The 109,911-nt window shown below is 74.1% G+C and carries 121 protein-coding genes and 1 tRNA gene (2 of these 122 cut by a window edge); 88 read left to right on the top strand and 34 right to left on the bottom strand.

The genetic code is table 11. The annotated features are described in order from the left end of the window. The 6 genes from NFS20_RS08960 to NFS20_RS08935 all read left to right on the top strand — a co-directional run. On the top strand, nucleotides 1-417 hold the 3' portion of the coding sequence (locus NFS20_RS08960) for an ABC transporter ATP-binding protein (RefSeq protein ID WP_251151431.1). The gene continues 372 nt to the left of window position 1, outside the view; only the last 417 of its 789 coding nucleotides appear in the window; its start codon lies off the left edge, out of view; its stop codon occupies nucleotides 415-417. A gap of 112 nt (nucleotides 418-529) precedes the next feature. Next, nucleotides 530-982 carry an NfeD family protein gene (locus tag NFS20_RS08955; protein WP_251151430.1) on the top strand — a complete coding sequence of 151 codons (453 nt, stop codon included), beginning with the start codon at nucleotides 530-532 and terminating at the stop codon, nucleotides 980-982. 72 nt (nucleotides 983-1,054) lie between these two features. Then, nucleotides 1,055-2,362, top strand: a complete 1,308-nt coding sequence (locus NFS20_RS08950; RefSeq protein WP_251151429.1) for an SPFH domain-containing protein — start codon at nucleotides 1,055-1,057, stop codon at nucleotides 2,360-2,362. A 115-nt stretch (nucleotides 2,363-2,477) separates the two neighbouring features. Beyond that, nucleotides 2,478-3,209, top strand: a complete 732-nt coding sequence (locus NFS20_RS08945; protein WP_251151428.1) for a TetR/AcrR family transcriptional regulator — start codon at nucleotides 2,478-2,480, stop codon at nucleotides 3,207-3,209. A 130-nt stretch (nucleotides 3,210-3,339) separates the two neighbouring features. Beyond that, on the top strand, nucleotides 3,340-5,073 hold the full coding sequence (locus NFS20_RS08940; RefSeq protein WP_251151427.1) for an ABC transporter ATP-binding protein: 1,734 nt from the start codon (nucleotides 3,340-3,342) through the stop codon (nucleotides 5,071-5,073). Beyond that, entirely contained in the window at nucleotides 5,070-7,196 is a 2,127-nt protein-coding gene (locus NFS20_RS08935) for an ABC transporter ATP-binding protein (RefSeq protein WP_502800799.1), read from the top strand. Before NFS20_RS08940 ends, NFS20_RS08935 begins: the two co-directional genes overlap by 4 nt. A gap of 147 nt (nucleotides 7,197-7,343) precedes the next feature. On the opposite strand, the gene NFS20_RS08930 is transcribed toward NFS20_RS08935, so the two are convergent. From NFS20_RS08930 to NFS20_RS08920, 3 genes are read right to left on the bottom strand one after another with little or no spacing between them, the layout of a single operon-like run. Further along, nucleotides 7,344-10,199, bottom strand: coding sequence for a cation-translocating P-type ATPase (locus tag NFS20_RS08930; RefSeq protein ID WP_251151426.1), 2,856 nt, complete (start codon nucleotides 10,197-10,199; stop codon nucleotides 7,344-7,346). Between the two features lie 50 nt (nucleotides 10,200-10,249). Beyond that, a complete protein-coding gene (locus NFS20_RS08925; protein WP_251151425.1) occupies nucleotides 10,250-10,672 on the bottom strand; it encodes a type II toxin-antitoxin system VapC family toxin in 423 nt (140 codons plus the stop codon). Further along, nucleotides 10,669-10,926, bottom strand: coding sequence for a type II toxin-antitoxin system Phd/YefM family antitoxin (locus tag NFS20_RS08920; RefSeq protein ID WP_251151424.1), 258 nt, complete (start codon nucleotides 10,924-10,926; stop codon nucleotides 10,669-10,671). Before NFS20_RS08920 ends, NFS20_RS08925 begins: the two co-directional genes overlap by 4 nt. A 146-nt stretch (nucleotides 10,927-11,072) precedes the next feature. Between NFS20_RS08920 and NFS20_RS08915 the strand changes: the two genes are divergently transcribed. Both NFS20_RS08915 and NFS20_RS08910 read left to right on the top strand, forming a co-directional pair. Then, nucleotides 11,073-14,414: a hypothetical protein gene (locus NFS20_RS08915; protein ID WP_251151423.1), complete on the top strand. Its 3,342-nt coding sequence runs from the start codon at nucleotides 11,073-11,075 to the stop codon at nucleotides 14,412-14,414. A gap of 18 nt (nucleotides 14,415-14,432) precedes the next feature. Further along, on the top strand, nucleotides 14,433-15,314 hold the full coding sequence (locus NFS20_RS08910; protein WP_251151422.1) for a TrmH family RNA methyltransferase: 882 nt from the start codon (nucleotides 14,433-14,435) through the stop codon (nucleotides 15,312-15,314). 15 nt (nucleotides 15,315-15,329) lie between these two features. Here NFS20_RS08910 and NFS20_RS08905 read toward each other — a convergent pair whose 3' ends face one another. The 4 genes from NFS20_RS08905 to NFS20_RS08890 all read right to left on the bottom strand — a co-directional run bounded on the left by NFS20_RS08905 (nucleotide 15,330) and on the right by NFS20_RS08890 (nucleotide 18,133). Further along, nucleotides 15,330-16,043: an esterase/lipase family protein gene (locus NFS20_RS08905; protein ID WP_251151421.1), complete on the bottom strand. Its 714-nt coding sequence runs from the start codon at nucleotides 16,041-16,043 to the stop codon at nucleotides 15,330-15,332. Then, a complete protein-coding gene (locus NFS20_RS08900) occupies nucleotides 16,040-16,861 on the bottom strand; it encodes an alpha/beta fold hydrolase (RefSeq protein WP_251151420.1) in 822 nt (273 codons plus the stop codon). Before NFS20_RS08900 ends, NFS20_RS08905 begins: the two co-directional genes overlap by 4 nt. A gap of 113 nt (nucleotides 16,862-16,974) precedes the next feature. After that, complete coding sequence (locus NFS20_RS08895) at nucleotides 16,975-17,424, bottom strand: SRPBCC family protein (protein ID WP_251151419.1); 450 nt, start codon at nucleotides 17,422-17,424, stop codon at nucleotides 16,975-16,977. A 79-nt stretch (nucleotides 17,425-17,503) separates the two neighbouring features. Next, the gene (locus NFS20_RS08890; protein ID WP_251151418.1) at nucleotides 17,504-18,133 is read right to left on the bottom strand and encodes a nucleotidyltransferase family protein; all 630 of its coding nucleotides are present in this window, start codon (nucleotides 18,131-18,133) and stop codon (nucleotides 17,504-17,506) included. 133 nt (nucleotides 18,134-18,266) lie between these two features. Here NFS20_RS08890 and NFS20_RS08885 point away from each other — a divergent pair, with 133 nt between their 5' ends. From NFS20_RS08885 to NFS20_RS08865, 5 genes are all read left to right on the top strand, one after another. Next, nucleotides 18,267-19,127 carry an endonuclease/exonuclease/phosphatase family protein gene (locus NFS20_RS08885; RefSeq protein ID WP_251151417.1) on the top strand — a complete coding sequence of 287 codons (861 nt, stop codon included), beginning with the start codon at nucleotides 18,267-18,269 and terminating at the stop codon, nucleotides 19,125-19,127. Between the two features lie 59 nt (nucleotides 19,128-19,186). After that, complete coding sequence (locus tag NFS20_RS08880; protein ID WP_285821117.1) at nucleotides 19,187-20,047, top strand: ABC transporter ATP-binding protein; 861 nt, start codon at nucleotides 19,187-19,189, stop codon at nucleotides 20,045-20,047. Nucleotides 20,048-20,109: 62 nt separating this feature from the next. Further along, nucleotides 20,110-21,111: an ABC transporter substrate-binding protein gene (locus NFS20_RS08875; protein ID WP_251151416.1), complete on the top strand. Its 1,002-nt coding sequence runs from the start codon at nucleotides 20,110-20,112 to the stop codon at nucleotides 21,109-21,111. A gap of 37 nt (nucleotides 21,112-21,148) precedes the next feature. Then, the gene (locus NFS20_RS08870) at nucleotides 21,149-23,314 is read left to right on the top strand and encodes an iron ABC transporter permease (protein ID WP_251151415.1); all 2,166 of its coding nucleotides are present in this window, start codon (nucleotides 21,149-21,151) and stop codon (nucleotides 23,312-23,314) included. Nucleotides 23,315-23,394: 80 nt separating this feature from the next. Further along, nucleotides 23,395-24,399, top strand: coding sequence for a siderophore-interacting protein (locus NFS20_RS08865; protein ID WP_353050438.1), 1,005 nt, complete (start codon nucleotides 23,395-23,397; stop codon nucleotides 24,397-24,399). Between the two features lie 67 nt (nucleotides 24,400-24,466). On the opposite strand, the gene NFS20_RS08860 is transcribed toward NFS20_RS08865, so the two are convergent. Next, on the bottom strand, nucleotides 24,467-25,045 hold the full coding sequence (locus NFS20_RS08860; RefSeq protein ID WP_251151414.1) for a YbaK/EbsC family protein: 579 nt from the start codon (nucleotides 25,043-25,045) through the stop codon (nucleotides 24,467-24,469). A 71-nt stretch (nucleotides 25,046-25,116) separates the two neighbouring features. Next, entirely contained in the window at nucleotides 25,117-25,677 is a 561-nt protein-coding gene (locus NFS20_RS08855) for a YbhB/YbcL family Raf kinase inhibitor-like protein (RefSeq protein ID WP_502800798.1), read from the bottom strand. Between the two features lie 277 nt (nucleotides 25,678-25,954). Here NFS20_RS08855 and imuA' (NFS20_RS08850) point away from each other — a divergent pair, with 277 nt between their 5' ends. The 5 genes from imuA' (NFS20_RS08850) to NFS20_RS08830 all read left to right on the top strand — a co-directional run bounded on the left by imuA' (NFS20_RS08850) (nucleotide 25,955) and on the right by NFS20_RS08830 (nucleotide 34,373). Next, the gene (gene imuA', locus NFS20_RS08850) at nucleotides 25,955-26,932 is read left to right on the top strand and encodes a DnaE2-dependent mutagenesis accessory factor ImuA' (RefSeq protein ID WP_251151413.1); all 978 of its coding nucleotides are present in this window, start codon (nucleotides 25,955-25,957) and stop codon (nucleotides 26,930-26,932) included. Further along, nucleotides 26,929-28,671 carry a DNA polymerase Y family protein gene (locus NFS20_RS08845; RefSeq protein WP_353050437.1) on the top strand — a complete coding sequence of 581 codons (1,743 nt, stop codon included), beginning with the start codon at nucleotides 26,929-26,931 and terminating at the stop codon, nucleotides 28,669-28,671. Before imuA' (NFS20_RS08850) ends, NFS20_RS08845 begins: the two co-directional genes overlap by 4 nt. Further along, entirely contained in the window at nucleotides 28,671-32,732 is a 4,062-nt protein-coding gene (locus tag NFS20_RS08840) for a PHP domain-containing protein (RefSeq protein ID WP_251151412.1), read from the top strand. The genes NFS20_RS08845 and NFS20_RS08840 overlap by 1 nt, the downstream gene beginning before the upstream one ends. Nucleotides 32,733-32,808: 76 nt before the next feature. Continuing rightward, nucleotides 32,809-33,384 carry a hypothetical protein gene (locus NFS20_RS08835; protein WP_251151411.1) on the top strand — a complete coding sequence of 192 codons (576 nt, stop codon included), beginning with the start codon at nucleotides 32,809-32,811 and terminating at the stop codon, nucleotides 33,382-33,384. Beyond that, a complete protein-coding gene (locus NFS20_RS08830; protein WP_251151410.1) occupies nucleotides 33,381-34,373 on the top strand; it encodes a hypothetical protein in 993 nt (330 codons plus the stop codon). The genes NFS20_RS08835 and NFS20_RS08830 overlap by 4 nt, the downstream gene beginning before the upstream one ends. A gap of 10 nt (nucleotides 34,374-34,383) precedes the next feature. On the opposite strand, the gene NFS20_RS08825 is transcribed toward NFS20_RS08830, so the two are convergent. From NFS20_RS08825 to NFS20_RS08815, 3 genes are all read right to left on the bottom strand, one after another. Continuing rightward, a complete protein-coding gene (locus NFS20_RS08825; RefSeq protein WP_251151409.1) occupies nucleotides 34,384-34,782 on the bottom strand; it encodes a DUF6841 family protein in 399 nt (132 codons plus the stop codon). A gap of 51 nt (nucleotides 34,783-34,833) precedes the next feature. Further along, nucleotides 34,834-35,766: a serine protein kinase RIO gene (locus NFS20_RS08820; protein ID WP_251151408.1), complete on the bottom strand. Its 933-nt coding sequence runs from the start codon at nucleotides 35,764-35,766 to the stop codon at nucleotides 34,834-34,836. Between the two features lie 266 nt (nucleotides 35,767-36,032). Then, nucleotides 36,033-36,860 carry a metal-dependent hydrolase gene (locus NFS20_RS08815; protein WP_251151407.1) on the bottom strand — a complete coding sequence of 276 codons (828 nt, stop codon included), beginning with the start codon at nucleotides 36,858-36,860 and terminating at the stop codon, nucleotides 36,033-36,035. Nucleotides 36,861-37,071: 211 nt separating this feature from the next. On the opposite strand from NFS20_RS08815, the gene NFS20_RS08810 reads away from it, so the two are divergent. Beyond that, nucleotides 37,072-37,464: a DoxX family protein gene (locus NFS20_RS08810; RefSeq protein ID WP_251151406.1), complete on the top strand. Its 393-nt coding sequence runs from the start codon at nucleotides 37,072-37,074 to the stop codon at nucleotides 37,462-37,464. A gap of 60 nt (nucleotides 37,465-37,524) precedes the next feature. Here the strand turns inward: NFS20_RS08810 and NFS20_RS08805 are convergent, their stop codons facing one another. Beyond that, nucleotides 37,525-38,667 carry a glutathione-independent formaldehyde dehydrogenase gene (locus NFS20_RS08805; RefSeq protein ID WP_251151405.1) on the bottom strand — a complete coding sequence of 381 codons (1,143 nt, stop codon included), beginning with the start codon at nucleotides 38,665-38,667 and terminating at the stop codon, nucleotides 37,525-37,527. Between the two features lie 262 nt (nucleotides 38,668-38,929). On the opposite strand from NFS20_RS08805, the gene NFS20_RS22155 reads away from it, so the two are divergent. The 3 genes from NFS20_RS22155 (at nucleotide 38,930) to NFS20_RS08795 (ending at nucleotide 40,644) form a co-directional block, all read left to right on the top strand. Then, entirely contained in the window at nucleotides 38,930-39,061 is a 132-nt protein-coding gene (locus NFS20_RS22155; protein ID WP_285821116.1) for a hypothetical protein, read from the top strand. A 220-nt stretch (nucleotides 39,062-39,281) separates the two neighbouring features. Further along, nucleotides 39,282-39,355, top strand: a tRNA-Ala gene (locus NFS20_RS08800). Nucleotides 39,356-39,381: 26 nt separating this feature from the next. After that, the gene (locus NFS20_RS08795) at nucleotides 39,382-40,644 is read left to right on the top strand and encodes an RtcB family protein (protein ID WP_502800797.1); all 1,263 of its coding nucleotides are present in this window, start codon (nucleotides 39,382-39,384) and stop codon (nucleotides 40,642-40,644) included. Nucleotides 40,645-40,764: 120 nt separating this feature from the next. Here NFS20_RS08795 and NFS20_RS08790 read toward each other — a convergent pair whose 3' ends face one another. The 3 genes from NFS20_RS08790 to NFS20_RS08780 are packed head-to-tail and all read right to left on the bottom strand — an operon-like array spanning nucleotide 40,765 to nucleotide 43,869. After that, complete coding sequence (locus NFS20_RS08790) at nucleotides 40,765-41,643, bottom strand: DUF2705 family protein (RefSeq protein ID WP_251151404.1); 879 nt, start codon at nucleotides 41,641-41,643, stop codon at nucleotides 40,765-40,767. Further along, nucleotides 41,630-42,607, bottom strand: a complete 978-nt coding sequence (locus tag NFS20_RS08785; protein WP_251151403.1) for an ABC transporter ATP-binding protein — start codon at nucleotides 42,605-42,607, stop codon at nucleotides 41,630-41,632. The genes NFS20_RS08790 and NFS20_RS08785 overlap by 14 nt, the downstream gene beginning before the upstream one ends. Further along, nucleotides 42,604-43,869, bottom strand: coding sequence for a LolA family protein (locus NFS20_RS08780; RefSeq protein WP_251151402.1), 1,266 nt, complete (start codon nucleotides 43,867-43,869; stop codon nucleotides 42,604-42,606). The genes NFS20_RS08785 and NFS20_RS08780 overlap by 4 nt, the downstream gene beginning before the upstream one ends. Nucleotides 43,870-43,991: 122 nt before the next feature. Here NFS20_RS08780 and NFS20_RS08775 point away from each other — a divergent pair, with 122 nt between their 5' ends. Together NFS20_RS08775 and NFS20_RS08770 are read left to right on the top strand one after the other, a co-directional pair. Further along, nucleotides 43,992-44,681, top strand: coding sequence for a response regulator transcription factor (locus tag NFS20_RS08775; RefSeq protein ID WP_251151401.1), 690 nt, complete (start codon nucleotides 43,992-43,994; stop codon nucleotides 44,679-44,681). A 25-nt stretch (nucleotides 44,682-44,706) separates the two neighbouring features. Beyond that, nucleotides 44,707-46,077, top strand: a complete 1,371-nt coding sequence (locus NFS20_RS08770) for a sensor histidine kinase (protein WP_251151400.1) — start codon at nucleotides 44,707-44,709, stop codon at nucleotides 46,075-46,077. 50 nt (nucleotides 46,078-46,127) lie between these two features. On the opposite strand, the gene NFS20_RS08765 is transcribed toward NFS20_RS08770, so the two are convergent. From NFS20_RS08765 to NFS20_RS08755, 3 genes are all read right to left on the bottom strand, one after another. Next, a complete protein-coding gene (locus tag NFS20_RS08765) occupies nucleotides 46,128-47,684 on the bottom strand; it encodes a sensor histidine kinase (RefSeq protein WP_251151399.1) in 1,557 nt (518 codons plus the stop codon). Beyond that, the gene (locus tag NFS20_RS08760; RefSeq protein ID WP_285821115.1) at nucleotides 47,677-48,447 is read right to left on the bottom strand and encodes a response regulator transcription factor; all 771 of its coding nucleotides are present in this window, start codon (nucleotides 48,445-48,447) and stop codon (nucleotides 47,677-47,679) included. Before NFS20_RS08760 ends, NFS20_RS08765 begins: the two co-directional genes overlap by 8 nt. 81 nt (nucleotides 48,448-48,528) lie before the next feature. After that, a complete protein-coding gene (locus tag NFS20_RS08755) occupies nucleotides 48,529-50,010 on the bottom strand; it encodes an MFS transporter (RefSeq protein WP_285821114.1) in 1,482 nt (493 codons plus the stop codon). Between the two features lie 212 nt (nucleotides 50,011-50,222). On the opposite strand from NFS20_RS08755, the gene NFS20_RS08750 reads away from it, so the two are divergent. After that, complete coding sequence (locus tag NFS20_RS08750; RefSeq protein WP_251151397.1) at nucleotides 50,223-50,966, top strand: MBL fold metallo-hydrolase; 744 nt, start codon at nucleotides 50,223-50,225, stop codon at nucleotides 50,964-50,966. Nucleotides 50,967-51,524: 558 nt separating this feature from the next. Here the strand turns inward: NFS20_RS08750 and NFS20_RS08745 are convergent. After that, a complete protein-coding gene (locus NFS20_RS08745) occupies nucleotides 51,525-52,127 on the bottom strand; it encodes a hypothetical protein (RefSeq protein WP_251151396.1) in 603 nt (200 codons plus the stop codon). Between the two features lie 56 nt (nucleotides 52,128-52,183). Between NFS20_RS08745 and NFS20_RS08740 the strand changes: the two genes are divergently transcribed. From NFS20_RS08740 to NFS20_RS08730, 3 genes are all read left to right on the top strand, one after another. Further along, the gene (locus NFS20_RS08740; RefSeq protein WP_251151395.1) at nucleotides 52,184-54,430 is read left to right on the top strand and encodes a DEAD/DEAH box helicase; all 2,247 of its coding nucleotides are present in this window, start codon (nucleotides 52,184-52,186) and stop codon (nucleotides 54,428-54,430) included. Between the two features lie 93 nt (nucleotides 54,431-54,523). Beyond that, nucleotides 54,524-54,826: a GNAT family N-acetyltransferase gene (locus tag NFS20_RS08735; protein WP_251151394.1), complete on the top strand. Its 303-nt coding sequence runs from the start codon at nucleotides 54,524-54,526 to the stop codon at nucleotides 54,824-54,826. Between the two features lie 55 nt (nucleotides 54,827-54,881). Then, nucleotides 54,882-55,583 carry a restriction endonuclease gene (locus NFS20_RS08730; protein ID WP_251151393.1) on the top strand — a complete coding sequence of 234 codons (702 nt, stop codon included), beginning with the start codon at nucleotides 54,882-54,884 and terminating at the stop codon, nucleotides 55,581-55,583. Nucleotides 55,584-55,586: 3 nt separating this feature from the next. Here the strand turns inward: NFS20_RS08730 and NFS20_RS08725 are convergent, their stop codons facing one another. Then, nucleotides 55,587-56,000 (bottom strand): hypothetical protein, encoded by a 414-nt coding sequence (locus tag NFS20_RS08725; protein ID WP_251151392.1) that lies wholly within the window; start codon nucleotides 55,998-56,000, stop codon nucleotides 55,587-55,589. A gap of 121 nt (nucleotides 56,001-56,121) precedes the next feature. Here NFS20_RS08725 and NFS20_RS08720 point away from each other — a divergent pair, with 121 nt between their 5' ends. The 17 genes from NFS20_RS08720 (at nucleotide 56,122) to NFS20_RS08640 (ending at nucleotide 65,922) form a co-directional block, all read left to right on the top strand. Further along, on the top strand, nucleotides 56,122-56,478 hold the full coding sequence (locus tag NFS20_RS08720; protein WP_251151391.1) for a hypothetical protein: 357 nt from the start codon (nucleotides 56,122-56,124) through the stop codon (nucleotides 56,476-56,478). A gap of 2 nt (nucleotides 56,479-56,480) precedes the next feature. Continuing rightward, nucleotides 56,481-56,975 (top strand): hypothetical protein, encoded by a 495-nt coding sequence (locus NFS20_RS08715; RefSeq protein ID WP_251151390.1) that lies wholly within the window; start codon nucleotides 56,481-56,483, stop codon nucleotides 56,973-56,975. A 64-nt stretch (nucleotides 56,976-57,039) separates the two neighbouring features. Then, nucleotides 57,040-57,363 (top strand): histone-like nucleoid-structuring protein Lsr2, encoded by a 324-nt coding sequence (locus NFS20_RS08710; RefSeq protein ID WP_251151389.1) that lies wholly within the window; start codon nucleotides 57,040-57,042, stop codon nucleotides 57,361-57,363. A 50-nt stretch (nucleotides 57,364-57,413) separates the two neighbouring features. Then, the gene (locus tag NFS20_RS08705) at nucleotides 57,414-58,358 is read left to right on the top strand and encodes a hypothetical protein (RefSeq protein ID WP_251151388.1); all 945 of its coding nucleotides are present in this window, start codon (nucleotides 57,414-57,416) and stop codon (nucleotides 58,356-58,358) included. A 56-nt stretch (nucleotides 58,359-58,414) separates the two neighbouring features. Further along, entirely contained in the window at nucleotides 58,415-58,750 is a 336-nt protein-coding gene (locus tag NFS20_RS08700; protein WP_251151387.1) for a hypothetical protein, read from the top strand. After that, complete coding sequence (locus NFS20_RS08695) at nucleotides 58,747-58,983, top strand: hypothetical protein (RefSeq protein WP_251151386.1); 237 nt, start codon at nucleotides 58,747-58,749, stop codon at nucleotides 58,981-58,983. The genes NFS20_RS08700 and NFS20_RS08695 overlap by 4 nt, the downstream gene beginning before the upstream one ends. 8 nt (nucleotides 58,984-58,991) lie before the next feature. After that, nucleotides 58,992-59,411: a DUF7241 domain-containing protein gene (locus NFS20_RS08690; protein WP_251151385.1), complete on the top strand. Its 420-nt coding sequence runs from the start codon at nucleotides 58,992-58,994 to the stop codon at nucleotides 59,409-59,411. After that, the gene (locus NFS20_RS08685; RefSeq protein ID WP_251151384.1) at nucleotides 59,408-60,250 is read left to right on the top strand and encodes a hypothetical protein; all 843 of its coding nucleotides are present in this window, start codon (nucleotides 59,408-59,410) and stop codon (nucleotides 60,248-60,250) included. Before NFS20_RS08690 ends, NFS20_RS08685 begins: the two co-directional genes overlap by 4 nt. 54 nt (nucleotides 60,251-60,304) lie before the next feature. Continuing rightward, nucleotides 60,305-61,081 (top strand): hypothetical protein, encoded by a 777-nt coding sequence (locus tag NFS20_RS08680; RefSeq protein ID WP_251151383.1) that lies wholly within the window; start codon nucleotides 60,305-60,307, stop codon nucleotides 61,079-61,081. Then, complete coding sequence (locus tag NFS20_RS08675) at nucleotides 61,062-61,619, top strand: hypothetical protein (RefSeq protein WP_251151382.1); 558 nt, start codon at nucleotides 61,062-61,064, stop codon at nucleotides 61,617-61,619. Before NFS20_RS08680 ends, NFS20_RS08675 begins: the two co-directional genes overlap by 20 nt. Continuing rightward, nucleotides 61,616-62,608, top strand: coding sequence for a hypothetical protein (locus NFS20_RS08670; protein WP_251151381.1), 993 nt, complete (start codon nucleotides 61,616-61,618; stop codon nucleotides 62,606-62,608). Before NFS20_RS08675 ends, NFS20_RS08670 begins: the two co-directional genes overlap by 4 nt. Before the next feature lie 7 nt (nucleotides 62,609-62,615). Further along, nucleotides 62,616-62,951 (top strand): hypothetical protein, encoded by a 336-nt coding sequence (locus tag NFS20_RS08665; RefSeq protein WP_251151380.1) that lies wholly within the window; start codon nucleotides 62,616-62,618, stop codon nucleotides 62,949-62,951. Between the two features lie 54 nt (nucleotides 62,952-63,005). Continuing rightward, complete coding sequence (locus NFS20_RS08660; RefSeq protein ID WP_251151379.1) at nucleotides 63,006-63,416, top strand: hypothetical protein; 411 nt, start codon at nucleotides 63,006-63,008, stop codon at nucleotides 63,414-63,416. 40 nt (nucleotides 63,417-63,456) lie between these two features. After that, nucleotides 63,457-63,981: a hypothetical protein gene (locus NFS20_RS08655; RefSeq protein WP_251151378.1), complete on the top strand. Its 525-nt coding sequence runs from the start codon at nucleotides 63,457-63,459 to the stop codon at nucleotides 63,979-63,981. A 53-nt stretch (nucleotides 63,982-64,034) separates the two neighbouring features. Next, entirely contained in the window at nucleotides 64,035-64,910 is an 876-nt protein-coding gene (locus NFS20_RS08650) for a hypothetical protein (protein ID WP_251151377.1), read from the top strand. Continuing rightward, complete coding sequence (locus tag NFS20_RS08645) at nucleotides 64,907-65,407, top strand: hypothetical protein (RefSeq protein ID WP_251151376.1); 501 nt, start codon at nucleotides 64,907-64,909, stop codon at nucleotides 65,405-65,407. The genes NFS20_RS08650 and NFS20_RS08645 overlap by 4 nt, the downstream gene beginning before the upstream one ends. A 56-nt stretch (nucleotides 65,408-65,463) precedes the next feature. Further along, a complete protein-coding gene (locus NFS20_RS08640; protein WP_251151375.1) occupies nucleotides 65,464-65,922 on the top strand; it encodes a hypothetical protein in 459 nt (152 codons plus the stop codon). An 8-nt stretch (nucleotides 65,923-65,930) separates the two neighbouring features. Here the strand turns inward: NFS20_RS08640 and NFS20_RS08635 are convergent, their stop codons facing one another. Beyond that, on the bottom strand, nucleotides 65,931-66,101 hold the full coding sequence (locus NFS20_RS08635; protein ID WP_251151374.1) for a hypothetical protein: 171 nt from the start codon (nucleotides 66,099-66,101) through the stop codon (nucleotides 65,931-65,933). Nucleotides 66,102-66,240: 139 nt separating this feature from the next. On the opposite strand from NFS20_RS08635, the gene NFS20_RS08630 reads away from it, so the two are divergent. From NFS20_RS08630 to NFS20_RS08560, 15 genes are all read left to right on the top strand, one after another. Next, entirely contained in the window at nucleotides 66,241-66,903 is a 663-nt protein-coding gene (locus NFS20_RS08630) for a hypothetical protein (RefSeq protein ID WP_251151373.1), read from the top strand. Next, complete coding sequence (locus NFS20_RS08625; protein ID WP_251151372.1) at nucleotides 66,900-67,289, top strand: hypothetical protein; 390 nt, start codon at nucleotides 66,900-66,902, stop codon at nucleotides 67,287-67,289. The genes NFS20_RS08630 and NFS20_RS08625 overlap by 4 nt, the downstream gene beginning before the upstream one ends. Before the next feature lie 85 nt (nucleotides 67,290-67,374). Then, entirely contained in the window at nucleotides 67,375-67,890 is a 516-nt protein-coding gene (locus NFS20_RS08620; protein ID WP_251151371.1) for an RNase H family protein, read from the top strand. An 89-nt stretch (nucleotides 67,891-67,979) separates the two neighbouring features. Next, entirely contained in the window at nucleotides 67,980-68,750 is a 771-nt protein-coding gene (locus NFS20_RS08615) for a hypothetical protein (RefSeq protein WP_251151370.1), read from the top strand. A gap of 125 nt (nucleotides 68,751-68,875) precedes the next feature. Next, complete coding sequence (locus NFS20_RS08610) at nucleotides 68,876-69,877, top strand: hypothetical protein (protein ID WP_251151369.1); 1,002 nt, start codon at nucleotides 68,876-68,878, stop codon at nucleotides 69,875-69,877. A gap of 99 nt (nucleotides 69,878-69,976) precedes the next feature. After that, nucleotides 69,977-70,729 (top strand): hypothetical protein, encoded by a 753-nt coding sequence (locus NFS20_RS08605; protein ID WP_251151368.1) that lies wholly within the window; start codon nucleotides 69,977-69,979, stop codon nucleotides 70,727-70,729. A 115-nt stretch (nucleotides 70,730-70,844) separates the two neighbouring features. Next, nucleotides 70,845-71,372, top strand: a complete 528-nt coding sequence (locus tag NFS20_RS08600; protein WP_251151367.1) for an HD domain-containing protein — start codon at nucleotides 70,845-70,847, stop codon at nucleotides 71,370-71,372. A 91-nt stretch (nucleotides 71,373-71,463) separates the two neighbouring features. Beyond that, nucleotides 71,464-72,255, top strand: a complete 792-nt coding sequence (locus NFS20_RS08595; RefSeq protein ID WP_251151366.1) for a metal-dependent hydrolase — start codon at nucleotides 71,464-71,466, stop codon at nucleotides 72,253-72,255. A 17-nt stretch (nucleotides 72,256-72,272) separates the two neighbouring features. Beyond that, nucleotides 72,273-72,890 (top strand): hypothetical protein, encoded by a 618-nt coding sequence (locus tag NFS20_RS08590; protein WP_251151365.1) that lies wholly within the window; start codon nucleotides 72,273-72,275, stop codon nucleotides 72,888-72,890. Between the two features lie 26 nt (nucleotides 72,891-72,916). Further along, nucleotides 72,917-73,270: a hypothetical protein gene (locus NFS20_RS08585; protein WP_251151364.1), complete on the top strand. Its 354-nt coding sequence runs from the start codon at nucleotides 72,917-72,919 to the stop codon at nucleotides 73,268-73,270. After that, on the top strand, nucleotides 73,267-73,569 hold the full coding sequence (locus NFS20_RS08580) for a hypothetical protein (protein ID WP_251151363.1): 303 nt from the start codon (nucleotides 73,267-73,269) through the stop codon (nucleotides 73,567-73,569). The genes NFS20_RS08585 and NFS20_RS08580 overlap by 4 nt, the downstream gene beginning before the upstream one ends. Further along, the gene (locus tag NFS20_RS08575) at nucleotides 73,566-74,594 is read left to right on the top strand and encodes an NADAR family protein (RefSeq protein ID WP_251151362.1); all 1,029 of its coding nucleotides are present in this window, start codon (nucleotides 73,566-73,568) and stop codon (nucleotides 74,592-74,594) included. The genes NFS20_RS08580 and NFS20_RS08575 overlap by 4 nt, the downstream gene beginning before the upstream one ends. Next, a complete protein-coding gene (locus NFS20_RS08570; protein WP_251151361.1) occupies nucleotides 74,591-75,001 on the top strand; it encodes a hypothetical protein in 411 nt (136 codons plus the stop codon). Before NFS20_RS08575 ends, NFS20_RS08570 begins: the two co-directional genes overlap by 4 nt. Continuing rightward, nucleotides 74,998-75,798: a thymidylate synthase gene (locus NFS20_RS08565; RefSeq protein ID WP_251151360.1), complete on the top strand. Its 801-nt coding sequence runs from the start codon at nucleotides 74,998-75,000 to the stop codon at nucleotides 75,796-75,798. The genes NFS20_RS08570 and NFS20_RS08565 overlap by 4 nt, the downstream gene beginning before the upstream one ends. Nucleotides 75,799-75,841: 43 nt before the next feature. Continuing rightward, on the top strand, nucleotides 75,842-76,108 hold the full coding sequence (locus tag NFS20_RS08560; protein ID WP_251151359.1) for a helicase associated domain-containing protein: 267 nt from the start codon (nucleotides 75,842-75,844) through the stop codon (nucleotides 76,106-76,108). Between the two features lie 151 nt (nucleotides 76,109-76,259). Here the strand turns inward: NFS20_RS08560 and NFS20_RS08555 are convergent, their stop codons facing one another. Both NFS20_RS08555 and NFS20_RS08550 read right to left on the bottom strand, forming a co-directional pair. Next, nucleotides 76,260-77,513 carry a Fic family protein gene (locus NFS20_RS08555; RefSeq protein ID WP_251151358.1) on the bottom strand — a complete coding sequence of 418 codons (1,254 nt, stop codon included), beginning with the start codon at nucleotides 77,511-77,513 and terminating at the stop codon, nucleotides 76,260-76,262. A 43-nt stretch (nucleotides 77,514-77,556) separates the two neighbouring features. Continuing rightward, nucleotides 77,557-77,862, bottom strand: coding sequence for a hypothetical protein (locus NFS20_RS08550; RefSeq protein ID WP_251151357.1), 306 nt, complete (start codon nucleotides 77,860-77,862; stop codon nucleotides 77,557-77,559). Here NFS20_RS08550 and ligA point away from each other — a divergent pair. The 3 genes from ligA to NFS20_RS08535 are packed head-to-tail and all read left to right on the top strand — an operon-like array spanning nucleotide 77,861 to nucleotide 80,491. Next, complete coding sequence (gene ligA, locus NFS20_RS08545) at nucleotides 77,861-79,954, top strand: NAD-dependent DNA ligase LigA (RefSeq protein ID WP_251151356.1); 2,094 nt, start codon at nucleotides 77,861-77,863, stop codon at nucleotides 79,952-79,954. The genes NFS20_RS08550 and ligA overlap by 2 nt on opposite strands. Before the next feature lie 52 nt (nucleotides 79,955-80,006). Beyond that, nucleotides 80,007-80,228, top strand: coding sequence for a hypothetical protein (locus tag NFS20_RS08540; protein ID WP_251151355.1), 222 nt, complete (start codon nucleotides 80,007-80,009; stop codon nucleotides 80,226-80,228). Then, on the top strand, nucleotides 80,225-80,491 hold the full coding sequence (locus tag NFS20_RS08535; protein WP_251151354.1) for a hypothetical protein: 267 nt from the start codon (nucleotides 80,225-80,227) through the stop codon (nucleotides 80,489-80,491). The genes NFS20_RS08540 and NFS20_RS08535 overlap by 4 nt, the downstream gene beginning before the upstream one ends. 5 nt (nucleotides 80,492-80,496) lie before the next feature. Here the strand turns inward: NFS20_RS08535 and NFS20_RS08530 are convergent, their stop codons facing one another. Continuing rightward, on the bottom strand, nucleotides 80,497-80,796 hold the full coding sequence (locus NFS20_RS08530) for a hypothetical protein (protein WP_251151353.1): 300 nt from the start codon (nucleotides 80,794-80,796) through the stop codon (nucleotides 80,497-80,499). Between the two features lie 93 nt (nucleotides 80,797-80,889). Between NFS20_RS08530 and NFS20_RS08525 the strand changes: the two genes are divergently transcribed. The 8 genes from NFS20_RS08525 to NFS20_RS08490 all read left to right on the top strand — a co-directional run bounded on the left by NFS20_RS08525 (nucleotide 80,890) and on the right by NFS20_RS08490 (nucleotide 88,581). After that, nucleotides 80,890-81,285, top strand: a complete 396-nt coding sequence (locus tag NFS20_RS08525) for a hypothetical protein (RefSeq protein ID WP_251151352.1) — start codon at nucleotides 80,890-80,892, stop codon at nucleotides 81,283-81,285. Further along, entirely contained in the window at nucleotides 81,282-82,031 is a 750-nt protein-coding gene (locus NFS20_RS08520) for a hypothetical protein (RefSeq protein ID WP_251151351.1), read from the top strand. Before NFS20_RS08525 ends, NFS20_RS08520 begins: the two co-directional genes overlap by 4 nt. A 164-nt stretch (nucleotides 82,032-82,195) precedes the next feature. Then, nucleotides 82,196-83,611, top strand: a complete 1,416-nt coding sequence (locus tag NFS20_RS08515; protein ID WP_251151350.1) for an Ig-like domain-containing protein — start codon at nucleotides 82,196-82,198, stop codon at nucleotides 83,609-83,611. A 30-nt stretch (nucleotides 83,612-83,641) separates the two neighbouring features. After that, on the top strand, nucleotides 83,642-84,058 hold the full coding sequence (locus tag NFS20_RS08510; RefSeq protein WP_251151349.1) for a hypothetical protein: 417 nt from the start codon (nucleotides 83,642-83,644) through the stop codon (nucleotides 84,056-84,058). Between the two features lie 17 nt (nucleotides 84,059-84,075). Beyond that, nucleotides 84,076-84,825, top strand: a complete 750-nt coding sequence (locus NFS20_RS08505) for a hypothetical protein (RefSeq protein ID WP_251151348.1) — start codon at nucleotides 84,076-84,078, stop codon at nucleotides 84,823-84,825. 81 nt (nucleotides 84,826-84,906) lie between these two features. After that, on the top strand, nucleotides 84,907-85,203 hold the full coding sequence (locus NFS20_RS08500; RefSeq protein WP_251151347.1) for a hypothetical protein: 297 nt from the start codon (nucleotides 84,907-84,909) through the stop codon (nucleotides 85,201-85,203). A gap of 19 nt (nucleotides 85,204-85,222) precedes the next feature. Next, entirely contained in the window at nucleotides 85,223-88,117 is a 2,895-nt protein-coding gene (locus tag NFS20_RS08495; protein WP_251151346.1) for a hypothetical protein, read from the top strand. Nucleotides 88,118-88,119: 2 nt separating this feature from the next. Beyond that, nucleotides 88,120-88,581: a hypothetical protein gene (locus NFS20_RS08490; protein ID WP_251151345.1), complete on the top strand. Its 462-nt coding sequence runs from the start codon at nucleotides 88,120-88,122 to the stop codon at nucleotides 88,579-88,581. Here NFS20_RS08490 and NFS20_RS08485 read toward each other — a convergent pair. Beyond that, a complete protein-coding gene (locus tag NFS20_RS08485) occupies nucleotides 88,568-88,825 on the bottom strand; it encodes a hypothetical protein (RefSeq protein ID WP_251151344.1) in 258 nt (85 codons plus the stop codon). The genes NFS20_RS08490 and NFS20_RS08485 overlap by 14 nt on opposite strands. 241 nt (nucleotides 88,826-89,066) lie before the next feature. Here NFS20_RS08485 and NFS20_RS08480 point away from each other — a divergent pair, with 241 nt between their 5' ends. The 7 genes from NFS20_RS08480 to NFS20_RS08450 all read left to right on the top strand — a co-directional run bounded on the left by NFS20_RS08480 (nucleotide 89,067) and on the right by NFS20_RS08450 (nucleotide 94,762). Then, nucleotides 89,067-89,993: a hypothetical protein gene (locus tag NFS20_RS08480; protein ID WP_251151343.1), complete on the top strand. Its 927-nt coding sequence runs from the start codon at nucleotides 89,067-89,069 to the stop codon at nucleotides 89,991-89,993. Between the two features lie 23 nt (nucleotides 89,994-90,016). Further along, nucleotides 90,017-90,379, top strand: coding sequence for a hypothetical protein (locus NFS20_RS08475; protein WP_251151342.1), 363 nt, complete (start codon nucleotides 90,017-90,019; stop codon nucleotides 90,377-90,379). Between the two features lie 95 nt (nucleotides 90,380-90,474). Next, the gene (locus NFS20_RS08470) at nucleotides 90,475-91,878 is read left to right on the top strand and encodes a hypothetical protein (protein WP_251151341.1); all 1,404 of its coding nucleotides are present in this window, start codon (nucleotides 90,475-90,477) and stop codon (nucleotides 91,876-91,878) included. A gap of 55 nt (nucleotides 91,879-91,933) precedes the next feature. Next, on the top strand, nucleotides 91,934-92,992 hold the full coding sequence (locus NFS20_RS08465; protein WP_251151340.1) for a nucleoside triphosphate pyrophosphohydrolase family protein: 1,059 nt from the start codon (nucleotides 91,934-91,936) through the stop codon (nucleotides 92,990-92,992). Beyond that, complete coding sequence (locus tag NFS20_RS08460; RefSeq protein WP_251151339.1) at nucleotides 92,989-93,177, top strand: hypothetical protein; 189 nt, start codon at nucleotides 92,989-92,991, stop codon at nucleotides 93,175-93,177. Before NFS20_RS08465 ends, NFS20_RS08460 begins: the two co-directional genes overlap by 4 nt. Then, complete coding sequence (locus NFS20_RS08455) at nucleotides 93,174-93,719, top strand: hypothetical protein (protein WP_251151338.1); 546 nt, start codon at nucleotides 93,174-93,176, stop codon at nucleotides 93,717-93,719. Before NFS20_RS08460 ends, NFS20_RS08455 begins: the two co-directional genes overlap by 4 nt. Beyond that, a complete protein-coding gene (locus NFS20_RS08450) occupies nucleotides 93,716-94,762 on the top strand; it encodes an ATP-grasp domain-containing protein (protein WP_251151337.1) in 1,047 nt (348 codons plus the stop codon). Before NFS20_RS08455 ends, NFS20_RS08450 begins: the two co-directional genes overlap by 4 nt. Here the strand turns inward: NFS20_RS08450 and NFS20_RS08445 are convergent. Next, complete coding sequence (locus tag NFS20_RS08445) at nucleotides 94,759-95,328, bottom strand: hypothetical protein (protein ID WP_251151336.1); 570 nt, start codon at nucleotides 95,326-95,328, stop codon at nucleotides 94,759-94,761. The genes NFS20_RS08450 and NFS20_RS08445 overlap by 4 nt on opposite strands. A 50-nt stretch (nucleotides 95,329-95,378) precedes the next feature. Between NFS20_RS08445 and NFS20_RS08440 the strand changes: the two genes are divergently transcribed. From NFS20_RS08440 to NFS20_RS08430, 3 genes are read left to right on the top strand one after another with little or no spacing between them, the layout of a single operon-like run. Next, the gene (locus tag NFS20_RS08440; RefSeq protein WP_251151335.1) at nucleotides 95,379-95,996 is read left to right on the top strand and encodes a hypothetical protein; all 618 of its coding nucleotides are present in this window, start codon (nucleotides 95,379-95,381) and stop codon (nucleotides 95,994-95,996) included. Then, nucleotides 95,981-96,616, top strand: a complete 636-nt coding sequence (locus NFS20_RS08435) for a hypothetical protein (RefSeq protein ID WP_251151334.1) — start codon at nucleotides 95,981-95,983, stop codon at nucleotides 96,614-96,616. Before NFS20_RS08440 ends, NFS20_RS08435 begins: the two co-directional genes overlap by 16 nt. Before the next feature lie 21 nt (nucleotides 96,617-96,637). Further along, complete coding sequence (locus tag NFS20_RS08430; RefSeq protein WP_251151333.1) at nucleotides 96,638-97,057, top strand: hypothetical protein; 420 nt, start codon at nucleotides 96,638-96,640, stop codon at nucleotides 97,055-97,057. Between the two features lie 63 nt (nucleotides 97,058-97,120). Here the strand turns inward: NFS20_RS08430 and NFS20_RS08425 are convergent, their stop codons facing one another. From NFS20_RS08425 to NFS20_RS08415, 3 genes are read right to left on the bottom strand one after another with little or no spacing between them, the layout of a single operon-like run. After that, entirely contained in the window at nucleotides 97,121-97,720 is a 600-nt protein-coding gene (locus NFS20_RS08425; RefSeq protein ID WP_251151332.1) for a hypothetical protein, read from the bottom strand. Nucleotides 97,721-97,744: 24 nt separating this feature from the next. Beyond that, on the bottom strand, nucleotides 97,745-98,497 hold the full coding sequence (locus tag NFS20_RS08420; RefSeq protein ID WP_251151331.1) for a class E sortase: 753 nt from the start codon (nucleotides 98,495-98,497) through the stop codon (nucleotides 97,745-97,747). Beyond that, nucleotides 98,497-99,030 carry a hypothetical protein gene (locus NFS20_RS08415; RefSeq protein WP_251151330.1) on the bottom strand — a complete coding sequence of 178 codons (534 nt, stop codon included), beginning with the start codon at nucleotides 99,028-99,030 and terminating at the stop codon, nucleotides 98,497-98,499. Before NFS20_RS08415 ends, NFS20_RS08420 begins: the two co-directional genes overlap by 1 nt. 263 nt (nucleotides 99,031-99,293) lie before the next feature. On the opposite strand from NFS20_RS08415, the gene NFS20_RS08410 reads away from it, so the two are divergent. The 4 genes from NFS20_RS08410 (at nucleotide 99,294) to NFS20_RS08395 (ending at nucleotide 105,245) form a co-directional block, all read left to right on the top strand. Further along, nucleotides 99,294-104,057: a helicase-like domain-containing protein gene (locus NFS20_RS08410; protein WP_251151329.1), complete on the top strand. Its 4,764-nt coding sequence runs from the start codon at nucleotides 99,294-99,296 to the stop codon at nucleotides 104,055-104,057. 65 nt (nucleotides 104,058-104,122) lie between these two features. Next, nucleotides 104,123-104,419, top strand: coding sequence for a hypothetical protein (locus NFS20_RS08405; RefSeq protein ID WP_251151328.1), 297 nt, complete (start codon nucleotides 104,123-104,125; stop codon nucleotides 104,417-104,419). After that, nucleotides 104,416-104,610 carry a hypothetical protein gene (locus NFS20_RS08400; RefSeq protein ID WP_251151327.1) on the top strand — a complete coding sequence of 65 codons (195 nt, stop codon included), beginning with the start codon at nucleotides 104,416-104,418 and terminating at the stop codon, nucleotides 104,608-104,610. Before NFS20_RS08405 ends, NFS20_RS08400 begins: the two co-directional genes overlap by 4 nt. A gap of 32 nt (nucleotides 104,611-104,642) precedes the next feature. After that, nucleotides 104,643-105,245, top strand: a complete 603-nt coding sequence (locus NFS20_RS08395) for a hypothetical protein (protein WP_251151326.1) — start codon at nucleotides 104,643-104,645, stop codon at nucleotides 105,243-105,245. Nucleotides 105,246-105,248: 3 nt separating this feature from the next. Here NFS20_RS08395 and NFS20_RS08390 read toward each other — a convergent pair whose 3' ends face one another. Beyond that, complete coding sequence (locus tag NFS20_RS08390; RefSeq protein ID WP_251151325.1) at nucleotides 105,249-105,470, bottom strand: hypothetical protein; 222 nt, start codon at nucleotides 105,468-105,470, stop codon at nucleotides 105,249-105,251. Nucleotides 105,471-105,530: 60 nt separating this feature from the next. On the opposite strand from NFS20_RS08390, the gene NFS20_RS08385 reads away from it, so the two are divergent. Next, the gene (locus tag NFS20_RS08385; RefSeq protein ID WP_251151324.1) at nucleotides 105,531-106,280 is read left to right on the top strand and encodes a hypothetical protein; all 750 of its coding nucleotides are present in this window, start codon (nucleotides 105,531-105,533) and stop codon (nucleotides 106,278-106,280) included. Nucleotides 106,281-106,406: 126 nt separating this feature from the next. Here the strand turns inward: NFS20_RS08385 and NFS20_RS08380 are convergent, their stop codons facing one another. After that, nucleotides 106,407-106,991: a recombinase family protein gene (locus tag NFS20_RS08380; RefSeq protein WP_251151323.1), complete on the bottom strand. Its 585-nt coding sequence runs from the start codon at nucleotides 106,989-106,991 to the stop codon at nucleotides 106,407-106,409. Between the two features lie 225 nt (nucleotides 106,992-107,216). Between NFS20_RS08380 and NFS20_RS08375 the strand changes: the two genes are divergently transcribed. Continuing rightward, nucleotides 107,217-107,837, top strand: coding sequence for a PASTA domain-containing protein (locus NFS20_RS08375; protein ID WP_251151322.1), 621 nt, complete (start codon nucleotides 107,217-107,219; stop codon nucleotides 107,835-107,837). A 16-nt stretch (nucleotides 107,838-107,853) separates the two neighbouring features. Here NFS20_RS08375 and NFS20_RS08370 read toward each other — a convergent pair whose 3' ends face one another. Both NFS20_RS08370 and NFS20_RS08365 read right to left on the bottom strand, forming a co-directional pair. Continuing rightward, complete coding sequence (locus tag NFS20_RS08370) at nucleotides 107,854-108,372, bottom strand: hypothetical protein (RefSeq protein ID WP_251151321.1); 519 nt, start codon at nucleotides 108,370-108,372, stop codon at nucleotides 107,854-107,856. Nucleotides 108,373-108,393: 21 nt separating this feature from the next. Then, nucleotides 108,394-108,942 (bottom strand): hypothetical protein, encoded by a 549-nt coding sequence (locus NFS20_RS08365; protein ID WP_251151320.1) that lies wholly within the window; start codon nucleotides 108,940-108,942, stop codon nucleotides 108,394-108,396. Nucleotides 108,943-109,496: 554 nt separating this feature from the next. On the opposite strand from NFS20_RS08365, the gene imuA' (NFS20_RS08360) reads away from it, so the two are divergent. Next, nucleotides 109,497-109,911, top strand: partial view of a DnaE2-dependent mutagenesis accessory factor ImuA' gene (imuA', locus tag NFS20_RS08360; protein ID WP_251151319.1) — the 5' portion only. Its footprint extends 293 nt past the window's final position; 415 of the gene's 708 nt are visible here — the first part of the coding sequence; it begins with the start codon at nucleotides 109,497-109,499; its stop codon lies off the right edge, out of view.

The raw sequence follows: 109,911 nt of genomic DNA, 5'->3' as shown, positions 1-109,911 counted from the left end.
GACGACCTGCTGCGCGCGTTCGGGGTGGACGGCCTGGCGGACCGCACGTTCGGGACGTTGTCGGAGGGCGAGCGCAAGCGGACGCAGATCGCCCGCGCGCTCATGACCGACCCCGAGATCCTCCTGCTCGACGAGCCCGCCGCCGGTCTGGACCTCGGCGGTCGTGAGGAGCTGGTCGGGGCGCTCTCGGAGCTGGCCGGGGACCCGGCGTCGCCCGTCCTCGTGCTGGTCACGCACCACGTCGAGGAGATCCCGCCGGGCTTCACGCACCTCATGCTGCTGCGCGACGGCGCGGTCCACCGGGCAGGACCGATCGGTGAGGTCCTCACGGCCGAGAACCTCAGCGAGGCCTTCGGGATCCCGCTGGTCGTGGCGCACGGCGGCGGGCGCTGGATGGCGCGCGCGGCTCGGCCCTGACCAGGTCGGACGGGCGCGGGGCAACGACTCGCCTCCGCCCGACGACGCGTGCATCCAGCCCGATAGTTCGGTAAAGTACTCGTAAAGACCGCACGGACGATCGGGGGTCGAGATGGACTGGCTGTGGTGGGTCGGGGGCGCGCTCGTCTTCGCGCTGATCGAGATCATCTCGCTCGACCTGGTGCTCATCATGTTCGCCGGCGGCGCTCTCGCCGCGGCCGGCGTGAACGCGGCGGGCGGACCGCTGTGGCTCCAGATCCTCACGTTCGCCGTCGTGAGCGTGATCCTCCTCCTCACGCTGCGGCCGTGGCTGCTGCGCGGCCTGCGGGACCGCGTTCCCCTCGCCGAGACGAACGTCGCCGCGCACGTCGGGCGGGCCGCGCTCGTCGTCGACCAGGTCACCGAGGTCGGCGGCCGGGTCAAGCTCGTCGGCGAGGTGTGGACGGCGCGCACGGAGCCCGACGCCGCGGCGATCCCCGCGGGAACCGACGTGCGCGTCCTGCGCATCGACGGCGCGACCGCCGTCGTCGCACCGCTGCCGGCGGAGCACCCTCGAGGAGCCTGACCGGACCGAGACGTCCCCACGGCACACCACCCAGGCCCGGCCGGGCCGGGGCAGACGACCAGGAGGCAGCCGATGACCGACCCCAGCCCCGGAACGATCCTCGCGTACATCGTCCTCGCGCTCGTCCTGATCTTCGTGATCGTCGCGCTCGCCAAGGCGGTGCGCATCGTCCCGCAGGCCGTCGCGCTCATCGTCGAGCGGCTCGGGCGCTACTCGCGCACCCTCGAGCCCGGCCTGCACCTGCTCGTCCCGTTCGTCGACAGGGTCCGCGCGTCCGTCGACCTGCGCGAGCAGGTCGTCTCGTTCCCGCCGCAGCCGGTCATCACGTCGGACAACCTCGTGGTGAGCATCGACACCGTCATCTACTTCCAGGTCACGGACCCGAAGTCCGCGGTGTACGAGATCGCGAACTACATCACGGCGATCGAACAGCTCACCGTCACCACGCTGCGCAACGTCATCGGGTCGATGGACCTCGAGCAGACGCTCACGAGCCGTGACCAGATCAACGGCCAGCTGCGCGGCGTGCTCGACGACGCCACCGGGCGGTGGGGCATCCGCGTGAACCGCGTCGAGCTGAAGTCGATCGACCCGCCGGCGAGCGTGCAGGGGTCGATGGAGCAGCAGATGCGGGCCGAGCGCGACCGTCGTGCCGCGATCCTCACGGCGGAGGGCTTCAAGCAGTCCCAGATCCTCACGGCCGAGGGCGAGAAGCAGGCCGCGATCCTGCGCGCCGAGGGTGACGCGCAGGCGAAGATCCTCACGGCGGAGGGCGAGGCGCGCGCGATCCTCCAGGTTTTCGACGCGATCCACGAGGGCGACGCCGACCCCAAGCTCCTCGCGTACCAGTATCTGCAGATGCTGCCGCAGATCGCCAACGGCACGGCGAGCAAGCTGTGGGTCGTGCCGACCGAGTTCACGGCGGCGCTCGGCTCGATCGCCAAGGGCTTCGGCGGCGTGCCCGGCATCGACGGCGGGGGAGTGCCGGGCCCGACGCCCGCGGAGGACGCGGAGGCGGCGGAGGCCAGCGCCGAGGCGCGGCGCGAGCGCGACCGCGACCGCGTGAGGTTCGGGACGCCGTCGCTCACCGATCCCGCGGAGGCGCTCGCCGAGGCACGTCGCCAGGCGGAGGCCGCGACGGCCGACGCCACGAGCTCGGGCACGCGGTCCGGGCTGCCGTTCGACCCGATGACGGAGCGCGGGCAGCATCCCGGGGGAATGCACCGAGGGACGCCGTCCGAGCCGGGTTCCGCGGCCCCTCGGCCCCTCGGTGGTGCCGCACCCTACGCCCCGCCGCCTCCGCCGTCCGTCGAGGACGAGCCGTCGGGCGACGAGCCGCCCACGGCCGGCCCACCGCCGTCGTACCCGCCGACCCGCTGAGCCCGGGCGCGTCCAGGAGGCCCCGCACCCGACCGGGTGCGGGGTCTCGTGCGTCCGGGTTCGCCGAGGGCGGACGAGCCTTGCGAGTGAGTGCTCACTCAGTTATCGTCCTGCCGTGACCCAGACGTCCGACACCCCGGCACGGGCTGGGAGCTCGCCCGAGCGCAAGCGGGCGCGCCCCCTGTCGCGCGAGGAGCGCCGTGCCGCGATCGCCGCGGCGACGATCCCGCTCCTCGTCCAGCACGGTGCCGGGGTCACGACACGCCAGATCGCCGACGCGGCCGGCGTGGCCGAGGGCACGCTGTTCCGGGCGTTCGCCGACAAGGACGAGATCCTGCGCGCCGCCGTGGTCCGCTCGCTCGACCCTGCGCCGGCGGTCGGGATGATCGACGCGCTGCCCGACGACGACCTGCGCCCTCTCGTGACGAGCCTGGTCGAGCTCCTGCTCGAGGCGCAGCGCATCGGCATGCGCGTGTTGGCGGCAGCCCACCAGGTGCTCGACCCGACCCGCCCAGACCCGGCCGCTCCCCGGGGCGAGGCCGGGCGGGGACCGGACCGCGGTTCCCCGAGCGGCCGCGTCCGCGGGCTGCACGGCGCGCACGGGGCGGGTGTGGACGCACGCGAACGCTCGGCGACGGCGATGGTCGAGGCGATCGAGCGCCGTCTCGAGCCGCACCGCGACGAGCTGCGCGTCGAGTCGTCGGTCGCGGCGCGCGCGCTGTTCTCCCTGGTCTTCGGAAACGCCTTGCCGCACGCGGCGGGCGGTGCCAGGCTCGACGCCGCACAGCTCGCCGACCTGGTCCTGGGCGGCGTCGGCGCGGCCGTCGCGACCGACCCCTCACCCTGACCCCGGTCGCCGGCACCCGCCGACGCCCGTGCGGCCGCCGCTCGCCCGGCGACCTCTCGCCGCCGTCCCGCCCGCGCGGGCCGCGGCACCGCCGTCCCCGTCCCGCAGCCCCCACCCGGACAGGAAACCCATGCTCGTCAGCCTCCTGCGGACGCGGTTGCGTCCCTACCGGACGCCGATCGTCGTCCTCCTCGTGCTCCAGCTCCTCGCGACGCTCGCGTCGCTGTACCTGCCGAGCCTCAACGCCGACATCATCGACCAGGGCGTGACGCAGGGCGACACCGCCTACATCGTGCGCACCGGCGGCCTCATGCTCCTCGTGAGCCTCGGCCAGGTCGTGTGCGCGGTCGCCGCGGTGTACTTCGGCGCGCGCGTCGCGATGTCGTTCGGACGTGACGTGCGCGCAGGGCTGTTCACCAACGTGCAGCGCTTCTCCGCGCAGGAGATGGGCCAGTTCGGCGCCCCCTCCCTCATCACCCGGACCACCAACGACGTGCAGCAGGTCCAGATGCTCGTCCTGCTGTCCCTGACGATCATGGTCATGGCACCGATCATGCTCGTGGGCGGCGTCGTCATGGCACTGCAGGAGAACGTCGAGCTCTCCGGCCTCCTGCTCGTGATCGTGCCGGTCCTCGGCGTGAGCGTCGGGCTGATCATCTGGCGGATGGTCCCGTACTTCCGCACGATGCAGCAGCGGATCGACGCGATCAACGCCGTGCTGCGCGAGCAGATCACCGGTATCCGCGTCATCCGCGCGTTCGTCCGCGAGCGGCGCGAGGCGGAGCGGTTCGACGTCGCGAACGACGCCCTGTTCGACGTCTCGCTCAAGGCCGGCAAGCTCATGGCGCTCATGTTCCCGACGGTCATGCTCGTCATGAACGCGTCGAGCGTCGCGGTGCTGTGGTTCGGCGGCAGGCAGATCGACGAGGGCGCCATGGAGGTCGGCGCGCTGACGGCGTTCCTGTCCTACCTCATGTACATCCTCATGGCCGTGATGATGTCGACGATGATGTTCATGATGGTGCCGCGCGCGGCGGTCTCCGCCGAGCGCATCACCGCCGTCCTGAGCACGCGGGCCACCGTCGTCGAGCCGGAGCAGCCGGCCGTCCTCACGCGACGCACGGGCCGCGTGGAGGTCGAGGGCGTGGAGTTCCGCTACCCCGGTGCCGAGGACCCGGTCCTGCACGACGTCTCGTTCGTCGCGGAGCCCGGCATGACGACCGCGATCATCGGCTCGACGGGTGCGGGCAAGACGACGCTCCTCAACCTCGTGCCGCGGCTGTTCGACGTCACGGCAGGCGCCGTGCGCATCGACGGCACCGACGTGCGCGACCTCACCGGCGCCGACCTCGGCTCGCTCCTCGGCCTCGTGCCGCAGAAGGCGTACCTGTTCTCCGGGACGATCGCCGACAACCTGCGCTACGGCAAGCCCGACGCGACGGAGGAGGAGATGTGGGCCGCGCTCGACGTCGCGCAGGCCCGCGACTTCGTCGAGGCGCTCGACGCCGGGCTCGACACCCCGGTCGCGCAGGGCGGCACGAACTTCTCGGGCGGACAGCGCCAACGGCTCGCGATCGCCCGCGCGATCGTGCGCGACCCCGCGGTGTACCTCTTCGACGACTCGTTCTCCGCGCTCGACTACGCGACCGACGCGCGGCTGCGCGCGGCCCTCGCGCCGCGCACCCGGCACGCCACGGTCATCGTGGTCGCGCAGCGTGTCGCGACCATCCGCGGCGCCGACCAGATCCTCGTGCTCGACCACGGCCGCATCGTCGGCCGCGGCACGCACACCGAGCTCCTCGAGTCCGACGAGACCTACCAGGAGATCGTCTACTCCCAGCTCTCCATGGAGGAGGCAGCATGAGCCGCGAGCAGGACTCCTCGCGCACGCCCGCGTCGTCGGGCACGGACCGGTCCGGCGCCGCAGCACCCGCGACCGGCGCCGCGACCACGCCCGCGAAGGGCGCGCGTCTCGAGGGCCGCCCCCGCGGCGGCGGGCACGGACCCATGGGCGGCATGGGCATGCCCGCGGAGAAGGCGCTGGACTTCAAGGCGTCGCTGCGCCGGTTCGCGGCGTCCCTGCGGCCCGAGCGCGTGCCGATCGTCGCGGTCGTGATCCTCGGCGTCGTGTCCGTGGCGCTCGCGGTCGCCGGACCCAAGCTCCTGGGCAACGCCACGAACATCATCTTCGCGGGCGTCGTCGGGTCCCAGCTCCCTGCCGGCACGACGCAGGCGCAAGCCGTCGAGGCGCTGCGGTCGCAGGGGCAGGACCAGGTCGCGGACCTCGTCTCCGGCGTCCCGGGCCTCGTGCCCGGCCAGGGGATCGACTTCACGGCGCTCGCGACCGTGCTCGGCTGGGTGCTCGCGGTGTACGTGGGGTCGTTCCTGTTCGGCTGGCTGCAGGGGCGCATCACGGCGATCGTCGTGCAGCGCACGGTCTACCGGCTGCGCGGCGAGGTGCAGGCCAAGCTCGCGCGCCTGCCGCTGTCGTACTTCGACCGCAACCAGCGCGGCGAGATCCTCTCGCGCGTGACGAACGACATCGACAACATCTCGCAGACGCTCACGCAGACGCTGTCCCAGCTCGTCACGTCGGTGCTCACGGTGGTCGGCGTGCTCGGCGCGATGTTCTGGATCTCGCCGCTGCTCGCGGTCGTCGCGCTCGTGACCGTCCCGCTGTCGGTGGTCGTCACCGCCCAGATCGCCAAGCGCTCGCAGCCGCAGTTCATCCAGCAGTGGGCCGCGACCGGGCGTCTCAACGCCCACATCGAGGAGATGTACACCGGGCACACCCTGGTGAAGGTCTACGGCCACCAGCAGACGGCGGTCGACGACTTCGAGCGCGAGAACGCGGCGATGTACGACGCGAGCTTCAAGGCGCAGTTCATCTCCGGCACCATCCAGCCGGCGATGGGCTTCATCGCGAACCTCAACTACGTCATCGTCGCGGTGGTCGGTGGCCTGCGGGTCGCGTCCGGCACCATGACGCTCGGTGACGTGCAGGCGTTCATCCAGTACTCGCGCCAGTTCACGCAGCCGATCACGCAGATCGCGTCGATGATGAACCTGCTCCAGTCCGGCGTGGCGTCGGCCGAGCGGGTCTACGACCTGCTCGACGCGCAGGAGCAGACGCCGGACCCGTCGCCCGCCGCGAGGGTCGGCACGGTCCGGGGCCGGGTCGCGTTCGAGGACGTGTCGTTCTCCTACGACCCCGAGGTCCCGCTCATCGAGCACCTCGACCTGACGGTGGAGCCCGGCCGGACGATCGCGATCGTCGGGCCGACGGGCGCGGGCAAGACCACGCTCGTCAACCTCCTCATGCGCTTCTACGACGTCGACTCGGGTCGCATCACCCTCGACGGCGTGGACACCCGGGACATGACGCGCGACGACCTGCGCTCCGACATCGGCATGGTCCTGCAGGACACCTGGCTGTTCAAGGGCACGATCGAGGAGAACCTGCGGTACGGCGTGCGCGACGGCCGGGACGTCGACGAGGAGGCCTTCCTCGCCGCGACGCGGGCGACGCACGTCGACCCGTTCGTGCGCACGCTGCCCGACGGGTACGCGACGGTGATCGACGACGAGGGCTCGAGCGTGAGCGCGGGGGAGAAGCAGCTCCTCACGATCGCGCGCGCGTTCCTCGCCGACCCGGCGATCCTGGTGCTCGACGAGGCGACGAGCTCGGTGGACACGCGGACGGAGGTGCTCGTGCAGCAGGCGATGAACGCGCTGCGCGCAGGGCGCACGTCGTTCGTCATCGCGCACCGTCTGTCGACCATCCGGGACGCCGACACGATCCTCGTCATGGAGCACGGCGACATCGTCGAGCAGGGGTCCCACGACGAGCTCCTCGCCGCGGGCGGTGCCTACTCGCGCCTCTACGAGAGCCAGTTCGCCGCCCCGGTCGGGGCAGAGGCCGAGGACGACGCCGAGCCGCCCGCCGTCTCCGCCGACCGGGTGCCGGCCCCGCCGTCGGCCGGCTGAGCCCGGGCGCCGGGCGCCGGGCGCTCGACGGGGCGGTACGGACGGTGCTTCGCGCGTGCGTGCAGGTCCGCCGAGACGTCCAGGGGGGCCAAGGCCGCGGCGTCCGGCGTCAGCCGGCCGCTCCCGGCCCGGTGGCGCACCGCCCGCTCACGCCCGGACCGCCGGCGCGGGGACGTGGTCGCGCGCCAGCCAGCGCCGGTCGACCCACTTGGTGACCTCGACGAGAAGGAACACGACGACCGAGAGCCCGAGCGTCTTGCCCCACTCCGCGGCGTCGATGGGTGCGGACTCGAACCACGTGTGCATGAAGGGCGCGTAGACGAAGACCGCCTGGAGGACGAGCAGCGTGGCGGCCGAGATCCAGACCACCCGGTTGCCGCGCAGGACGTCGAGCGTGAGGCTCGACCGGTCGAGGAACCGGCAGTTGAAGAGGTACGCGAGCTGGCCGAGGGCGAGCATCGTCACGGCCGTCGTCTGCGCCTCCGCGAGCGGTACGCCCTGCGCGCGCTCGACGTAGAACAGCAGGATCGTCGCCCCGCCGATGAGGAGCGACACGAGCAGGACGCGGCGCAGGTACGCGCCGTCCAGGATCGACGCGCCGGGGTCGCGCGGCGCGCGGCGCATGACGTCGGGCTCGGCCCTCTCGTACGCGAGCGCGAGGGAGAGCGTGACCGCGGTGATCATGTTGATCCACAGCACCTGGACGGGCTGGAGCGGGAGCGTGAGCCCGAACAGGACTGCCACCAGGATGACGAGCGACTGCGCGCCGTTGGTCGGCAGGAGGAAGAGCACCGACTTGCGGATGTTGTCGTAGATCCGCCGCCCCTCCTTCACGGCGCGCTCGATCGTCGCGAAGTTGTCGTCCGCGAGGACGACCTCCGCGGCCTCCTTCGTCGCCTCGGTGCCCTTGATGCCCATCGCGACGCCGACGTCCGCCTGCGTGAGGGCCGGTGCGTCGTTCACGCCGTCGCCCGTCATCGCGACGACCTCGCCGTGGGACTGCAGCGCGGAGACGATCCGGATCTTGTGCTCGGGGCTCGTGCGCGCGTAGACGTCGACGTCGCGCACGACGGCGCGCAGCTTCTCCGTCGACATCGCCTCGAGCTCGGGGCCGGTGAGGACCGCGGGGGCGGAGTGCTCGTCGCCGCCGTCGGGGGAGCCGTCCACGATGCCCATCTCCCGACCGATCGCGACGGCCGTCCCGGCGTGGTCGCCGGTGATCATCTTCACGCGGATGCCCGCGTCGCGGCACTCGGCGATCGCTGCGACCGCCTCGGGTCGCGGCGGGTCGACGATCCCGACGAGACCGCAGAGCTCGAGCCCCGTCGCGACGTCGTCCGCGTCGAGCGTCGACGTCCCGTCGGGCGCCGTCGTGCGCGCGGCCGCGAGGACGCGCAGCCCTCGCGCCCCGAGCGCGTCGATCTGCTGCTCCCACAGGTCCCGGTCGAGCGGCTCCGGGTTCCCGTCCGTGCCGGTCTGCGTCGAGCAGCGGTCGAGCACGCGGTCGGGGGCACCCTTGACGTGCACGTGCAGCGCGCCGTCGGGATCGGCGTCGAGCGTCGCCATGAACTTGTTCTCGGACTCGAACGGCACGACGGCGACGCGCCGCCACCCCGTCGGGTCGACGCCGGCCTTCATGCCGAGCGTGCGCAGCGCTCCCTCGGTGGGCTCGCCGACCAGGCGCCACCCGTCGGCGTCGGCGTCGTCGGGCACGATGCGCGCGTCGTTGCACAGCATCATGGCCGTCGCCACGGCGGCGAGGTCGTGGTCCTCGGCGAGGTCGGCGTGCCGGCGTGGTGCGTCGGTCCCCGCACCGCCCGGCCCCGCACCGCCCGGCCCCGCCCCGTCGGACCCGACCGTGACCTCGCCCACCGGCGCGTACCCGGCGCCCGCGACCGCGAACGACCGGGCGGACGCGCGCACCGTGCGCGCGGTCATCTCGTTCTTCGTGAGAGTCCCCGTCTTGTCCGAGCAGATCGTCGTCACCGATCCGAGGGTCTCGACCGCGGGGAGCTTGCGCGTGATCGCGCGCCGCCGCGCCATCTGCTGGACGCCGAGCGCGAGCGTGATGGTCACGAGCGCGGGCAGCCCTTCCGGGACCGCCGCGACGGCGAACCCGATGGACGCCGAGATCAGCTCGGGCACGGAGAAGTCGTGGACGACGCGCCCGATGATCACCATGACGACGGCCATCGCGAGGATGAGGACCGCGAGGATCTTGCCGAAGCGGTCGAGCTGGCGCGTGAGCGGCGTCTCGAGGTTGCGGACCTCGGAGATCATCGTCTGGATGCGGCCGATCTCGGTCGCCTGGCCGGTCGCCGTGACGACGCCCACGCCCTGCCCGGCGGCGACGATCGTGCCGGAGAACAGCATGCTCGTCCGGTCGCCGACGCCCGCGTCCGCCTCGACGGCCGCGACCTTCTTCGACGACGCCACCGACTCGCCCGTGAGCGCCGACTCCTCGACGCGCAGGTTCGTCGCCTGCAGCAGGCGCACGTCGGCGGGCACCTTGTCGCCCGAGCGCACGCGCACGACGTCGCCCGGCACGACGTCGTCGGCGTCGATGCTCGCCCACGCCCCGTCGCGCCGGACCTGCGCGGTGACCGAGAGCATGTTGCGGATGCCGTCGAGCGCGCTCTCGGCCCGCCCCTCCTGGATGAACCCGATCGCCGCGTTGATGACGGCGACCGCGAGGATCACGGTGAAGTCGACCCAGTCGCCGAGGATCGCCTTGAGCACCGCGGACACGAGCAGGATGTAGATGAGGATGTCGTCGAAGTGGACCAGGATGCGCTTCCACAGCGGGTCGCGCTGCGGCGGCGCGAGGCGGTTCGGGCCCACCTCCGCGAGGCGCGCGGCGGCGTCGTCACCGGCGAGGCCGCCGTCCGTGGACCGCAGCGCGACGACGACGTCGGCGGGCGGCCGGGACCACGGCGCGGCGAGCGCGGGGTCGTCGGCGAGGGTCGTGGTGGAGGTCGGCACGGCGTCCGGCGCGGGTCCCATGTGCCCATTCGACCGCTCGCGGGCGCATCGCGCGAGAGGGCGAACGTCCCTCAGCGCCCGCTCGGGTCGGTGAACGGGTCGACGACGGGGACGCCCGCGTCACGGAAGTCCCGGGCGTTGCGGGTCGCGACCGTGAGGCCGTGCACGAGCGCGGTCGCCGCGAGCAGCGAGTCCACGGCCGGGAGCGTCCGCGTCGCGTGCAGCGTCGACCACCGCGCGGCGACGTCGAGGGTCACGGGCAGAAGGCGGTCGGCGTAGCCGTCCTCCAGCCCACGGACCCACGCGTCGAGGGCGTTCGCCCGTCGCGGGTCGCGTGGCGCCAGTCGTTCGATGCCGGCGCGGATCTCCCCGATCGTCAGCACGGAGAGATGGAGCTGGTCCGTGCGCAGCCCGCGGAGCCACGACACGACGTGCGCGTGGGGGCGCGACCTGACCAGCTCGGAGACGACGTCCGTGTCCAGCAGATACCTCACGAACCGGTCTCCAGGTCGACCTCGCGCGGGGTGGACCGGTCGCGCACCACCTCGAGGTCCTCGGCCTCGGGCGCCTGCAGGAGGTAGTCGACGAGCTCGAGACGGACGCCCGTCAGCTCGTGATAGAGGTCGATCCCCACGACCACGGCGACGTCCTTGCCGTGCCGGGTGATCACCTGGGGTGTGCCGTCGGCCGCCTGTCGCAGCACCTCGCTGAGACGCTGCTTCGCGTCCTGGACCTGCCAGCTGGTCATCGTCGCCACCTCCCGCTGGCCAGTCTAGACCGTCTGGACAGAATTCCTGGCGCCGTCCCGTGGCAGGTTCGCGCCGCTCGACCCTCCCTACGTCGTGGGCAGCGTCGCGCGACGGCCGCACGACGTGCACGTCGGAGGTGGGCAGGATGCCTGAGGAGCGCACGACCGAGCGGACCGTCCTCGAGCTGCGGATCCACGGCGTGGCGAACACGCCGCCGCACGGCATGCTCGACCTCCCGCCGGGCGAGGTCGAGCAGTGCGACGGGGACGGCCTGGGCAGCTTCTGGGTCGCGAACGCCGAGGCCGACGCGCGGGATCGCGTGCCGGGGTCCGCGGAGCACCCGGTCGCGCCGGGCGACCTCCACGCGGTCCGCGCGGACGTGCGGCGCGAGGCCTACTCGTGGGGCGCGATGGCGCGGCTCGGGGCCTTTCCCCTGTCCGGGGCCGTCGGCGCCGTCGGCCGCGGGCTGACGCGCGCGCTGTGGGCGCTCAACGTGCCGTTCGGTCTCGCGAACGTCGCGTACTGGGCCCGGCGCGTGCCCGGGGCCGAGGACGACGAGGTCGCCCGCGCCCCGGCCCGCCGCTCCGACGAGACCGTCGAGCGCGCGCGGCCCGAGGCGACGGCGGCGGCCGTCCGCGTCTTCGGTCTCGCCCTCACGCTCCTCCTCACCGCGGCGGTCACGACCGTCACCGTCCTCGTCGTCGGCACGCGGTGCATGGGCGTCGTGGCGCCGGACGCGACGACCGTCGACGTGTGCGCGCGCGTCCCGTCGCTGCTCGACGGGCTCGCGCGCACCGACCACGGCGACCGGGTGGTGCTGCTCTCGCTCGTGCCGATCGCCGTCGTCCTCCTGCTCGTCGCCGTCGCCCGTGCGGGCCAGGTCCGGTTCGACGAGCGCGTCTCCCTCGCGCGGGCGGGGCAGGTGCGTGTCGGCGCGGGCACGGGGCCGCTGCTCTACCGGGCCGGGTTCTGGAGCCGGCGCGTCGCCGGCCCTTCGGCTCTCCTCGCGCACCTCGCGGGCGCGGTGGCGCTCGTCGCGGTCCTGCTCGCGTGGACCGACGACCGGCCGGGGACGGGCACGGCCCTCCTCGTCGCCGGGGCGGTCGTCCTCGCCCTGTGCGGGGTGGTCGTCGCGCTGCGCAACGACGACGACGGGATCCAGGTGACGCCGCCCCGCTGGAAGGGTGCCCTCGCCGTCGCCGCACTCGTCCTCGCCGTGGCCCTCTGGGTCGCCTCCGCGGTGCTCAGCTCCCGCCGGGCCCCGGGGGTCGAGCTGCCGTCGTACGTCGGGATCGACGTCGCTCCCACGATGCTGGGTGCGGCCCTGACCGGGATCGCCGCGGCCGCGCTGCTGTGGCGCAGACGCGTCCCCACGCTCGTCTGGGCGACGGTCCCGCTGGTCGTCACGGCGTGCCTCACGGTCGTCGCCGTGGCGCGGGTGGTGGACGACGCCGGCGCCGTCGCCGCGTACGGGGAGACCACCAACGCGCTCCTCGTCTGGGGCGCCGTCGCGGCGCTCGCGGTGCCGCTCGGCGTCGCGCTCGTCCCGGCGCTCTCGCCGGTCCGTCGGCAGGGCCCCGAGCGCTGGTCGGGCTGGTCGGGCGGCGGTCCCGGGGTGTTCCTGCTGACCGCCACCGCGACGGCGGCCGTGCTCACGAGCCTGCTGGTCCTGGGGACCCAGGTCTACCTGGCGGGCGGCCGGGACACGCGCCCGGACGCCGAGGGGCAGCTCAGCGTCGCGATCGTCCGGACCGTGCCGGGCGTGCAGGACGTGCCCGTGCCGTCGGCGTACACCGAGTTCGGCATCAGCGCCCTCGTGCTCTGCGTGACGGCGCTCCTCGGGCTGCTCGCGCTCGCCGCGCCGGGGCTGCACGACCTCACCCGACCGTGGACGACGTGGATCGGACGTGCGGCCGGGACGGAGTCCGACACGACCGGACCGACGGCGTGGGCGGCGTCGAGCATCGCCGAGGCCGAGCGGCAGCGGACCGAGGGCACGCGGCAACGGGTCGCCGACATCCCCGTCGCGGCACGTCGAGCCGTCCGCGCCCGACAGGTCGCGGGCGTCACCCACCGGGCCGAGAACGCCGTCGGGGTCCTCGCCCTCGCGTCCTGGTGCACGCTCGTCGTGACGATCCTGCTGGGGCGGGCCGGGGAGTCGGTGGCGGGGGTCTGGGACCTCGGCTGGGACCAGCTGGCCGCCGTCGCGGTGCCCGCGGTCGGGGCGCTCGCCGTCGCGCTCGTGGCGAGCTTCGTCGCCGCAGGGGCGGAGGGGGTCTCCCGGCCCTGGGGCCTGCTGTGGGACCTCATGTGCTTCCTGCCGCGCAGCGCGCACCCGTTCGGCCCGCCGTGCTACGCCGAGCGCACCGTCCCCGAGGTCGCGGCGCGCGTGGAGGCGTGGCTCGACGCCGAGGACCTTCCGGCCGCCCGACGGCCGGGCGTGGCACCACGGCGTCGCGTCGTGCTCTCGGCGCACTCGCTCGGGGCCGTCATGGCGGTCGCCGTCGTGCTGGGCCGTGCGGGGAACCCGGCACCGCGCACCGGCGACGTCGCGCCCGCGCTCCGGACGGACGGCGACGGCAGGCTCGGGCTCCTCACGTACGGGGTCCAGCTCCGTCCGTACTTCGGCCGGTTCTTCCCGTCCCTGCTCGGTCCGCAGGTGCTCGGGACCCCGCCGTGCGGCGGGCCGGCGTGGCGCGGGGACCCGTGGCGTCGGCAGACCACGAACCCTCGGGTCGCGCTGCGCGACGCCGCTCTGCTCCAGGCCCCCGGGGCACGGGCCGGCAGCGCGGCGGGGAGCGCGCTCGCCGCGCACGACGCGCTGCGCAGGAAGGCGGTGGAGCGTGACGCCGAGCTGCGGCAGGCCGAGCGCCGCCTGCGGAGCGCGACGGCGCGCCGGATGCCCGAGGACCGCGTCGAGCGGCTGCGGGCCGACGTCGCCGCGGCGAGGAAGGCGCTCGAGGCCGCCCGGGTGCCGCTCGAGGTGGCGGAGGACGCCGTGACGGGAGCCGTCGTGGCGGGGCGTCGCGCGCTCGGGGACGACGCCGACGCGGCGGAGCGCGCCTACCGGGCGGCGCGCCTCCACGGGGAGGGCGCGACGGCCGAGCGCCGCGCCGCCGACGCCGCGTGGTCGCGCGCGTGCGCCGGGCCCGGCACCGCACCGCTCGAACCGGCGACGCCCACGCTCGTCCGGCTCCTGCGGCACCACGAGCGGCAGCCCGCGTGGGTCAACCTGTGGCGTCGTACCGACTTCCTCGGGTTCCCCGTCGTGTCCTACGGCACGAACCCCGTGGACCACGGCGCGGACGAGGTCGACCGCGGCGCCTACCTGCTCACCGTGGCCGCGCACAGCGCCTACCCCCGCGCGTGGGCGTACCACCTGGCCCTCGACACGGTGCTCGGCCGGCTCGGCACGCCCCGGCCCGGTGCGGGCACCCACCGGGCGACCACGCCCCCGGTGCTCGGCGTTCCCGCCGCGGTCGGCTGATCGGGGAGAATCGACGGCGTGATCCCCGAGAGCCTGCACGTCGTCCGCGTCACCGACCCCGCCGACGAGCGGCTCGCCGACTACACGAGCCTGACCGACGTGGCGCTGCGCGCGAAGCACGAGCCGGAGAAGGGGCTCTACATCGCGGAGAGCTCGACCGTCATCCGGCGCGCGCTCGCCGCGGGGCACCGGCCCCGGTCGTTCCTCATGGCGGAGCGCTGGCTCGCGGACCTGGCCGAGGACATCGCCGGGCTCGCCGCGAGGTTCCCCGTCGACGACGCGCCGGGCGGCACGGGCGAGCCCGTGCCGGTGTTCGTCGGCGAGCCCGACGTGCTCGAGGCGATCACCGGGTTCCACCTGCACCGCGGGGCGCTCGCGGCCATGCACCGCCCGCCGCTGCCCAGCGTGCACGCGCTCGTGACGGGCGCCCGTGGCGGGGCGGGCGCCCGACGCGTGGCCGTGATCGAGGACGTCGTGGACCACACGAACGTGGGCGCGATCTTCCGTTCTGCGGCCGCTCTCGGCGTGGACGCCGTGCTCGTCTCGCCGCGGTGCGCCGACCCGCTGTACCGCCGGTCGGTGCGCGTGAGCATGGGCACGGTGTTCCAGGTGCCGTGGACGCGGTTCGAGAGCTGGCCCGGCGGGCTCGCGGCGCTGCAGGAGGACGGCTTCACGGTCGCGGCGCTCGCGCTGTCCGACGACGCGGTGACCCTGGACGACCTCGTCGCCGACGCGCCGGAGCGCCTCGCGCTCGTCCTCGGGACCGAGGGCGACGGGCTGTCGCGCGGCGCGGTCGAGGCGGCCGACCGGGTCGTGACGATCCCGATGGCCGGGGGAGTGGACTCGCTCAACGTCGCCGCGGCGTCGGCGGTGGCGTTCTGGGCGACGCGCGTCGCCTGAGCCGTCTCGCCCCGACTACGGCTCGGGGCGCGGCGCGACGGCTGCCGCGAGGCGCTCGACCTCGCGCACGACGACCTCGACGAGGCGCGGGTCGCCGAGCGGCCTGAAGTGGCCGGACAGCGGCAGCTCGATGTTCGTCGCGCCGGGCAGCGCGCCGGTCTCGGGGATGTGCGGGTCGAACCGCGGGTAGACGGCGGTGATGCGCGCGTCGACGGCCCGCTCCGCCACGAGCGCGAGGAGCTCGGTGTCGGTGGGGGAGAAGGCGCGCAGCGTACGGCCCACGAGGTAGCGGGCCCACCGCGAGCCGCGGAACGGCGTCGCGACCGCGACCATCCCGGCGACACGACCGCCGGCGGGGGAGAGCATGACGCGCTTGCCGATCAGACCGCCCTTGCTGTGCGCGACGAGGACGGCGCCGCGCAGGTCGGCCTCCTCGAGGTACGCCGCGGCGAGCCCGGCGCCCGCCGCGACGGGCGCGCGGTTGTACCGCAGGTCCGGCACGACGTGCACCGGGTGGCCCGCCGCCGCGAGCGGCCGGGCCACGGGCAGCAGGAACTGCCACGTCTCGTACACGCCGGGCAGGAGCAGGACCGGGGCGCGGTCGCCCGCGCCGGAGGGCACCGCTCGTCGGGCGCGCAGGCCGTGCTCGACCTGTCGGGTGCCCGCGTAGACGTAGTCCGCGGCCCAGTCGGCCAGATGCCGGGCGCGGGTGGAGATGCTCGCGCTCACGGCACCTCCTTCGCCGCGTGGACGACCGCGTCGACGATCGCGCCCGGGTCGGAGTCCATCGCGTGGTGACGTCCGACCACTTCGCGCAGCTCGCCGTGCGGCGCGGCGTCCGCGAGCTCGCGGGCCCAGCGGTGCGGCGCGACCGGGTCGGCCCTGCCGCGCAGCACGACGACGCGTCCCGGCACGCGCGGCACGACCTCCTCGAGGTGGTGGGCGAGCATGCGTCGCGTCTGGCGCGCGTAGTACGCCAGGGTGCAGCGCAGCACGTAGTCGACGGCGAGCGTCCCGAGCGCTCGGGGCCGCTCGCCGAACGCGTCGCGCAGGAGGCGCAGGGCGTGGTGCGGCGCGGTGCGGGCGTGGCGGTCCGCGGTCGGTCCGACGAGCACCCCGGCGGGGGCCTCGCGGGGGTGGTCGACCATCGCCTGGCCGACGACCTGGCCACCCATCGAGTGGCCCACGAGCACGACCGGGGGCGGAGAGACGCCGTCGGGCGACGCAGCCAGGACGTGGTCGCGGACGTACGTGGCGACGAGCGCCGCGTGCTCCTCGAGCGGGACGTCGCGTCCTGTGCGCGGCGAGGCGCCGTACCCGGGGAGGTCGATGGCATGGACGGCCGCGCGGAGGTCGTCGCGGCGTGCGAGCTCGTCGACGACCGGACGGAAGGCGCGGGCGGAGGAACCCAGTCCGTGCACGAGGACGACGACGAGCGCTGGGGAGACGGCACCGCTGACGTGCGCGACGGCCGTGAGGTCGCCGACGGTGAACCGCACGTCGGTCTCGTCCTCCACCGGGATACAGGACGACGTGCGAGCGGGCATGGGCCTCAGCATGGGACACGCGGAGCCGGTGCGCACGGCCGCCGGAGGCCGCCGGCGCGACGGAGCGGGCCCGAGGAGGCCCCGGACCCGCTCCGTCGTGGTTCTTTCAACCGTCAGCTGACGTCGCCGCGCCAGGCGCCCGTCTCGACGCCGCGCGACTCGATGAACTCCTTGAACCGCGCGAGGTCGCCCTTGACGCGGCGCTCGTCGAGCTGCAGCAGGTCGCCGGCCTTCTCCACGACGCCCTCGGGCGACCAGTCGAGCTGGACCGTCACGCGCGTCTCGGTGTCGCTCAGGCGGTGGAACGTCACGACGCCCGCGTGGTCCGGGCCGGACGTGCTGTTCCACGCGACGCGCTCGTCGGGGTGCTGCTCCGTGATCTCGGCGTCGAACTCGCGCTCCACGCCGCCGATCTTCGTCCTCCAGTGCGTGTGCGTCGCGTCGAGCTGCCGGATCTCCTCCACGCCCTCCATGAAGCGGGGGAACTCCTCGAACTGCGTCCACTGGTCGTAGGCGGTGCGGACGGGGACGCTGACGTCGACGGACTGGGTGACCGTGCTCATCGAGATACCTCCTGGTGTCGGGGGCGGTACCCCTCCACCCTGAGCACGATCGCGCCCGCTCGCGCGCCGAGCGCCGCCGTCACTCCACGTGGCTCGACGGGTCTCCCGAGGCAGGGCCGGACGCCGCGCCGCGCTCCGCGGCGGGGTCGCGCATCTCCGCCTTGTCGACGACGCCCAGCTCGTCGAGGAGGAACAGGAACGCGCGGGCGTAGGGGTTGTCGTCGACCCGCTCGCGCACCTCGGGCCAGGCGATCTGCTCGCGCATCGCACGGGCGACGGGGAGCAGGCGCGAGAAGTCGCAGAAGTGCTCGCCGATCACGCGCAGCTTCGACGCCATGATCTCCGTCGCCGACAGCACGGGCATGCGGACCGCGAGGACCTCGAGCTCGTCGGTCCGGGCGAGGAGGTCGTCGTCGATCGGCTCGCCGACCATGCGGTAGAGCACGTCGACGAGCTCGCCGTGGTGGTACGCCTTGAACAGCCAGTTCTCCGTCGGCTCCGTGATCTCGAGGCCCGCCTCGGCCAGCACCTCGCGCGCCCGGTCCACGTCGACCTCGCGGATCGCGAAGTCGGCGTCGTGGCTCGGCTCGGGTGCGCCGCGCGCCCACGCGGCGTACCCGCCGACGAGCGCGTGCGGGATCCCGGCCTCGGCGAGCGCCGCCGCGGTCATGCGCAGGCCGTCGTGCAGGGCCTCTCTGTCGTCCACCATGCCCCAGGGTCTACACCACGCGCCGTCCACCGGCACGTCGCGCGCCCGTCGCACGCCGGTCGAGCGCACGCGTGCCGCGCCGGACGGACCGTGCGGGGTGCGGCGTGACGCCGGCGCGCCCAGAATCGAGACGATGCGCCTCGCGACGTTCAACATCCTCCACGGGCGGTCGACGGTCGACGACAGGGTCGACCTCGACCGCTTCGCGGGCGCCGTCCGCGCGCTCGACGCCGACGTCCTCGCGCTCCAGGAGGTCGACCGCGACCAGCCCCGGTCCCACGGCGCCGACCTCACGGCCGTCGCGGCCGAGGCCGCGGGGGCGGTCGACCACCGGTTCGTCGCGACGCTCGTCGGCGAGCCGGGCGTGTGGTCCGCGCCCACGGGCGAGCAGCAGCCCGGCCAGGCGGCGTACGGGATCGCCGTCGTGAGCAGGTTCCCCGTCCGGGCCTGGCGGACCGTCGTCATGCCGCCGCCGCGCACACGGGTGCCCGTGCGCTTCCCCGGCAGCCGCGTGCCCACGCTCGTGCGCGACGAGCCACGTGCCGCGCTCGTGGCGAGCCTCGACGCCCCCGCAGGGCCGCTCACCGTCGTGTGCGCGCACCTGACCTTCGTGCCCGGGCGCAACCTCACCCAGCTCGTCCGGCTCACGCGCTCGCTCGCCGAGGACGCCGTAGAGCCCGTCGTGCTCATGGGCGACCTCAACATCGACGCGCCGCAGGCGGCCCGCACGAGCGGGTGGCAGCCGCTGGCGAGCGCCGCGACGTTCCCCGTCGGGGCACCGGCACGCCAGCTCGACCACGTGCTCGCGCACGGGGCGGTCCGCGCCACAGCGCCGGCGCTCGCGGTCGACACGGGGCTGTCCGACCACCGCGCCCTCGTCGTGCCCGTCGCGCTCGGCGGTGAGCACGTCGCGTCACCCACGCGGGCCCACGCCGCGGACGAGGACCGCGCGCCGTCGGCCCACCAGCACGAGCCCGGTACCCGACGGGCGTGACGTCCGTCGCACCCGCAGCCCCTGGATCAGCACGCCGTGCATAGATTAGCCTCACCTATGTGAGTGGAACCTCAGTCGTGCCCGACACGTCCCGCCGGCTCGGTGCCGCGGCCCTGTCCGGGCACGACCTGCACCTGTCGTACGACGCCCGCACCGTGGTGCACGGCGCCGGCCTCGACCTCGTCCCCGGCGAGGTCACGGCACTCATCGGCCCCAACGGGTCCGGCAAGTCCACGCTCCTGCGCTCGCTCGCGCGCCTGCACCGCCCCGACGCCGGGACGGTCACGCTCGACGACGCCGCCGACGCGCTCGCGCTGCACCCCCGGGACTTCGCGCGCCGCGTCACCCTGCTGTCGCAGAGCCGGCCCACCCCGAGCGGGGTGAACGTGCGCGACGTCGTCGCGTACGGGCGCCACCCGTACCGGGGACGCTTCCGCTCGAACGACGCCGACGGGCCGCGCGCCGTCGCCCACGCGATGGAGGTCACGGGCATCACGCCGATGGCCGAGCGCGGCGTGGACGAGCTCTCGGGCGGGGAGCTGCAGCGCGTGTGGCTCGCCACGTGCCTCGCGCAGGACACGGGCGTGCTCCTGCTCGACGAGCCCACCACCTACCTCGACCTGCGGTACCAGGTGGAGCTGCTCGACCTCGTCCGCGACCTCGCGACCGAGCACGGCGTCGCCGTCGGGGTCGTGCTGCACGACCTCAACCAGGCGGCGTCCGTCGCGGACCACGTCGTGCTCCTGCAGATGGGCGTGGTGCGCGCGTCGGGCAGCGCCGAGGACGTGCTCACGTCGGAGCTGCTCACCGAGGTGTACGGCATCCACGTGGACGTCTACACGCACCCGCTCACAGGACGCACCTGCTGCGAGCCGCTCGGGCGCCACGCGTCGCGCGCCGGCGCCGCCCTGCACGTCTGACCGCTCCACCCTTCCGCACCTCCGCCCGCGCCGCGGGCACCCCACCGAACCGAAGGACACCCATGCGCTCCTCCCGATCCCGCTCGCTCGCCGTGGGCGCCCTCGCGCTCGCCACGACGTTCGCGCTCGCCGCGTGCGGCACGACCGAGGACCCGGCCACGGACGCGACCGAGGACGCCGCGGCCGGCGACTCGGCCGGCCCCGTCACCTACACCGACGAGCGCGGCGAGCACACGCTCGACGCCCCGGCCGCGGACGTCGTCTCGCTCGAGTGGGGCCTCACCGAGAACCTCGTCGCGCTGGGCGTCGACCCGGCGGGCCAGGCCGACGTCGAGGGCTACAACACGTGGAACACCGTCGCACCGATCGACGAGGGCACGCCCGACGTCGGCACGCGCGGCGAGCCGAGCCTCGACGCCATCTCCGCGCTCGAGCCCGACCTCGTGGTCACGACGACCGACGTCCCCGAGAACGTCATCGCCCAGATCGAGGAGATCGCGCCGGTCCTGGCGCTGCGCGGCTCCGACGGCGAGGACCCCCTCGGCTACATGCGCTCCACGGTCGAGACGCTCGCGCAGGTCACGGGCACCGAGGACGAGGCGGCGACGGTGCTCGAGGAGTTCGACGCGACGGTCGAGGCCGGCACGACGGCGATCGAGGAGGCCGGGCTCGCGGGCGGCGAGTTCGCCATGGCGGACGGCTGGATCACCAACGACACGGTGGCGATCCGCATGTACACGCCCGGGTCGTACTTCGGCGCGCTCGGCGAGGAGGTCGGCCTGGTCAACGCGTGGACCGAGGGCGGCGACCCGGACTACGGGCTCGCGCAGACCGACGTCGAGGGCCTCACGCAGCTCGGTGACGTGCAGTTCGTCTACTCCGCGAACGACGCCGACGGCGGCGACCCGTTCGTCGACGGCCTCGCAGGCAACGCGGTGTGGGAGCAGCTCCCGTTCGTCACCGCCGGCGACGTGCACCGCCTCCCGGACGGCATCTGGATGTTCGGCGGCCCGCTCTCCGGCGCGGCCTACGTCGACGCCCTCGTCGCCGCCGTGACGGCCTGACCACCCCTCTGGGCGACGAGAGGCACGACGCACCGCGATGACGACGCGTGACCGCACGACGGCGGAGCCGGACGCCCTCCTGCTGGAGGAGCCGGCTCCGGCCGTCGTGACCGAGGAGCCGGGGCCGGGCACGCCGGTCCCGGCCGTGCGCCCCGTGCGGTCGTCCCGGCTCGGGATCGTCACCGCCTTCGGCCTCGCCCTCCTGCTCGCGGCCGTCCTCGCCGCGGTGCACCTCTCGCAGGGCACCGCGGCGGTCGGCCCGCTCGACCTGCTGCGCCTCCTCACCGGCGACGGCGCGGACCAGACGGTCGCCGTGCTCGTCGCGTCGCGCGTGCCGCGGCTGCTCGCGGGGCTGCTCCTCGGGGTCGCGCTCGGCGTCGCGGGCGCGGTGCTGCAGTCGGTCGCGCGCAACCCGCTCGCGTCCCCGGACACGCTCGCCGTCAACGCCGGCGCCTACCTCACGGTGGTCGCCGTCGCGGCGTTCGGCCTGAGCGTGCCGTTCTACCTCCAGGGCGGTCTCGCGTTCCTCGGCGGGCTCGCCGCGGCGTGCCTCGTCCTCGTCCTGTCCCGCGGCGGGGCCGACGGGCCGACGCGCCTCGTCCTCGCCGGGTCGGCGATCATGCTCGCCCTGCACGCCCTGACGACGGTCCTCCTCGTGCTCTTCGAGCAGGAGACCCTCGGGCTGTTCGCGTGGGGGAGCGGCTCGATCGTCCAGTCCGGCACGCGCACGGTGACCCTCGCGACGCCGGTCGTCGTCGTGGGCGTGCTCGGCGCCCTCCTGCTCGCACGCCGGCTGGACCTGCTCGGGCTCGGCGACGACGCCGCGACGGTGCTGGGCGTCGACGTGCGGCGCACGCGCGTCGTGGCGGTCCTCGTCGCGGTGCTGCTCGCCGCGATCGCGGTGACCGTCGCCGGACCGGTCGGGTTCGTCGGCCTCGCGGCGCCCGTCATCGCGCGGCTCGTCGCACGGCGCGTCCCGGGTCTCGGGCGGCACGCCCTGCTCCTGCCCTTCGCGGCGGTCGTCGGCGTCGTCGTCATCCTGGGCGCCGACGTGCTGCTCCGCGTGCTCCTGCCCGGCACGACGTCCATCGCGGTCCCCACGGGCGTCGTCACGACGGTCCTCGGCGCCGGGCTGCTCATCTGGCTCGCGCGCCGGCTGCGTGACGCCGGACCGGGCGCGCAGTCGACCCACGGCGCGCTCGGTCGCCCGCGCACGCGCACGACCGTCTTCGTCGTCGTCGGTCTGCTCGGCCTGCTCGTCGTCGCGGCGACCGTCGCCGGCCTCCTGCTCGGCGACCGGGTCGTGCTCCTCGGCGACGTCGCGAACTGGTGGGACGGCGTGGCCGGCAGGCAGATCGACTTCGTCCTCGACCAGCGCCTCCCGCGCGTGCTCGCGGCCCTGCTCGCCGGTGCCGCGCTCGCGCTCGCCGGCACGATCGTCCAGGCCGTGTGCCGCAACCCGCTCGCCGAGCCGGGCCTGCTCGGCGTGACGTCGGGCGCGGGCCTCGGCGCCGTGACGATGATCCTGCTCGTCCCCGGCGTCGGGATCTGGCCGATGTCCGCCGCGGCGGCGGTGGGGGCCTTCGCGGTCTTCGGCCTCGTCTACGGGCTGTCGTACCGCGGCGGTCTCAGCTCGGACCGGCTCGTGCTCATCGGCATCGGGGCGCAGGCCGGCGTCATGGCGCTCATCACCCTGATCATCGTGGTCGTCGCGCCCTGGGACGTGAACCTCGCCCTCACGTGGCTGTCCGGCTCGACGTACGGTCGCACGCTGAGCCAGGTGATCCCCGTGGCGCTCGCGCTCCTCGTGGTCACGCCGCTGGCGGCCGTGCACCGTCGTGACCTCGACGTCCTCGCGCTCGACGAGGACACCCCGCGCGTGCTCGGCATCTCCCTCGACCGCACGCGCCTGCTGCTGCTCGGCGCGGCGGCGTTCCTCACCGCGGCCGCGGTGTGCGCGGTGGGTGTGATGGCGTTCGTGGGGCTCGTCGCCCCGCACGCGGCCCGGGCGCTCGTCGGGTCGCGGCACTCCCGCGTGGTGCCCGTCGCGATGCTGCTGGGTGCGCTGCTCGTGTCGGTCGCGGACACCCTCGGCCGGTTCGTCATCGCACCCGACCAGATCCCCGCCGGTCTCGGGACCGCGCTCCTCGGCGCGCCGTACTTCGTCTACCTCCTGTGGCGCAGCCGCGGCCGGAGCGCGTGACGCGGATCACCGCCGGTCCTGGCCGTTCCGGACGTGGACGGGTTGACCACGGTGGTGTCGCGTAGGTTAGCCTCACCTGTGTGAGTCAGACCGTCGAGATGCCCCGGACCGCCACCCGTCGGACCGCCGCCCGCGCCGCAGCGCGGCGCGCGAACCCGTGGCAGTTCTTCGACGTCGAGGTCGCGCGGATCGAGCAGCTCACGCCGAGCTTCCGCCGCTTCACGTTCACCGGACCGGAGCTCGAGCACTTCGCCGACCCGGGCCGCGACGTCCGCATCAAGTTCGTCCTGCCCCTCGCGGACGGCGGCTACGAGCACCTCGTGCGCTCCGACGACTGGTACGCGGCCTGGCGCGCCCAGCCCGAGGAGCGTCGGAACCCGTTCCGCACCTACACGACCGTCGCCGTGCGTCCCGAGGTGCAGGAGGTCGACGTCGACGTCGTGCTCCACGGGGACGCCGGTCCCGCGTCGCGCTGGGCGCTCGGGGCCGAGGTCGGCACGCCGCTCGTCCTGCTCGGGCCGGACGCGCGTTCCGACGGCCCCACGGGCGGCATCGAGTTCCACCCGCCGGCGCGCGCCCACGCGCTCCTGCTCGCGGGCGACGAGACCGCGCTGCCCGCGATCGCCGCGATCTGCGAGGACCTTCCCGGTGACGCGTGGGGCGAGGTCTTCGTCGAGGTGCCGCACGCCGACGACGCGCGCGAGCTCGTCGCCCCGGCCGGCGTGCGGGTGACGTTCCTCGCGCGCGACGAGGTCGACGGCCACGCCGAGGGTGCGGAGCACGGCGCGCTGCTCGTGCCCGCCGTCAAGGAGGCCGCCGAGCGGATCCTCGGCGCGGGGGTGCTGGGCACCGACCCACCGTCGCAGTGCGTCACCGCCGACTCGCTCGAGGACGTCGACGTCGACGCGTCCATCCTGTGGGAGGTCCCGGCCCTGCTCGAGGACGAGACCGTCCTCTACGCGTGGCTCGCGGGCGAGGCGAGCGCCATCAAGACGCTGCGCCGTCACCTCGTCGCCGAGCTCGGCGTCGACCGCCGCGCCGTCGCGTTCATGGGCTACTGGCGCGAGGGCCGCGCCGAGAGCTGACGACGTCCTGACGTGCGAGGGCCCCGCCGGATCGTCCGGCGGGGCCCTCGGCGTCGGTGCGGAGGTGTCAGCCGACCGGGACGGCGAGGTCGTCGACCACCTCGACGCCGGGCAGGCGTCCCAGCAGCGCGCCCGGCAGGAGCAGCTTCGAGCGCCGGACGCCGCTGCCGATCAGCGCGAGCTCGCCGTCGGTCACGACGCGCGCGTCGACGAGGACGCGCCATCCCTCGGGCAGCCCGACAGGCGTGATCCCGCCGTACTCCATGCCGGACCCGGCCGTCGCGCGGTCGGTCGGCAGGAACGACGCCTTGCGCACGTCGAGGAGCTTGCGGATGCGCGTGTTGACGTCGGCGCGCGTGTGCGCGCGCACCACGGCGGCGGCGACCCGCTCGTCGCCCGCGCGCGAGCCGCCCACGACGACGCAGTTCGCCGACGCCTCGACGGGCAGCGCGAACGTCTCGTTGAGGGTCGCGGTGTCCGCGAGGTCGGGGTCGATCTCGGTGACGGCCACCAGGGCGGCGACGTCGGGGTCGACGTCGGCCCAGCGGCGCAGCGCGTCCGCCGTCACGGGGGCGACGAGGTCGAGGTGGTCGAGCGCGGGTTCCCAGAGCAGGGAGCCGAGCGTGGGCAGGGCCGGTGCGTCCATGGGTCCTTCCGGTGGTTCGGCGACGGTACGTCGAGCGTGCCCGCCGACCGGTCCCGACCAGGACCGGGCGGTCAGCCCTGCGCCTGGTACGTCACGGTGAGGGTCGCGCGCCCGAGCGTGTGGAACAGCGCGTTGAACGCTACCGCGGTCGGCGTGGCGTCGGGGCCGAGGCCCGCGGTGTCGGCGAGCGAGTCGACGTCGAGCGCGTGCACGGCGAACACGTAGCGGTGCGGGCGATCGCCCGCGGGCGGCGCGGCGCCCGTGTAGCCGGGCTCTCCGCCGTCGTTGCGGACCTGGAACGCGCCGCCGGGCAGCCCGGCGCCGTCCGGGGCCCCGGCACCGGTCTCGAGGGACGTCACGGTGGTGGGGAGGTCGGCGACGGTCCAGTGCCAGAAGCCGGCGGGGGTCGGGGCGTCCGGGTCGAAGCACGACACGACGAACGAGCGGGTGCCCTCCGGGGCGCCGGACCACGCGAGGGCAGGGGAGCGGTCGCCGTCCGCGGCGACGTGCACGGCCGGCATGGGCTCGCCCTCGGTGAGGTCCGTGCTCGTGAGCGCGAAGGACGGGACCGCGGGCAGGCGGTCGTAGGGGTCGGGTGCGGTGGGGCGCGAGTCGAGGTCCACAGTGGTCATGGCCACATCGTGCCGAACCGGGCGCCCGCAGGCATCTCGCGGCACCCGGTGCGGGGTAAGGCTCAGGGAGAGGTCGAGGGTTCACCGACAGCCGGGGCGACGTTCGACCGATGGTCGAGGGTTTCGCAGGAGCATTCGGACGAAGCCGACGACCTGCCCGTGCGGAGTTGACACGGTCGCCAGGGCGGTCGAACACTGGAGGTGTTCGAACGTCTGTTCGAAAGCGCCCATCCCTCATCGCGGCGGGCGCACGGCACGAGCAGGACCTGGAGGCGAGATGACCGTTCTCGCCGACCCGGGCGAGCAGCCGACGGCGCAGGCCGCAGGCACGACCGACCGGGCCGATCGCGCCGCCCTGGCCCGTGCCGCCCTGCGCCGGGCGGAGGAGCGGGCCGGAGTCCGCCACCACGATCGCCGCCACCCGCTCGTGACGCCGCTCGCTCCGGTCGCGCGCGCCGACCTCGCTCCCGTCGCGAGCCCTGAGCCGGCGCCCGTCGTCCGCCCTGTCGCACGTCCCGGCGGGCAGTCGGCGCCCGTCGCGCCGCGCGGGCCGTCGCGGACGACGACGACGGCGCCCGACGAGCGGTCGTGGCCCGTGCACGACGCGCTCGCCCCCCTGCTCCCCACCGGGGCGCTCCGGCGCGGCACGGTGCTCGCCGTGCGCGGCTCGACGAGCCTGCTGCTCGCCCTCGTCGCGGGCGCGTCGGCGGCGGGGGCGTGGACGACGGCGGTCGGCCTGCCCGACGTCGGGCTGCTCGCCGCCGCGGACGCCGGTGTCGACCTCGGCCGGCTCGCGCTCGTGCCCCGCCCGGGGCCGGACGCCGCGGTCGCCCTCGCGGCGCTCGTCGACGGGATGGACGTCGTGGTCGTCGGCCCGGCGGCCGCCCTCACCGACGCCGACAGGCGCCGCGTCGTGGCGCGCGCGAGGGAGCGTGGCACGGTCCTGCTCGCCGCGACGACGTGGCCGGGGGCGCACGTCGCGCTCACCGTGACGGGCGGGGCCTGGTCGGGTGCCCACCACGGCGCGGGCTGGCTCCGCCGCCGCACGCTGCGCGTCGAGCGGGCGGGACGTGCGGGCGCGGCGCGGCCCGCCCGCCTCGAGGTCGAGCTGCCGCTCGGCCGCCGGGACTGGCCCGCGTACCTCGTCGAGCGCGACGGCACGACGGCAGGGCACCACGCGGACCCGCGGGTGGCCGACGGTACGCTCCCCGCCCCGGCGCAGCGCACGACGCACCGGCTGAGGCTCGTGGGATGACCGACCGCCCGACCCGTGGACCGCGCCCCGCCTCCGGGCAGGCAGGGCAGCCCGTGACCGACGTGGGCAGGCTGTCGACGCGCACCGCCGCCCTGTGGGTCCCGGACTGGCCCGTGCTCGCCGCGATGGCCGTCCGCGAGGTCCCCTCGCACGTGCCCGCCGCGACGCACGACGGCCGCCGCGTCGTCGCCGTCTCGGCCACCGCGCGGGCCGCCGGGGTGCGCCGGGGGATGCGGCGCCGTCGGGCCCGCGAGTGCTGCCCCGAGCTCGAGCTGCTCGACGTCGACGACGCCCGCGACGCCCGCGAGTTCGAGCCCGTGGCGCTCGCGGCGGAGTCCGTCGTGGCCGGGCTCGAGATCACCCGGCCCGGCCTGCTGCTCCTGCCCGCCGCGGGCGCGAGCCGCTACCACGGCTCCGACGCCGCGCTCGCGGAGGCGCTCGTGGCGCGCGTCGTCGAGCGCACGGGCCACGAGGCCCAGGTGGGTGTCGCCGACGGCATCCTCGCGGCGGTGCTCGCCGCGCGCTCCTCCGTGGTGGTGCCGCGGGGCGAGACCGCGGCGTTCCTCGCGGCGCGGCCCGCGTCCGACCTCGTCCACGTCGCCACCCGGCCCGACGTCGCGGTCGCGGTCGCCGAGCTCGTCCAGCTCCTCGACCGGCTCGGCGTCCGCACGCTCGGCGCGCTCGCCGCCCTGCCCGCCGCGACCGTCGAGGGACGCTTCGGCGAGACCGGCGCGTGGGCGCACCGCCTCGCGCGCGGCGAGGACCTGCGCCCGCCCGCCCGGCGGCGCGTCGAGCCGGACGTCGCCGTCGCCGCCGAGCTCGACCCGCCCGCCGAGCGCGTCGACGTCGCGACGTTCGCCGCGCGCCGGCTCGCGGAGGACCTGCACGACCAGCTCGTCACCCGGTCCCTCGTCGCGGGGAGGCTGCGCATCACCGCGCGCACCACCGAGGGCGACGACCTCGAGCGCACGTGGCGCCTCGACGGCCCCACGGGCGTGCTGAGCCCTGCCCGCATCACGGACCGGGTGCGCTGGCAGCTCGAGGGCTGGCTCACCGCGTCCTCGCTGCGGGCCGCCGGGCGCAGGTCCGGCGGTACCGCCGACGTGCCCGATGGCGCACCCCTCGCCCGTCTCGCCCTCACCGCCGAGGAGGTCGTCCCCGCGGGCGCCGAGCAACCGCGCCTGTGGGGCGCGTCGAGCGGCGAGGACCAGCGCGCGCACCGCGCGCTCGGCCGCGTCCAGGGCCTGCTCGGCGGCGACGCCGTGCTGCGCGCGCGCGTCCAGGGCGGCCGCGACGCGACCGACCGCGTCCACCTCGCCCCGTTCGGCGAGGACGTCGCGCTCCCGCGGGACCCCGCCCGCCCCTGGCCCGGCGCGCTGCCCAGCCCGGCGCCCGCCGTCGTGCCCACCGCGCCGCAGGACGTCGTCGTGCTCGACGACGCCGCGCGTCCCGTCGTGATCGACGCGCGCCTCGCGATGAGCGGCGAGCCGGCGACCGTGCGGTGCCCCGCGGACGAGGCGACCGCGACGGGCCGCCGGGCGCCGGAGGGGGTGGGCGAGGAGAACGCGGGCGAGGAGAGCGCCGTCGTGGACTGGGCCGGGCCCTGGCCCGTGGCCGAGCGGTGGTGGACGCCCTCGCCGCGCCGGCGTGTCCACCTCCAGGTGCTGCTCGACGACGGTCGTGGGCTGCTCCTCGCGAGCACGCGCGGTCGCTGGACCGTCGAGGGGGTGTACGACTGATGGCCTCCCGCACCCCCCGGTACGCCGAGCTGCACGCCCACTCCGCGTTCAGCTTCCTCGACGGCGCGTCCCACCCCGAGGAGCTCGCCGCCGAGGGCGCGCGCCTCGGGCTGTCCGCGCTCGCGATCACCGACCACGACGGTCTCTACGGCGTCGTCCGGTTCTCCCAGGCCGCCGCGAAGGTGTCGCTGCCCACCGTCTTCGGTGCGGAGCTGCACCTGCCGGTCCCCGCCGGCCCTGGCGCGGCGGACCCGGCCGGACGCGGGGCCGTGCGGGGACGGCGCGCGCCGTCGGGCGCACCCGTGCTCGACCCGCCCACCGGCGTCCCCGACCCGCGCTCCACCCACCTGCTCGCCCTCGCGCGCGGCCCCCAGGGCTACCGGAACCTCTCGCGCGCGATCGCCACCGCGCACCTCGCGACCGGGACCAAGGGCGCCGCCGACTACCGGCTCGAGGAGCTCGGGCACGAGGCCGACGGGCAGTGGCTCGTCCTCACCGGGTGCCGCAAGGGCGCCGTCCGACGGGCGCTCGTCACCGAGGGGCGCACCGCCGCGCGCCGCGAGCTCGACCGGCTCGTCGCCGTCTTCGGCGCCGGGAACGTCGCCGTCGAGATCACCGCGTCCGACGACCCGCGCACCGCCGACCTGCACGACGCGCTCGCCGACCTCGCCGCCGACGCACGGCTCCCGCTCGTCGCGACGACCGCCGCGCACTACGCCCGGCCCCGTGACGCCGACCTCGCGGGGGCGCTCGCGGCGGTCCGCGCCCGGTCGTCGCTCGACGACATGGACGGGTGGCTGCCCGGTGCCCCGACCGCGCACCTGCGCTCCGCGGCCGAGATGCTGACGCGCCACCGCCGGTACCCGGAGGCGGTCGCGACCGCCGCGGCGCTCGGCGACGAGTGCGCGTTCGACCTGAGCCTCGTCGCGCCGCGGCTCCCGCCCTACCCCGTGCCCGACGGGCACACCGAGGCCACGTGGCTGCGCGAGCTCGTGCGCCGCGGGGCCGAGGAGCGGTACGGACCCCGTCCACGACCGGGCGAGAGCGAGCGCGTGCCCGGCGCGTGGCGGCAGATCGACCACGAGCTGACGGTCATCGAGGACCTCGAGTTCCCCGGGTACTTCCTCGTCGTCTACGACCTCGTCGAGTTCTGCCGGGTCCACGGCATCCTCGCGCAAGGGCGCGGGTCGGCCGCGAACTCCGCCGTCTGCTACGCGCTCGGCATCACCGCCGTCGACGCCGTGCGCCACGGCCTGCTGTTCGAGCGCTTCCTCGCGCCCGAGCGCGACGGCCCGCCCGACATCGACGTCGACATCGAGTCCGAGCGGCGCGAGGAGGTCATCCAGCACGTCTACGGGAAGTTCGGACGCACGCACGCCGCTCAGGTCGCGAACGTCATCTCCTACCGTCCCAAGTCCGCCGTGCGCGACGCCGCACGCGCGCTCGGATACGACGTCGGGCAGGCCGACGCCTGGAGCAAGTCCATCGAGCGCTGGGGTTCCCTGCGCGGACCGGACCCGTCGTCGCCGGCGGCGGACCGCGCCGCCAAGGAGCGGGACATCGCGACGAAGACCGCCGAGAAGGACGCGCGCGTCGCCGCGCTCTGGGGGCCAGGGCCCGAGGCTGCTCGCCCGACGGGGTCACCTGGGAGGGAGGTGGGGGTGGCGCGCGCGGCCTACCATCCGCGGGCCTCGTCCCTCGGCCCGCTCCCGCCAGACCCGACCACGGCCGCGCGCGCCACCCCCACCTCCCCGCGCACCGGCACCTCCCGGGACGGCGCCTCGCGCGACGCCGCGTCCGGTGGGCGCGACGAGCGGCCGCACGCCGGGCACCGGGGTGACTGGTCGCCCGACCTGACGGGCCGGGCGGTGCGTCCGCGCGTCGTCGACCCCCTCGCCGAGGACCAGGGCGACGGGCACGGCAGAGGGCGGGGGGTGGGGACCGCCGAGGGCCGTGGTCGGGCCTGGCGGGAGGACCCGAGGGACGAGGGTCCGGATGGTAGGCCCGAGCGCGGTCCCCACCCCCCGGCCGGAGGCGACCGGGAGCGTGGTGACCACAGGAACAGGATCGAGGGCGCGCTGCGCGCGGACGACACGCACGACGTCGTGCCCGAGCAGCGGCCGCCGTCCGCCGCGGAGGACGGCGAGATCCCCGACGAGGTGCTGGACCTCGCGGACCGGATGCTGCGTCTGCCGCGGCACCTCGGGATCCACTCGGGCGGCATGGTCATGTGCGACCGTCCGGTCATCGAGGTGTGCCCCGTCGAGTGGGCGCGCATGGAGGGGCGCACGGTCCTGCAGTGGGACAAGGAGGACTGCGCCGACGCGGGGCTCGTGAAGTTCGACCTGCTGGGGCTCGGGATGCTCACGGCGCTGCGCATCGGGTTCGGCCTGGTCGAGCAGCACGAGGGGTCGCACCTGGAGCTGCACACGCTGCCGGAGGACGACCCGGCGGTGTACGACCTGCTGTGCGCGGCGGACACCGTGGGGGTGTTCCAGGTGGAGTCGCGCGCGCAGATGGCGACGCTGCCGCGCCTGCGTCCCCGGCGGTTCTACGACATCGTCATCGAGGTCGCGCTCATCCGGCCGGGACCGATCCAGGGCGGCTCCGTGCACCCGTACATCAACCGCGCGCGGGGACGGGAGCCGGTGACGTTTCTCCACCCGCTGCTGGAGAACTCGCTCGGCAAGACGCTCGGGGTCCCGCTGTTCCAGGAGCAGCTCATGCAGATGGCGATCGACGTCGCGGGCTTCTCGCCCGCGGAGTCGGACCAGCTGCGGCGGGCGATGGGGTCGAAGCGCTCGGTCGAGCGCATGGAGGCGCTGCACGGCCGGCTCCTCGAGGGCATGGCGAGGAACGGCGTCCCGCCGGACGTGGGCGAGCAGATCTACGACAAGCTCAAGGCGTTCGCCGACTTCGGGTTCCCGGAGTCGCACGCGTACTCGTTCGCGTTCCTCGTCTACGCGAGCTCGTGGCTCAAGGTGCACCATCCCGCGGCGTTCTACGCGGGGCTGCTCGCGGCGCAGCCCATGGGGTTCTACTCGCCGCAGTCGCTCGTGGCCGACGCGCGGCGGCACGGCGTGACGGTGCTGCGCCCGGACGTCAACGCGTCGGGCGTCGAGGCGACGGTCGAGCGACTCCCGGCGCCCGCGGCGGGGGGTGGCGCGGACCGTGCCCCGGCGAGCAGCGAGGTGACGATCGACCCGGCGTTCGGGCCCGAGCCGGACCTCGGGCTCGCGGTGCGGCTCGGGCTCGCGAGCGTGCGCGGGCTCGGCAAGCAGGCCGCCGAGCGGATCGTCGCTGCCCGGGACGGGGACGGGGAGGGTGCTGAGACACTCCCGGCCGGCCGGGCGTCGTCGTGGGTCGACGACGGGCCTCGCCCGTTCGCCGACCTGCGCGACCTCGTGCGGCGCGTCGACCTCACGACCGCCCAGCTCGAAGGGCTGGCGACCGCGGGCGCGACGGAGTCGCTCGGGACGTCACGGCGCGAGGCGCTGTGGGCCGCGGGCGCCCTGTCGCAGGAAGGGCCGGGCACGCTGCCGGGCGTGAGCGTCGGCGTCGAGGCGCCGCCGCTGCCCGGCATGAGCGACGTCGAGACCGCCGTCGCCGACGTGTGGGCCACCGGCGTGTCGACCGACTCCTACCCGACGCAGTACGTGCGCGACGGTCTCACCGCCGCCGGGGTGCTCACCGTCGCGGGCGCGGTGCGCGCGGCCGAGGAGATCGAGCACGCCGACGAGGCCGAACGCGCGGCGGGGGAGTCGCCCGGTACCCGTCCGCGACCGGGGTCGCGCGTCGCCGTCGGAGGCGTCGTGACCCACCGCCAGCGCCCCGGCACGGCGAGGGGAGTGACGTTCCTGTCCCTCGAGGACGAGACGGGCATCCTCAACGTCGTCTGCTCGGCCGGGCTCTGGCGCCGGTTCCGCAAGGTCGCGCGGGCCTCTGCGGCGATGGTCGTGCGGGGCCGGCTCGAGCGGGCCGACGGCGCGACGAACCTCGTCGCGGAGCACCTCGCCCCGCTCTCGCTCCAGGTGGCGACCACGTCCCGCGACTTCCGCTGAGCCCGGGGACGTCCGGTATCACGCGTTCCGAGCGGCTGCTCCCTCCACGTAGGAGGACCACGGGAAGGACCGGGCCATGTCGACGGAGACAGGACAGGGCGGACGACGCCGGTCCCCGCGTCATGTCACCGCCGTGCTGCTGACGGCCGGGGTCGTGTGCGCGGGCGCGGCGTGCAGCTGGGACGGCGAGCAGCCCGCACCGGACGCCGGGACGGCGACCGACGGCGCAGCGCCCCCGGCGCAGGGCGGAGCCTCCGGCGGCTCGCCCGTCAGGATGGGGACCGCCGCGCAGCAGATCGGCATCGACTTCGCCGAGGTGCGTGCGACGTTCCTCGACGAGATGACGGCGAGCTGTGGTGGGGAGCTGTGCGTGACCGTCGTCTCGGACCCCTCCGACGCCGGGCCCGGCTGCCTCTACGACGGCTCCGACCCGGCGTGGCGCGAGGACCTCACGGTCGAGCGGTGGTCGACCGTCGTCCTCCTGGCCGACTGCAGTGCGACCACCACGGACCCCGGCAGCACGGACCCCGGCAGCACGGAGCCCGGCGCCACGGACCCCGGTACGACGAGCACGACGAGCACGACGACCGGCACCGGCGGCGACCCGAGCGGTACCGACGCCGGGGGCGGCACGACGGGCGACGGGCCGTGACCGAGGGTCCTCCGGCACCCCGCGGTGCTGACCGCCCGGCCGACGCCCGGCCACCGGAGGACGCCGACCCGAGCACCGACGTGCCGCGCCTCGCGCGGATCGCCACGGAGGTCGTGGCCCCTGCGGGACTGCTCACCGCGCTGCTCTACTTCTTCGGCCGACAGCGCGCCATGTTCTTCTACCAGTACTTCGGTGTCGACGTCACGTCCCTCCAGCTCACGTCGACGGACTACCTGGTGCTCGCCCAGGACGGCTTCCTCCTGCCCCTCGCGGTGGTGGCGGTCGTCGTCCTCGTCGCGCTCTGGGTGCGCGGCGGCTCGGTCCGCGCGGGCGAGCGGCGCCCGCACCCGCGCGTGCTCCTCGGCGTCGGCGTGGTCGGAACGGTCCTCGTCGGGTTCGGGCTCTTCCAGGCCGTCTGGCCGGGACGAGGGCTCGCGGACGGCGTCCCGTCCTGGGTCGCGCCGCTCTGCCTCGCGCTCGGCCTCCTGGTCCTGGTCGCCGTCGTCCGGAGGTGGCGCGACGAGCTCCGTCGTTCCCGCCCGGAGTGGCGTCCACCGTCCGTCGCCGCACGCCTCACCGAGTGGGCGGCGGTGTTCACCCTCGTGGCCGTCTCGCTCTTCTGGGCGGTCGCGAACTACTCGGCGGACATCGGGGAGAGCCGCGGCCGTCAGTTCGAGGCGGAGCTCGCCGGGTACCCCGGCGTCGTGGTGCGCAGCACGACGGACCTGCGGCTCGTGGCACCCGGCGTGGAACCGCTGGTCTGCGCTCCGGAGGGTGCCGCCTTCCGGTACCGGTACGACGGGCTCGTCCTCGTGCAGCAGGCGGGCGGGACCTACTTCCTCGTCCCCCGCGACTGGTCGCGCGCGGCCGGCGACTCCGCGGTGCTCGCCGTGCCGGTCACGGCCGGGGTGCGCCTGGACTACCTCCCGCCGGACCCGCAGGGCGGGGCGCCGCGGCAGGGGCCGGTCGCGCCCGACGGCGGCTGCTGAGAGCCGCGGCTCACGCGCCGTCGGGCGCCTCCGGGACGACGACGCACACCTCGAACCCGTCCCGGGCCCGGCGCAGCAGGTAGCGCACGGTGCGCGACTCCTTCTCGTTCGCGTTCTCGTCCCGGTAGCTCCAGCGCACGCGCGCCCACAGGAGTGCGTCGCCGACCTCCTCGACGTCGTCGAGGTACGGGGCGGCGGCCACCAGCCCGCGCTCGCGGTGACCGCGAGCGGCGTCCCGGGCGGCGTCCCGCACCGTGTCGGGGTCGGGGACGATCTCGGACGAGCCCTGCCGCACGGTGAGCGCGGGGAAGGCGTACGCCTCCGCGATCGCGTCGAGGTCGCCCGTGCTCACCGCCACCCCGAACGTGGTGAGGAACGCCTGGACGTCGTCGCTGTCGTAGGACTCCATGTCCTCGTTTCTACCCTGCGCGCGGCCGCACGGCGCGGGCGCGCGCGGAAGTCACCACGCCTGGGCGAGGAGGTCGGCGAACAGCTCGTCCGCGTCGGCGTCGAGACCACGGGAGCGGAACCAGGCGGTCATGGTCCGGCAGTCGCGCAGGAGGAGCTCGGTGCCGAACGGGTTCGCGACGAGGTCCACGACCTGCGGGAGGTCGATGAGGACCAGGCGGTCGTCGTCGGCGAGCACGTTGTAGGGGGACAGGTCGCCGTGCGCGTAGCCGAGGCGCGCCATGACGGCCATCGCGTCGCGCAGCTGGTCCCACCACGAGACGAGCACGTCGGCGTCCGGCCGCGTGCGGGCGAGCCGCGGTGCGGCCTCGTGCGCGTCGCCGTCGCTCGTCCCGACGAACTCCATGAGGATCTCGTTCCCGTCGATCTGCACCGGGTAGGGGACAGGCACGCCGGCAGTCCACAGCTCGGCCAGCGCCGCGAACTCGGCCGCAGCCCACTGGCCCGCCGCGACCTGGCGCCCGTAGGAGGACTTGCGGTCGAGGGCGCGTCGGTCTCGGGTGCGCCGCACGCTCCGGTCCTCGGTGTACAGGGTGTCGCGCCGGAAGGCCCGGTGGTCGAGGTCGCGGTAGCGCTTCGCGGCGAGCAGCGACCGCCGGGCCGGGTCGCCGGGGACGGCGCGCTCGACGAGGTAGACGTCCGCCTCCTTGCCGGTCTTGAGGACGCCGAGGTCCGTGTCGACGGCGGCGTCGGCCGTCACGAGCCACGGCGGGTACGGCTCGGGACCGCGCTGGCCCTTCTCCACGGCGTGCCACGTCGACCACCGCTGATCGGGGTCGAGCGCGGCGTCCAGCACGCCGAGGGACTCGCCGGCATCGTCAGGGCGGTCCGTGCGGCGCAGGCGCCGCGGCGGGGGAGTGCGCGGGTCGCGCGCGAACGTCGGGGGCAGGTACGGGTACGGGTCGGACAGGTCGTGCTCGGGCACGGTGGCTCCTTCGGGCGAGGAGCGCTCGGTGCCGGCCCGGCGCCGGTACGGCGCGGGCGGACGGCGGCCGGCTCAGCGGCGCGCGGCGCTCCCGGGGGTGGTGGACACGCGGGACTGGCTCGTCCAGCTCATGGCGTACCTCCGTCCTCCGGTGCCCGACGACGCGGGCGGCTGGTCAGACCGTGCCATCGCCGGGTGGGGTGCGGCAACGTCTTTTCCCGCCGTCGACGTGTCGTTCACCTGCCGCCGCCTGCCGCCGCCTGCCGTCAGAAGGCGACGGCCACCGCGCTGCCGATCACCGTGACGAGCCGCTCCCACGTCCCGAGCGTGTCGAAGCCCATCTGGTCGAGCGCCGACCACGTGAACCCGACCACGGCGTAGAGCCCGACCGCCGTCGCGAGCAGCCATTCGCGCACCGAGCCCGTGTCGCCGAGGAGCGGGACGGCGAAGCTGCCCCCGGGTCGCCAGACGTCGTCCACGAGGAGCGAGCGCCGCACCCAGCGCGGCGAGCGCAGCTTCACGGGCCACAGCAGCGGGGCGCCGTTCGTCGTGAGCACGTCGCCGAGGATGTGCACGGTCACGCCGAGGCCGACGGCGACGGGGAGCCAGTTCCACTCCTCGGGCGAGAAGAGGGCGACGAGCGCGGCGACGGTGAGCGACGTGAGCCACGGCGCGAGCTTGCCGCGGCGCGTGAGCTTGAGGGCCTTGAGGGCCAGAGCGACGAGCAGGACGGCGAGGACGCCACCACCGACGTACACGGTGCCGAACGACTCGGTCTCGACCGTCAGGAGCCCTGCAGCCCAGGCGAGCGCCGTGAACACCGCGATGCCGAGGAACGAGTGCGTGCCCTGCCGATGCCCTCCGGAGACGGCCTCGACGGCGTCGGAGACCCACTCGCTGACGGGCGGCAGGGAGTGGGCGAAGGTGCCGTTGTGGTGGTCCGCGTCCGGCAGGAGCGCGGCTCCGGCGCACACCACCGCGCCGGTCATGACCCCCACCGACGACACCGGGTGCAGGCCGAGGGCGAACGGGGCCGTCGACGTCACGGCGATCCAGGCTGCGGCTCCCGTGGCGGCATGGTTGGCACCCATCATGGTGAGGCGGTCTCCTCGTGGTCGGTCCCGCCCCGTCCGTCGGCGTCGGGAGGTCTGTCCGGAACGTCCGAACCCTACCGGCGGTCCCTGACACCGGCGCTGCCTGATCCGAGACCGCGAGAAAAGTGTGCCAAGCGCGGATCGGCGACGCTGCCAGCACACGGCGAGACCTCGCCGAGCACCTGGGCCACGCCCGCCGTAGCCTCGACCGGTGCGCCCTCGAACCCTCTCCGCCGTCGGCCTCGCCACCCTCCTCGGGTCGTCGGGCGTGCTGCACCTCGTCCGACCGCAGGTCTTCGAGCCGCTGATCCCGGAGGGTCTCGGCTCCCCGAGGGCGTGGGTCGTGGGGAGTGGTGCGGCCGAGCTCGCGTGCGCCGTCGCGCTCGCGCTGCCGTCGACGCGCCGGCTCGGGGGAGCGGCGAGCGCCGCCCTCCTCGTGGGGGTGTTCCCGGGCAACGTGAAGATGGCGCTCGACTCGCGCCGCGGCGCGCGCGCGTGGGCTCGGCGACCGGCCGTGGCGTGGGGTCGGCTCCCGCTCCAGGTCCCGCTCGTCGCCTGGGCGGTCTCCGTCGCGCGGGACCAGGGTCCCGGCCCTGTCGGGTAGACGGCGGCCCTCGCCGCGAGGCGGGGGCCGCGCGCCGGACGGGACCGGCTGGACGGTCCGTCAGGCGCCGGGCTTGAGCAGCACCTTGGTCCAGCCGTCCTCGCGCGCGTCGAAGCGCGCGTAGCCGTCCGCCGCCTCGTCGAGTCCCAGCTCGTGCGACACGATGAACGACGGCCGTGCCCGGCCCGCCACGACGAGGTCGCGCAGCTGGCGGTTGTACCGCATGACCGGCGCCTGGCCGGTGCCCATGTGCTGGCCCTTGGTGAAGAACGTGCCGTAGTCCCACCCGATGCGGCCCTGCTTCGCGCCCTCGTCCTGCGCGCCCGGGTCCTGGGGCACGTAGACGCCCACGACGCCGATGCCCCCGGTCGAGCGCACGACCTGCACGAGGTTGTCGAGCACGAGCTCGGGGTGCTCCTCGCCGGACGGGTCGTGGGCCTGGTATCCCACGGCCTCGACGCCGCTGTCGACGCCGCGCCCGAGCGTGGCGTCCATGATCTGCTCGACGGGGTCGCCGCGGGAGAAGTCGACGCCCTGGGCGCCGATCGACTCGGCGAGCCGCAGGCGGTCGGGCTCCTTGTCGACCACGAACACGCGTGCGGCCCCGCGGATCAGCGCGCTGTGCGCGGCCATGAGCCCGACCGGGCCTCCGCCGAAGACCGCGACGTCGTCGCCGGGCGACACCCCCGCGAGCTCGGTGCCGTGCCACCCCGTCGGGAAGATGTCGGAGAGCATCGTGAAGTCGTTCTCGTGGTCCGTGCCCTCGGGAAGCTCGAGCAGGTTGAAGTCCGCGTACGGCACGCGCAGCACCTCGGCCTGGCCGCCGTCGTAGGGGCCCATGTTGGCGTAGCCGTAGGCGGCGCCGTCCATGCCCTCCGTGGGGTTGGTGCGGAGGCAGAACGAGGTCCAGCCGGCGATGCAGTTGCGGCACGTGCCGCACGCGATGTTGAACGGGACCGAGACGCGGTCGCCCACCCGGACCCGGTCGACGGCGTCGCCCACCTCCTCGACGATCCCCATGTTCTCGTGGCCCAGGACCTTGCCCTCCTCGACGGCGGTCCGGCCCTCGTACATGTGCAGGTCGGAACCGCAGATGTTGGTGGTCGTGATCCGGACGAGGGCGTCCGTCGGCTTCTCGATCCTGGCGTCGGGGACCTCGGTGACCTCGACCTGCTTCGGCCCGCGGTAGACGACGGCGCGCATGGCGACCTCCTGGCTGTCAGGCGTGCGGACCCGTGTGCTCGAGCCCGGCACCGCCATCGTGTGCAGGCGAGAGGGTGCTCGCACGTGGGGCGGCGACCGGGACGGTGACGCGACCGCGGGCACGCGAATTGCGCTCCCGACATCTTTAACGACCACCTTCCACAAATGGGTTGTGCTCTTCCGGTCAATGCCGTACGGTATTCCTCGGTCCACCCACAGCCGTGCCTTCGGGTGCGGAGATCGACGAGAGAGGAGCAGCGCCGTGCGAGCATTCCACCGGTACGACTCGCGTCGTCCCGTGCTGCGGGACGAGCACGAGCTCGGCCTGTCGAGCGCGCCGCGAAAGTGCTGCTCCACGGATGTTCTCGAGCCCTCCGGCGGCTCCGTCGTCTGACCCTCGCGTCGACACGACGGGCCGCTCCGGAGAATTTCCCGGGGTGGCCTTTTTCATGCGCCGACCATCGGTCGGTGCTGCATTCCCGCGACCATTCATCGTCATTCTTGCCGGCGCCGTGCGTGCATCGTCCGCGCGGCCGTGGTGAATGCATGACGGTGGGCGGTGCGCTTCTTCGTGGTCCTTTCGTCACGACGTCTGCCCGACGTAAAGGGCACCAGCGCACGTAGCTCAGCGGAAGAGCGCCGGCCCCTCGCGGGTCGGGCGTCGAGGGTTCGATCCCCTCCGCGCGCACCCCGTCCCGCCACCCGGCGGGCACCATGGGAAGAAGACCCGAGGAGGTCGTCACCGTGAGCACCGAGGCCCACGCGTTCCCCGTCCCGCTGTCCGGCGCGAAGGCGCCCACCCTGATGTGGGCGCACGAGCACGAGGTCGAGAGCGCCGCGCTCCAGCAGCTGCGCAACATCGCCGCGCTGCCCTGGGTCGAGGGCGTGCGCGTCATGCCCGACGTCCACCTCGGGAAGGGCGCGACCGTCGGCTCCGTCATCGCGATGCGCGATGCGGTCTCGCCCAACGCGGTCGGCGTCGACATCGGCTGCGGCATGATCGGCGTGCGCACCTCGCTCACCGTGGAGGACCTGCCGGACGACCTGCGCGCGGTCCGCTCGCGCATCGAGGCGGCCGTCCCCGTCGGGTTCCACGCGCACGACCAGCCGATCGACCCCCGACGGCTGCGGTCCATCTCCGGGAGCGGTCCCGCCGAGGTCGCGCGCGGCGCCGAGGCGTTCTGGTCGCGGTTCGGCCGCCTCCACGGCAGGGTCTCCGACCTGGAGGTCCGGGCCCGTCGTCAGCTCGGAACGCTTGGCTCAGGCAACCACTTTGCCGAGCTGTGCTCGGACACCGAGGGGCGTGTCTGGCTCCAGCTCCACTCGGGCTCCCGCAACATCGGCAAGACGCTCGCCGAGCAGCACGTGGCGATCGCCAAGCGGCTCGAGCACAACCAGGGACTGGTCGACCGCGAGCTCGCGGTCTTCCTCGGCGGCACGCCCGAGATGGACGCGTACCTCGCCGATCTCTGGTGGGCCCAGGAGTACGCGGCGCGGTCTCGCGCGGTGATGATGACGCTCGTCGTCGACGCGGTCCGTGCCTCGTTCCCCGACCGGGACGTGACGTTCGAGGAGGCGGTCAACGTCCATCACAACTACGTCGCGGTCGAGCACGTCGACGGCCAGGAGCTCGTCGTCACCCGCAAGGGCGCCATCCGTGCCGGCGCGGGTGACCTCGGGCTCATCCCGGGGTCGATGGGCACCGGCTCGTACATCGTGCGCGGCCTCGGGAACCCGGAGTCGTACTGGTCGGCGTCGCACGGCGCCGGTCGCCGGATGTCGCGGACGAAGGCGAAGAAGACCTTCACGCTCGACGACCTCGCGGTGCAGACGGCGGGCGTGGAGTGCCGCAAGGACTCCGGGGTGCTCGACGAGATCCCCGGCGCGTACAAGGACCTCGACGCGGTCGTCGCGGCGCAGTCCGACCTCGTCGAGGTCGTCGCGCGACTCACGACGCTGCTCTGCGTCAAGGGCTGACTCGGGGGTCACCACGCGGACGCCGTCGGCATCGGGACCTCCCGGCGCCGACGGCGTCCGTCGTGCCGTCGCCGCTGTGCTTCTCGCTCCTCGCCACCTCGGCCGTACCGGGTCGTGGCCTCAGGACGACACGTCCGCCGTCGTGAAGCGGCTCCAGGCGAGCGCGCCGAAGACCGCCGCCCACGCCGCCTGGACGGCGAGGCCCCCGCCGAGCACGCCGACGTCGATCTCCGCGCGCAGCAGCTCGCCGACGTCCAGCCAGTGATGGGTGAGGAGCGCGCCGTGCACGGCGGACAGCTGCGGGAGGGCGTCGAGGACGCCGGACACGATCGCGACGACGACTGTCGCCGCCATCGCCGCGACCGGGACCTCGGTCAGCGTCGAGAAGAACAGCCCCACCGCGACCAGTCCGGTGAGCGACAGCCCGACGTACGCGACGATGCCCGCGGTGCGCGCCACGCCCTCGGCGGTGGAGACCGTGTCGCCCGACAGCAGCGTCACGTCGCCGACCCCGAAGTACGCCGCGCCGGTGACGAGCCCGGAGAGGGCGATCGCGACGACCGTGCACGCCGCGAAGACGAGCACGGCGAGCGCCTTCGCGGCGAGGAGCCTGGTGCGGGGCACGGGGACCAGCAGGAGGTAGCGCAGCGTGCCGGCCTGCGCCTCGCCGGCGACGGCGTCACCCGCGACGATGCCCACGACCAGCGGCAGCAGCAGGGGCAGGCACGCGACGAGCGCGGTGAGCACGAGGAACAGGCCGTTGCCGGTCACCCGGTCGAGGAACGGCGGTCCTCCGGCACCCACCGCGGTGTCCTGGGTCACGAACACCACGGTGCCGATCAGCACGGGCACGAGGGCGAGCCCGACGAGCAGGACGACGTTGCGACGCCGGCCCAGGACCAGGCGGATCTCGCTGCCCAGCAGCCTCGTGAAGGCGCCGCGGGTGCGGGTGGGCGGGGTCGCCGGCCCTGCGCCGGTCTCCAGCTCAGCGAGCGACATCGAAGCCCTCCCCGGTCAGCTCGACGAACAGGTTCTCCAGGCTCGGCCGGCGGACCTCGAGCCCGACGAGGTCGAGCCCGGCGCCGACCATCGCGGCCGAGATCTTCTCCGGCGCGACCATGCCCAGGCGTGCGGACAACGCGGTCCCCTCGGCCTGCACGTCGACCAGGCCGAGGTCGCCGAGGAGCCGTGACGCGCCCTCGACGCAGGCACGCGTGGTGGTGACGACGACCGTCGCCTCGCCGTCGGCGGCGAGCTCCTGGGGCGGTCCCTGCACGAGGAGCCGCCCGCGGCTCATGACGCCCACGTGCGTGCACACCTGCTCGACCTCTCCCAGGAGGTGCGACGACACGAGGACCGTCGTGCCGGTGTCGGCCAGATCGCGCAGGAGGTGCCGCACCTCGCGCGTGCCCTGCGGGTCCAGACCGTTCGTCGGCTCGTCGAGGACGAGCAGCTCGCGCGGTCGCAGCAGGGCCGCGGCCAGCCCGAGACGCTGCTTCATCCCGAGGGAGTACTGGCGGAACGGCTTGCGGGCCGCCGCCGTGAGCCCCACCCGGTCGAGTGCGGCTCCGGCCCGGCGGTCCCGGGTCCGGGGGTCGGCGGTCGCGTCCACGGCGTCGAGCCGGTCGAGGTTCGCGCGCCCGGACAGGTAGGGGTGGAACCCGGGCCCCTCGACGAGCGCGCCGACCCGGGGCAGGACGCGCGGCCCCGCGGCGGGCATCGGCTCCCCGAGAAGCGTGGCCGTGCCCGAGGTGGGCGCGACCAGCCCCAGCACCATGCGCAACGTCGTCGTCTTCCCGGAGCCGTTCGGCCCGAGGAAGCCGTAGACGGCGCCGCGCGGCACCTCGAGGTCGACCCCGTCCACCGCGACCTGACCGGAGCGGAAGCGCTTGGTCAGGCCGCGGGTGCGCACGGCGGGGTGCTGCGTGCCGGCAGCGCTCGTCGTGCTCGTCGTGCTCGTCATGCGAGGTCGCGCAGCACCTCGGCGGGCACGGCCCCGACGAGGACGCGGCCGTCGTCGGTCACGAGCACGGAAAGCAGCGCCGAGGAGATCAGCCGGCCCTCGGGGACCTCCTCGGTCAGCTGCTCGTAGAGCGCTGCGGCGTCGATCTCCGGCAGGCCGGGGGCGGTCCCGTCCTCCCCGACGAGCTCGCCGTAGAGGTCCTCGGCACCGGCGGAGCCGAAGCTGCGCTCGACCCCGGGGAGCGCAGCCGCCGAGGCGGGGTCCCCGGCGAGCAGGCCGGCGACGTCGACGCCGTCCACCGACACGACCGTCTCCCAGCCCGTGCCGCTCACCGAGACGCCCTCGGGCGCCGCCGTCAGCGCCTCGGGCCCCGGCGTCGCGTGGTCGGCCGGGTCGGGCAGCGGGACCTCGACCTCGCTCGTGGACGCCCCGGCGGGCGCCGCGAAGTCGAAGACGGCCTCGTCCGGGGTCGTGAAGGACACGTCGGTGAAGCCGATCTCCAGCGCGGGAGTCTGCGTGTCCTGCGTGCTCCAGACCTGGACCCGCAGCGGTGTGGACGTCTCCGCGTCGACCGCGACGAGGACCCGCTCCACGAGGGTGCCGTCGGTGCGCGGCACGAGGCCGAGCTGGTAGGCGTCGCGTCCCGCGACCTGGGTGGCCGTGCCGACCGTCACGTCGGTCGAGAGCGCCGCGTAGGCGACCAGCGCGTCCGCCGCCTGCGCCGGGGTCGGCAGGTCGCCTGCGACGTCGGGTGCGGTGCCCGTGCGGGCGGCCTCGTCGAGCTCTTCGTACGCCGCGAGGTCGTCCGGCGCGACCGTGTAGTGCACGACCTCGTCGTCGCGGCTCGAGTACGTCCAGGCCTCCGGACCGTCCCGCACCACGGAGAACTCGGACAGGTCGCCGAGCAGCGCGGCGCGCGAGCGACCCTCGCCGTCGGACCACAGCCGCACGGTCGAGCTGCCGCCCAGCAGGTCGAGCGGGCTCGCGCCCTGCAGCTCCTCGAGCGGCAGGTCGGGCAGCCCCAGCCGTGCGGTGTGGACCACCGTCCCGGACAGCGGGACCGGCTCGGCCTCCGCGACCTTCGCCAGCAGCTCGGCCGGGGTGAGCTCGGGGAGGTCGGAGTCGGCGGAGGCCACGAGCGCGGGTGCGGCGAACGCGCCGGCGACGACCGCGGCGACCACGACCGGTACCGCCCAGCGTGCGCGGCGCGACGGTCCGCGGACGGGCTCGGACGGGGACGAGGAGACGGGTTCGGCAGCCATGACGACACCGTCGCACACGGCACCTGAGGCCACGCTGAGAAGGGGCCGCCCCCGCTGCCCCCCGGCGCGCGGGAGCCGCGCCACGGGTGCCGTGCTCGCGCCACGGGTGCCATGCTGTCGACGTGCGGGTACTGGTGGTCGAGGACGAGCGGGGTGTCGCCCGGGCGCTGCGCCGCGGCCTGCTGGCCGAGGGGTTCGCCGTGGACGTCGCGCTCGACGGGCGGCGAGGGCTCGAGCTCGCCGCCTCCGGCGAGTTCGACGCCGTCCTCGTCGACATCATGCTGCCCGGCCTGAACGGGTACGACGTGGTCGCCCGTCTCCGCGAGCGGCAGGTCTGGACGCCCGTGCTGATCCTCAGCGCCAAGGACGGCGAGTACGACATCGCCGACGGCCTGGACCTCGGCGCGGACGACTACCTCACGAAGCCGTTCTCCTTCGTCGAGCTCGTCGCGCGGGTGCGGGCCCTCGTGCGGCGTGGACCTGCGCCGCGGCCGGCCGTGCTCACGGTCGGCGAGCTCTCCCTGGACCCGGCGACGCGCGTCGTGACCCAGCGCGGCTACGAGGTCGTGACCACGGCGCGCGAGTTCGCGCTCCTCGAGTACTTCATGCGCCGGCCGGGACAGGTCCTGAGCAAGGGCGAGCTGCGCGACCACGTCTGGGACGCGGCCGGGGACGGGCTCAACGTCGTCGAGGTCTACGTCGGCTACCTGCGGCGCAAGTTCGGTCAGGCGGCCATCGAGACGGTGCGCGGCGCCGGCTACCGCCTGGTGGCGGTCGGCACGACCGCCGGACCCGGTCCCGTCGCGCCGTGACCGGTCCCGGGGACCGGTGACGGCCGTGCGGACCACGTGGTCGTTGCGTGCCCGGCTCACCGTCCTGGCGTCGGTGCTCCTCGCGGCCGCGCTCGTGGTCGGCGCGCTCGCCCTCTCCTCGGTGGTGTCGGGAGGCCGCGTCGCCGCGCTGGACGACATCGCACGCGGGCGTGCGCTCCTGGTCGCCCGGCTCGCGGCGAGCGACCAGGTCCCGGACGTCCTGCCGGTCTCCGAGCCGGGAGAGGTCGTGCAGCTCCTCGGGCCGTCGGGCGACGTCCTGGCGTCCTCGGCGTCGGCGAGCCGGACCCTCCCCGTCCTGCCGGCCGACGAGGTCGCGGGACTGCGCGCCGAGGCCGAGGCCGCCGACGACGTGCGCGTGGTCGGCACGGACCGCAGCGCCTACGACGCCGCGGCGCGGGTCGCGGTGGCACCCGTCGCGGGGCCGGAGGGGACCACCGCCGTGGCGAGCATGCCGCTGCGGGAGGTGGAGGGGGTGGTCCGGGCGCTGCGCGTGTCGCTCGCCGTCGTCGTCCCGCTGCTCACGCTCGTGGCGGCGGGGGTGATCTGGACGGTGCTCGGGCGGGCGCTGTCTCCCGTGGAGGAGCTGCGCCGGGGCGCCGACGCCATCGCCCGGTCCGGGGGACCGGGCGCGCTGCCCGTCCCGCGGGCCGACGACGAGCTCGGTGCGCTCGCCCGCACGCTGAACGCGATGCTCGACAGCCTCCAGGCGGCCGCCGCACGGCAGCGGTCGTTCGTCGCCGACGCGGCGCACGAGCTGCGCTCGCCCGTGGCGGCGCTGCGCGCGAGCATCGAGGTCGCGCGGCTGCACCCCGCGGCGTACCCCGGGAACGAGCTCGCGGTCGAGCTCGAGGACGAGGTGCGTCGGCTGCAGGCGCTCGTCGACGACCTCCTGGTCCTCGCGCGGCTCGGCGCGCTGCCCGTCGTCGACGAGGACGTCGACCTCGGGGCGCTCGCGCGCGAGGTCGTCGCCGTCTCGGGGGAGCGGCCGCCGGGGGAGCACGGGCGCCCTCCCGTCGCGGTGACGGTCGTCGTGCGGGGCGCGGCCGTCGCCCGGGGCGACCGGGCCGCCGTCGCCCGGATCCTGCGCAACCTGGTCGACAACGCCGTCCGGCACGCCACGTCGAGCGTCCGGGTGACGGCGGCGCCGGGCAGCCTCGTCGTCGACGACGACGGACCGGGCATCGACGCGGCGGACCGCGAACGCGTCTTCGAGCGCTTCACCCGGCTCGACGAGGCGCGCGAGCGCGACGCGGGCGGCACCGGCCTCGGGCTGGCGATCGCGCGCGAGACCGCCCGCGAGCACGGTGACGACGTGGTGCTGGGAGAGTCCCCGCTCGGTGGCCTGCGCGCCGAGGTGACGATGTCGCGGGCCTGATCCCGGCGCGACGCGTGCGGGTTCCGGAGCCCGCCGACGCCGACGGCGCGTCAGTACCGCTGCCGGGACCGGGGCAGGCGCACCGCGAGCGTCGTGCCCGCCGAGCCCGGTTCGTCGGCGGTGCTCGACGTGACGGTGATCGTCCCGCCGTGCGCCGCGACGATCGCGTCGACGATCGCGAGCCCGAGGCCCGTCGACCCGCCGGTGCGGTTGCGCGCGTCGTCGCCGCGCGCGAAGCGGCGGAAGAGCACGGGCCGCAGCTCGGGCGCGATGCCCGGGCCGGCGTCGGCGACCTCGACGACGACGGCGTCGCCCTCGTCGCGCACGCGCACGTCGACCCGGGTGCCCGGCGGCGTGTGCGTGCGGGCGTTGGCGAGCAGGTTCGCGAGCACCTGCCGCAGGCTCGCCTCGTCGCCCGTCACGACGAGGTCGACGTCCGCCTCGTCGCCGCCGTCGTCGGTGCCCGGCAGCTCGAGCCCCCAGTCGTGGCCCGGGCCGGCCGCGTGCGCGTCGGTGACGGCGTCGACGGCGAGCGCCGCCAGGTCGACCGGCTCGCGGTCGAGCGGGCGCCCGGCGTCGAGCCGCGCGAGGAGGAGCAGGTCCTCGACGAGACCGGTCATGCGCACGGCCTCGGACTCGATGCGGTCGAGCGCGCGGGACGTGTCCGGGGGCACGACGTCGGGGGAGCGGCGCACGAGCTCGGCGTAGCCGCGGATGGACGCGAGGGGCGTCCGCAGCTCGTGGCTCGCGTCGGCGACGAACCGGCGCACCTGCGTCTCCGACTCGTGCCGCGCGACGAGCGACGTCTCGACGTTCTCCAGCATGCGGTTGAGGGCGGCGCCGACCTGCCCGACCTCGGTGCGCTCGTCGGTGAGGTCGCCGGGAACCCGCGGGATCGCGTCGATCTCGCCGCGCGCGAGCTCGAGCTCGGAGACGCGGCCCGCGGCGGCGGCGACGTCGTCGAGCGGGCGCAACGACCGGCGCACCAGCCAGGTCCCGAGCACCGCCGCGCCGACGAGCCCGACGACACCGAGCGCCACCTCGACGAGGACGTACTGCTGCACGGTGGCGTCGACGTCGGCGGTGCTCTGCGCGACGACGCTGCCGACCCCGTCCTCTCGCGTGGTCGCGACGGCGCGGTACCCGCCGAGGTCGGGGACGTCGACGTCGTGCGGCTCCCCGTCGACGGGGACGGAGGTGAGCGCTGCGACCTGCGCCTCGTCGAGCTGGACGAACGACCCGGTCGTGGTGACGTAGCCGGCCAGCGCGACGGTGCCGCCGTCGGTGCGCACGACGACGGTCCCCGGCCCGACGCCGAACGGGAACCGGGCGGGGTCGTCGCCGGCGCCGGGGTCGTCCGGGAGATCTGCCGGCACGTCCGCGCCGGGTGGACGGTCCGCACGCGGCGGCTCCGCCTCGCGCCGGCTCGCCTCGACGAGCGACTGGTCGAGCTCGTCGACGAGCTGACCGCGCAGCGCGAGCGCCGACGCCGTGGCGAGCGCCGCCGTGACCAGCAGCAGCACGCCCAGGAGCACCACGACGAGCCGTCGCCGCAGCGTCGTCGCCCGGGGCCGGGTCGCCGGGGACGCGGTCCCGGCCTCACCCACGCGCGTCGTCCGTCGTCGCGGCCGGCTTGAGCACGTAGCCGACGCCACGCAGCGTGTGGATCATGGGGTCGCGGCCCTTGTCGATCTTGCGCCGCAGGTAGGAGACGTAGAGCTCGACGATGTTCGCCTGCCCGCCGAAGTCGTAGTTCCAGACACGGTCGAGGATCTGCGCCTTGGACAGCACGCGCCGCGGGTTGCGCATGAGGAACCGCAGGAGCTCGAACTCGGTCGCCGTCAGGCGGACCTCCTCGCCCGCGCGCCGCACCTCGTGGGCGTCCTCGTCGAGCTCGAGGTCGCCCACGACGAGGACCGCGTCCTCGCGCTGCGCGGACGCGCCGCCCCGGCGCAGGAGCCCGCGCAGCCGGGCGACGACCTCCTCGAGGCTGAACGGCTTCGTCACGTAGTCGTCGCCGCCCGCGGTGAGCCCCGCGACCCGGTCCTCGACGGCGTCGCGCGCGGTGAGGAACAGGACGGGCACGTCGGTGTCGCGCTCGCGCAGGCGCCGCAGCACGGTGAGGCCGTCCATGTCCGGGAGCATGACGTCGAGCACGACGACGTCGGGCCCGGTCTCCCGTGCCGTGCGGACCGCGGTGTGGCCGTCGAGCGCCGTCGAGACGTCCCAGCCCTCGTACCGCAGCGCGGAGGTGAGGAGCTCGGCGAGGTTGGGCTCGTCGTCGACCACGAGGACGCGCACGGGCGAGCCGTCCGGCCGGGTCAGGCGGGGACGGTCGGCGGGCTGGCTCGGGAGCGGTGCGGCGGGCATGGTTCCAGCGTCTCGCGGTCGGCCACGGACCGCCTGTGGCGCGACTGTGCGCTCGCTGTGCGTGACGCGACGCGGGACGGATCAGGCCGGGACGAGTGCGGGCTCCGGTGCGCGGTCGACGTGCGGCTCCGGCTCGGGTGCACGCCCGGCGTCCGGCTCAGATGCACGCCCGGCTCCCGGCTCAGGCGCACGTCCGGCTGCGGGACGCTCCGCGGTCGTGCGCCGGGACCGGCGCAGCCGCCGGTGCAGCGCACCTGCGCCGACCACGCCGACGACGACGAGCCCGCCGGCCACCAGCGCACCGCGTGCCCCCAAGATCTCCAGGAGCAGCCCGAGCAGCGGAGGCCCGGCGAGGCCCCACGTGGTGCTGGCGGTGCGCCAGACCCCGAGCACCCGCCCCCGCAGGTGCGACGGCGGGTCGGTCTGCAGGACGGTGGTCCCGGCGGTGTCCGAGATCGACTCGACCACGGCCATCGGCCCGACCACGAGCAGGAGGACCGTCAGGGTCGGGGCGAGGCCGGCGACGACCTGGAGGAGCGCGCCCACGGCGGCGAGCAGGGCGACCAGGTGCACCGTCGGTCGACGGAGCCGTCCGGCGAGCACGGCTCCGAGGATCCCGCCGACGGCGAGCACGGTGGACACCGTGCCGAACTCCTGCGCGCCGCCCGCGAGCGCCCCCGTGACGAGGACGGCGAGCGTGAGGGTGTAGTTGCGGCCGAGGACGGCGCTCACGGCCGTGACGACCAGGAGCGCCACGAGCCGGGGTCGACCGAAGAAGTAGGGCACGGCCCCGCGGTCCTCGTCGCCGGGTGCCGAGCGCACGACCGGAGCCGGTCCGACGACCGGTCCGACGACCGGTCCTGCGGTCGGCACGTCCACCTCGGCAGGCGCCGACGTGCCGGCCCGCCCGGCGTCGGGGTGCAGGACGAGGAACGGCACGACGAGCGCCACGCCGAGAAGGGCCGTGCCGTTCGCGAGGTAGGCGACGGCCGGTCCGGCGAGCGCGACGGCGCCGCCCGCGAGCGCGACGCCGACGAGCCGGCCGGCGCTGTGCACCACCGAGCCGATCCCGATGGCCGACGGGACGTCCTCGACGGGGACGAGGTCGTTGCCGAGGAGGGCGGTCGCCGGTCCGTCGACGGTCGCGACGAGGCCGGTGACGGCGGCGAGGGTGAGGAGGACGGGCAGGGTGAGCAGGTCGAGCGCGACGAGCCCTGCCGTCGTCAGCGCGACGACACCGAGCACCGCCTGGCTGAGGGCGGCTGTCAGCTTGCGCGGCCACCGGTCGACGACGGCGCCGCCCGCGACACCGAGGAGCAGCGCGGGGGCGGCCTGGACGGCGAGCGAGAGGCCGGTGACGGCCGCCGACCCGGTGATCTGCAGGACGAGCAGGTTCTGGACGGTGAGCTGCATCCAGGCGCCCGCGTTCGACACGAGGTTCGCGCCGGACCACCAGCGCATCGACCGGTGACGCAGCGCGCGCCAGGGAGACCGGTCGGGGGTCGTCGGTGAGGGTGGTCGATCGAGAGCGGGACGGGGCAGCTTCAGGGCAGGGTGAGGCACAGCACGCAATCAGGGAGAGGTGGGCGCCCGTCAGGACCGGGGGCGCGAGCGTCCGGAGCGGGCACCCCGCGCGGACGGTCGAACATTCAAGCAAGCGTCTCGGGAAGCGCTCCACCTCCGGACCCCGATCGTGACCAAGGTCGCAGCGCGCGAGCGCGCCGCCTCCCTGCCTACGGTGAGCGGAACCTGTCGACGGACGACGAGGAGGGGCCGTGCTGACCGAGGTCGCGGACCGTGTGCACCGGCTGGAGCACGCCTACGTCAACGTCTATCTCGTCGCCGACGACGACGGCCGGGTCCTCGTCGTGGACACGGGCCTCCCGGCGACGTGGGACCTGCTCGGGCACGCGCTGCGAGAGCTGGGGCACCGCCCGTCCGACGTGGCAGGCGTCGTCCTCACGCACGCCCACTTCGACCACACCGGCTCGGCCGCGAGGGCGCGGTCGAGGCTCGGTGTGCCGATCTGGCTCCACGAGGACGACGCCGAGATCGCCGCCCACCCGTACCGGTACGCGCACGAGAACGTCCGCGCGCTCTACCCGCTGCGCTACCCGGCGGCCGTGCGCATCCTCGCGTCCATGGCGGCGGCAGGTGCCCTCCGGGTGCCCGGCGTGCGGGGACTGCGGCACGCGGAGCCCGGCGCGACGCTTCCCGTGCCGGGCTCGCCCCGCGTCGTCTTCAGCCCTGGCCACACGGCCGGGCACTGCGCGCTGCACCTGCCCGAGCGCGACGTCCTCCTCACGGGCGACGCGCTCGTCACGCTCGACCCCTACACCGGCACGCGGGGGCCGCAGATCATCGCGGGTGCGGCGACGGCCGACAGCGCCCAGGCGCTCGCGTCCCTGGACCGCCTCGTCGAGACCGGCGCGACGACGCTCCTGCCGGGTCACGGGAATCCGTGGACCGAGGGGGTCGGGACCGCCGTCGAGCGGGCACGGGAGGTCGGGCCGCACTGAGCGAGAGCGCCGTCGGCGGGCAGCTCGCTTGCCGACGGCGGAACGACGAAGCGGGCCCAGGTTTCCCTGGACCCGCTCCGTCGTCGCTGTCTCAACGAGTGTCCGGAGGGGGACTTGAACAACTTGACGCCCCCTCTGCTGACCTGCAGAAACGCCGCGATCGGCGGAATACTGCCGATCAGTGTGCGCCGTTGTGGTCCGCAGTGGTCCACTTTGAGAGCGCCGTGAGCCTAGGGGCGCACGTGATGGGCGCACAAGGGGCGCACGGCCCGGGCGGTGCATTTCTCGCGGAATGACGCCAGAAAGTCGCCGAGGCGTCCCGGGCGTGTCCAACTCCTCACGCGGGGCGATTGCCGTCGCAGCTCGACGTTCGCCAGTCGGCGAGCCTAGCGAGGCTGGCGCCCGAGCGTCCTCCGCGCCACGGTGCTTCGCGGGTCGTTCGCGTGCGCCCATGCACTCCGGGGGTCCAAGGGTGCGCGCCGTCGCGCACGCGAACGCCGCCCGGACCAGCACGGTTCCGAGCGGCGTCTGGGGTCGAGCGTCAGCTGGCGCCCGAGGTCACCAGGTGCGGTCGGCGGCGAGCACCTCGCGCGCGAACTCCACCGCGGCCGCGGTATCGGCCTCGTCCAGGCCGTAGCCAAGCGGCGCATCGACGTAGAGCCGCGGGCGGTCCAGCAGGGCGAGCGACCGGGCCGGGTACGTCGCCGTGGTCGGGCTCCACCGGGCGGGTGTGCCCCGCTGGTGCGCAACCTGCACGACCGGGACGCGCTGCCACGCCGATGCGGGGGAGACGTAGAACGCGAACGCCCCGCTCGGGGCGACCTGCACCGGCCGGCGCCCGCCCCCGCCGATCACGACGACGTCGGCCGCCGGGGACCACGGGTAGCGGTTCAGTCGGGCAGCGAGCTCCACCCGCGCGGCGTCCAGGTCGCGCTGCAGCAGCGCGGTCACCCGGTCCTGCGTGTCGCACCAGTGCTGCAGCTGCTGACGCTCGCGCACCGCGGTCACAGGCGGCCGATGCGCCCAGGCGTCGTCGACGCGTGCCTCGCGCTCGGCGATGCGTCGCTGGAGCACCTGGACGGAGCGCTCCGCCGCCTGCACGGAGCGGTCGATCGCCGTCAGCTCCAGGTGCCCGAGCTTGAGGTCCTCGAGATGGGTCATGCCACAAGGATGTGCGGCAGGACTGACATGTCGGCGCTGCCGCACATGTACTCGGGGTGAGCAGCAACCGAACCGCGACCCTGACCGGCACCCGCCGTCGTCCGATCCTGCTGCTGCGCTTCGACCGGTACGCACCGGTCCCGGTGAACGCGAAGTTCCCGAAGTACCCCGAGCGCAAGGTCATGCGCCCCGGGAAGCAGAAGGTCCACCGCGGCCGCCCCAAGATGCTCGTCGACTGGGTGCTCGCGCTGCCCGGCCGGTACTTCGACAAGGACGCCGGGCACTGGGTCGTCTACAACCCCGGCCCCGAGATCGACCGGGTGCTCGCCGAGCTGAACTTCACCGTCGACCTGTCCCACGGCACCAAGGCGGGCATCACCCACCTGGCCGACCTCGCCACACCGTGGATCGAGGTCGCCCCCGACGACCCGTGGACCACGCACGTCTACCCGCGGTTCTCCGACGCCGGCGAGCACGTCCCGCTCGGCTCGGTCTGGCAGGCCAAGGACAAGGACCACCCGAACCTGCTGCGCTGGCTCGTGCACACCCCGGACCTGCGCCACCTCGCCGCCGCCGGCGTGCCCGTGCCCGCCGACCTGATCGAGCGCGGCAAGGCCCTGGTCGCCGACGTCACCGGCGGCGTGCTGGGCACCTCGCGCCCCGACTGGCCCATGCTGCTCGGCACGATGCCGCGCGCACCCAAGAAGATGCCCGACGGGCTGCCGGCGCTGCCCGAGTGGGCCGGGCGCACCCTGTTCGGCTACCAGGTCTCCGGCGCCTACTCCATCGTCGGCGGGCACGGCCTGCTGGCCGACGAGCCCGGCCTGGGCAAGACCCTGCAGTCCATCGCCGCGCACGCCCTCGTGGAGACGAAGCGGCTGCTGGTCATCTCCCCGCCGGTCGCGCTGACGAACTGGGTCAACGAGATCGCGAACTACCGGCTCGCGTTCCCGGCCAAGCACCCCGAGGCGCGTCCGGGGGCCGGGACCACCGTGATGATCTCCGCGGGCCGCAAGATCCCCGACTTCCCCGACGTCGGGGCGATCGTCGTGCCTGACTCCCTGCTGACCTCCCGGCCCGAGATGCGCGAGCAGCTCGTGGCGTGGGCGCCGGACGGCCTCATCGTCGACGAGTCGCACCGGCACAAGAACTGGTCGACCGACCGGGCCCGGGCCGTGCGCTCGGTCGCCCAGCGCGTCTCCGGGCTGCGGGTGCCCATCTCCGGCACGCCGATGACGTCCAGCCCCGAGCAGCTGGCCTCCCAGCTGGCGATCAGCGGGCACCTGGACACCGTGTTCGGCGGGCTGCACGACTTCCTGACCGCGTACTGCACCGTCGACCAGTACGGGCGGTTCAGCCCGCGCAAGCGCGCCCTGGGCGAGCTCAACGCCATCCTCAACAAGGACGTGTGGGTGCGCCGGTTCGCCGAGCAGGTCTACAACCGCGACCCCGACGGGCCGACCATGCCCGAGGTGCTGCCGCCCCGGGCGAAGTACATCGACCTGGACCCGGCCGGGCGCGCGCTCTACAAGGAGGCGATCACCAAGCAGCGCGAGGTGGCCGACGAGTGGCTCGCGACGTTCGGCGAGGCTCGGGACGGCACGCCGCGCCTGCCGTCCGACGAGGAGATCAAGGCGTTCGCCGCCACCAACATCGGGTTCATCTCCCCGCTGCGCAAGGCCGCCGGCCTGGCCAAGATCCCCGCGGCGGTCGAGTACATCACCGAGTGGATCACCGCCCAGGACGCCGGTGGCCACGACCGGCCGCTGCTGGTGTGGTGCCACCACAACGAGGTCGCCACCGCGATGCGCACCGCGATCGAGGACGCCGGCGCCGACGTGGCCGTGATCGACGGGGCGACGTCCGCGGCCAACCGCGGCAAGATCACCGCCGACTTCCAGGGCGGGCGGTACAAGGCGCTCGTGCTGTCGCTGCAGGCCGCCGGCGTGGCCATCACGCTGACCCGCGCGTGCGACAACCTGTTCGTCGAGTCCGACTGGGAGCCGACCACGCTGACCCAGGCGCGCGACCGCACCAAGCGCATCGGCCAGCAGCGCGCGATCACCCTGACGACCCTGCTGGCGACCGGCACGCTCGACGAGCACCTGCAGCGCGTCCAGCGCCGCAAGGCCGAGATCCTCAACCCGGTGCTCGGCGAGGGCTACGACACCTCGGTCGCGACGCAGGAGACCGACGACCTCGCCTCGGTCGGTTCGATCATCACCACGATCGTCACCGAGCAGGCCGAGGCCCGCGCCAAGCGCAAGGCCACGAGCCGGCGGCAGGTCGCACGTGCCGCGTGAGGATGCCGCACATCGGTACGCCATGAACACCGCACCGAGGACCGGCACGCTCACCGTCGAGCCTGCGCACCGCCGCGCCGTGGGGCGGCGGGCATGAGCCGCATCGAGGTGGACACGCCCGAGGGCGCCGCCGTCGTGCTGCGCGCGTGCAACCCGGCCTGTGCCCGGCTGGACCTGCTGTCGGTCGCCCGGGCCCACCGCGGACAGGGCAAGGCGCGCGCCGCGCTGGCCGCCGTAGCCGCCGTGGCGGACGCCCGCGCCATGACCGTGCACCTGAGCGTGGACACGGGGTTCGGCTCTCACCGCGCCGGCCTGATCCGGCTGTACCGCGGTGCGGGCTTCCGGTACGTCGCCGGGTCGTCGGGCGCGATGATCCGATCGCCGCGCACTGCCTAGCTCCACCGTCTCGCCGACGCGCCGGGGTGTCCTGGGCGGCCGGTAGCCTCCAGGCGTGACATGGACGTCCGGCGAGCCGATCGCCACCCCGCGCCAGGCCGAGGAGTTCGCCGCCTGGCACCTGCGCACGCTCGGCTTCGCCGACGCCCAGGTCACCCAGGCGAGCAACGACGGCGGCATCGACGTCCGCTCCACCCGGATCCTCGCCGAGGTCAAGCAGCTCACCGCCGTCGTCGGACGCCCGCTGCTGCAGCGGCTCGTCGGCGCGCGCGGCGCCCAGCACCACCTCGCCCTGGCGTTCTACGCCGCGAACGGCTACTCCCGGGGCGCGCGCGAGTACGCCGAGGAGATGGGCGTCGCCCTGTTCACCTACTCGACGCTCGGCGACGTCGTGGCGGTCAACGCCCCGGCTCGCGAGCTCGAGGCCGCCGCACCGCCACCGGAGCCCGCGACCCCACCGCGCCCGAGCGCCCGGTCGGCCGCCCGGGCCGCGTACGTCGACGCCAAGGCCAAGGCGGAACAGCAGAGCCCGGAGGAGCTGCTGAGCGAGCTCGCCGACTGGCTGGAGAAGGCGCTGCTGGTCATGGGCCCGATCGGCCTGCTGCTCGGCGTCGGGATGCTGTTCACGCTCCCGAGCTCGGACGACCTGGTCGAGTCCCTGCGGTCCACGCTCGGGGCACTGGCCGTCGGCGCCGGGCTGCTCGTGCTGCTCGTGCTGATCCGGCGCGTGCGGCGCAAGCGTCGCCGGGGCTGGTAGCCGCTACAGCGCGTCAGCCACAGCCTGCGCCTGGGAGGCGTCGCTGAACGTGCGCGGGAAGCCCGACGCGTTGCGCAGCGGCTCGCCGTCCGGGCCGATGACCCGGAACTTCGCGCCCGCCGGCTCGACCCGCCCGCCCGGCCGCGGCTGCGGCGCCGACGCCTTCGGCTTCGCGGCCTGGTGCGCCGGGCGCGCCTTGCGCTTCGGCTTGTGGTGCCGCTCGATGCCCAGCGCCCGCTCGATGTCGCGCCGGATCTTCTGGGCGTTGCCGCCCTGCATCGTCAGGCCCGAGCGCAGCACCGTCCCGTCTGGAAGCGTCCAGCGCACGTGAGTGCTCTTGGTGATCTCCACGGTGCCACCGGCGCGTCGAACGTCGCGCACGAGCGGCTCCAGGTCCTTGTTGATGCCCAGACCCACGGTGTCCTCCAGATGTCGATGCGGGGGTGTCGACCAGTGGATGTGCGGCAGGCGCCGCCGTGCCGCACATCAGATCACCAGTCGCTTCCCACACGGGGGAGCAGCAGCACGAGGAGACGCCATGCCCGAGCAGGCCACGCAGCGGTACGAGACGCCGGTCAAGATCACCGACGTGTTCCTCGGGTTCGAGGGCCACGGCATCTTCACCATGACGCTCACCGTCGACTTCGGCGGATCCCAGGCGATGATCGGCGGCTACAACCTGCAGGGCGACACCGGCTTCGCCGCCGCGTTCATCCGCGGCGTGCTGCAGGCCACCGGCTCCAACGACATCACCCAGATCAAGGGCAAGACCGTCCTGCTCATCAGCCGCAACGACCGCCACTCCGCGAGCGTCGGCGCGCTCGGCATCAAGCAGATGCCCTTCGACGGCGGCAGCGAGTTCCTGTTCGACGAGGCCGCGGCCCGGTACCGGTGACCGTGACCGTCGAGCAGCTGCGCGCTCTCGACGGCGCCGCGCAGTTCCTGAACGCTGCGCGCGCCGTCGGGAGCGCCGTCGTGCGCACCTCGCCCGGGCACCCCACCCGGGAGATGGCACTGCTCGCCGGGGCCGAGATCGCCGACGAGCGCCACGTGCCGGTGCACGCCGTCCTCGAGGCCGCGCTTCACCCGTTCCTCGCGAGCTGGATCCGCGAGAGCTTCGACCGCCCGATCCACCTGCACTCGCCGAAGGACTTCACCACCAGGCCGGTGCCGGCCGCCGCGGTCCTGGTCGTCATCAGCGAGGGCGGCGGACCGCAGAGCGCGCCCTACGAGGGCGAGCTGCTCGCGATGGCCGCCACCCACCCGCTCGTCGTGCTGCGCGACCCCGCCAACGTGTACCGCGCCGCAAGCCGCCTGCACACCGTCGCAACCCGCCAGCCCGCCCGGTTCTCCTTCACGGCACTGCGCCCGGCGCGTCAGACCCGACGGTGACCGTGTAGAACCCTCCGTGTGCGGTACGAATGAGACGTTCAACCCCCACAGCACGGAGGAACCGATGGCTCAGCGCATCGAGGTCAGCCTGATCGACGACGTCGACGGAGGGAAGGCGGCCGAGACGGTCACCTTCGCCCTGGACGGCGTCGCCTACGAGATCGACGTCAGCACCGAGAACGCGGGCAAGCTGCGCGACGACCTCAGCCGGTTCGTTCAGCACGGCCGCCGCATCGCCAGCCGCAGACCGGGCCGCCGGACAGCGAGGTCGGCACCTTCACCCGACCGTGCTGCCGTGCGGACATGGGCGCGCGAGAACGGTCACGAGGTCAGCGGGCGCGGGCGCATCCCGCAGGGCGTGCTCGCCGCGTACGAGGCCGCGCACTGACCCGCGGGTGAGGGTCATGGCCGGGCAGGGTGCCCGCACATCTACCGGCCATGACCAGCACCGCGTTCGACGCCGCCGCCCACCCGCGCACGCCCGCTGGCGTCTCGGCCGGCGGGCAGTTCTCCATCAAGACGCGCTCCGAGGCCGACCTGGTACTCGACCGCGCCGACCTGTACGCCGACCACACCCCGCCGATCGGTGGCGACGACCACGTCGCGTTCATCACCCCCGACGGCGCGACCCGCCTCGCCCACGCCGCCGCCGAGCGCACCGGCTGGCCCCTGGTCGCCGTCGCCAGCAGCGGCTCCCCCGAGGGGCCCGTGCACGTGGGCGTGCGCACCCCGTCCGGTCAGATCCTCGACATCTCGGGCCTGTCCAACGAGAGCACCTGGGTCGCGCGCTGGGGCCACCGCGTCTCGGACGACAACGGCAAGGCGGTCATCGTCGACGCGCCCGACGTCGACCGGGAGCAGGCCGGCGCCATCAGCGACGCCCGGGCTGGGGAGGTCGCCGACCTGCTGCTCGCCGAACACGGCGACGCCGCCCGCGCCGACGTGCCGCCGGTCAACGACGCGGACGACACCACCTTCACGGGCGGGTACTGCCACCGCCTCGCCCAGGCCCTGCACGAGCGCACCGGCTGGCCGCAGGTCGTCATCGCCGACGGCCCGAACGGCGTCGTCGGCTGGGTCCACGCCGGCGTGCGGACCCCGTCCGGCCAGATCCTTGACGTGCGCGGCCTGCACTCCGAGGACGACTGGGCCGAGGAGTGGGGCTCGACGGTCGACGCCTACGGCCACGACATGCCCGAGGAGGCCGGGTACGACGGCGACGACGTCTGGGTGTACCCGGCCGACCAGTTCGACTGGACGCCCGAGAAGGGCTGGGGCGAGCCCGACGGCGGGCACGACGAGAGCACCGAGAAGCGCGCCGCGCAGGTCGCGGACCTGCTGATCGCCGAGCACCGAGCCGACGCCGAGCAGAGCGGCGCCTGAACCGCGTGCGGCAGAGCCCCTGGTCAGACCTGGGCTCTGCCGCACATCGGTAGGCCATGACCACCGCACACGCCCCTGCCATGCGCGCCGTCGCGCCGTCGTACCAGCTGCTCAAGCGCGAGCTCGCGCGGGCGGTCCGCGGCGCTGGGCTGCTTCCCGACGCCTCCGCGGCGGCGAGCATCGAGGACACCTACCAGGCGCTGATCGGCTTCTTCCCGACCGGGACGCCCGTCACGGCCGTCTACATGCATGAGGGCACGCCGGTCGAGATCACCGGAACCGTCATCGGGTCGAGCCGGTCGTCCAACGAGGAGCCGTCGTTCGCCGTGGCCGTCATCGACGGGGTCGTGCGCGACCTGCCCGGCTCCCTGCTGGCCCGGACCGACGCGTGAGCACGACCCGCCTGACCTCCGCCCAGGTCGAGGCGCTCGAGCGCGTCGCCGACGGCAGGGTCACGAGCGAGGACACCGGCGAGCGCCGCGTGTGGCGTGTGCGCGGGTTCTGGCAGCCCGCGCCGGCGCGCCCGTACGAGCGCCTGCTGGCCGACGGCCTGATCGAGGCGCAGTTCGAGATCTACCCGACCCCCGTCACCGTGACCGACACCGGACGAGAGGCACTTTCGTGAGCGAGCGCATGACCACCATCACCCTGCCGGGCACGCCCTACGAGGGCCTGTCCGACCACGGGCGCCGCACCGCGCCGCAGATGATCGCCCTGGCCCGCGAGTACGCCGCGTCCGAGCTCGCGTCGGCCCAGGCGGCGCTGGCGGCGTCCGACGAGGAGTTCCGCGTCGTCACGCACCGCGGGATCCACCGCAAGACCGCCCGCGACGTCATCCAGGAGGGCCGCGAGCCTGCCCGTACCCCGCGCACGACGTGGCCGGTCGGCACCGTGCTGCGCGGCACCGAGCACTACCCCGACGGCGGGTCGAGCACCGCGACCATCCTCATCACCTACGTCTCGGACCAGATCATCCTGGCGCGCAACGTCGACACCGGGCGCGAGTCGTCCTGGGACCTGAGCCTGCGCGACTGGCAGGAGGTGGCCCGATGACGCACGTGCCCGCACTCAGCCCGCGCATGGTCGACCTGATCGGCGCCGACACGCCCCTGCCCGTGCGCCGGGTCGGGACCCTGGCGAACACCGTGCGAGTGCCCCGCGAGCTGCGCGCCGGGCACGTGCTGCAGGCCGACCTCGCCGCGCTCACGTCGCACGGCCACCGGGCGCTCATGCGCGCAGCCAGCACCCTGGCGATGCTGCAGCGCAACGGCGCGCACGGGCAGGCGACCGTCCTGTACGACGGGTCGCTGATGAACCCGCGCACCGTCGTCGTGGTCGACGCGCCGGGCGTCGAGACGCGCCTGGTCGTCTCCACGCAGGACACCGTGATGGGCGCGAGCCTGTACGGCCTGGGCGGCAAGTGCGTCGAGGTCGGCATGCTCGGCCACCGCGCGCCGGCCATCGACTGGGCACCCGGCGGGGCGACGCCGAAGGTGGGTCGCGACCGGCTGCTCCACCTGATCGCCCAGGCTGCCGCACCGACCGCGTTCGCGGAGGTCTACGGCCCCGAGCACCGCGAGGTCATCGAGTTGCACCACCTGGAGTGGAGCAAGCGGGGCATCGCCTGGGGGCTGTCGACCCCGTACGGCGGCCTGACGGTCGCCCTCGACGAGTACAGGCAGCGGGTCTCGACGCCGCGGCACCCGAACGGCCGGGGCACATGGGGGCGCAACCGGTGGGTCGAGCCGCAGCTGGTGCAGGCAGCGGAGATCAAGGCCGCGTCGGCGATCGGCACGTACGACCTGAGCGAACTCGTCGGTCCCGCGCACGACCTGGCCTACCAGGCTGCCGCCGCCTTCCTGCGTGCGCCCGCCCGGACGGTGGTCGAGTGAACGCCGCCGACGACGACCGGAACGCCGACGCCCACATCTCCGAGGCAGGTTCCGATGCGACTGCGTGACGCCGCCCTGACCGTCGCCGACGCCGGCGGCCCGCTTCCCATCACCCACACCGACGGCGCACCGGTCGCCGAAGCCGACAAGCGAGGCCTGCGCATGGTGCGCCTCGCGCGCGACCTGATGCTGCAGCTGCGACGCGCCGGCGTCGTCGGCACCGCCCGTGTGTTCGCCATCGACGAGACATCCCGGCGCGGCACCAGGTCGATCGTGCTGGCCGTCGCACCGGCCGGCGCGCCCACGAACTTCCAGATCGTCGCGGCCGACGGCATGACCCGCCGCGGCTCGCTGCACTCAGTCACCGGCGACCCCTACGGGTACCTCGCCGTGCCCGGCGGTCGCTGGGCCGAGATCAGCCTGAACCACGGCCCCGAGCGGCTCAACCTCGAGCTCGCCGAGTCGCTGGCCGGCACGCTCGCCGGCGCCGTGTGGGACGACGTCGTCGGCACGAAGGGCGGACGGGGAGCGATCCGGCTGCGCAAGGCCTGGGCCCAGGAGGGGGTCGTCGTGTTGATGCTCGACGGTTCCGTCGGCCGCACGCGGGTCGCCATCGCACCCGGTGGGCGCGTCACCTCGATCCAGTCGATCGACGACAGCGGCGCGCTGGTCCGCGCGGGCGGCGCGTACCAGGACTTCCTCGCCCACCAGCTCGCCGACGCGCTGGGCGACATCGACGTCCTGGGACGGTTCCGCGACGCCCTCGTGCAGTCCGTGCACGCCCACCTGCCGACCCTGCCGAAGGACGTCCGTGGCTTCGAAGTCCACTGAGCGCGAGCGCGCCCGCCTGCAGGCCGCCGTCGAACGCGAGACGTGGGTGATCGCCCGGCACACGTTCACCAGGCAGTGCGCGCAGGAATCGCTGCAGCGCCTGGACACCTCCGCCAAGGGGCACCCGAGCCACGAGTTCACGCCCTGGGAGCCGCTGCCCACCCGCGAGTCCGTCGCGGCGATGGCCGAGCGGATCGGGCCCTACTGGTGGACGTACGCGGTCGGGCGCGCCGCGGAGCGCAGCGCGTACCCCGAGTGCGTGCACTGCCGGACCGTCCTGGGCAGCATCAACGCCGGCAAGCCCTGCGCAGGCGACACCCACCGCTGTCCCGAGCCGGACCCCGACGGCACCTTCCGCCAGAACCAGCGGCCAGTCGCGTGCGGGCGGCCCGGCACCTTCACGCCCGGGCGCGTCACCTGGTCCTGCCAGGCTGGGCACGTCCTGGCCGAGCGCCACGCCACGGCCAGCCCGAGCCCGCACGCCACCTGCGCCCGACTGCACTGCCCCTGCGTCCACCTCACCACGGGAGCCTCATGACCACGCTCGTCGCCTACGACCCCCGCGCCTGGGCGTCCTGGCGCGCCCTCGCGCTCGGCCACGTCCAGGCGCTGACGGCCGCCGCCGGTCGCCCGGAGCCCGACGTCGAGTCCCGCACCGAGACGATCCTGGGCATGGTCGCCGAGATCCGCGAGCTCGACCTGGACGCCACCTCGGTCCGGCTCGACCTCGCCGAGATGGCCCTGCTCACCCCGGACACCGAGCAGGCGTGGCCGGCCGACAGCGCGCCCGGCACCCCGGGCCCGGGCGGCTGGGTGGACGCCAGCGCGCTCGAGGTCGCCGCCGGGCTCATGAGCGACCTGCGCGAGCTCAACGACCGCGTCACGGACCGTGCCGCCGCCGGGCCGGTCGCCGCCTCGTGGGCCGCGGTCCAGGCCGCGCACGACGCGCTGGCCGGCGCCCCGGTCGTCGCCGTCGAGCCGCACGCCCCGGCCGCGCCCGAGGAGTTCGCGACCTGGTGGGCCCAGCTCGGTACCGCTTCCGCGCTCATGGCCGGGTGGAACGCCACCGCGTTCATCGAGAACCGCCACGGCAAGCCCTGGGAGCCCGCGCTGGACCTGCGCCTGCGCTTCGAGGGCGGCCGGGTGCGCGTGGCCGCCGACCTGCAGTCCTACCAGTTCGCCGACTTCGCCCAGCTCATGACCGGCTCCACCCTGCAGTCGGTGCTGATGGGGCTGAGCCGGTGCGCCGACGCCGGGCAGGCGTGGGCGGCCACCCGCAGCGCCACCGGCCTGGCCGCCAAGGCTCGCGAGCGCGGCGGCGACGTCGACTGGTGGGTGGGTGCCGACCCGGCGTTCGCCGACCTCGCACCGCTGGTCTGGTCGCTGCTGGACGGTCACGGTTCGCTGCACGTGGCCTTCGGCCCGGACGCCACGTGGACGCTCGCCGGCCCGGTCGAGGAGTCCGGTCGCGGGCTGGCGGCGCTGCGCTCCGCGCTCGGGCGGGCGTGGTGGACCTGCCGCACATAGGCAGGTCATGACCGCCGCTCTCGCGCCCGCCCCGGACCTGCTCGACAACCTCACCCGCCTGCAGCGCGAGGACCTGACCCGGCTGCTGGACGCCGGCAACGTGGTCGCGTACGGGTTCGTGGGCGCCACGCTCGAGGTGCTTGTGCAGGTCGAGCAGGACGCCGCGATGGGCCCTTACGACGAGCCGTGGCGCGTCGAGCAGCGGTTCTGGCACGGCTGGCACGACTCGCGTCGCGTCGGCCTCGCCCAGGCCGAGCTCGCCGTGGACGCGATGCTGAGCGCCGGGGGAGTGCAGGTCGGTTCGCTGCCCGCCAAGCCCGAGGGCTGGTACGGCTGGCGGTAACCCCTGGCGCGGCATTCGAGGCGTATGTCGGGATGCTGCTGCATACTGGAACAGGTGTACGAACCGCCCGACCCTGGAGGCCAGGTGCAGCAGCACCCGCTCCCCACCGTGGAGCAGACGTTCGAGCGATCCCTGACCGGGGTCGACGGCACCGTCATGCACTGGGCCATCACCTCCGAGAGCCCGCACCCCGGCGCGGTCCGTCTCGACTACACCGAGCGCCGTGACGGCACCGTGACGATCACCGGCATGGTCGTGCACCCCTCGGCCGCGCGCCGCGGCCTGCAGCGTGCCGTCCTCGCCTCGCTCGCCGCCCACCACCCGAGCCTGCTGTGGTGGCGCCTGGCCCCGTCGCTCGCCCGCGCCGCGACGAACCGTTCCGCGACGTTCTGGGCGCGCGCCGCCGCCGACCACACCGTGTTCCTGGCCGACGAGGACGGGTTCGCCCTCAAGGCTCGCGCCTGACCCCACCCCGGGCGCCCCGGCTGCCGGTATCTTGGCCGACGTGGCCGACGACGTGGACCTGAGCGTCCTGAGCGCTGACGAGCAGGCGACGTACACGCGGCTGGCACGCGAGGCCGCGCGCAAGGGCATCGGCGGCGCGGTCGCAGCCACGATCACCTACCTGGCGCTCACGCTCGGCCTGCTCACGATCTCGTTCGTCGCCCTGGCGCACGACCGGGACGGCGCACTCGACGACATCGCCGGGCTGCTCACGGTCGGCGTCGGCGTCCTCGGTGTGCCCTGGGTGCTGCGCGCGTTCCGGGACGCCGAGCACGCCAAGCTGGAGCGCGAGCGAGCCGCCAGCCGCTACCTGACCCAGATCCGGTACCACGAGCGCGAGAGACGGCGCCGCCTCGGTTCCGGCGGCTCAGGTGGCGCGAGCGACAGCCCGACACGACGGCAGATGCAGCACGAGTGGTACGGGGACCACTCGGAACTGACGTGGCGCGACCGCGAGATGGGCGAGACGCTCGGCATGGACTCCGACACCTACGTGAGCAACTTCCTCGAGAACGACAAGGACTAGGCCGAGCGGACGACGGCGCGCTCGCACTGCGCGGTGCCGCACATCCACTGGGTGTGAGCACCCGCATCGGCCACGGCTACCGCCTTCGCCCCGGCACAGACGTCCTCGCGCTGCTGATCGAGCACCGCGCCCAGCTGGACGCCGTGCGCGACCGCCTCGACGCGACCGAGGTCGTCGCGGGCGCCGTCGCCGCGATCGACACGGCCGTCGCCCACGCGCTGCCCGCCCCGGTGGACGCGCTGCGTGTCAGCCACACCGAGATCATGACCCGGCGCGCCGCCGAGGATCCGCGCGTCGTGTGGTCCGACCCGAACTACCTGTCGGTCTCCTGGGGCAAGGACCCCAAGAGCGGGTACATCGGCCTGCTCGTCCACCGCGGCCACCCCTACCTGCAGGACGCCGTCGCCGCGCTGCCCGGCGTCAGCGAGTACGGGTACTGGGACAGCGAGGACCCGCCGGCCGACATCGCCCCGGACGACTGGGCCACCCGCGAGTCGTTCTGGGACCGCGTCATCCCCACCGGGCGCCCCGCCGACACGATGGCGACCTGGAACCACCGCGACGCCGGTGTCGTGCCCCTGACGCTCGTGCTGGACGGCGGTGCACCGACGCCGCTCGCCCTGGACTGCGTGCCCGACGTCGATCAGCGCGCCGCAGCGATCGCCCGGCGGATGCTCACGCGCGCCGTGACCCGCAACGACCCCGACGCGGACCCGGTGAGCTCGGTCCTGTCCGCGGTCTTTGCGCTCGGCCGCGGCGAGCACCCCGAGGTCATCGCCGCCGCCCGGGCCCTGTGCGGACCGATCGGCCCGCTCGAGCTCACCGGAGTCCGCAAGCCCCGGACCGTGAACCTGGCCGCCCGACGCGCCCGCATGGCCGTGGCTGTGCGCGAGGCCACGGACGCCCTCACCGCCAAGGAGACCCGATGACCGCCCCCGCGCCGCGCTGGCTCGTGTGGACCCACGACCGCGACATCGACGGCCAGCCCGCCTACCTGGTGTTCGCCCCGGCCCACCTCGCCGACGTGCGCTCCAGGCGCCGGCGCACCATCGCGGCAGGAGTCGGGCTCGCGATCTTCGCCGCGGCGGTCACCGCCGTGCTGCTCGGCCTGGCCGTCGGCCTGACCGTCGGCGTCGTGCTCGCCGCGGCCGCCGCCGTGCTGACCACCGACTCCACGTACGGGCGCGCCACGGTGCGCATCACCTGGACCCCGCTGCTGGACGACCTGGACCTGGCGCGCCGCCGCGCCCCGCACCTGCTGCCCGAGCTGCACACGCTGGCCTGGGACACCCTGACCGGCCGGCGGCCGAACGTCGCCGCCACGGTCGAGCACCAGGGTGCGCTGAGCGCGGTGCGATCGCGGCTGCGCAACGAGGTCGCGCGGCAGGGCGAGAGCGTCGTCGACGGGCTCATGCGCGCCGCCTGAGGGCCCGCGCCGCCGGGCGATTTGGCCCGGGCCGCTGCGCCCAGTTGGATGGCGCCATGTTCAGCGCCATCTACTTCCTGCTGCACGCAGGAGCAGTGCTCGCCGTCGCCGTCGCGGCGCTGTCCGTGGTGGTCTACCCGGTGCTCCTGGTGCGCGCCCGCGGCAACCCCGTGCGCGCGGCGAGCATGGAGCTGGAGTTCGCCTTCGCCCACCCGGGCTGGTCCATCCTGATCGCCGTGGCGGTCACGGCCGGCGCCTGGTTCGCGTGGGACCACCTCTACGAGCCCGAGCACACCGACGAGGGTCGCCCGTACGCCGCGCAGTGGTCGGTGCAGGCTCCCTCCGGCGGCGCACGGACGACGTTCGAGACCGACACCGAGGCGCTGTCGTTCGCCTGCAACACCACCCTCGGCGAGGACGGCTTCGTGCTGCGCTCCGACCGCGGCTACGAGCAGGAGTACGAGCCCGGGTCGGACGTGTGCCACCGCCGCTACTACGTCGACCGCGACGAGTAGGCCCTGCGCTACCAGCGCCCGATGCCGATGACCCGCCAGCCGTCCGGCACCTGGGCGTAGGCCAGGTCACGCCCTTCTTCGTACGTCGCGACGTCCCTGATGACGATGTCGCGCGACTCCAGGTCGTGCTTGCCGGAGTTGTCGGGCGGGATCTGCTGGATCGTGGCGCGGACGAGCATGACGGCGATGCTACGCGCGCCTGGCTCGCGCGCCGGCCGGCCGCCGTCGATCGCTCCCCGCCGCGCATCGGTGACTGAGCGCAGCGTGCCGCACATCCACAGGGGGAGAGCACCTCGTCACCCGACCCCTGGAGCGCCCGTGACCGGCACCGTCGACCTGTCCACCCGCGGTGGACGCCTGCGCGCCATGCTCGCCGTCACCCCGGGTGCACTGGAGGAAGCCGCCCACGCGCTCGACTGCACCACGTCGCAGGTCCACGCCCGCCTGGCCGGCGACGACCCGGACGTCGACGCGAGCGACATCGTCGCCCTGTCCGACGTCCTGCGCGTGCCGATTCCGTGGATCCTCGGCGAGGTGCCCAACCCGCTGCAGGTGCTGGTGCGCCTGCGCGCCAAGGCGCTGACCCCGACCCAGGAGCTCGTCATGGAGGTCCTGGCCGCCCGGTACCGCCTCGGCGAGCAGTGGTGGACGTTCGAGCCCGAGCTGCGCCAGACGATCCGCACGCTCGACGACGGCGGCCTGGTCGACATCATCGACGGGCACACCGCCGGCCGGGTCGAGGCGCGCCTGACCGCCGCCGGCCTGGTGCAGTACGTGCGCCCCGGGTTCACGTCCCCCGTGGACCGGCTGCGCGAGCGGGTCGAGCACGAGCGCCTCGTCAACGAGGGCCTGCACCAGGCGCTGCGCGAGGAGAAGCAGACCTCCCGCGCGCTGCGCGTCCTGCTGGAGCAGTACGAGTCCGGCGCCCGCCCGCCACGGACCAGCGACGACGGCGACGACACCCCGGAGGACCGCTCGTGACGACGTACCTGCACTCGCGCCCGCGCGCCCGCAAGGCCCATGTGTGCGACGTCTGCTCGCGCACCATCGAGCCGGGGGAGACCTACACCCGAGGCGTCGGCCTGGACGGCGGCGCCGGGGCGTGGACGTACCGGTACTGCGCGCACTGCGCCGTGCTGATCACCTACCTGTCCGTCTGGTTCAACGAGGACGAGTACGTCGCGCGCGAGCTCGTCGAGAACTGGGAGCCGCGGACCGGCGCCGGCCGCGCCGTGAAGGCTGCCGCCGAGAACCGGTGGCGCACCGGCGACGGCGCGCTCACGCCCGTTCCCGTGATCCTGACCGAGGACACCGAGACCACGTGGCGCCCGACCGGGATCGTCCTGCCCGAGCACGTCGCCGCATGAGCACCGCAGCGCCCCGCCCGACCACCCCGACCACCATCACCGAGGCCCCGGACCTGTTCCGAGCCATCCCCTGAGGAGCACCCCTGTGACCACCGCGCCCTACCAGTCCATGACCGTCGGCACCGACGGTGCCTGCTCCGGCAACCCCGGCTACGCCGGGTGGGCCTGGGCCGCCGCCGACGGCACCTGGGCGTCCGGCGCCGTCGCCCGCTCGACCAACCAGGCCACCGAGCTGCAGGGCCTGCTGGAGGCCATCACCACGTTCGCCGACGTGCCCGAGCTGACCGTCGAGCTCGACTCCGCCTACGCGATGAACACCTACGCCTCGTGGATGGACAACCACAAGCGCCGCGGCTGGCACACCGGCGACGGCAAGCCCACCTCCAACCGCGAGATCATCGAGGCCCTGGTCGACGCCCGCGACGCCCGCCGCGCCGCCGGGCTGCCGCCGGTGCGCCTGGTGAAGGTCAAGGGGCACGCCCGACCCGGCACCCACCCGCTCAACGAGCAGGCCGACAAGCAGGCCGTCGCCGCCCGCGTGCGCGCCGCCGCCGGCACGATCACCACCGAGACCGGCACCTGGGCCCCTCCCGGTCGCTGACCAGACGCTGCGGCGACGTGCTCGGTGCCGGTGCTCGTCCGCACATCTACCGGGGGTACCGCACCGAGCACCAGCCCCGGGAGACGACCGTGAGCTTCAACGAGTCCCAGCACGTCCGCACCCCTGCCGGAGTGAGCACCGGCGGGCAGTTCGCCGCGTCGGCCCGCTCCGAGTCCGCAGTGGACCTCGCCGCCACGAGGTACAGCGGGAAGGGCATGGGGTTCTTCCGCCAGGCCGAGATCGCCACGCAGGCCGTGATCCCGCTGCTGCCCGGCGCGCGCGACGACGGCGAGAACTGCCCCCAGCTGCACTGGCCGCACGCCCAGGGCGACGACGCTGCGCACGACGACGAGGACATCAGCGCCGGCGTGCAGGTGTTCGCCGACATCATGGACTCCGAGGTCCCGAACGGCACCTGGCGCCTGTCCCGCGGCGGCGTCGAGGCGCGCAGCGGCCTGCGCATGGACGCCCACCCCGCCGCCGTGGCGGCCTGGCTGACGCAGGTGCGCCAGACCGACGACGGGGACCTCGCGAACTACCCCGAGGAGGCCCGCGACAGCGGCGTCACCAAGGCCGTAGCCGCCCAGATCGAGGACGTGACGTCCTGGGACGAGGGCGGCGGCGAGACGATCTGGTACGGGTCCCGGGAGAACCCGGAGTGGACCGGGGACCACGCCTACCTCGCCCCGGCCGGCGACGGCGACGGCGACCCCGTGTGGCACTTCCAGCGCGCGGACACCGACGGCCAGAACGACGACGTCGCGGTCTCCGACATCCCGGTCGGAGCCGACCCGGCCGCGGCGGCCGCCTGGATCCGCGAGCAGGCGCAGCGGTTCGGGTCGGTGCCCTTCAAGGGCTGACCCGCCGCCAGGCAAGGCCCGGTCACCCGCGCGGTGACCGGGCCCTTGTCACGCTCGGTGCGCGGGCGCGCCCGCACATCTACCGGGAGTACCGCACCGAGCACCAGCCCCCGTGGGAGACGACCGTGAGCTTCAGCGAGTCCCAGCACGTCCGCACCCCCGCCGGGGTGAGCACCGGTGGACAGTTCGCCGTGTCCGCCCGGGCGGAGTCCCGCGCCGACCTCCACCTCGTCACCCCCACACCCGACGAGGTGCTGCGCGGCGGCATCCTCAAGACCCGCACCATCGCCCAGGCCATGCCGTCCGCCAAGCAGCGCGAGGACGGGTCCCTGTTCTTCCCCGTCGGCGACCACCGCGACCCGGGCGTGCGCGGCGCGAGCGTCGGCTTCGACCCCGACAACAAGGGCCGCTGGACGTACACCAGCGCGTCCGGCGTGCGCGTGGAGTCCCCGTACGAGTACACCGCGAGCGTCGACGAGCTCACCTCCTGGACCCGCGACCGCATCCTGGAGGAGGACCCGGACCAGCCGGTGTCCGCCGCGCTGCACCAGTTCGCCCCGTACACCAACATCGTGCGCGAGCCCGAGGGCGCGACCCTGTACCTGTCCGACGGGAACGCCGCCTGGGTGGACCAGAGCGACGGGCCGAACCGCGGCACGTGGATGCACTCCCAGACCACCGACCGCATCGTGTCCGCCTCCGGCCTGCCGGTGGACGCCCACCCGGCAGCCGTGGCCGCGTGGTGCAACGCGGCCGCCGTCGCCGACCCCGACATCCTGCGCGACGCCCCGGGCAACGTCGTGCTGACCGGCGTCACCAAGGCCGTCGTCGCCCACGTCGAGGGCGCCGAGTCCTGGGACGAGGGCGCAGGCGAGGCCATCTGGTTCGGCTCGCGCGACCACGGCGCGCACGACAAGGGCGACTACGCGTTCATCACCCCCGACGACGACCCCGAGCACCCGGGCGTCTGGCACTTCGAGACCGAGCAGACCGACACCCCGGACGCCGCCGGGAACTACTGCCAGACCGTCGTGTCCAACGTCGACGCCGGCGAGGACCCCGCCGTCGTGGCCGCCTGGATCACCGAGCAGGCGCAGCGGTTCGGGTCGGTCCACCTCGAGCGCTGACCGCCCGGCGGCGGGACACCCCAGCACGACCGTCCCGCCGCCGGGCCCACCCGCCTGAGAGCCGCTGGCGCTGTCAGCGCCGCACGAGAGGATTGCCCCATGTCCTTCAACGAGTCCCAGCACCCGCGAGCCACCGCGGGCGTCAGCACGGGCGGCCAGTTCGTCACCAAGGCCGCCGGCGAGTCGCCCGTCAACCTGGCCGGCCCCGACGACCTCGAGTTCGAGGACAAGGCGCGCGAGGCCACCAACGCGATCATCGAGCTGCTGCCCGGCGCGGGCGACTGCGGCGACGACGCCCCCGCCGTCGTCTGGCCGGCGGACGACGGCGACGACAGCAAGGAGATCGTCACCGGCGTCAACGTCCTGACCGGCGAGAAGGGGCAGTGGAGCCTGGAGCGCGGCCAGGACCGCATCGCCTCGACCCCCGGCCTGAGCATGGACGCCCACCCCGGCGCCGTGGCCGCCTGGCTGCGCGCTGCGCGCAACGCCGACCCCGAGGACCTGACCGACTTCCCGACCGAGGTCCGCAACGACGGTGTCACGCGCGCCGTCGCGGCCGAGCTCGACGGGGTCGACGTGTGGGACGAGGGCGGCGGCACGACGATCTTCTTCGGCTCCCGCGCCAACCGCGACGAGCGCGGCGCGACGGGCGACGTCGTGTACGTCGTCGGCGACGGCCAGGACTCCGGCCGGTGGCAGTTCCAGGTCGAGACGACCGGCGAGATGACCCCCAACGGGTACCACCACGAGGTCGTCACCTCGGACCTGACGGTCGAGGCTGACCCGAAGGTCGTCGCCGCGTGGGTGCGCGAGCAGGCGCAGAAGTTCGGCTCGCCGCCCTACTTCGAGTGACCGCACCGCCACGTGACGGGCCGATCCTGCTGACGCGGGGTCGGCCCGTCGTGCATCTGCCCAGCCCAGTCCGCACATCTGCAAGGTGCAAGCACCCCAGGACGAGAGGGCACAGATGAGCACGGACCAAGCCACCGCCGAGGCAGCCCGCACCAACGCCGAGGACCAGGCGCGTCACCCGCTGGTGCGAGCCGCCGCCGACATCGCCGACCGGGCGCACCGCGGCCAGGTCGACAAGCTCGGCAAGGCCTACATCGACCACCCCGCCACCGTGGCCGCCACCCTGACCTCCCAGGGGCACCCCGCGCCCGTGATCGCCGCCGGGTGGCTGCACGACGTCGTCGAGGACACTGACTGGACCCTGGGCGACCTCGCCGCGGAGCTGTCCGGGGCCGGAACACCCGACCAGGTCGCCGACACCCTGCGCCTGGTCGCCCTGCTCACCCACCAGCGTGGCGAGCCGCGCGTGGACTACTACCTGCGGATCGCCACCAGCGAGCAGGCCGTGACGGTCAAGGCCGCCGACATCGCGCACAACACCTCCCCGGAGCGGATGGACGCGCTCGACGAGCGCACACGGGAACGCCTGACCGCGAAGTACCGCGCCGCGCGCACCGCGCTGGGGCTGGCACTGACGGACTGATCCGGGCCCCGGGGGAGCGCGCCGCACGCCGCGGCGCGCGACCTCGCCATGCCGTGGCGCGCAGCGGCGGTCTGCCGCACATCTACCGGGCATGATGGGCACCCACCACGCCGTGAGCGGCGCTGCCGCATGGCTCGCGGTCACATCCACGGCACCCTGGGCCCTGGGCCTGCACCCGATGTCGACGCGCGACCAGCTCGTCGGAGCGGTCCTGGCCGCCGGGGCAGCGATCCTGCCCGACGCCGACCACCACAACGGCACGATCGCCCACTCCGGCGGCGTCGTCACCAAGGTCGCCGCCCGCACCGTCGAGGCCGCCTCCGGTGGGCACCGCCACGGCCTGCACTCCCTGCTGGCCATCATCGGCTTCTACCTCGGCGCGACCTACCTGGGCACCTGGTGGGCCACCGTCCCGGTCCTGGGGTACATCCCCGCCGGCTCGACGCTGCTGTGGCTCGCGCTGATCGGCTTCACCCTCAAGGTCCTCAAGCTCTCCAAGGGCGGGGTCATCAAGCTCTGGGTCACCGCCGCGCTCGCCACGCTGCCGGTCCTGTACTTCTTCCCCGACCTGTTCGAGATCCTGCCGACCGTCGTCGTCGTGGGCGTCATCACCCACCTGGTCGGGGACTTCCTGACCGTCGGCGGCCTGCCGCTGCTGTGGCCGTGGATCCCCAAGCCGCCCAAGGGCCTGGACTACGTGCCGATCGTGCGGTCCATCTGGCAGCAGAACGGCTACGTCGCCCTGCCGATCCTCGGCAAGACCGGCTCCATGCGCGAGATGGCCCTGTTCGCCGTGCTCTCGCTCTACACGCTCGTCGCCCTGGCCGACACCATCGCCCGCGCCGTCGGCGCACCCCTGCCGATCCCCGGGATCGGCGCATGACCCCTGAGGAGAACCGCGTGAGCGACCCCACCCCGCTGTCCGCCACCGTCATCCGGCCCCCGGAGCTCGCACCCGGCCGTGAGCGGCTGGTGGCGACGCTGCACTACGCGGGCCGGGCCGTGTCGTTCGGCTTCCCGTTCGCGCTGCTGGTGCTGGCGATCGCGTTCGCCGTGCGCCCGACGCAGGCCGGCGCCGACCTGGTGACCAGCGTCGTGGGCGCCGGCACGCCGCTGGAGGTCCTGTCGGTGCTCGCCACCCTGTTCGGCGTCCTGCTCGCCATCGCGGGGTTCATCGCCGTCGTGCTGCGCTCGGGCACCTACGTCGCCGTCGCCATCCCCACGCTGTGGGCCGCGCTGTCCTGGGTGTACCTGTCCAGCATCTCCGCGACGCTCGTGCTGGTCACCGTCGCCGTGCTCGGTCAGGTCTCCAAGTTCGTCAGCCGGCGCCTCAACGGCGGGTTCGTCTACGGCACGACGGAGGTCCGCATGACCCTCGGCAGCCATGAGCGGCTCACCAGGGCCTCCCTGCAGGAGCGCGCGCCGCACGACGAGACGGTCACGGACCGCATCGCCCAGGTCCACGACGGGCACCTGCGCACCATGCCGATCGAGGGCACCTCGCACGTGCGCCGCTGACGCGTGCTGCCGCACATCTGAACGCCATGACCCTCGCCTGGACCATGCACGCCTGGGGCTCCGCGCTGCCGTCGACCGGCAGCGACGAGCTGCACCGGCACACGCTCGTGCTGCCGTGGCCGTTCAAGGTCACCGAGGTCGACGAGGAGGACGGCGCCCGGTATCACCCGGCGCTCGTGCTCGTCGTGCGCCCCTGGTGGGCGTGCCGGCAGGTGCTCCGCGACCGGCAGGTGCGCGCCTACATGGCCTGGGAGCGGCGCCTGGCGCGCGACCTGCGCCGCGCCGGCGACGACCCGAGCGAGGAGCACCTGGACACGATCGAGCGGCGCTGGGCCTACGTGCGCCCGCCGATGCCCCGAGCCTGGCAGGAGGACCGATGAGCACCACGACACACGGCACCCAGGACATGCTTATCGTCGGCGTGCACCCGCGCGGCGACGGGCACAGGGTCTGCCTGTTCCAGATCCCCGGCCAGCCCCTGGCAGCGGTGGTCGTGCCGCCCGGCCTGCGCCTGGGCACCGCCGTCCGCGAGCGCATTCGCTACGGCTACGGCGCGAACCTCGACGACACCTCGCTGCTGATCCGCGGCCCGCACCACACGGTCCCCGACGGCCAGCCTTGCCCCGCGACGGACGAGCACAACCAGTGGGCCTGCCCGGTCTGCGGGGCCCGCGCATGAGCCGCCCCACGCCGCGCGCCGCGTCCGAGGTGTACGTCAACCACGACCTGCTGATCGACCGGTTCCGCGAGCAGCACGAGTTCCTGTCCAGCTTCTACCGCGCCGCGGTGCGCCTCGGCGACGAGGTCTACCCCACGGCCGAGCACGCCTTCCACGCGCTCAAGACCGACGACCCCGAACAGCGGCGCGCCATCCGGCTCGCGCCCACCGCCGCCAAGGCGAAGGCCGCCGGCCGGGCCGCGACGATGCGCGTGACCAAGGCCGAGTGGGACACCCGCGTGCGCTACGAGGTCATGGACCAGGTGGTCGCCGCGAAGTTCACCGACGTCCCGCTGCGCAACGCGCTCATCGCGACCCGCGACGCCCTGCTGATCGAGGGCACCGGCACCGAGAGGCGCGCCTGGCACGACCAGGCGTGGGGGCAGTGCTTCTGCGACCGCCACCGCGCCCACGCCGGCGACAACGCGCTCGGCCGGGCCCTGATGGCGCACCGCGACTACCTGCGCGGGGCGTACCGGCGCTGGACGCGCGTGGCCGTCACCGGGCACCGCCCCCACCTGCTGACCGACGCCCAGAGCGACTTCGCGCGCGCCGAGCTCGACCGGCTCGCCGTCAAGCTCAAGGCCGACCACAAGACCAAGGTCGCCATCAGCGGGTTCGCGATCGGGGCCGACACGTGGTGGAGCCAGGCCGCGCTGGCCGCGGACCTGCGCCTGTGGGCCTACGTGCCGTTCTGGGCCCAGCCCAACCGCTGGTCCCCGCAGCAGGCCGCCACCTGGGAGCACCTGCTGGGCCAGGCCGAGCGGCACCTGGTGCTCGGCGACGACTACGACGTGCGCCTGCTGCACGAGCGCAACGCGTTCATGGTCCGCGACGCGAACCTCATCGTCGCCGTGCACAACCCGCAGATCACCACCGGCGGCACCGTCTCGGCCATCGCCAAGGCTCGCGCTGCGCGCCGACCGATGGTGCTCGTCGACGTCGTCGCGCGGCGCACCACGATCGAGAACCCGGACGGCCGATGACCCCGACCCTGAGCGAGCTCACGGACGTCGTCGCCGGCCACCTCGATCGCCACCCGGGCTCGACGACCGAGCAGGTGCTGGCCGTCGTTGCCGAGCACCTGACCTGGTACGGCCAGCAGGACACGTTCCTCGTGCTCGCGCTGCACCGCGCCGGCACGCGGGCGGGCTACGGCCAGGACGACGACGGGCTCTGGTACACCGGCGCCCAGCGCCCGGGGCTCGCCGCGGCGTTCGTCGCCCGGCGCACGAGCCCCGGCGCCCGCCGGCTCGGCCAGGCGCTGGAGGAGGTCTACCGCGTCGGGCCCGAGCACATCAGCCCCGACACCGAGCGCGTGCTGCGCGAGGCCCTGCACTTCGAGGCGGTCAGCCCGGCCGCCCGCACCACCGACCACGAGGAGTCCCCGTGACGTCCAGCAACCAGTACGAGACCCTGCTGGCCGACGTGCTCGCGAACGGCGCCGAGCGCGGCGACCGCACCGGCACCGGCACCATCGGCGTGTTCGGCCGCCAGATCCGGTTCGACCTCGCCGAGGGCTTCCCGCTGGTGACCACCAAGAAGGTCCACCTGCGCTCGATCATCGGCGAGCTGCTGTGGTTCCTGCGCGGGGACTCCAACGTGCGCTGGCTGCAGGAGCGCGGCATCCGCATCTGGGACGAGTGGGCCGACGAGAACGGCGACCTCGGGCCGGTGTACGGGGTGCAGTGGCGGTCGTGGCCGGCGCCCGACGGCGAGCACATCGACCAGATCGCCCGCGTCATGGACTCGCTGCGGACCAACCCGGACTCGCGCCGGCACATCGTCTCGGCGTGGAACCCCGCCGAGGTCGACGACATGGCCCTGCCGCCGTGCCACGCGCTGTTCCAGTTCTACGTCGCCGACGGGCGCCTGTCGTGCCAGCTCTACCAGCGCTCGGCCGACTTGTTCCTCGGCGTGCCGTTCAACATCGCCTCCTACGCGCTGCTGACCCACATGGTCGCCCAGCAGCTCGACCTCGAGGTCGGGGAGTTCGTCTGGACCGGCGGCGACGTCCACATCTACTCCAACCACGTCGAGCAGGTCCGCACCCAGCTGGCCCGCGACCCGTACCCGTACCCGACGCTCGAGCTGCGGCGCGCGCCGTCGCTGTTCGAGTACGAGATCGACGACGTGCAGGTCGTCGGGTACCAGCACCACCCGGGCATCAAGGCCCCCATCGCGGTCTGAGCCCGCCCGCACCGCCCGCACCACCGAAGGAGACACCAGCACCATGACGCAGCCCACCGCCATCGCCCCCACCGAGCTCGGCCCGCAGGGCGCGGAGTTCGCCGAGACGGCCGCGCGCGCCGCGGCGTTCTACGCCGAGAACGACCGCCACCCCGAGCCCGGGTCGCGCAACCACGACGAGTCCCTGCTGGGGTCGTGGCTGAACCGCCAGCGCAAGGCGTTCATCCAGAAGCGCTCGCCGATGAGCCCGGCCCGGGTCGCCCACCTCGACGAGGTCTACCCGGCCTGGCGCCTGCCCGCGAAGGCGTGAGGGCCGTCGCGGCCATCTCGGACATCCAGTAGTACCGGCCGCGCCGGTCAGGGTGGCACCGCCCCGCACGTCGGGGTGGCGCCACCCTTCGTGCTTCCCGGCAACTGCACGCGCTGTGCGGGCACCGCCAAGAAGGTAGGGGTGGCCCCGCTCAGCGCAGGCGCAGCCGGTCCACCATCAGGTCGGCCTCGTCGAGCACCTCGCCGGCCGCCCAGGTCATGTCCCGCTTGGACGCCGTGATCGGGCGCAGGACGCCGTCGCCGACCAGCCGCTCGATCGCGGTGTAGGCGCGGGCCTGAGACGCGCCGGTCAGGCGGGCGACGTCGTGGGCGTCCACGATCGGGTTGCTCGGCAGCAGCGGCAGCAGGGCGGCGGCCGCGGAGCCGCTGCGAGGGCGCACGCGCTCGCGCCACTGCTCGGGCAGCGCGATCAGCCGCTCGGCGGAGACTGCGGCCTCCTCGGCGGCGCGTGCGGTCGCGTCGGCCAGGTAGAGCGCGAACGGCTCGACGTCGCCGGTGCGGTAGCCGTTGACGAGCTCGAAGTAGTGCTCGCGGTCTGCGACGATCGCCGACGCCACCGGGACGGCCATGCGGGCGGTGACGCCGCGGTAGCGCCACACGCCGTTGATGAGCGAGCGCCCCACGCGCCCGTTGCCGTCGGTGAACGGGTGGATGGACTCGAACTGGGCGTGGGCGACGGCGGCGTGCAGCACCGGGTCGACGTCGGTGCGGCGCATGAAGGCGACCAGGTCGTCCATGAGCTCGGGGACCCGCTCGTGCGTGGGCGGGACGTGCACGGCCCCGAGAGGGGAGCGGTTGGACCCGCCGATCCAGTTCTGGACCTGGCGAAGCTGGCCGGCGTACCACTTCTCCTCGGGGTCGTCGGCCATGAGCGGTCGGTGCGCGGCGAGGATGTCGTCCAGGTCCACCCCGTCGCCGGCGCGGGTGACGAGCAGGTTCAGCCCGTCGATGGCGCCCTTGACGGTGCGCGCGGTCTTGGGCGCGCTGATCCCGTACTGCGCGCGCGCCAGCTGGTCGACGGTGGTCAGCTCCTCCTCGATCCGGGAGGACGCGATGGCTTCGGTGCGCAGCAGGAAAGGTTCGAGGGTGGCGACCTGGCTGGCGTAGGACCGCTCCAGGACGGCGATGTCCACCAGCGCGGCGCGGCTGGCCTCGGTGAGCTCGCGGGAGGCGACCAGGGGCAGGTCGGCGATCGTCGGCGGGATGGAGGCGGTGTACTCGCTGATCTCGGACCGGCGCCCGTTGCGCGACACCCACGGCAGCGTCTCGTGCTCGTGGGGCGGGAACGTCGTCGAGCTCAGCGTCACGTCAGCCTCGCCGCGTGAGGAGGTGGCGTACTGGCCGCCGGTGGCGGTGCCGGCGGGGCGGCGGGGCTGCTGCGTCACGGGGTGTGCTCCTAACCGAGAACATCGTCGTCGTTATTCTCGCTTATTGGCGTAACTGAGAGCAATGGGCTCGCTGTTCTCGGTTACTGGAGCGCGCGGTCGCGCCAGCGCGGCGCTGCCCGACGACGACGACGACGACGACGACGACGACGACGACGACGACGACGACGACGACGACGACGACGACGACGACGAGCGTGAGGATGAGGGCGAGGAGGAGGGCGAGGAGGAGGGCGAGGATCACCGCGAGCGCGTGGGTAGGCCGCGGGAGGATGGGCACGTTCAGGCGGCCCGCACAGGCCCGCCCCAGCGACGAGAACAGGGCACCTGCCGCACATATGAACACCATGACGACCACCGACGCCGCCGCGATCGCAGCCGACTTTGCCCAGCTCGACTCCCTCGCCGAGGAGGAGGCCTACCTGGCCCTCGCCGACCGCCTTCGCGCCGCCGCCCGGGCCTACTACGACGGCACCGAGCAGCTGATGACCGACGCGGAGTACGACGCCGGCATCGCCGCGATCGAGGCACGCGTGGCCTTCTCGCCCACGGAGATCGACAACTACGAGGACCTGCTGAGCAAGGTCGCCGCGGGGCAGTCCAAGGGCGGGGACGTCGCCCACCCCAGCCGCATGGGGTCCCTCGAGAAGGCCGACGGCCGCGACGGCCTGACGGCGTTCGTCGGCTCCGTCACCGGCCCCGTCGCCATCGAGCCGAAGCTGGACGGCCTCGCGATCCGCGCCCAGTACGACGCCGAGGGGCGCCTGGTCCTGGTCGCCACCCGCGGCACCGGCACCCACGGCGAGGACATCACCCGCTCCGGCCTGAACCTGCGCATCCAGGGCCTGCCCCGGCGCATCGACCCCACGTACGGGGTCCGCGAGGTCCGAGGCGAGGTCTACTGCTCCGACGCCGACTTCCTGCGCGCCCAGACCGTGCGCGCCTCGCTCGGCGGCGCGCCGTTCGTGAACTCGCGCAACGCCGCCGCGGGCATGCTCCGCAAGGGCGACAAGGCGTACGCAGGCATCCTGTCGTTCGCCGCCTACGGCGCAGGCCTGACCCGACCGCCCGCCTCCGGGCTCTACACCGACGCGATGCGCGTCGCCGCCGACGCGGGCCTGGGCACCGCCGCCAGCCTGCTCGACTTCCTGCACCCGGTCCCCTCCGGCGCCGACCACCTGGACGACGTGCTCGCCCAGGTGGACGCCCTGGAGGACCAGCGCGCCACGATCGGCTTCCCGATCGACGGCATCGTCATCAAGGCCAACGCCGCCGCCGACCGCAAGCGCCTCGGCGAGGGCGACCGCGCCCCGAAGTGGGCGCTGGCCTACAAGTACGCCGCCGAGACCGGCATCACCAAGGTCGTCGCCGTGCGCACCACCATCGGCCGCACCGGCCGCATGGGCATCCAGATCGAGGTCGAGCCGGTGTTCGTCGGCGGCACCACGATCACCTTCGCCTCGGGCCACAACCCGACGTGGATGGCCGAGCGCGACGTGCGCATCGGCGACACCGTCGTGCTCGCCCGCGCCAACGACGTCATCCCGTACGTCGAGTCCGTCGTGCTCGACGCCCGCCCCGCCGACTCGGCGCCGTGGACCCCGCCGGAGACCGACCCGGCCGGTGAGCCGTGGGACAAGTCCACCCTGCTGTGGCGCTCGGTCAGCCCGGAGTTCTCCGTGCTCGGCACCGTGGTCTACGCGACCCGGTCGGAGATGTTCGACGTCGAGGGCATCGGCATCGAGATCGCCACGGCGCTCGTCGACGGCGGGCACGTCAACGACGTCGCCGACCTGTTCACCCTGGACGCCGCCACCTTGACGACCCTGCAGATGGGGGAGGGGCGCACCCTGGGGGCGAAGAACGCCGCCAAGATCGTCGCCGAGCTCGACCGCGCCAAGGGCGCACCGTGGAACCGGGTCATCACCGCGCTCGGCATCCGCATGACCGGCCGCACCGCCGGTCGTCGCCTGGCCGCCGCGTTCCCCACGATGGACGCCCTGCGCGCCGCCACCGCCGCCGACATCGCCGCCCTCGACGGGTTCGGCGAGGTCAAGGCGCGCACGATCCGCGAGGGCCTGGACTCCCTGGTCGAGCGCGGCGTGCTCGACCGGCTCGCCGCGGCCGGGGTCAACATGGGCGCCGAGCGCGCGCAGGACGCCGCCGCGCCGCTGGCCGGGATGACCCTGGTCGTGTCCGGCTCGGTCCCGGGCTACTCGCGCACCTCCATCGCGGAGGCGATCGAGGCCGCAGGCGGCAAGGCGTCCTCGTCGGTCTCCGCGTCCACGTCCATGCTGGTCTCCCCGGAGTCCTCCACGGGCAAGTACGTCAAGGCCCAGTCCCTCGGGGTGCGGATCGCCGACCCGGCGACGTTCGCCGAGGCCCTGGGCGCCGGTGTCGCGACGCAGGAGCAGTTCCTGGCGATCCTGGACCGGGCGTGATCCGGCTCCGCGGCAGGTTCACCACCACTACGTCGAGAGCAGGTGAGCGCCGGTGGACGACGATGACCTGACAGCTGACGAGCGGCGCGCCATCGCCTCCCTGCAGCGCCTCGCGCGCCGGTGGCCGCGCACGCTCACCCTGGCGTCGATGGGTGGCGACCTCGCCGTCGTGCGAACCGGCGACCCCCGATTCCTCGGCGAGGACTCCGCGGCGCGCCAGGAGGCCATCGTGGCGGACGTGCGCGGCATCCCGAACACCGGCGGCGACTGGTGAGCCCGTCCGTGGGCGGGCGCACGCCGCAGGGCGCCGTCCGGTTCGTGCGGTACTGGCTGCCGGTCATGGCGGGCGTCGCGCTCACCGTGTCCGTCGCACTGCTGGTCGGGTTGCTGACGGGCGCGTGGGCGGGGGAGGCCAAGAACCCGGCTCGGTGGGTTGGCGTGGTCACGTTCGGCGGCTTCGGGGTGTTCGCCGCGGTCACCCGCTCGCTCGCGATGGGCAAGATCCGCAGCGGGCAGTACCCGCCCTCCGGGCGCTGAACCTGTCAGGGCCCACCGACGTTCCGGTAGAGGTAGTCGATGCGGTTCGCGACCCGGTAGGCCGCGACGCCGAGGTTCGTCACGGCGCCGAGCAGCAGGACCGCGCCGAAGTGCGCCCACAGCTCGGCCGTGGGGTCGCCCTCGACGGCCAGGCCGTACGCCGCGACGAGCGAGATGTGGCCGCCGCCGAGCGCGACGATGCCGACGACGATGTTCGTGGCCGACCGCTTGAACGGGCGGCGGCGGGCCGGCGCAGGAGCCGGAACAGCTGGCGGCGGAGGCCCGTAGTAGGGCTGGTGCGTCATGGGCGGAACCGTAGCGCCGTGTCGCCTCTGCGCGTGGCGCCCGACCGCACCGTGAGCGCCGCTACCTGCACTGATGCCGCACATACACCTTGCATGAGCTACCCCAGCAGCGGCCGTGGCCGCACTCCCGGGCGCCGCCACGCGCGCACGCGCACCCCGGTGCTCGTCCTCGTGAGCCTGATCATCGCCGTGAGCCTCACCATCACGGTCGCGAGCTCGTTCGCCGGCGAGCAGACCCGCACCTGCACCGTCACCGGCACCGACCGGGCGCGCAACAGCGACGGCGGGTCGGACATGCGGGTCTACACCGAGCAGTGCGGCACCCTGCAGGTGCGCGACCTGTGGCTGCGCGGCCAGTTCTCCTCCGCCGACATCTTCGGCCAGCTGGAGGAGGGCAAGACGTACGAGGTCACCACCGTCGGCTGGCGCGTCCCGATCTTCTCGTCCTTCACCACGATCCTCGGCGACCCCGTCGAGGCGGCCCGGTGAGCGCGCGCCCGACCGGCGACCGGGTCACCGGCAAGGTCCGGTCCCTGGCCGCGAAGTCCGGGCTGGGGGAGATCCGGCACGTGTCCGCCGCGACCCTCAACGGCCCCGGCTGGACGGCCGTGGTGCTGGCGTTCCTCGCGTTCTCGGCGGGCCCGTGGCTCATCGGCAACGCGAGCCCGGTGCAGGCCGCGGTGCAGGCCGCGTTCTGCGCCGTGCTGTTCGCCGTGATCCTGGCGTTCCTCGCGGCCGAGAAGGTCGTCGTGCTCGAGCGCGGCATCCTCATCGGGTCGTTCGCGCCGTTCCTGTCGCCCTACGTGCTGCCGTTCGCGGCCATCGACTCGACCAGCGTCCGGGCCTCGGTCGCGAACCAGCGCACCCTGGGCCTGCTGCTCGTCGACCGCGGGGCCAACGCGGCCTCCCGCACGGCCCTGTGGTCGCGGCGCCCGGTCACGTTCCTCGCCGCCGCCCCCGGTGCCGTCCGCGCAGCCCGCGTTCGCGGCGAGCACGCCGAGCTCGGCGACTGGCGCAACGTCGACCTGTGGATGTTCTCGGCGCGCAACGCGCGCGCCCAGGAGGCGCTCGTGCGTGCGATCGCCGACGCCGCGCGCGCCGCCGGCCTGCCCGGTGCCGAGCTCGCCGTGCAGTACGGCCTACCGGCCGAACCGGTGCAGGTCTCGCCCGAGGGCGCCGATCAGCTCGCGATCCCGGAGTTCATGCGCGCGGCGACCCTGCGGCGCCAGAGGTAGCGCAACGCGCCCCAGGCGAGGCACCCGAGTGAACCAGCAGGTCCGCTCGGGTGACCTCGCACCGACGCTCCCTCGGCCACCGCCCGGCCAGCGCTAGCGTCGACATGCACGTCCAGCAGCAGGGCGAGCCCGGCGAGGCGCCGGCCACATGACCAGGAGTCCGGATGGGCCCGCGAGACCAGCAGGAGCGCACCACCGAGCACCCCGACGACCGCCGCCGGCGGCGGCGCAAGATCGCCCTGGCGTTCCTGGTCGGCGCGGCCGTCGTCGCCCCGCTGACCAGCTGGGTCCTCGCCTCGCAGGCGGCACCGCAGCCGGTCGCTGCTGAGCCCGTGGCGCCCGCACCCTCTCCGAGCCAGAGCGAGGACCAGCCGGGGCACGCTGCGCCGTCGACGACCCCTGCGCCGGCCGCACCCGAGACGGACCAGGTGCCCGAGACGGACCCGGCCCCGGACCCGGCCCCCGAGACAGACCGGGGTCGTCACCGGCCTGCCGTCGACCGTCCGACAGCACCCGGCAGCGGCGGGGCGCCCGCCACTCGACCGGCCGGCCAGCCCGCGGCGTCCGACCCCGGGCCCGCGACGGGGGAGCAGCCGGTCACGCCCGTCGGCCCGCGTCCGGAACCCGCAGAACCGGCCGAGCCGCCGCAGCCCGTCGAGCCGCCGCAGCCGACCGACCCGCCGGGGACGGTCGACCCGGGTGAGCCCGGCGAGCCCGGCACGCCGAGCGAGCCGGAGCCCGGCGAGCCGGTCGAACCCGTGGACCCCGGCGAGCCCGCCGTCGTCATCGAGTCCGTCGACGACGTCGAGGTCGACACCCTCACCGGCATCGCCCCGGCGCTGCCCGACACCGTGACGGTCCACTACTCCGACGGCACCACCGCGCCCGCCCACGTCACCTGGGACCCGGTCGACCCCGCACTGCTCGACCACCCCCGCCAGTTCGAGCTCGGCGGCACGCTCGAGAACTCGGGCGTGCGCGCCCGCGCCATCGTCACCGTCAACGCCCCGTTCATCCCCGTCGACGACCTCACCCTGACGCCCCCGGCCGCCAGCGTCCTGGTCGGCACGCCGCAGCGGCTCACCGCCGTCGTCACGCCCGCCAACGCCACCAACCGGACGGTCAGCTGGGCGACGAGCGACCCGGCCACCGCCACCGTCTCGCCCGACGGCGTCATCACCGGGCTGCGCCAGGGCGACGTGCAGGTCACCGCCACCACCGTCGACGGCGCGCGCGAGGCCCGCACCTCGGTCGAGGTGCTCCACGTCGTCAGCGCTCCCGAGCTGGCCGAGCAGATCAAGATCGACATGGACGTCCAGCCGCGCTGCCTGAGCGGCAACGCCTACCTCGCGGTCTGGGCGACCAACGCCTGGGACGAGCCGGTCGACGTGACGCTCAGCACGCCGTACGGCCGCAGGACTGCCCTGGCCGTGCGGCCCGGCGCCAACGCCTACCAGTCCTTCGCGGCACGGACCAAGACGATGCCGGCGGGCTACATCACCGTCGAGCGCACCCTGATCCGCGACGGCACACCGGTCACCGAGATCCGCATGCTGCCCTACGACGAGGTCGCGTGCTGACCGGCGAGCGGTGCCGCACATAGGTCGACCATGAGCGACATCGTGAACGTCGAGACCTCCGTCCATCTCGTGCAGTCCGACCCCGCCGCGCACCGCCGCCGGGCCGCCGGACGCATCGTCGGAGTGGGCCTTGCCCTGGTGGCGCTGACCGCCGTCGGTCTCGGGTTCGCGGGGTACGCCGTCAGCTACGCCGCCGAGCAGACCCGCACCTGCGAGGTCACCGGCCTCGACGCACGCTTCGACCAGCCGGAGAACCGCGACCTGCGTGTCTACACCGTCGGGTGCGGGCGCCTGCGCATCCAGGACCTGCCGCTGCGCGAGACGCCGGACGCCGACGCCCTGTACGCCTCGCTGGCCGTCGGGCAGGACTTCGAGGTCACGACCGTCGGCTGGGACCTGCCGCTGCTGAACCGGCAGGCCACCGTCCTGGCCGCCGCCTCCCTCTGAGCCGCAGGTACACCGACATGAGCACCGACCCCGTCGCCGACGTCGTCGAGGCGGCGCGTGCACACATCGCCGCCCACCCGGGCACGAGCACCACCGACCTGCTCTGCGTGTTACCCACCGACGCCGAGCGTCCCCGCCTGCAGACCCTGCGCCTGCTGCACAGCCTCGCCCGCTCGCGCGGCTACGGCCAGGCGGGCAACCTGCTCTGGTACGCCCGCGGCGCCCACCCTGACATCGACGCCGCCGCCGCCCAGGACACCGGCGGCCCGTGGGTGGACAGCTTCACCGAGGCGCACCGCGAGTTCGACCAGACCATCGCCGCCAACCGCCCGCTGAGCAGCATGAGCCCCGTCACGCTCATGCTCATGGAGGACGCCGGCATGCTCGCCCGCACCGGCGACGTCCGCTTCGGCGAGCAGCCCGCGGGCATCCGCACCGAGATCGCGTTCGAGGTCGTCGGCCACCGCGACGCCACCTGCAACCTGCACCACCTGCACCGCGGGGTCCCCATCGTGCGCCGCCTGCACCTGGCGGTCGTCGAGGAGCGGGAGGCACCCGACCTGTTCATGCGCGGCTACGGCAAGCCCGAAGCCACCGTCACGGCCCTGCGCGCCATCGACCAGACCGGCGTCGAGTGGACCCGCGACTGGGAGGGGCGCACCAGCGAGGGGCCCGACCCGTGGCACAGCGCCGCGCGCGTCGCCTGGCGCGACGGCCACATCCCCGGCTACACCCGCGGCCTGATCTACGAGGACGACCACGCCTGACCACCGCACGGCAACGCGCTGTCCAGCAGGTCTTGCCGCACATCTGAATGGTGTGACCTCACCAGCCGGGTACGGTGCGCCGTGACCTTCATCAAGCTCCACGCCCTGCGCTTCTCGTGCCCGCGGTGCCCGGCCGAGACCGTGGTGTTCCGCAGCGTCGACGCGACCACGTTCGCCCGCGCTCACCGCCCGATCTGCCCCGGCCGGGGGGCCGGGTCGCCCGGCGCGCTGCGTGCCGCCGCCGAGTGCACCTGCGGTCACCGCGGCGCTCAGCACGGTCGTGACGGCGCGTGCCGGCGCAAGTCCGGCGCGGGCGCGCCCGTGTGCTCGTGCGAGCAGTTCGAGCAGCGCATGGGACGTCGCCGCGGCCGATGGTGATGCCGCACATAGGACGAGCATGAGCACCCAGGACGAGACCGACGCCGCCCTCGAAGCCGCACGCGCCGCCACGAGCAGCGCGCTCGAGGTGGCGCAGTCCGCAGGCACCGGCAACGCCCTGGTGCCCACCGGCGCGGACGCTGCGGTCGCCGTCAAGGCGAGCATGGCCGCTGCGCACGCCCAGGTCGCCCACGCCCGCAAGGCCGCCCTGGACAAGGTCCACTCGGCGCGGGAGGCCATCGCGGCCCAGCAGGCTGAGCTCGACCGGCAGGCGCGAGCCCTGGAACTGGAGCTCAAGCCGCTGCAGGAGAAGCTCGAGCTCATGCAGGAGGGCATCTGGACGATGAACCTCTACCTCGGCCGTGACGAGGAGATCGTCCAGCTGGCCGACGGCGAGCCCGCACCGGCCGGCACCCCGATCCACGTGCGACAGCTCGTGCTCGCGATGGATGAGGAGTCCGCGATCGACGCGGAGAGCAACGGCATCGACTTCCGTCGGATCGACGCGTTCGACGAGTGGATCACCTCCGACCCCGCGCACCTGAACCAGGTGCTGCCCGAGGCCCGCGGCGTCGTGGCGATCATGGCTCGCCGCACCGAGATCGACTACAAGGACCCGATCCTCAACAGCCAGCTCAACGCCAAGAACAAGCACACCTACTGGCTGATCCGCAACGGCGAGCGCGTCTACCGGATGGACACGAACTTCAACGTCGGCACGCGCCTCGTGCCGGCCCGCAACGAGTTCACCTCGATCTTCGTCGACCGGTGGACCAAGAAGCCGCTGCAGCCCGGCACCGACGCCTGGCTCAAGGCCGAGAAGGACGCCGGCGCCCGCGAGCGCCACTTCATGCGCGTCGCCCTCATCCTGCAGGGCCTGATCGACCGTACGCCGGTGTTCCACCCGCTGCCCAAGGTCGGGGTCTCCCTGCTGTCGCCCGAGGACTACGACACCGGGCACGTCGTGCTCATCGCCGACGACGAGAACCAGATCACCACCGGCCGCACGTCGTTCTACGACTGGCTGCGGTCGCTGAACCAGCAGCTGCGACCCGGCATGCGGGTCATGGTCGCCACCCGCCACCACGACTGGCCCTCGCGCGGCCGGGAGCGCTACAACTACGACCACCACGAGCGCATCCGCCCGCCGCGGGCCGAGTCCCCTCGCTCGGACGTCGCCCACGTCATCAAGAAGCACGGCAAGGCCGCGGGGGAGTTCGTGTTCACCTACCCCCGCACCGTCGAGGAGTGGATCGGCTCGGGGTACGACCAGGAGCTGCGCGTGCCGTCCACGCCCGCTTCCTGCACCATCGAGGTCGACGACAAGTTCGTGCTGCCGCTCGACCTGGTCGACGTCGCCACGATGCGCACCTACCTGGGTGCCCGCCTCGAGCGGCACGCCTACGCCGACATGTTCCCGACGCTGACCAAGGCCATCGAGATCAAGGAGGCCGAGGCGGCCGCCGAAGCCCCGTTCCGCGACCTGCTCGCAGGCCGGGTCGCCCAGGCCGAAGGCATCGACCTCGACGCCGCGCACGCCGCGATCGACCCCGTCATCACCACATGGAAGGTCGGCGCCCGCTGGTTCCGCCCCATGAGTGGCGACCCCGCCGCCGAGGCGCGCGCCGCCAAGGAGATCCTCGCCGAGCGGGCCCGCATCGTGGCCGCCAACGCCGGCGCCGGAGACGACGCCGCGTTCGTCGCCGGCGCGCGCCGCGAGCACCCCGACGCGCTGCTCGTCGCCCGCAAGAAGGACGGCACCTACGTCGTGCTGACGCCCGCCAAGCGGGCCTGGGTGACAGCGGCGAACGGCAGCCCGCAGCGCGGACTGCCTCAGGACGTGTGGGTCCACCAGCACGAGTACACCAAGACCGGCAAGCCGCGCCCCACCCAGGAGTGGGTGATCCCCGCGATGCACGTCGTGTCCCGGTGGGTGACGCTGTCCATGTCCGAGGCGTGGAGCACCTGGAAGCGTGCGGCCCGTCCGGTCGACCACCTGTCCGACCCCGAGCTGATGGACGCGATCGAGCGGATCCGTCAGCGTACGCACCAGGGCGCGACCCTCATCGGCATCGGCTACGACGACGAGGGCGGGTGGTGGAACGGCAACCACGCCCGCAAGTTCACGGTCTACTTCCACACCGGGCCGGCGACGGCGGACGCCGAGCACCTGCTGACGGTCCCGCCGGGCTCGGTCCGGGCGCGCTACCTGGAGGTCCAGGCGACCAAGGACGCCAAGGGCAACGTGGACCTGCACTGGCCGACGCACTACAGCGCGGCCGGCGGGCACGAGACCAGCTGGGACCGGCAGTGGCGCCGGCGCGAGGGGGACACCTTCGGCAGCCGCGACCCCGAGTCGACCCCGGTGCCCTGGTCGGACAACTCCGGCGAGCGGATGGTCTACGTCGACCAGGACGCCTTCGCTGCGGCCCTTGTCGACCTCGAGGCGGCCAAGGACGTCGGCCGGCAGCGCGACACCCTGCTAGCCACGGTGCGCACGCTGACCGACGGCGTCCAGGAGTCGTGGATGAACGCCCAGGTCGCCCTCAAGCGCGAGCGGTTCATGGAGGACTTCGCGGACGAGGGCCTGTGGGCCGCGGAGGAGCCGAAGGTCCGGGACGCGATGCCTCGCCCCTGGAACCGAGGCGCCGCTGAGGCGGCCTGGGATCGGGTGCGGTTCCTGGTCAAGCGTCTCGTGGAGACCGGCCGGGCCCCCTGGGGCCTGACCGTGGCCGAGGCGGTGGACGGGCTCGCCGAGCCGCTCAACCGCTACCAGGGCACCCGCGAGTCCGACTGGAGCGTCGACCGGTGGAACCGCACCGACACGGAGTCGACCCTGCCCGAGGACCTGCTGGCCCTGCGCTTCCCGCACGAGCCGACCGGCACCGACATCGCCATCCGGAAGGACGCCTGATCATGGAGCACCTGACCCGCTGGTCGCTGCCCGCCTCGCCGGTGATCCTGCGCCCCGGCTCGATCGCCCACACCCCGGCCGCCCCGGGCGGGCTCGCGAAGGTCTGGATCAACGCGATCTGGCTCCGCAGGGTCAACAAGAAGCCGGTGGCGACGTTCGGGTCGCTGTGGGGGATCGCCCCGCTGGGCCAGGACGGGACGATGTCGTTCGAGGACGTCGTGGCTCACCTGGACCCGCGCCGGCACGACCCGGACCACGACGGCGTCGTGACGTTCACCGGCACGGGCGTCACGGTGCGCACGGGCCGCCGGGCGGCGAACCCGCGCAGGGCGCGTGACCGGGTGCACCGCCTCGTCGAGCTGCACACCGCGGCTGCGGGCGCGAGCGCCAAGGTGCTGCCGCAGGTGCCTGACGGCTGGGAGGGCTGGTACCGGCTGGCCGGCAAGGGCGTCAGCGACGACTGACGGCACCCGCCCACAGCCACGCGCTGTCGAGGTGCCCGAACTTGTCGACGAACCGCACCCGCACCGCGCGTGACGTCCACGCCGTCGCGTCACCGGCCACCTCGAGGTCGTCGCCGGCCACGGTCACGACCCATGCCTTCACGGGGATCGGCTCGGGAGCCTGGGTCACGGGCTGGCCGTACTGGCGCGGCGCAAGGCTGCGCGCGCGCTGGGGGAAGGGGGTGTTCCCGGTCGGCCTGCTCACCACCCCAGACTATCGAACGCGTGTTCGAAGGGCGTCTTCGTGCATGAGCGCGACCGGCGCGCGCCGTGTGTCGGTCCGACCTCGCCGCGGCGCCCACTTGGACGCTTGACCAGTACGTTTGTTGAATCTCGACGTACCATGTGATCTGGGTCACATGCATCTGGCGCCCCGCGCAGAGCTCTGGAAGCCTCGCTCGTGAGTTCGCCAAGGGGGCAGCTCATGGATGCAAGGGAGCACCGAGTTGAGAACACGCACCTACGCCCGACCAGTCACGGCAGGCGTCATCGCCGCGGCACTGGTCGGCTCCGGATTCACCGGCGCGATGGCCGCCGAGGACCCGACCGAGACCACCGCCCAGCTCATCGCCGACGTCGCCCCGAACCAGGGGCAGGTCATCGCAGGCACGCAGCAGGGAGGCGAGATCACCACCGGCAGCGCCGACAGCCTCGCCGTCGTCCCGCTCGACGCCAGCCAGCCCATCGCCCTCGGCGCGCCGCAGAACGGCGGCGTCCAGGTCCACCTCCCCGAGGAGGTCAGCGTCGCCGACGGCAAGGTCGCCTCGGACGGCACGGTCGTCTACGAGGCCACGGACGGCGGCGCGGACGCCGCGGTCCAGGTCCTGCACGACGGCTCCGTGCGCGTGCAGACCATCACCCCGGACGCCTCCGGGCCGCACGAGTTCACCTACACCTTCGGTGCCGGCGCACAGCTTGTCGAGACAGCCGACGGCGGGGTGGCGCTGGTCACCGAGACCTCTGACGGCAACTTCTCCGCCGCGGTGCTCGAGGACGCGTGGGCGCGTGACGCCTCTGGTGCCGAGGTCGCCTCGCACTACGAGATCGACGGCGACGCGCTCGTCCAGGTCATCGAGCCGACCTCCGAGACGGCCTACCCGGTCGTGGCCGACCCGAAGTGGAAGTGGTACGCGGCGGCCTGGTCGGCGAAGTTCAACCGCTCAGAGACGCGGCAGCTCGCCACCGCCGGTGGCGCCGGTGCCATGTGTGGAGCGCTGGGTAAGATGGCACCGACCCTGGCGGTCATCTGCGGAGTCTACGGCGGGTACATCTTCTCCCAGGCCTCGATCGCGAACGGCAACAAGGCGTGCATCGCGATCACCGCGACTCCGCCCCCGCTGGTGTTCCGGTACAAGGACAACGACTGCGTCTAGCGCAGGCTGAGGAGCAAGACGACATGGCGTACATCGCAGCAGCACTGTTCGGAGCGAGCGTGGGCCTGCTTCTAGCCTTCGGGGCCCCGCCCCGTCGCTGGTCACTTCTGCAGTTCGCGGCCGCGGCCGTCGTGCTCCTGACAGGAGTGGCTACGGCCATCTGGGAGCTTCATGCTCCCGGCGGCGTACTGGCCGTCCTCGCCGTTGCGGTGTTCGCCGGCCTCATCCTGGGTGGCGGCCTTGCGTGGGATGACCACCCGCTGCTCGCCGGCGCCGGTTACTGGTCTCGGGTGTGGACGGTGCTGTTCAACCAGGGCCGACTGCGCCAGTCCTGGCACCAGAGCGACGAGCCGGTCGAGAACGCGCAGACCTCCCTTCCCGGCTGACACCACCAGCACACAGATCGGCCCTCGCCCCGCCACGGGCGAGGGCCGATCTGTGTCCGCAGGGCGCGCAGGGCACTGCCGCACATCGGTGTGGCATGGACGCGAACCTGCACCCCGTCGTGCGCTGCCTGGTGAAGCCGCACCCTCGAGCCGAGCACTGGCGCCAGGTCGTCACCCCTGACGCGCCCGTCACCTCCCCGGGCGGTGGCCGGGTGCTCGCGATGGCCGACCTCGACGGCGAGCACGCCGGAGCTGACGACCGCGGCCGCGTCGAGACGTGGCGGTGGGAGATCTTCCAGCACGACCCGGCCTCGCACCGGTACACGGCCCGCCTCGCCTCGCTCATCAAGGGCCCGACCGCGTCCGGCAAGGCCTACTCGCGCTGGCGCACCCACGAGCGCATCAACCTGCGCGTCCTGGGCGACGGCCGCTGGCTCACCACCGCGCGCTACCACGGCGGGCACGTGAGCCGGTACGTCTATGACGTCGCCGGCGACGGCGAGTTCAGCTGCAGCATCCGCGCGCTCGGCCACATCGCGCCCGCACCCGTCGCGTTCGCCGACGCCTACCCGGTGCTCGCGACTGCCGGCGTCCGCCGACACTCGTACGGGACCGGCCCCATGCCGCAGGGCATGCTCAACGCCTTCGCGTTCACCGACGACCTGCCCACCATCACTCGGCGGCTGTTCGGCGTCCGCACCTACCGCAAGGACCTCGCCCGCGCCGTCGCCGCCCTGCTCGACCCCGCCCACCCCGACCTGGCCCGCCTGCAGACCGCCTGGCACCTGCACCCGTTCGTGCCGGTCGACTGGACCGTCGCGCACCTGACCGGGCGCGGCCCGACCATCGGGCGGGCCGCCGACCTGGGCGCCCGCGGCCTGCGCGCCCACCTGGCCCAGCTCGACCAGCGATCCCTGCGCCGCCTGGCCCTGACCGGCCGCGAGGACGTCCCCTGGACCAGCCTCGCCGACATCGCCGGGTGGGCGCCGCTGCCGGGCTTGGCCCGCGTGGACTCGTGGGCCGACCTGCACGACCGGCTCATGCTGCAGGTCCGCGCCGAGCAGCAGCACCGGCTCGCGATGCGCAACACCGAGTGGGCGGCCGCCGCCAAGACCGACTACGCCATCACCGACGACACGCTGCACCGAGCCTTGGAGGGCACCACCCCCGGCGGGCTGACCATCGAGCTCGCACGCAACGGCTCCACCCTGGTCGCCTGGTCCGCCCAGATGCGGCACTGCATCGAGAACTACCAGATCGCGATGTGGCGCCAGCGGTCCCTGCTCGGCGCCGTGCGCGACACCGGCGGTCGCCTGCTCGGCAACTTCGAGGTCGAGGCCCGCGGTCCGCGCGGCACCAGCCAGGAGCTGCGCCAGCTGCTCGGCAAGCACAACGCGCGCCTGGACGACTCGATCCGGCTCGACGTCGAGGCGCACCTGCGCGCCGCCGGCGTGCACGTCCCCGACGACTACGCCGGGTCCCCGCGCGGGCGTTTCTGAGCGCGCCGCACATCCACCAGGTGTACCCCTTCCCACGTACGGAGACGCACACCCCATGACCAGCACCGCCATCGCCCCGACCGGCGTGAGCCCGCACCCCTCCCGCGAGCTCACCCGCTACGACGGCGAGTCCGACCTGATGCGCTCCGTGCGCTCGTTCCACGTCGCCGTCGGCCACCCCGTCGCCGGCGGGCCCGCGGGCCTGGGCCCGGACGTCATCGCGCCCGAGCGCCTCGAGCTGCGCCTGAACCTCATGGCCGAGGAGTTCTGCGAGGTCATCGGCTCGATCATGGGCCCGGTCGCCGAGGCCGCGATGCGCGCCGCGTGGGCCACCACGATGGCCGCCTGGGACGGCACCTTCACGCCGGACATCGCGAAGGTCGCCAAGGAGCTGTCCGACCTCGCCTACGTGCTGGCCGGCACCGCGCTGGAGACCGCGATCCCGCTCGACGCGGGCGTCGCGGAGGTGCACGCCTCCAACATGACCAAGCTCGACGCCAACGGCAACGCCCTCAAGCGCGCCGACGGCAAGGCCCTCAAGTCCGAGCTCTACGTCGAGGCCGACATGACCGCGGTGCTCGCCTCCCACGTCGCGCCCGGCCCGTACGCGCCCGAGGCGATCCGCGCGTTCTGGGCCACCATGCCCGGGCGCGCCATCGACGAGCGCGACGGCATCCGCGTGCTCGCCGCCGACCTGCGCCTGGCCGCCGACCGCCACGACATCCGCTTCGCCTACGAGGTCGCCGATGCCGACCCGGCCCGCCGGGGCGAGCAGATGTCGATGGCCGCCCGGATGCTGCACCTGCCGAGCTCGCCCGACCGCGACGACGTCGACAACCCCTGGACCCAGGTCGCCCACCTCGAGCCCGGCCCCGACGCCCTCGCGCGGCTGCGTGACCTGACCGCCGACGCCGTCTACGCCAACGACGGGCTCGCCGCCGAGATCCGCCGCGAGAACTCCCCGCACGTCATCGCGCGCGCCTGGCGCGCCGCCACCATCGCCGCCGAGCACCCCGACGAGGACCCCATCGTCCTGGCCGCGCGCGTGCTCGGCGCCCACATCATCGACGCCCCCGCCGCGGCGGACGTCAACCCCGAGGAGACCGCAGCATGAGCAACCTGACCGTCCTGCGCCCCTGCGGCTCCGCCCACCCCGAGGAGCCCGGGCTGGCCTGCACCCTGCCCGCCGGCCACCGGGCCGTGGCCGACCCGTCCGGCGAGCCGATCACGTTCGACCACGCCAACCCGGCCCGCCAGACCGTCTGGGTCGAGTACGAGGTGACGGCGGCCGCCGCGTGAGCGCCGGGGCCGACCTCGTCGCCAAGACGCTGACCGAGCGCTGGCGCACCCTGTGCACCGAGCGCGGGCACCACGCCCTGGCGTACTTCGCGCGCGAGCACGGCATCACCCTCGACGGCCGCCAGCTGCACGTCGTGTGGTCCACCGCCGCGCGCGAGGCGCGCCGCACCGGCGTCGACACGTTCGCCGCGCTGCTGGTCGCGACCGGCATCGAGCGCGACACCCCGACGTACCTGTACGCCGGGGTCACGTGCGGCGCGGTCAGCGACGACGACCCCGCGGTGCACTGCGCGCTGGCGGCCGGGCACGGTCCCGTCCCCGACCCCGAGGGCGAGGACCGCACCTTCGAGCACGTCGCGCCCGGCTCCGGCGCCTGGTGGAACGAGCCCACCGCCATCATCGAGACCGTCGCGATCACCATCGCCCTGCCCAAGACGTCCTCTCCCACCGACCTGCAGGTCGCGATCGACCACGTCCTGGCCCAGGCCGCACGCGCCGGCTCCGACGTCGGCGCCACCGTCACCCGCGCGAGGTCGTGGTGAGCGCCCGGCGCCCGCACGTGCAGATGAAGGCGCTGCGGCCCGACCGGCCGCTCGACCTGACGAACCCGGTGCTCGCGCGCCTGGCCGCGACATGGACGCAGCACGTCGGCCCGGCCGACCCCGGCCCCGGCGGCGACTTCGAGGACTGGGTCGAGTCCGCGTTCCGGGTGCAGGCCGCGCTCGACGTGCTCGGCCCCGCCGTCACGATCGACGACGACAACCCCAGTGCCCGCGCGGCGATGGCGCGCATGCGCGGCCAGGACCCCGAGCCGAGCGACGACGTCCTCGAGCTCGGCGTCGTGTTCGGCCGCCACGCCCTGCCGGCCGACGAGTCCGACGCGATCGCCTCGGGCTACCTGACGCTGGAGACGTTCGCGCGCCGCGCTGGCCGGCGCATCGTTCCGGCCGACGCGCTGTCGCACGACGAGCACGACGCCGACGCCGTCATGGCGCGCCTGGCCGCCGAGCGGCCCGGCACCGAGGAGTTCTTCGTCAAGGCCCGCGCCACCAAGGTCCTCGTGGTGCGCGCCCGCGCCGGCCAGACGCTCATGGACGCCGTCCGCGAGCAGCTCGGCGAGGGCGCCGAGTGGGCCATCATCGGCATGGAGGGCGCCCACCGCCCGCTCATGGTGCAGGACTACGTGCCGATGCGGTTCGAGTACCGCGTGTTCGTCGCCGGGCACGAGCCCGTCACCGGCGCCGCGTGCATCGAGGCGCACACCCCGCTCGACCGGCTCGCCGACCCGGGGGACCCGCTGGCCGCGTTCGACCCGGTGCTGCGCGAGCACCGCACCGAGGGTGCCCCGGTCGGCCAGAACCGCGCCGTGCGCGAAACTCTGGTCGCGTACGCCCGCGACGTGGCCGCCGAGCTCGCCGACGAGGCGCCGGCCATGCGCGACTACGTGCTTGACGTCGCCCTCGGGCCCGACGACCGGCCGCTGGTCGTCGAGCTGAACGGGCGCACCAACGCCGGGTTCTACTCCAGCGACCCGCACACCCTCGTCGCAGCGCTCGCCCGCGCCGAAGGCCCGGCTGACGACTAGGCCGCCAGGATCGCCTGCACCTCGGAGAACATGAGCATCATCGCGCCCGGGTCGGTCGGGTCGTCCGGGTTGCCAGCACCCGCGCTGGCACGCAGTGCCTCCGCGACCGCGAGCACCGCGTCCCACCGCTCGGGCAGCCGGGCGTCGACCCGCGCGACGGACGCGCTGAGCATCGGCATGAGGACCGCCGGGTCCGGGGTGTCGAAGCGGCCGGTGCCGCGCCTCCACACCTCCATGTCGCCGGTGAAGCCCCAGGAGATGTAGTGCCCGTGGGCCTTGTCCTCGGCACGGGAGCCCGCCACGCAGAAGTCCAGGGCGTCCTCGTCGCGCCCGGGGAAGTGGTCGCGTGCGTCGCCGTCCAGGTGGACGCCTCCGGCTAGCACATCACCGCCAGACTGCAGCGACTCCCACAGCTTCTCGGGCGAGGACAGCCGAACCGACGTGAAGGGGATCTCGAGGTCGACCGCGAACACCGCGTGCGCCGCCTCGTGAACGGACGTGTGATCCAGCCAGCCGTGCTCGCCGCACACGAACGCGTTGAGAAGGGCGGTCGACATCGTCGGCATCCGCCGATTCTGCCGCACCGCCCGGCCCCCGTGCCGCACATACCCAGAGCATGACCACCACCGACCTGACGCCCCAGATCGTCATGGACTTCGCCCGCATCATGGGGCCGCGCGCCGTGTTCGCCCTCGGGGACAGCCTCGAGGGCGACCGGCTGACCGCCTGGGTGCGAGCGATGGAGCAGATGGAGCAGGCCGTACCCGAGGAGTACGAGCGCACCATCCGCATGGTCTCGGGCCTGTCGTTCGACCCCGACTACGGGATCGCCCAGGCGCGCGCCTACGCCGATCAGCCCGCCTCGCTGCGCCAGGCGTATGCCTCGCACCCACGGATCGTCGTCGCCGCGTTCGTCCTGGCCGGTGCCGCGCTGGTCGCGGCCGCCCTGACGATGGTCGCCGGGCCGCTCATGATCGCCGTGGCCGTCCCGCTCGCTGTCGCCGCCTACCTCACCGCGGCACTGCCGGTCGCGCTGATCATGCACCGCCGCCAGCGCAGCGTCGACAACGCGATGCTCGCGCTCGGCGCCGCGCTGCTGGTGTTCGCCGCGCCCGAGCAGGTCGCCCTGGCCCCGAACCGCCGCGAGCTCCTGGACGGGCTGTGGGGACCGATGGAGTCCGCCCTGCTCGAAGTGCGCCTCGACCCGAGCCTCGCCCGATGGGAGCACCCGTGACCGCGCCGATCACCTCCGAGCAGGCCACCGAGACGATCTGGCGCCTGGCGCCCCCGACCGGGGTGCGCATCGAGCGGGTCGCCCAGCAGATCCTCGACCTCGACGAGGACGCAGCCGAGGCCGCCTACCGTGCCGCGGTCGACGTCGACCCCGCCGCCGCGCACCGCATCGCCGACCAGCTGGAGGCCGAGCAGCAGCACGGAGGACGACTGCACGAGCTGGTGCACTTCGCTCACCCGTCCGAGCACGACATGGGCGAGCTGCGCGAGGCGTTCCCCGGCACGATGCGCACCGCGAGCGCCATGACGATCGCCGGCCTGGTGCTGCTGCCGCTCAACTGGATCGGCGCCCTGGTACTCAGCAGCTTCGCCGCGCTGATGTTCGGGGTGTCCGCCGCTGCTGCGCTCATCGCGTGCGGGTTCTGTCTCATGACGTTCTCGATCGGCGGCGTGCGCCGCGAGCGTCAGGCGGCCGCCTCGGCCTACATGATCTCCCTGGAGATGGCGCTGCTCGCGGTCGCCACGCACGAGCGGATCGGCACCGGCGGCTACACCCGCGAGCACTTCGACACGCTCATGGGTCCGTGGTCGCGCGGCGTGCACCCGATCCACATCGGCTGAGCCGGCGAAGGGGAGAACGACATGGCACACCAGCACCGCACCTGCCGGCGGGTCGCGTCCCTGGCTGCCGCGGCGGCCCTCGCGCTGGCGCTTGCCGCGTGCGCGACCGACTCCGCGCGCGAGTGTGAGCGGACGTTCACCGAGCTGACCATGTCGGTCGACGGCGTCGCGGACGCGCAGTTCGAGTGCCGGCGCAGCTTCGGCGACCCCTCGCAGAGGGGGACCGTCACGCTCGACCAGATGCCCCGGTACGACGCCGTCGCGGTCATGGAGGACGTGCTGCGCACGTACGCGGCATCGCCCGACCTGCGTGACGCGACCGTGCCGGTGCTGAGCTTCGCGACGCAGGACGGCACGATCACCATCGGCCCGGTGATGCTCGGCTTCAACGGGGCGCCGGCGATCGGCGAGATCCGCGAGCACTACGGTATCGAGCCGTAGTCGCCCCGAACGCCGTCGAGCCCCGCCCGGAGATCACCCGGGCGGGGCTCGATTCGTGTCCGGTCAGTCGTCCTCGCCGTCGGGTTCCATCCGGTCCGCGCAGTCGCCGCACCGGCCGTCGTACCCCTCGCCGTTGCCAAGGTCCGCGCCGCACTGCGAGCACCGCTCCTCCTCGTCGTGCTCGGCGACGTCGACCTGGACGCCGTCGTCGGCGTAAATCACCCCGGCCGCCGTACCGAACTGGTCGCCCAGGTCCACGCGCCACCGCCCGCGGATCTTCTGCGGGCGCCGCCAGACCCGGAACTCGTCGACGCCGTCGACCAGGTCCACCTCAGCCCGGAACGGGTCCACGGCCTCCAGGTCGGCCCGCGTCAGCTTCTCGCCGTCGAGCAGGTCGCCGACGTCGAACCGCGGGCGCAGCCCGACCTCGCGCAGCAGGTCGACACGCTCGGCGAACGGCGCACCTGTCGCCTCGGCGTACTGGTCGATCGCCTCGCGCGGGTTCATGCCGCGAGCGCCGGGGGACAGCACCCCGCGGCAGATCAGCGACTCGATGCCGGGCCCGGCCAGGTCGACGGCGGACTCCGAGCGCGCCGAGACGGCGAACTGGCCGCCGGTCGTCACGCCCGCGGGCACACGTGCGGTGTTCATCGTGCTGCTCATGGCCGGTAGATGTGCGGTGGGGCCTCAGACCAGGCCGACCAGCTCGGCCGGCACGCCCTCGGACGTCGGCGCCCAGTAGTCGAGCTCGCCGTGCACGATGTACCGCTCGCGCGCGGAGTACATCGGGTGGCACGTCGTCAGGGTGATGGACCGGGCCGTGGGCTGCACGCCGGGCTCGTTCGGGGCCGGCGCGATCACCTCCACCTGCCACGGCATCACGACCTGGGACGAGGTGACCCGGTAGACGTACCAGGTGTCGTGCGTCCAGACCACGATCGGGTCGCCCTCGACGAGCTCGGCGGCGCGGTGGAACGGCTTGCCGTACGTGGTGCGGTGCGCCGCGAGTGCGAAGTTGCCGACCTCGCCGGGCATCGCGGTCTCCTCGTAGTGCCCGATGCCCAGGGTGTCGAGCACGTTCTTGCGGTCGCTGCCCTGGGTGATGGTGCGCGTGGGCTCCCCGTCCCACTTGGGCACCCGCATGGACGCGAACGTCGTCAGGTACTGCGGGTCCTCGATCACCGGCGGCGCGTCCCGGCGCGGGGTGACCACGTCCGGGCCGTCGGCCGCGGGCTGGGTCAGTGCGGCGAGGGGTTCGTCCCAGCCCTGCTCGGCGACGATCTGCGCCTGGGCGCTGTCCGCGGCGACGTCGGTCCACCACAGCTGCCAGACCAGGAACGCGGCCACGAGGACGCCGAACGTGATCAGCAGCTCACCGGCCACGCCGGTGATGACCGCGAGCGGCCCGGGCCGGCGCCGGCGCGCGTACGTGGAGCCCATCAGGCGGCGGCCGCCAGCGGCGCGGTCTGCGCCGGCAGGACCCCGCCGCGCAGGAACGCCACCAGGACGCCGCGGTCGTACGGGGCCTCGACGCCGGCGAAGTCGTGGGCGCCGGTGATCGAGCAGAACAGGGTGCCGGCCGCGTCGAGCTCCGCGGCGCGGGCGGTGCCGGCGGACTCGTCGTGCCAGTCGAGCACCAGGCCGCCGTCGTCGGACGGGGCCAGCGCCACGCCGGCCGCTTCGAGGTCGCCCAGCAACGCCTCGGCCTCGGCGAGCCATCGCGGCTGCACGGCCTTGGAGCTCTCGCCCCACCAGCCGTCGGTCAGCGCGGCGCACAGGTCGAGCTTGAACCGCTGCGGGGTCGGGCCCGGGCGCAGGCTCGCGGTGGCCACGGCGCGGTCGCCGTGGCGCACGTACTCGCGCACGCGGGTGAGGCCGTCGACGTCGTCGCTGACCGTGATGCCGAAGTGCTCGCCGTGCTCGTCGGTCCAGGTGACCGGGCGGCGCGAGCGAAGGGTGGGCGTGGTGCTCATGGCGGGTAGATGTGCGGCCCGGTGCCATCACGCGTCGCGGCGGCGGCCGGGGCGGTGGGCGTGTACTCCGATCAGGGGAGGACAAATCAGGCGGCCCTCACGCGCGTGCCCGCGCTGCCGTAGCGTGACGAGCACGGCTTGAGGGTCGGCCAGCCGGGGGGCTGGGAATGGGGACAGGGCCCGGTGCGCGCACGTCGCGCGCCGGGCCCGCGCCATGTGCGCCGGCGACGGCGAACCGTGCAGGTGCCGCACATCTGAAAGCCATGACCTCCGCACTGGCAGCCACCGCCCTTCACGCCCTTCGCACGCTCGTGACCCTGCAGGGCCCCGCGACCGCTGACCAGCGCGCTGCGATGGCGGCCTGGCCGGGCTGGGGCGTGCTCGCCCCGGCGTTCGCGCCCAAGCCCGAGGGGCAGTGGATCGAGGTCGCCGACACGCTCGAGGAGCTGCTGGCCGACAAGCCGCACTGGCTGGCCGACGGCGCCAACGCCACCGACACCAGCTTCTACACCCCGGACTGGCTCGTGCAGGGCATGGTCGACGCGCTCACCGGTGCCGGGTTCGACGGCGGCAAGATCCTGGAGCCCGGCTGCGGCTCGGGCCGGTTCATGGCCGCGCTGCCCGGCGCCGACTGGACCGGCGTGGAGGCCGACCCGGTCTCGGCCGCGATGGCCCAGGCCATCCACCCCGGCGCCCGGATCCTGGGCGACCGGCTCGAGAACGTCACGCTTCGCGAGGGGTCCTTCGATGCCGCGATCGGCAACGTGCCGTTCTCCCAGCACGCCCCGTTCGACCCCGAGGTGTCCGCCCCGAGCCTGCACGCCTACTTCATCCTGCGCTCGCTCATGGCGGTGCGCCCCGGAGGCTACGTCGTCGTGGCAACCTCGCGGTACCTGCTCGACGACGCCCGCCAGACCGACGCGATCCTCGAGCTCGGCGAGCTGCGCTCCGCCGTGCGCCTGGCGTCCGGCACGTTCGAGGGCACCGCGGCCGTCGCCGACATCCTCGTGCTGCGCCGCCGCGGCGGGCAGTTCGTGGCAGGCGCCTGGGACGAGATCGCCAACCGCGCCGGTGGCCCGACCGTGCGCACCAGCGGCTACTACGGCTCCAGCGTGCAGATGCCGAACCGGCTCATCGTGCGCAACGAGTCCGGCGAGAGCGGCTACGGCACGCCCGCCGTCGAGGTGAACCGGTACTGGGAGGTCAACCCGACCCACGTCGCCGGTCGTATGGTCGCCACCGGGTACGACCGCGCGCCGATGCGCGTGCGCTCCGAGGACGCCCGCCGCGACGGCCTGGCCGCCCTGGCCGCAGCGACCGCCGACCTGCCGGCGCTGCCCAAGGCCGAGCCCGTCGACCCGTTCGCTGACCTGGTGCTCGCCGACGCCGAGGGCCGCAAGGAGGGCTCCTACCACCTGGTGGACGGCGACGTGTTCCAGGTGGTCGACGGCTCCCTGGTGCCCAAGGACCGCCCGGCCGCCGAGCTGCGCGTCCTGATCGGCCTGCGCGACCTGGTCGTCGACCTGCTCGCCGCCGACGCGCTGCACGTGAACAACCGCGACGCCGACCCCGCGGCCGACCTGCGTGCGCAGGCCCTCGCGGCCTACACCGCCTACGTCAAGAAGTTCGGCCCGCTCAACCGCGGCACCCTGCACGAGGGCGCCGAGGACCCCGAGACCGGGGAGCCGAAGTTCTCCTGGCGCCGTCCGGTCATGGGCGGGTTCCGTCGCGACCCCGACTACATGACGGTGATGGCGTGCGAGGTCTACGACCCCGACGCCCAGACCGCCGAGCCCGCCCCGGTGCTGCTGCGCCCGGTCAACCGCGCCCCCAAGCCGGTCGAGCGCGTGGACACCGCGGCCGAGGCCGTGGCGGTCTCGATGGGCGAGTGCGGCCGCGTCGACCTGGACCGCGTCGTGTCCCTGCTGGACCTGGCGTTCGACGTCGACCCGATGGACGCCCTGGGCGACCTGGTCTACGCCGACCCCGAGCGCGGCGGCACGGTCGTGCCCGCCCGCGACTACCTGTCCGGCAACGTCCGCGAGAAGCTGGCCGCCGCGCGCGCCGCCGCAGCCACCAACCCGGCCTACGAGCGCAACGTCGCCGCGCTGGCCGCCGTCGTGCCGGCCGACCTCGGCCCGACCAGCATCCGCGCCACCCTCGGCTCGCCGTGGATCCCCGCGCGGTACGTCGCCGACTTCGCCTCCGACGTGCTCGGCTCCCACCCGTCCCTGACGCACTCCGCGGCGATGGGCCTGTGGGAGATCGACAGCGCCTGGTACGGCAAGCCCGAGGCGTCCCTGGCCTGGGGCACCAAGCGCAAGAACCCGTTCCAGATCCTCGAGGCCCTGCTGAACGGCCGGTCGCTGACCGTCATGGACGAGGTCTGGGACCCGGGCTCGCGCACCAGCCGCAAGGTCCGCAACCCCGACGAGACGCTGGCCGCCGAGGAGAAGGCGAACGCGATGCAGGACCGGTTCGGCACCTGGGTCTGGGAGGACAAGCAGCGCGCCCAGACGCTGGCCGCCGAGTTCAACCGCCGGTTCCGATCCCACGTGCCGCGCGTGGCCGACGGCTCCGGCATGACCTTCCCCGGCATGTCGTCCGACGTGACCCTGTGGGACTGGCAGAAGGACGCCGTCGACCGCATCACCTCCGCCCCGCGCACCGCGATCGGTCACCCGGTCGGCTCGGGCAAGACGCTCTCGATGATCGCCTCGGCTATGACGCTGCGCCGGCTCGGCCTGGCCAACAAGCCGATGCTCGCCGTGCCCGGCCACCTGCTGGAGCAGATCGCCCGCGAGGCGATGCAGGCCTACCCGGCCGGCAAGTTCCTGGTCGCGTCCAAGGAGGACCTGGCCGGCGACGCCCGCCGCCTGTTCGCCGCGCGCTGCGCCACCGGCGACTGGGACATCGTCATCGTCACCCACGAGTCCCTGGCCGCGATGCCCGTCAGCCCCGAGGCCGAGTCCGACTGGCTCGCCGAGGAGAAGTACAACCTGGCCGACGCGATCCGCAGCGACGAGACCCGCTCCTCGCGCGGGCGCACCGCCAAGGCCATCGCGTCGGCGGTCAAGAAGCTCGACTCGCGCCTGTCCGAGCTGCGCCACGCCGTGGCCGACGAGCGCACCGTGATGTTCGAGCACCTGGGCGTGGACTGGCTGGGCGTGGACGAGGTCCACTACTTCAAGCGCCTGCCGATCGCCGCCCGCGCCGAGGGCTTCTCGTTCGGCTCGTCCAAGCGCGCCACCGACCTGCTGCTCAAGGTCCGCGTGCTCGGCCAGCGCAACCCGGGCCGCCCGCACTTCGCCGGCTTCACCGGCACCCTGTGGTCGAACTCCCTGGCCGAGACGTTCGTGTGGCAGAAGTTCTTCCAGCCCGAGGCGCTGTCGGCCGCCGGCATCGACACCTTCGACGCGTGGGCCGCGATGTTCGTCCGCTACGTCACCGCGGTCGAGGTCGCCCCGGACGGCTCCGGCTTCCGGCTCAACCGCCGCCCGGTCGAGATCACGAACGTGCGCGCCCTGATGGGCATGTTCCGTCAGGTCGCCGACCTGATGACCTCCGAGTCGCTGCCCCTGGAGCGCCCCGAGACGACCTGGCACACCGAGGTCGCCGAGATGACCGACGAGCAGGCCGCGTTCGTCGCCGACCTGGCCGCGCGCGCCGACGCGCTGCGCAACGGCAAGGTCGCGGCCACCGAGGACAACATGCTCTCGATCTGCAACGACGGCCGCCGCGTCGCGCTCGACCCGCACCTGGTGGGCATCGACGGCGAGGCGGGCAAGCTGGAGCTGGTGGCCGAGCGCATGAGCGAGATCTACTCCCGCGACGCCCAGCGCGCCTACCCCGGCTCCGAGCGTCCCGGCTCGCTGCAGCTGGCGCTCTGCGACCAGGGCACCCCCGGCTCCAAGGGCACCCAGACCTACGGCCGGCTCAAGGCCGCGCTGATGGCGCGCGGCGTGCCGGCGGGCCAGATCCGGTTCGTGCACGAGGCCACCACGGACAAGGCACGGGCGGCGCTGTTCGCGGCGTGCCGCGACGGCTCGGTCTCGATCCTGCTCGGCTCGACCGGCAAGGTCGGCGTCGGCACCAACATCCAGACCCGGCTCGCCGCGCTGCACCACGTGGACGTGCCCTGGCGTCCGTCCGACATCGAGCAGCGCGAGGGCCGCGGTCGGCGCCCTGGCAACCAGGCGAAGGTGCTCGACATCTACCGGTACGTGACCGAGGGCTCCTTCGACGCGTACATGTGGCAGACCAACGAGACCAAGGCCCGGTTCATCCACGCCCTGATGACCGCGGACCTGGAGGCCGACACCATCTCCGACATCGGCGCCTCGGTGCTGTCGTTCGGCGAGGTCAAGGCGCTGGCGTCGGGCAACCCGCTGCTGCTGGAGCACGCCGAGGCCGTCTCGGACGTGCGCCGCCTGCGGACCCTGCACGCCGTGCACGTCCAGCACGTGTCCGACCTGACGTCCCAGGCCGACATGCTGCGCATGCGCGCCCACCAGGACACCAAGGTCGCCGAGCTGCTGCAGGTCGCCGACCAGCGCGTCGCCGATGCCAAGGACCGCCAGTATCTCGACGCCAAGGGCGAGGACGCGCGCCTGGCCTCGACGCTGCTGGCCCGGCACAAGAGCTACGAGACCCCGGTGGTCACGTGGCGCGGGCTGCGGGTGGGCCCGGTGCGCGACCAGTCGTTCACCGCCCTGGTGCGCGAGGTCCGCGTCGAGCTGGACTACCGCGAGGTCGGCAAGGTGCAGGTGACCGCCAAGGCGCTGCGACGTGACCCGGCCGGCGCGGTGGGCTCCGCGCTCGAGGCGTGGGTGAGCCGGATCGACGAGCGCCGCGAGCGTCTGCTGGACGGCGCCGCGAGCGACCGCCGCCAGGAGGCGTCGCTGCGGGAGGCCGCGGCGGCCGCGGTGTTCGACCGGGCCGATGACCTCGCCGCCGCCGAGGCGCGGCTGCGCACGGTGGAGCGGGAGATGTCGTCCGAGGCCGAGGACCACCAGCTGGCGGCGTGACCTGCCACCCACACCCGCGCGCTGGGCAGTGCGCGGGTGTGGGTGGCGGGCGGCACGATCGCGCCGTGAGCACGAACTACACCGCGACCGTCACGGTCGCCGACGGCCGCACCGACCCCGACGACGTCCTGGACGCCCTCGTGGGCTTCTCGCCGGTCTGGGCCCAGCGCGGCCCTGGCCGCGTCGACGTCACGCTGTCGCTCGATGCGGCGAGCCTGCCCGAGGCGACCTCGCGTGTCGTCGAGCTCGTCGAGCTCGTCGAGCTCGTCGAGGCGGCGACGCGGTCGGGCGTGGCGCGCGTCGAGATCGCCACGTCCGAGGAGTTCGACCGCGAGAACGGCGCCGAGCCGGCCCCGGTGTGAGCCCGCAGGAGGTGCGCCGCCGCGTCGCCGCTCGCGAGGAGGAGAGGCTGACCGACGCCGTCGCGTGGGCGTGCTACGAAGCCATGCGCGAGGCCCCGGAGGACCAGCGCCCGCAGATCCTGCACGCCTTCGCCGAGTTCTCCCGCGGCGCCCAAGGGCTGCTCGAGGCGATCAGCGCGCCGGACGCGTAGCGCCGCGAGCCGCGCCCGCACATCTACGAGCCATGAGCACCACCACGCGCACGCGACCGCCCGCCGCCCGTGTCCCGGCCGGGGTGCGCACCGGCGGGCAGTTCGCCGAGCAGGCGCGCGGGGAGGCCGACGTCGAGCTCGGCGAGATGCCCGAGCTCGCGGGCACCGAGCCGGACGAGTTCGGGTTCCCGACGGTGCTGTGCGGTCGGTGCGAGGGGTCGGGCAAGTCGCAGTACAACCGCGACGCCGGGCACTCGCGGTGCTTCGCGTGCAACGGCATCGGCCGGCGCCACCCGCGCGGGCCGGTCGCGGACGCGGTCGCCGCCTACTCCAAGGCGCGCACGGCCGCGGCCCGCCCGAAGGCGTGGCAGGTGCGCGCCGGCGACTCCGTCTCGCCGCTGTACGAGGGGTACGGCAAGGCGAACTGGGGCGTGGTCGCCAAGCTGCTGGTGGCGCGCAACCGCCCGACGCGGTTCGAGGGGGCCGGCGAGTCGCGCCGTCCCGTGGCCTGGCCGGCGCTGCTCGTGCTCGAGGACGGGCGCCGGCTGCAGGTCAGCACGGACACGGTGCTGGCGCGGCGGGCGTCCGAGGTGGACCCGGCGCCGTTCGTCGCGATGGCCCTCGCGACCGACTGAGCCTCAGGGCCGCGGGTGGCGGCGCAGGGTGCGCGCGGTCCAGGCGTCGTCGACGGCCTTGAGCACGGCGAGCCCGCAGACGACGACGGCCACGATCGGCCAGCCGTGCCCGACGGTGTCGTTCGCCCACCAGATCAGGGCGGCGATCAGCGCGACCCACGAGACCACGGCGACGGGCTTGATGCGAAGGCGGGGCGGCGTGGCCGGCGTGGTGTCGATGCTCATGCACTACCGATGTGCGGACGGGGCCGATCTCGGAGCCGGGCGTCCGCACATCTACCGGCCGTGACCTCTCCGCTTGCTGCAGCTGCCGCCCGCGTCCACGTGCTCGACTACCACCCGACGCACCTGAACTACTCGCTGTCCCGGGAGGCGGCCTTCGACCCGGCGCACCCGGTCGAGCCCGGTGGCGACACGGCGCCGGCGGTCGGCGTGCACCAGGTGCTCTCGATCCGACCGGGCGGCGGGGTGCTGCTGTGGCACGAGGTGCCGCTGTCGGCGTGGACCGGAACCCGGGCCGAGTTCGCGGCGCAGCCCGAGCAGGTGCGCCGCCAGGCGCTGTCCGCCGGGCCGTGCGCGCGCGGCGGACGCTGGGGCACGCACCTGGGCGCGACGATGGCGGTGGTGACCTCCGACGGGCGCACCGTGCTGCGCTCGCGCCGCGGGAAGTACGCCGAGGCGGACCGGTACGACTCCCTGGTCGCCGGCACGATGCTCGTCGAGCACCTGACGGTCACGACCGACCAGTACCTGTGGGCGCTGGCCGCCCAGGCAGGGATCGACCGCGAGCACGTGGAGGTGTTCGCCCCGACGCACCTGGCGATGCGCACGGCCGACTTCGGGCTGTGGATCGGCGGCTGGGTCCGGGTGGACCTGACGGCGCAGCAGGTGGCGGCGGCCGCGCCGTTCGAGACGGTGACGTTCGAGCTCGGGCAGGACCCGGACGTGCCGATGACCGACTGGGGCGCGTTCGACCTCGCCGCGGCGCGCGAGCACGCGGCCGATGTGTGCGCGCTGCCGGTGCCCACCGCGTAGTTCAGGTGTGCGTACGGACCGCCCAGCCGCCTGGGTCCGTGCGCCTTCGCAGGCGGCTGCTCTGGGCGCCCGGCTTCGGTCGGGCACCCAGAGTGCGTTCGGGGCCGACTCTCCCGGCCGGCGCGGTCAGTCGCTCTCGGGGCGGGCAGGCAGGTGGCGGTACAAGGTGGTGCGGGGGATGCCGGTGGCCGCGGCGACCTCCGCGAGCGTCAGGCCCTCGCTGTCGCGCAGGTGGGCGGCGTAGCGGATCTGCTCGTCGGTGACCGACCGCGGCCGGCCGACCTGCTTGCCGGCCGCCTCGGCGACGGCGCGGGCGTGGTTGACGCGCTCGAGCATGTAGGTGCGCTCCATCTGGGCGAACAGCGCGAGCATCACGACGGCGAGCTGAGCCATCGGGTCGTCGGGGTCGGTGGTGTCGATGCGGATGGGGTCGGCGAGGTTGCGCAGGCCGATGCCACGCTCGCCGAGGTCGTGCAGCATGTTGAGGGTGTCGCGCACGGTGCGCCCGAGCCGGTCGAGGGTGTGCACGACGATGACGTCGCCGGTGCGGGCGTAGGCGAGCAGCTGCTGCAGGCCTTCACGGTTGGTGGTCGCTCCGGACTTGCGGTCGACGTAGGTGTGCGCGGGGTCGACCCCGGCGCCGGCGAGCGCGTCGAGCTGGCGGGTCAGGTCCTGCTTGGTAGTCGAGATGCGCGCGTAGCCGAGGAGCATAGCCGGAACGTACCGGAAGTCGCCCACAGGGCTCGTTTCGGGACACCGGGTTGTGGAACGACTTGTGGGACGCTCGGAGCGCGGCGTGTCGGATCCGGGGCGGGTCGGGGCGCTCGGCGTCCCACAACCAAGGAACCGGACACGGTGCGCTCGGCGCGGACTTCACCCGGTCGACGACGGCGACGGGGTCGAGCTGCCCGGCCGGGCTGGGGGAGGATCGTCGCCATGCGCCGCCACACCGCCCAGGTCCTCGCCCTGCTCGCCGCCACGACGCTCGTCGGGTCCTGCTCCGGCGCCGCCGAGCAGGTCACGGTTCCAGCGCTCGACGGCAGGACGGTCCAGGACGCGCGATGGATCGCGATCGACGCGGACCTTCGCGTCGCCGACGTCGACTCCTCCATCGACGAGGGGAGCTGCATCGTCGAGTCGCAGACACCGGTGGCGGGCACCGACGTGGACACGGGCAGCACCGTGACCGTCAGCTTCTTCTGTCCGGAGGCTGCGCCCGAGGTTGTGGCGCCCGACGAGGCCGCCGACGAGGGGGCCGCCGACGCGCTCGAGGCCGAGCCCGACGCCGAGCTCGCCGGCGCAGCTCAGGTCGAGGCGGCGTTCAGCGCCTCGTACGGCTGGCCGGACGACCCGCACTGGGCAGCGATCGAGTCGTTCTCCGACCGCGACTACCCGCGCATCACCGTCGCGACGTCGCTGGTGGACGAGATCGCCGACGCCGAGCAGGCGATGGGGATCTGCAACGCGGTGACCTCGGTGCTGAGCGAGGACTGGACCGGGACGTACGTGACCGCGGGGGAGGGCGGGCCGTTCCTCGCGGAGTGCGACCGTCCCTGACCCGCGCCCGCGCCGGTCAGATCGGGTCGCGGCGCATCCGGCGCCCGCGGGGGAAGCCGAACCCGCGGTCTGTCAGCCCCGGAAGCGAGCCGGCGTACGCGCGCCCGAGGTCCATGTTGACCGCGACGGTCTTGATGGTGACGTGCTCGGCGTCCGCCTGCGCGGCGAGTGCCGGCGCGACGAGGTGGCGCAGTGCGGCGCCGTGACCGTGCCCCGGCGCGGCGGCGACGTGGTCGAGCAGGAACCAGCACCGCGCGAAGCGCTGGACGCCGACGCAGGCGATGGGCTGGTCGTCTCCGGCAGGGCAGTACAGGGCGATGGTCTCGATGCCGGTGGCGAGCACGAGCCGCAGGCGCAGGATCTCGGCGGGCAGCAGGAGCGTGCCGGCGGCGAGGATCGCGAGCCGAGCGATCCGGTTGCGGCGGTAGGCGATGCCGTCGCGCAGCCAGCGCGCGAGCACCGGCGCGTCGGCGGGTGTGGCCAGGCGCACGAAGGGGATGGATGGAAGGGCGGGGGCAGGGGTCAGGATCTTCATGCCCTTCCTATGTGCGGCACGTCACAAGGTGGCCGGAACCCACGCCCCGTCGACGAGCCGGTGCGCCACGACCTCGGTGCGGTACGGGGCGGTGGCTGCGCGGGCGACGACCTCGGCGACCTGCTCGCGGGAGTCGAGCTCGACGACGGCGTGACCATCGCGCGAGAAGCCCCACCGCTGCGGCAGCGCCTCGCGGGCGGCGAGCACGAGCGCGCGGACGTCGGCGACCAGGGCGGCCTCAGTGGCGTGCAGGAGCCCGGCGCGCACGGCGTCGTCGAGGTGCTCGGCCGCCGAGGCGAGCCGGCCGTGGGTCAGGTCGGCGCGGGCGGAGCGCGTCAGGTTGGCCACGCGCGAGCGGCGGGCCAGCTCGATGGAGGTGGCGTCGCGTCGCGTGAGCCGGATGCCCAGCGCGCGCGAGGCGCAGGTGGTCCCGAGCCGGTACACGATGGCACCGTCAGCGTCGGCGAGCATCACGGTGCCGCGCAGCTCGGTGCGCCCGCAGGCGTCGCATTCGGTCTGCTCGTCGTTCATGCCGACGGCGCGGAGCCCGGTGGTGTCGATGGCGGCCATGCCGTGCGAATGTGCGGCACCGGGGCGGATCCGGCGCTGCTACGCTCGCCGTCCCTCTCTCCAGCCCCCGTTCGGGCGCGACGAGCGTAGCAGGGCCCGTCAAGCCAGCGTTGCCCCGGTTTGGGGTGTTTGTCTGGTTCGGATCTGCTGCGGAGTGCGAAGTCCGCAGCGCCCGTCGGGCCCTCCGCAGGCGTTTGCGCAGGTCAGAGGGCGAAAACGGGGCTGCGGAGCTGCGGAGCCGATTTTGCCCCGCCACCCCTATGGGGAACAGAGAAACACCCAGATGGGGGAGTCCTCTGGGGGGTGCCCCAGTGGGTACCCCGGAGTCAGTACCTACTACTACTTATACGACTACGAATTCGTCTCCGTTACTCCGTAGTACCACCCACCAGGACCCCCAATAGGGCCCTGACCAGCACAAACGGTCCCCGGTCGGCAACGGAGCACCCTGCGGAACAGCGACGGAGCAACGCAAACGCCCTGGTCAGCGCTCCGCAGCCTCCACACCGACCCCAAGTCCGAACACCCGTTCGAAGGTGTCTCATACTGGGAGGGTGACGGCACCAGCCCCCGACGCGCTCGAGACGGCTCGTGCGGCACTGCGCCGCGCCGAGCTGCGCACCGGCGTGCAGTCCGTGGCCCAGCCCGTGCCCGACGTCGAGGACCGACCCCGCCCGCTCGCCGCGCTGCTCGACGGCGGCACCCTGCCGGCCGGAGCCGTGAGCGTCGTGGCCGGGTCCACCAGCCTGCTGCTCGCGCTGGCCGCGATGTCCCAGGGCTCGTCCGACTGGGTCGCCTTCACCGGGATGCCCGACCTCGGCCTGCTCGCCGCCGCGGACGCCGGGCTCGACCTCGACCGCGTGGCCCTCGTGCCCCAGGTCCGCACCGAGGGCGCCACGGTCGTCGCCGCGCTGCTCGACGGGTTCGCGCTCGTCGTCGTCGGCGACGCCGTCGCGCTCACCCGCGCCG

The organism is Cellulosimicrobium sp. Marseille-Q4280 (genome assembly GCF_943181405.1).
Taxonomy (GTDB): Bacteria; Actinomycetota; Actinomycetes; order Actinomycetales; family Cellulomonadaceae; genus Cellulosimicrobium.
The sequence above is the reverse complement of the archived record's forward strand: the minus strand, read 5'-3'. Positions and strand labels throughout refer to the sequence as shown.

Coding starts and splice junctions, on each gene's coding strand:
- NFS20_RS08955 (WP_251151430.1), top strand. CDS start 530: ATGGACTGGCTGTGGTGGGTCGGGGGCGCGCTCGTCTTCGCGCTGATC.
- NFS20_RS08950 (WP_251151429.1), top strand. CDS start 1,055: ATGACCGACCCCAGCCCCGGAACGATCCTCGCGTACATCGTCCTCGCG.
- NFS20_RS08940 (WP_251151427.1), top strand. CDS start 3,340: ATGCTCGTCAGCCTCCTGCGGACGCGGTTGCGTCCCTACCGGACGCCG.
- NFS20_RS08935 (WP_502800799.1), top strand. CDS start 5,070: ATGAGCCGCGAGCAGGACTCCTCGCGCACGCCCGCGTCGTCGGGCACG.
- NFS20_RS08930 (WP_251151426.1), bottom strand. CDS start 10,199: ATGGGACCCGCGCCGGACGCCGTGCCGACCTCCACCACGACCCTCGCC.
- NFS20_RS08920 (WP_251151424.1), bottom strand. CDS start 10,926: ATGACCAGCTGGCAGGTCCAGGACGCGAAGCAGCGTCTCAGCGAGGTG.
- NFS20_RS08915 (WP_251151423.1), top strand. CDS start 11,073: ATGCCTGAGGAGCGCACGACCGAGCGGACCGTCCTCGAGCTGCGGATC.
- NFS20_RS08900 (WP_251151420.1), bottom strand. CDS start 16,861: ATGCCCGCTCGCACGTCGTCCTGTATCCCGGTGGAGGACGAGACCGAC.
- NFS20_RS08895 (WP_251151419.1), bottom strand. CDS start 17,424: ATGAGCACGGTCACCCAGTCCGTCGACGTCAGCGTCCCCGTCCGCACC.
- NFS20_RS08890 (WP_251151418.1), bottom strand. CDS start 18,133: ATGGTGGACGACAGAGAGGCCCTGCACGACGGCCTGCGCATGACCGCG.
- NFS20_RS08885 (WP_251151417.1), top strand. CDS start 18,267: ATGCGCCTCGCGACGTTCAACATCCTCCACGGGCGGTCGACGGTCGAC.
- NFS20_RS08875 (WP_251151416.1), top strand. CDS start 20,110: ATGCGCTCCTCCCGATCCCGCTCGCTCGCCGTGGGCGCCCTCGCGCTC.
- NFS20_RS08870 (WP_251151415.1), top strand. CDS start 21,149: ATGACGACGCGTGACCGCACGACGGCGGAGCCGGACGCCCTCCTGCTG.
- NFS20_RS08860 (WP_251151414.1), bottom strand. CDS start 25,045: ATGGACGCACCGGCCCTGCCCACGCTCGGCTCCCTGCTCTGGGAACCC.
- NFS20_RS08855 (WP_502800798.1), bottom strand. CDS start 25,677: ATGACCACTGTGGACCTCGACTCGCGCCCCACCGCACCCGACCCCTAC.
- imuA' (WP_251151413.1), top strand. CDS start 25,955: ATGACCGTTCTCGCCGACCCGGGCGAGCAGCCGACGGCGCAGGCCGCA.
- NFS20_RS08845 (WP_353050437.1), top strand. CDS start 26,929: ATGACCGACCGCCCGACCCGTGGACCGCGCCCCGCCTCCGGGCAGGCA.
- NFS20_RS08840 (WP_251151412.1), top strand. CDS start 28,671: ATGGCCTCCCGCACCCCCCGGTACGCCGAGCTGCACGCCCACTCCGCG.
- NFS20_RS08835 (WP_251151411.1), top strand. CDS start 32,809: ATGTCGACGGAGACAGGACAGGGCGGACGACGCCGGTCCCCGCGTCAT.
- NFS20_RS08825 (WP_251151409.1), bottom strand. CDS start 34,782: ATGGAGTCCTACGACAGCGACGACGTCCAGGCGTTCCTCACCACGTTC.
- NFS20_RS08815 (WP_251151407.1), bottom strand. CDS start 36,860: ATGATGGGTGCCAACCATGCCGCCACGGGAGCCGCAGCCTGGATCGCC.
- NFS20_RS08805 (WP_251151405.1), bottom strand. CDS start 38,667: ATGCGCGCCGTCGTCTACCGCGGGCCGAAGCAGGTCGAGGTCACCGAG.
- NFS20_RS08795 (WP_502800797.1), top strand. CDS start 39,382: ATGGGAAGAAGACCCGAGGAGGTCGTCACCGTGAGCACCGAGGCCCAC.
- NFS20_RS08790 (WP_251151404.1), bottom strand. CDS start 41,643: ATGTCGCTCGCTGAGCTGGAGACCGGCGCAGGGCCGGCGACCCCGCCC.
- NFS20_RS08785 (WP_251151403.1), bottom strand. CDS start 42,607: ATGACGAGCACGACGAGCACGACGAGCGCTGCCGGCACGCAGCACCCC.
- NFS20_RS08780 (WP_251151402.1), bottom strand. CDS start 43,869: ATGGCTGCCGAACCCGTCTCCTCGTCCCCGTCCGAGCCCGTCCGCGGA.
- NFS20_RS08760 (WP_285821115.1), bottom strand. CDS start 48,447: ATGCCCGCCGCACCGCTCCCGAGCCAGCCCGCCGACCGTCCCCGCCTG.
- NFS20_RS08745 (WP_251151396.1), bottom strand. CDS start 52,127: ATGACCCATCTCGAGGACCTCAAGCTCGGGCACCTGGAGCTGACGGCG.
- NFS20_RS08735 (WP_251151394.1), top strand. CDS start 54,524: ATGAGCCGCATCGAGGTGGACACGCCCGAGGGCGCCGCCGTCGTGCTG.
- NFS20_RS08720 (WP_251151391.1), top strand. CDS start 56,122: ATGCCCGAGCAGGCCACGCAGCGGTACGAGACGCCGGTCAAGATCACC.
- NFS20_RS08710 (WP_251151389.1), top strand. CDS start 57,040: ATGGCTCAGCGCATCGAGGTCAGCCTGATCGACGACGTCGACGGAGGG.
- NFS20_RS08705 (WP_251151388.1), top strand. CDS start 57,414: ATGACCAGCACCGCGTTCGACGCCGCCGCCCACCCGCGCACGCCCGCT.
- NFS20_RS08700 (WP_251151387.1), top strand. CDS start 58,415: ATGACCACCGCACACGCCCCTGCCATGCGCGCCGTCGCGCCGTCGTAC.
- NFS20_RS08690 (WP_251151385.1), top strand. CDS start 58,992: ATGACCACCATCACCCTGCCGGGCACGCCCTACGAGGGCCTGTCCGAC.
- NFS20_RS08685 (WP_251151384.1), top strand. CDS start 59,408: ATGACGCACGTGCCCGCACTCAGCCCGCGCATGGTCGACCTGATCGGC.
- NFS20_RS08680 (WP_251151383.1), top strand. CDS start 60,305: ATGCGACTGCGTGACGCCGCCCTGACCGTCGCCGACGCCGGCGGCCCG.
- NFS20_RS08670 (WP_251151381.1), top strand. CDS start 61,616: ATGACCACGCTCGTCGCCTACGACCCCCGCGCCTGGGCGTCCTGGCGC.
- NFS20_RS08665 (WP_251151380.1), top strand. CDS start 62,616: ATGACCGCCGCTCTCGCGCCCGCCCCGGACCTGCTCGACAACCTCACC.
- NFS20_RS08645 (WP_251151376.1), top strand. CDS start 64,907: ATGACCGCCCCCGCGCCGCGCTGGCTCGTGTGGACCCACGACCGCGAC.
- NFS20_RS08640 (WP_251151375.1), top strand. CDS start 65,464: ATGTTCAGCGCCATCTACTTCCTGCTGCACGCAGGAGCAGTGCTCGCC.
- NFS20_RS08635 (WP_251151374.1), bottom strand. CDS start 66,101: ATGCTCGTCCGCGCCACGATCCAGCAGATCCCGCCCGACAACTCCGGC.
- NFS20_RS08605 (WP_251151368.1), top strand. CDS start 69,977: ATGTCCTTCAACGAGTCCCAGCACCCGCGAGCCACCGCGGGCGTCAGC.
- NFS20_RS08600 (WP_251151367.1), top strand. CDS start 70,845: ATGAGCACGGACCAAGCCACCGCCGAGGCAGCCCGCACCAACGCCGAG.
- NFS20_RS08595 (WP_251151366.1), top strand. CDS start 71,464: ATGATGGGCACCCACCACGCCGTGAGCGGCGCTGCCGCATGGCTCGCG.
- NFS20_RS08585 (WP_251151364.1), top strand. CDS start 72,917: ATGACCCTCGCCTGGACCATGCACGCCTGGGGCTCCGCGCTGCCGTCG.
- NFS20_RS08580 (WP_251151363.1), top strand. CDS start 73,267: ATGAGCACCACGACACACGGCACCCAGGACATGCTTATCGTCGGCGTG.
- NFS20_RS08575 (WP_251151362.1), top strand. CDS start 73,566: ATGAGCCGCCCCACGCCGCGCGCCGCGTCCGAGGTGTACGTCAACCAC.
- NFS20_RS08570 (WP_251151361.1), top strand. CDS start 74,591: ATGACCCCGACCCTGAGCGAGCTCACGGACGTCGTCGCCGGCCACCTC.
- NFS20_RS08560 (WP_251151359.1), top strand. CDS start 75,842: ATGACGCAGCCCACCGCCATCGCCCCCACCGAGCTCGGCCCGCAGGGC.
- ligA (WP_251151356.1), top strand. CDS start 77,861: ATGACGACCACCGACGCCGCCGCGATCGCAGCCGACTTTGCCCAGCTC.
- NFS20_RS08550 (WP_251151357.1), bottom strand. CDS start 77,862: ATGGTGTTCATATGTGCGGCAGGTGCCCTGTTCTCGTCGCTGGGGCGG.
- NFS20_RS08530 (WP_251151353.1), bottom strand. CDS start 80,796: ATGACGCACCAGCCCTACTACGGGCCTCCGCCGCCAGCTGTTCCGGCT.
- NFS20_RS08525 (WP_251151352.1), top strand. CDS start 80,890: ATGAGCTACCCCAGCAGCGGCCGTGGCCGCACTCCCGGGCGCCGCCAC.
- NFS20_RS08515 (WP_251151350.1), top strand. CDS start 82,196: ATGGGCCCGCGAGACCAGCAGGAGCGCACCACCGAGCACCCCGACGAC.
- NFS20_RS08510 (WP_251151349.1), top strand. CDS start 83,642: ATGAGCGACATCGTGAACGTCGAGACCTCCGTCCATCTCGTGCAGTCC.
- NFS20_RS08505 (WP_251151348.1), top strand. CDS start 84,076: ATGAGCACCGACCCCGTCGCCGACGTCGTCGAGGCGGCGCGTGCACAC.
- NFS20_RS08495 (WP_251151346.1), top strand. CDS start 85,223: ATGAGCACCCAGGACGAGACCGACGCCGCCCTCGAAGCCGCACGCGCC.
- NFS20_RS08490 (WP_251151345.1), top strand. CDS start 88,120: ATGGAGCACCTGACCCGCTGGTCGCTGCCCGCCTCGCCGGTGATCCTG.
- NFS20_RS08475 (WP_251151342.1), top strand. CDS start 90,017: ATGGCGTACATCGCAGCAGCACTGTTCGGAGCGAGCGTGGGCCTGCTT.
- NFS20_RS08470 (WP_251151341.1), top strand. CDS start 90,475: ATGGACGCGAACCTGCACCCCGTCGTGCGCTGCCTGGTGAAGCCGCAC.
- NFS20_RS08465 (WP_251151340.1), top strand. CDS start 91,934: ATGACCAGCACCGCCATCGCCCCGACCGGCGTGAGCCCGCACCCCTCC.
- NFS20_RS08460 (WP_251151339.1), top strand. CDS start 92,989: ATGAGCAACCTGACCGTCCTGCGCCCCTGCGGCTCCGCCCACCCCGAG.
- NFS20_RS08445 (WP_251151336.1), bottom strand. CDS start 95,328: ATGCCGACGATGTCGACCGCCCTTCTCAACGCGTTCGTGTGCGGCGAG.
- NFS20_RS08440 (WP_251151335.1), top strand. CDS start 95,379: ATGACCACCACCGACCTGACGCCCCAGATCGTCATGGACTTCGCCCGC.
- NFS20_RS08435 (WP_251151334.1), top strand. CDS start 95,981: ATGGGAGCACCCGTGACCGCGCCGATCACCTCCGAGCAGGCCACCGAG.
- NFS20_RS08430 (WP_251151333.1), top strand. CDS start 96,638: ATGGCACACCAGCACCGCACCTGCCGGCGGGTCGCGTCCCTGGCTGCC.
- NFS20_RS08425 (WP_251151332.1), bottom strand. CDS start 97,720: ATGAGCAGCACGATGAACACCGCACGTGTGCCCGCGGGCGTGACGACC.
- NFS20_RS08420 (WP_251151331.1), bottom strand. CDS start 98,497: ATGGGCTCCACGTACGCGCGCCGGCGCCGGCCCGGGCCGCTCGCGGTC.
- NFS20_RS08415 (WP_251151330.1), bottom strand. CDS start 99,030: ATGAGCACCACGCCCACCCTTCGCTCGCGCCGCCCGGTCACCTGGACC.
- NFS20_RS08410 (WP_251151329.1), top strand. CDS start 99,294: ATGACCTCCGCACTGGCAGCCACCGCCCTTCACGCCCTTCGCACGCTC.
- NFS20_RS08395 (WP_251151326.1), top strand. CDS start 104,643: ATGAGCACCACCACGCGCACGCGACCGCCCGCCGCCCGTGTCCCGGCC.
- NFS20_RS08390 (WP_251151325.1), bottom strand. CDS start 105,470: ATGAGCATCGACACCACGCCGGCCACGCCGCCCCGCCTTCGCATCAAG.
- NFS20_RS08380 (WP_251151323.1), bottom strand. CDS start 106,991: ATGCTCCTCGGCTACGCGCGCATCTCGACTACCAAGCAGGACCTGACC.
- NFS20_RS08375 (WP_251151322.1), top strand. CDS start 107,217: ATGCGCCGCCACACCGCCCAGGTCCTCGCCCTGCTCGCCGCCACGACG.
- NFS20_RS08370 (WP_251151321.1), bottom strand. CDS start 108,372: ATGAAGATCCTGACCCCTGCCCCCGCCCTTCCATCCATCCCCTTCGTG.
- NFS20_RS08365 (WP_251151320.1), bottom strand. CDS start 108,942: ATGGCCGCCATCGACACCACCGGGCTCCGCGCCGTCGGCATGAACGAC.